At 38.6% G+C, this 115,343-nt stretch carries 92 protein-coding genes and 3 tRNA genes (1 of these 95 running past the window's edge); 31 read left to right on the top strand and 64 right to left on the bottom strand.

What is annotated here, in order from left to right:
- Positions 1-164: 164 nt before the first annotated feature.
- From G6N06_RS19930 to G6N06_RS15500, 4 genes are all read right to left on the bottom strand, one after another.
- Positions 165-356, bottom strand: coding sequence for a hypothetical protein (locus G6N06_RS19930; protein ID WP_240338084.1), 192 nt, complete (start codon positions 354-356; stop codon positions 165-167).
- 261 nt (positions 357-617) lie between these two features.
- A complete protein-coding gene (locus tag G6N06_RS15490; RefSeq protein ID WP_163517697.1) occupies positions 618-1,895 on the bottom strand; it encodes a metal-dependent hydrolase family protein in 1,278 nt (425 codons plus the stop codon).
- 10 nt (positions 1,896-1,905) lie between these two features.
- Positions 1,906-2,928, bottom strand: coding sequence for a UDP-glucose 4-epimerase GalE (gene galE, locus G6N06_RS15495; RefSeq protein ID WP_163517698.1), 1,023 nt, complete (start codon positions 2,926-2,928; stop codon positions 1,906-1,908).
- On the bottom strand, positions 2,929-4,068 hold the full coding sequence (locus G6N06_RS15500) for a DegT/DnrJ/EryC1/StrS family aminotransferase (RefSeq protein WP_163517699.1): 1,140 nt from the start codon (positions 4,066-4,068) through the stop codon (positions 2,929-2,931).
- Positions 4,069-4,281: 213 nt separating this feature from the next.
- Between G6N06_RS15500 and G6N06_RS15505 the strand changes: the two genes are divergently transcribed.
- Both G6N06_RS15505 and G6N06_RS15510 read left to right on the top strand, forming a co-directional pair.
- A complete protein-coding gene (locus tag G6N06_RS15505) occupies positions 4,282-5,517 on the top strand; it encodes a 3-deoxy-D-manno-octulosonic acid transferase (RefSeq protein ID WP_163517700.1) in 1,236 nt (411 codons plus the stop codon).
- 103 nt (positions 5,518-5,620) lie between these two features.
- On the top strand, positions 5,621-5,860 hold the full coding sequence (locus G6N06_RS15510) for a hypothetical protein (protein ID WP_163517701.1): 240 nt from the start codon (positions 5,621-5,623) through the stop codon (positions 5,858-5,860).
- A gap of 110 nt (positions 5,861-5,970) precedes the next feature.
- Here the strand turns inward: G6N06_RS15510 and G6N06_RS15515 are convergent.
- From G6N06_RS15515 to mutS, 3 genes are all read right to left on the bottom strand, one after another.
- A tRNA-Leu gene (locus G6N06_RS15515) sits at positions 5,971-6,054 on the bottom strand.
- 70 nt (positions 6,055-6,124) lie between these two features.
- A tRNA-Gly gene (locus tag G6N06_RS15520) sits at positions 6,125-6,200 on the bottom strand.
- 111 nt (positions 6,201-6,311) lie between these two features.
- Entirely contained in the window at positions 6,312-8,924 is a 2,613-nt protein-coding gene (gene mutS / locus G6N06_RS15525; RefSeq protein WP_163517702.1) for a DNA mismatch repair protein MutS, read from the bottom strand.
- A gap of 335 nt (positions 8,925-9,259) precedes the next feature.
- Between mutS and G6N06_RS15530 the strand changes: the two genes are divergently transcribed.
- Positions 9,260-9,799 (top strand): RNA methyltransferase, encoded by a 540-nt coding sequence (locus tag G6N06_RS15530; RefSeq protein ID WP_163517703.1) that lies wholly within the window; start codon positions 9,260-9,262, stop codon positions 9,797-9,799.
- A 120-nt stretch (positions 9,800-9,919) separates the two neighbouring features.
- Here G6N06_RS15530 and folK read toward each other — a convergent pair whose 3' ends face one another.
- On the bottom strand, positions 9,920-11,071 hold the full coding sequence (folK, locus tag G6N06_RS15535; protein ID WP_163517704.1) for a 2-amino-4-hydroxy-6-hydroxymethyldihydropteridine diphosphokinase: 1,152 nt from the start codon (positions 11,069-11,071) through the stop codon (positions 9,920-9,922).
- Positions 11,072-11,360: 289 nt separating this feature from the next.
- Between folK and G6N06_RS15540 the strand changes: the two genes are divergently transcribed.
- The 3 genes from G6N06_RS15540 (at position 11,361) to rpsU (ending at position 15,305) form a co-directional block, all read left to right on the top strand.
- On the top strand, positions 11,361-14,036 hold the full coding sequence (locus tag G6N06_RS15540; protein WP_163517705.1) for an AsmA-like C-terminal region-containing protein: 2,676 nt from the start codon (positions 11,361-11,363) through the stop codon (positions 14,034-14,036).
- Between the two features lie 179 nt (positions 14,037-14,215).
- The gene (locus tag G6N06_RS15545; RefSeq protein WP_163517706.1) at positions 14,216-15,079 is read left to right on the top strand and encodes a sigma-70 family RNA polymerase sigma factor; all 864 of its coding nucleotides are present in this window, start codon (positions 14,216-14,218) and stop codon (positions 15,077-15,079) included.
- 31 nt (positions 15,080-15,110) lie between these two features.
- Complete coding sequence (rpsU, locus tag G6N06_RS15550; RefSeq protein ID WP_163517707.1) at positions 15,111-15,305, top strand: 30S ribosomal protein S21; 195 nt, start codon at positions 15,111-15,113, stop codon at positions 15,303-15,305.
- A gap of 39 nt (positions 15,306-15,344) precedes the next feature.
- Here the strand turns inward: rpsU and G6N06_RS15555 are convergent, their stop codons facing one another.
- On the bottom strand, positions 15,345-15,578 hold the full coding sequence (locus tag G6N06_RS15555) for a DUF2101 family protein (RefSeq protein WP_163517708.1): 234 nt from the start codon (positions 15,576-15,578) through the stop codon (positions 15,345-15,347).
- A 136-nt stretch (positions 15,579-15,714) separates the two neighbouring features.
- Positions 15,715-16,509: a DUF2797 domain-containing protein gene (locus G6N06_RS15560; RefSeq protein WP_163517709.1), complete on the bottom strand. Its 795-nt coding sequence runs from the start codon at positions 16,507-16,509 to the stop codon at positions 15,715-15,717.
- A gap of 73 nt (positions 16,510-16,582) precedes the next feature.
- Here G6N06_RS15560 and G6N06_RS15565 point away from each other — a divergent pair, with 73 nt between their 5' ends.
- Entirely contained in the window at positions 16,583-18,103 is a 1,521-nt protein-coding gene (locus tag G6N06_RS15565) for a GH3 auxin-responsive promoter family protein (RefSeq protein ID WP_163517710.1), read from the top strand.
- A gap of 291 nt (positions 18,104-18,394) precedes the next feature.
- On the opposite strand, the gene clpX is transcribed toward G6N06_RS15565, so the two are convergent.
- The 8 genes from clpX to G6N06_RS15605 form a co-directional block, all read right to left on the bottom strand.
- Positions 18,395-19,627 carry an ATP-dependent Clp protease ATP-binding subunit ClpX gene (gene clpX, locus G6N06_RS15570; protein WP_163517711.1) on the bottom strand — a complete coding sequence of 411 codons (1,233 nt, stop codon included), beginning with the start codon at positions 19,625-19,627 and terminating at the stop codon, positions 18,395-18,397.
- A 60-nt stretch (positions 19,628-19,687) separates the two neighbouring features.
- Positions 19,688-20,371 carry an ATP-dependent Clp endopeptidase proteolytic subunit ClpP gene (gene clpP, locus G6N06_RS15575; RefSeq protein ID WP_163517712.1) on the bottom strand — a complete coding sequence of 228 codons (684 nt, stop codon included), beginning with the start codon at positions 20,369-20,371 and terminating at the stop codon, positions 19,688-19,690.
- Positions 20,372-20,502: 131 nt separating this feature from the next.
- Positions 20,503-21,825, bottom strand: a complete 1,323-nt coding sequence (tig, locus tag G6N06_RS15580; protein ID WP_163517713.1) for a trigger factor — start codon at positions 21,823-21,825, stop codon at positions 20,503-20,505.
- 207 nt (positions 21,826-22,032) lie between these two features.
- Positions 22,033-22,380 carry a phage holin family protein gene (locus G6N06_RS15585; RefSeq protein WP_163517714.1) on the bottom strand — a complete coding sequence of 116 codons (348 nt, stop codon included), beginning with the start codon at positions 22,378-22,380 and terminating at the stop codon, positions 22,033-22,035.
- 24 nt (positions 22,381-22,404) lie between these two features.
- Positions 22,405-23,265: a hypothetical protein gene (locus G6N06_RS15590; protein WP_163517715.1), complete on the bottom strand. Its 861-nt coding sequence runs from the start codon at positions 23,263-23,265 to the stop codon at positions 22,405-22,407.
- Positions 23,262-23,507 carry a toxin-antitoxin system YwqK family antitoxin gene (locus tag G6N06_RS15595; RefSeq protein WP_163517716.1) on the bottom strand — a complete coding sequence of 82 codons (246 nt, stop codon included), beginning with the start codon at positions 23,505-23,507 and terminating at the stop codon, positions 23,262-23,264. The genes G6N06_RS15590 and G6N06_RS15595 overlap by 4 nt, the downstream gene beginning before the upstream one ends.
- A gap of 27 nt (positions 23,508-23,534) precedes the next feature.
- Positions 23,535-24,299, bottom strand: coding sequence for an alpha/beta fold hydrolase (locus G6N06_RS15600; protein ID WP_163517717.1), 765 nt, complete (start codon positions 24,297-24,299; stop codon positions 23,535-23,537).
- Positions 24,300-24,360: 61 nt separating this feature from the next.
- Complete coding sequence (locus tag G6N06_RS15605) at positions 24,361-25,074, bottom strand: pyridoxine 5'-phosphate synthase (RefSeq protein WP_163517718.1); 714 nt, start codon at positions 25,072-25,074, stop codon at positions 24,361-24,363.
- A gap of 87 nt (positions 25,075-25,161) precedes the next feature.
- Here G6N06_RS15605 and G6N06_RS15610 point away from each other — a divergent pair, with 87 nt between their 5' ends.
- From G6N06_RS15610 to murI, 8 genes are all read left to right on the top strand, one after another.
- Complete coding sequence (locus G6N06_RS15610) at positions 25,162-25,818, top strand: CBS domain-containing protein (RefSeq protein ID WP_163517719.1); 657 nt, start codon at positions 25,162-25,164, stop codon at positions 25,816-25,818.
- Positions 25,819-25,822: 4 nt separating this feature from the next.
- Positions 25,823-26,704: an NAD kinase gene (locus G6N06_RS15615; RefSeq protein WP_163517720.1), complete on the top strand. Its 882-nt coding sequence runs from the start codon at positions 25,823-25,825 to the stop codon at positions 26,702-26,704.
- Positions 26,705-26,803: 99 nt separating this feature from the next.
- A complete protein-coding gene (gene porG / locus G6N06_RS15620) occupies positions 26,804-27,493 on the top strand; it encodes a type IX secretion system protein PorG (RefSeq protein WP_163517721.1) in 690 nt (229 codons plus the stop codon).
- The gene (uppS, locus tag G6N06_RS15625) at positions 27,494-28,234 is read left to right on the top strand and encodes an undecaprenyl pyrophosphate synthase (RefSeq protein ID WP_163517722.1); all 741 of its coding nucleotides are present in this window, start codon (positions 27,494-27,496) and stop codon (positions 28,232-28,234) included. It abuts the gene before it with no gap.
- 4 nt (positions 28,235-28,238) lie between these two features.
- Positions 28,239-30,788 (top strand): BamA/OMP85 family outer membrane protein, encoded by a 2,550-nt coding sequence (locus G6N06_RS15630; RefSeq protein ID WP_163517723.1) that lies wholly within the window; start codon positions 28,239-28,241, stop codon positions 30,786-30,788.
- Positions 30,789-30,959: 171 nt separating this feature from the next.
- Positions 30,960-31,982 (top strand): OmpH/Skp family outer membrane protein, encoded by a 1,023-nt coding sequence (locus G6N06_RS15635; protein ID WP_163517724.1) that lies wholly within the window; start codon positions 30,960-30,962, stop codon positions 31,980-31,982.
- A gap of 39 nt (positions 31,983-32,021) precedes the next feature.
- Positions 32,022-32,531, top strand: a complete 510-nt coding sequence (locus tag G6N06_RS15640) for an OmpH/Skp family outer membrane protein (protein ID WP_163517725.1) — start codon at positions 32,022-32,024, stop codon at positions 32,529-32,531.
- Positions 32,532-32,604: 73 nt separating this feature from the next.
- A complete protein-coding gene (gene murI / locus G6N06_RS15645; RefSeq protein ID WP_163517726.1) occupies positions 32,605-33,384 on the top strand; it encodes a glutamate racemase in 780 nt (259 codons plus the stop codon).
- Between the two features lie 161 nt (positions 33,385-33,545).
- Here murI and G6N06_RS15650 read toward each other — a convergent pair whose 3' ends face one another.
- From G6N06_RS15650 to G6N06_RS15660, 3 genes are all read right to left on the bottom strand, one after another.
- On the bottom strand, positions 33,546-34,064 hold the full coding sequence (locus G6N06_RS15650; RefSeq protein WP_163517727.1) for a gamma carbonic anhydrase family protein: 519 nt from the start codon (positions 34,062-34,064) through the stop codon (positions 33,546-33,548).
- 268 nt (positions 34,065-34,332) lie between these two features.
- Positions 34,333-35,067, bottom strand: coding sequence for a LytR/AlgR family response regulator transcription factor (locus G6N06_RS15655; RefSeq protein WP_163517728.1), 735 nt, complete (start codon positions 35,065-35,067; stop codon positions 34,333-34,335).
- A gap of 130 nt (positions 35,068-35,197) precedes the next feature.
- Entirely contained in the window at positions 35,198-37,357 is a 2,160-nt protein-coding gene (locus G6N06_RS15660) for a histidine kinase (protein WP_163517729.1), read from the bottom strand.
- A gap of 203 nt (positions 37,358-37,560) precedes the next feature.
- On the opposite strand from G6N06_RS15660, the gene G6N06_RS15665 reads away from it, so the two are divergent.
- Positions 37,561-38,721, top strand: coding sequence for a vWA domain-containing protein (locus tag G6N06_RS15665; protein WP_163517730.1), 1,161 nt, complete (start codon positions 37,561-37,563; stop codon positions 38,719-38,721).
- 173 nt (positions 38,722-38,894) lie between these two features.
- Here G6N06_RS15665 and G6N06_RS15670 read toward each other — a convergent pair whose 3' ends face one another.
- Positions 38,895-39,905, bottom strand: coding sequence for a PorP/SprF family type IX secretion system membrane protein (locus G6N06_RS15670; protein WP_163517731.1), 1,011 nt, complete (start codon positions 39,903-39,905; stop codon positions 38,895-38,897).
- A 384-nt stretch (positions 39,906-40,289) separates the two neighbouring features.
- Between G6N06_RS15670 and G6N06_RS15675 the strand changes: the two genes are divergently transcribed.
- From G6N06_RS15675 to G6N06_RS15690, 4 genes are all read left to right on the top strand, one after another.
- On the top strand, positions 40,290-41,192 hold the full coding sequence (locus tag G6N06_RS15675; RefSeq protein ID WP_163517732.1) for a NifU family protein: 903 nt from the start codon (positions 40,290-40,292) through the stop codon (positions 41,190-41,192).
- 62 nt (positions 41,193-41,254) lie between these two features.
- The gene (locus G6N06_RS15680) at positions 41,255-41,455 is read left to right on the top strand and encodes a dodecin family protein (protein WP_163517733.1); all 201 of its coding nucleotides are present in this window, start codon (positions 41,255-41,257) and stop codon (positions 41,453-41,455) included.
- Between the two features lie 41 nt (positions 41,456-41,496).
- Positions 41,497-41,853 (top strand): DUF1304 domain-containing protein, encoded by a 357-nt coding sequence (locus tag G6N06_RS15685; protein ID WP_163517734.1) that lies wholly within the window; start codon positions 41,497-41,499, stop codon positions 41,851-41,853.
- Between the two features lie 77 nt (positions 41,854-41,930).
- Positions 41,931-42,743: a mechanosensitive ion channel family protein gene (locus tag G6N06_RS15690; protein ID WP_163517735.1), complete on the top strand. Its 813-nt coding sequence runs from the start codon at positions 41,931-41,933 to the stop codon at positions 42,741-42,743.
- Here the strand turns inward: G6N06_RS15690 and tsaB are convergent.
- From tsaB to G6N06_RS15805, 23 genes are all read right to left on the bottom strand, one after another.
- Positions 42,740-43,411, bottom strand: a complete 672-nt coding sequence (gene tsaB / locus G6N06_RS15695; protein WP_163517736.1) for a tRNA (adenosine(37)-N6)-threonylcarbamoyltransferase complex dimerization subunit type 1 TsaB — start codon at positions 43,409-43,411, stop codon at positions 42,740-42,742. The two genes, G6N06_RS15690 and tsaB, sit on opposite strands and share 4 nt — an antisense overlap.
- 18 nt (positions 43,412-43,429) lie before the next feature.
- Positions 43,430-44,731: an efflux RND transporter periplasmic adaptor subunit gene (locus G6N06_RS15700; protein ID WP_163517737.1), complete on the bottom strand. Its 1,302-nt coding sequence runs from the start codon at positions 44,729-44,731 to the stop codon at positions 43,430-43,432.
- Positions 44,732-44,780: 49 nt separating this feature from the next.
- On the bottom strand, positions 44,781-46,223 hold the full coding sequence (locus tag G6N06_RS15705) for a TolC family protein (RefSeq protein ID WP_163517738.1): 1,443 nt from the start codon (positions 46,221-46,223) through the stop codon (positions 44,781-44,783).
- A gap of 50 nt (positions 46,224-46,273) precedes the next feature.
- Positions 46,274-47,437 carry an efflux RND transporter periplasmic adaptor subunit gene (locus G6N06_RS15710; protein WP_163517739.1) on the bottom strand — a complete coding sequence of 388 codons (1,164 nt, stop codon included), beginning with the start codon at positions 47,435-47,437 and terminating at the stop codon, positions 46,274-46,276.
- A 194-nt stretch (positions 47,438-47,631) separates the two neighbouring features.
- The gene (locus G6N06_RS15715) at positions 47,632-48,891 is read right to left on the bottom strand and encodes an ABC transporter permease (protein WP_163517740.1); all 1,260 of its coding nucleotides are present in this window, start codon (positions 48,889-48,891) and stop codon (positions 47,632-47,634) included.
- Position 48,892: 1 nt separating this feature from the next.
- On the bottom strand, positions 48,893-50,137 hold the full coding sequence (locus G6N06_RS15720) for an ABC transporter permease (RefSeq protein WP_163517741.1): 1,245 nt from the start codon (positions 50,135-50,137) through the stop codon (positions 48,893-48,895).
- Positions 50,130-50,831, bottom strand: coding sequence for an ABC transporter ATP-binding protein (locus tag G6N06_RS15725; RefSeq protein WP_163517742.1), 702 nt, complete (start codon positions 50,829-50,831; stop codon positions 50,130-50,132). Before G6N06_RS15725 ends, G6N06_RS15720 begins: the two co-directional genes overlap by 8 nt.
- Positions 50,832-50,962: 131 nt before the next feature.
- Positions 50,963-51,184 (bottom strand): CAMCR motif-containing small membrane protein, encoded by a 222-nt coding sequence (locus G6N06_RS15730; RefSeq protein WP_163517743.1) that lies wholly within the window; start codon positions 51,182-51,184, stop codon positions 50,963-50,965.
- Position 51,185: 1 nt separating this feature from the next.
- The gene (locus G6N06_RS15735; protein WP_163517782.1) at positions 51,186-51,731 is read right to left on the bottom strand and encodes a DUF420 domain-containing protein; all 546 of its coding nucleotides are present in this window, start codon (positions 51,729-51,731) and stop codon (positions 51,186-51,188) included.
- Positions 51,731-52,489, bottom strand: a complete 759-nt coding sequence (locus G6N06_RS15740; protein ID WP_163517744.1) for an SCO family protein — start codon at positions 52,487-52,489, stop codon at positions 51,731-51,733. Before G6N06_RS15740 ends, G6N06_RS15735 begins: the two co-directional genes overlap by 1 nt.
- Positions 52,473-53,186 carry a hypothetical protein gene (locus tag G6N06_RS15745; protein ID WP_163517745.1) on the bottom strand — a complete coding sequence of 238 codons (714 nt, stop codon included), beginning with the start codon at positions 53,184-53,186 and terminating at the stop codon, positions 52,473-52,475. The genes G6N06_RS15740 and G6N06_RS15745 overlap by 17 nt, the downstream gene beginning before the upstream one ends.
- A 161-nt stretch (positions 53,187-53,347) precedes the next feature.
- The gene (locus G6N06_RS15750; RefSeq protein ID WP_163517746.1) at positions 53,348-53,737 is read right to left on the bottom strand and encodes a cytochrome C oxidase subunit IV family protein; all 390 of its coding nucleotides are present in this window, start codon (positions 53,735-53,737) and stop codon (positions 53,348-53,350) included.
- A gap of 22 nt (positions 53,738-53,759) precedes the next feature.
- Positions 53,760-54,737: a cytochrome c oxidase subunit 3 gene (locus G6N06_RS15755; RefSeq protein ID WP_163517747.1), complete on the bottom strand. Its 978-nt coding sequence runs from the start codon at positions 54,735-54,737 to the stop codon at positions 53,760-53,762.
- A 146-nt stretch (positions 54,738-54,883) separates the two neighbouring features.
- Positions 54,884-55,465 (bottom strand): cytochrome c oxidase subunit 3, encoded by a 582-nt coding sequence (locus G6N06_RS15760; RefSeq protein WP_163517748.1) that lies wholly within the window; start codon positions 55,463-55,465, stop codon positions 54,884-54,886.
- 1 nt (position 55,466) lies between these two features.
- A complete protein-coding gene (cyoE, locus tag G6N06_RS15765) occupies positions 55,467-56,360 on the bottom strand; it encodes a heme o synthase (RefSeq protein WP_163517749.1) in 894 nt (297 codons plus the stop codon).
- Positions 56,361-56,737: 377 nt separating this feature from the next.
- On the bottom strand, positions 56,738-58,849 hold the full coding sequence (gene remB / locus G6N06_RS15770; RefSeq protein ID WP_163517750.1) for a gliding motility outer membrane protein RemB: 2,112 nt from the start codon (positions 58,847-58,849) through the stop codon (positions 56,738-56,740).
- Between the two features lie 111 nt (positions 58,850-58,960).
- On the bottom strand, positions 58,961-59,758 hold the full coding sequence (locus G6N06_RS15775) for an energy transducer TonB (protein ID WP_163517751.1): 798 nt from the start codon (positions 59,756-59,758) through the stop codon (positions 58,961-58,963).
- Positions 59,759-59,963: 205 nt separating this feature from the next.
- Positions 59,964-60,692 carry an energy transducer TonB gene (locus tag G6N06_RS15780; RefSeq protein WP_163517752.1) on the bottom strand — a complete coding sequence of 243 codons (729 nt, stop codon included), beginning with the start codon at positions 60,690-60,692 and terminating at the stop codon, positions 59,964-59,966.
- A 64-nt stretch (positions 60,693-60,756) separates the two neighbouring features.
- Complete coding sequence (locus tag G6N06_RS15785; protein WP_163517753.1) at positions 60,757-61,119, bottom strand: VanZ family protein; 363 nt, start codon at positions 61,117-61,119, stop codon at positions 60,757-60,759.
- Positions 61,112-61,492, bottom strand: a complete 381-nt coding sequence (gene gcvH, locus G6N06_RS15790) for a glycine cleavage system protein GcvH (protein ID WP_163517754.1) — start codon at positions 61,490-61,492, stop codon at positions 61,112-61,114. Before gcvH ends, G6N06_RS15785 begins: the two co-directional genes overlap by 8 nt.
- Before the next feature lie 56 nt (positions 61,493-61,548).
- Positions 61,549-68,745: a T9SS outer membrane translocon Sov/SprA gene (gene sov / locus G6N06_RS15795; protein WP_240338085.1), complete on the bottom strand. Its 7,197-nt coding sequence runs from the start codon at positions 68,743-68,745 to the stop codon at positions 61,549-61,551.
- A gap of 6 nt (positions 68,746-68,751) precedes the next feature.
- Positions 68,752-69,333, bottom strand: a complete 582-nt coding sequence (gene ruvA, locus G6N06_RS15800) for a Holliday junction branch migration protein RuvA (RefSeq protein ID WP_163517755.1) — start codon at positions 69,331-69,333, stop codon at positions 68,752-68,754.
- A 45-nt stretch (positions 69,334-69,378) separates the two neighbouring features.
- Positions 69,379-71,694 (bottom strand): NADP-dependent malic enzyme, encoded by a 2,316-nt coding sequence (locus G6N06_RS15805; RefSeq protein WP_163517756.1) that lies wholly within the window; start codon positions 71,692-71,694, stop codon positions 69,379-69,381.
- 359 nt (positions 71,695-72,053) lie between these two features.
- Here G6N06_RS15805 and G6N06_RS15810 point away from each other — a divergent pair, with 359 nt between their 5' ends.
- Positions 72,054-73,922, top strand: a complete 1,869-nt coding sequence (locus G6N06_RS15810) for a hypothetical protein (RefSeq protein WP_240338086.1) — start codon at positions 72,054-72,056, stop codon at positions 73,920-73,922.
- Positions 73,923-74,152: 230 nt separating this feature from the next.
- Here the strand turns inward: G6N06_RS15810 and queG are convergent, their stop codons facing one another.
- The 12 genes from queG to G6N06_RS15870 form a co-directional block, all read right to left on the bottom strand.
- Positions 74,153-75,085, bottom strand: a complete 933-nt coding sequence (gene queG / locus G6N06_RS15815; RefSeq protein WP_163517757.1) for a tRNA epoxyqueuosine(34) reductase QueG — start codon at positions 75,083-75,085, stop codon at positions 74,153-74,155.
- Positions 75,086-75,182: 97 nt separating this feature from the next.
- Positions 75,183-75,509, bottom strand: a complete 327-nt coding sequence (locus tag G6N06_RS15820; RefSeq protein ID WP_163517758.1) for a GIY-YIG nuclease family protein — start codon at positions 75,507-75,509, stop codon at positions 75,183-75,185.
- A 29-nt stretch (positions 75,510-75,538) separates the two neighbouring features.
- Complete coding sequence (locus tag G6N06_RS15825; RefSeq protein ID WP_163517759.1) at positions 75,539-76,879, bottom strand: cytochrome P450; 1,341 nt, start codon at positions 76,877-76,879, stop codon at positions 75,539-75,541.
- A gap of 97 nt (positions 76,880-76,976) precedes the next feature.
- The gene (ruvB, locus tag G6N06_RS15830; RefSeq protein ID WP_163517785.1) at positions 76,977-78,002 is read right to left on the bottom strand and encodes a Holliday junction branch migration DNA helicase RuvB; all 1,026 of its coding nucleotides are present in this window, start codon (positions 78,000-78,002) and stop codon (positions 76,977-76,979) included.
- A 425-nt stretch (positions 78,003-78,427) separates the two neighbouring features.
- Positions 78,428-80,224, bottom strand: coding sequence for a cytochrome c oxidase subunit I (locus tag G6N06_RS15835; protein WP_163517760.1), 1,797 nt, complete (start codon positions 80,222-80,224; stop codon positions 78,428-78,430).
- A 34-nt stretch (positions 80,225-80,258) separates the two neighbouring features.
- A complete protein-coding gene (locus tag G6N06_RS15840) occupies positions 80,259-81,329 on the bottom strand; it encodes a cytochrome c oxidase subunit II (protein ID WP_163517761.1) in 1,071 nt (356 codons plus the stop codon).
- A gap of 25 nt (positions 81,330-81,354) precedes the next feature.
- Complete coding sequence (locus G6N06_RS15845; protein WP_163517762.1) at positions 81,355-82,689, bottom strand: quinol:cytochrome C oxidoreductase; 1,335 nt, start codon at positions 82,687-82,689, stop codon at positions 81,355-81,357.
- 2 nt (positions 82,690-82,691) lie between these two features.
- The gene (locus G6N06_RS15850) at positions 82,692-83,273 is read right to left on the bottom strand and encodes a c-type cytochrome (RefSeq protein ID WP_163517763.1); all 582 of its coding nucleotides are present in this window, start codon (positions 83,271-83,273) and stop codon (positions 82,692-82,694) included.
- 5 nt (positions 83,274-83,278) lie between these two features.
- Positions 83,279-83,812, bottom strand: a complete 534-nt coding sequence (locus tag G6N06_RS15855; RefSeq protein ID WP_163517764.1) for a DUF3341 domain-containing protein — start codon at positions 83,810-83,812, stop codon at positions 83,279-83,281.
- Between the two features lies 1 nt (position 83,813).
- Positions 83,814-85,565 carry a helix-hairpin-helix domain-containing protein gene (locus G6N06_RS15860; protein ID WP_163517765.1) on the bottom strand — a complete coding sequence of 584 codons (1,752 nt, stop codon included), beginning with the start codon at positions 85,563-85,565 and terminating at the stop codon, positions 83,814-83,816.
- 31 nt (positions 85,566-85,596) lie between these two features.
- Positions 85,597-88,722: a TAT-variant-translocated molybdopterin oxidoreductase gene (locus G6N06_RS15865; RefSeq protein ID WP_163517766.1), complete on the bottom strand. Its 3,126-nt coding sequence runs from the start codon at positions 88,720-88,722 to the stop codon at positions 85,597-85,599.
- Between the two features lie 68 nt (positions 88,723-88,790).
- Entirely contained in the window at positions 88,791-90,086 is a 1,296-nt protein-coding gene (locus G6N06_RS15870) for a c-type cytochrome (protein ID WP_163517767.1), read from the bottom strand.
- Positions 90,087-90,381: 295 nt separating this feature from the next.
- Here G6N06_RS15870 and G6N06_RS15875 point away from each other — a divergent pair, with 295 nt between their 5' ends.
- Positions 90,382-90,765, top strand: coding sequence for an SPOR domain-containing protein (locus tag G6N06_RS15875; protein ID WP_163517768.1), 384 nt, complete (start codon positions 90,382-90,384; stop codon positions 90,763-90,765).
- A 353-nt stretch (positions 90,766-91,118) separates the two neighbouring features.
- On the opposite strand, the gene infB is transcribed toward G6N06_RS15875, so the two are convergent.
- Genes infB through rimP form a run of 3 tightly spaced genes read right to left on the bottom strand, consistent with a single transcriptional unit; the run spans position 91,119 to position 95,695 of the window.
- The gene (gene infB, locus G6N06_RS15880; protein WP_163517769.1) at positions 91,119-93,923 is read right to left on the bottom strand and encodes a translation initiation factor IF-2; all 2,805 of its coding nucleotides are present in this window, start codon (positions 93,921-93,923) and stop codon (positions 91,119-91,121) included.
- Positions 93,924-93,952: 29 nt separating this feature from the next.
- On the bottom strand, positions 93,953-95,185 hold the full coding sequence (nusA, locus tag G6N06_RS15885) for a transcription termination factor NusA (protein ID WP_163517770.1): 1,233 nt from the start codon (positions 95,183-95,185) through the stop codon (positions 93,953-93,955).
- A gap of 12 nt (positions 95,186-95,197) precedes the next feature.
- A complete protein-coding gene (gene rimP, locus G6N06_RS15890; protein ID WP_240338087.1) occupies positions 95,198-95,695 on the bottom strand; it encodes a ribosome assembly cofactor RimP in 498 nt (165 codons plus the stop codon).
- A gap of 124 nt (positions 95,696-95,819) precedes the next feature.
- Between rimP and G6N06_RS15895 the strand changes: the two genes are divergently transcribed.
- Positions 95,820-96,644: a universal stress protein gene (locus tag G6N06_RS15895; protein ID WP_163517771.1), complete on the top strand. Its 825-nt coding sequence runs from the start codon at positions 95,820-95,822 to the stop codon at positions 96,642-96,644.
- Between the two features lie 140 nt (positions 96,645-96,784).
- On the opposite strand, the gene G6N06_RS15900 is transcribed toward G6N06_RS15895, so the two are convergent.
- Positions 96,785-96,857, bottom strand: a tRNA-Gln gene (locus tag G6N06_RS15900).
- Positions 96,858-97,329: 472 nt separating this feature from the next.
- Here G6N06_RS15900 and G6N06_RS15905 point away from each other — a divergent pair.
- From G6N06_RS15905 to G6N06_RS15915, 3 genes are all read left to right on the top strand, one after another.
- Positions 97,330-100,644 (top strand): glycosyltransferase family 117 protein, encoded by a 3,315-nt coding sequence (locus tag G6N06_RS15905; protein ID WP_163517772.1) that lies wholly within the window; start codon positions 97,330-97,332, stop codon positions 100,642-100,644.
- 6 nt (positions 100,645-100,650) lie between these two features.
- Positions 100,651-101,331, top strand: a complete 681-nt coding sequence (locus G6N06_RS15910) for a polysaccharide deacetylase family protein (RefSeq protein ID WP_163517773.1) — start codon at positions 100,651-100,653, stop codon at positions 101,329-101,331.
- A gap of 160 nt (positions 101,332-101,491) precedes the next feature.
- Complete coding sequence (locus tag G6N06_RS15915; RefSeq protein WP_163517774.1) at positions 101,492-102,553, top strand: T9SS type A sorting domain-containing protein; 1,062 nt, start codon at positions 101,492-101,494, stop codon at positions 102,551-102,553.
- 319 nt (positions 102,554-102,872) lie between these two features.
- On the opposite strand, the gene G6N06_RS15920 is transcribed toward G6N06_RS15915, so the two are convergent.
- Complete coding sequence (locus tag G6N06_RS15920) at positions 102,873-103,169, bottom strand: thioredoxin family protein (protein WP_163517775.1); 297 nt, start codon at positions 103,167-103,169, stop codon at positions 102,873-102,875.
- A gap of 135 nt (positions 103,170-103,304) precedes the next feature.
- Entirely contained in the window at positions 103,305-104,540 is a 1,236-nt protein-coding gene (locus G6N06_RS15925; RefSeq protein WP_163517776.1) for a metallophosphoesterase, read from the bottom strand.
- A 112-nt stretch (positions 104,541-104,652) separates the two neighbouring features.
- On the opposite strand from G6N06_RS15925, the gene G6N06_RS15930 reads away from it, so the two are divergent.
- Positions 104,653-107,601, top strand: coding sequence for a GH92 family glycosyl hydrolase (locus G6N06_RS15930; RefSeq protein WP_308469763.1), 2,949 nt, complete (start codon positions 104,653-104,655; stop codon positions 107,599-107,601).
- A gap of 146 nt (positions 107,602-107,747) precedes the next feature.
- A complete protein-coding gene (locus G6N06_RS15935; RefSeq protein WP_163517777.1) occupies positions 107,748-109,058 on the top strand; it encodes a sugar MFS transporter in 1,311 nt (436 codons plus the stop codon).
- A gap of 158 nt (positions 109,059-109,216) precedes the next feature.
- Here the strand turns inward: G6N06_RS15935 and G6N06_RS15940 are convergent, their stop codons facing one another.
- A complete protein-coding gene (locus tag G6N06_RS15940; RefSeq protein WP_262890119.1) occupies positions 109,217-110,629 on the bottom strand; it encodes an aldehyde dehydrogenase family protein in 1,413 nt (470 codons plus the stop codon).
- A 172-nt stretch (positions 110,630-110,801) separates the two neighbouring features.
- On the opposite strand from G6N06_RS15940, the gene G6N06_RS15945 reads away from it, so the two are divergent.
- The 3 genes from G6N06_RS15945 to G6N06_RS15955 all read left to right on the top strand — a co-directional run.
- Complete coding sequence (locus G6N06_RS15945) at positions 110,802-111,071, top strand: hypothetical protein (protein ID WP_163517779.1); 270 nt, start codon at positions 110,802-110,804, stop codon at positions 111,069-111,071.
- Positions 111,072-111,493: 422 nt separating this feature from the next.
- On the top strand, positions 111,494-114,376 hold the full coding sequence (polA, locus tag G6N06_RS15950) for a DNA polymerase I (RefSeq protein ID WP_163517780.1): 2,883 nt from the start codon (positions 111,494-111,496) through the stop codon (positions 114,374-114,376).
- 309 nt (positions 114,377-114,685) lie between these two features.
- Positions 114,686-115,343, top strand: the 5' portion of a protein-coding gene (locus G6N06_RS15955) for an NAD(P)-dependent oxidoreductase (protein WP_163517781.1). It continues 260 nt past the right edge of the window; the window shows 658 of its 918 coding nt (coding positions 1-658); the start codon lies at positions 114,686-114,688; the stop codon falls past the right edge of the window.

Here is a 115,343-nt window from a genome sequence, read left to right on the forward strand (position 1 = left end):
ATAACATATCCAAGTGTTTGTTAATCAGTAAAAAAGATACGAAAAAAGGAGTGAAAACACTACGGTTTACACTCCTTTTTATCTCTTTTTACCCCAATATTTTTAAGGGGACTTTTTCAGTGGCCTCAAATTATTGAGGCCTTTTTTATAATATGATTAATTTTTTACCTTGCTAAATTACAATCTTCACAATCCTTGACTTCTCCATAATAGGTTTCTCTATATTTATGAAGGGTTTTGTAAGGGATACTTAAAAATTGCTTTTTAATGTAAGTAACCTTTGTTACTAGTGCTCCCATCTTTGGTGTAAATCGTCCTTCAGCTTTTGTTTCTCTTTTAATACTAAACAGTTTCATTTGTTATTTTCTTTTGTTTTTAATGTCAAATCCATTCGCCATTCCAATTCTATTTAATAGAATTTCTTAGGCTCATTTCATCATTTATTCAGTGAACATTAACTACAAAGTAACGAATTGATAGGGCAATATCCAAACCAATCCTGTTAAAACAGTGTTTATCAAGCTGTTAATTATGACACCAATAATTATCAAGCACTATTATTGCCATATTAATAATCGTAACCATGGATGGTTAGCAGATGTTTAATGCCAAAATGGCTATTTTTTGTATATTTTACCTTCTTTCATCACAAACACAACACTGGTCATGGTATCAATATGCTCGGTTGGATCTTCATTTGTGGCGATAATATCTGCTATAAAACCTCCTTTTAATTGTCCAATTTCGTTTTCCATTTTCAACAACATGGCATTGGTAACTGTAGCACTCTGTAGTGCCTTTATAGGAGGCATTCCGGCTTCTACCATATATCCAAACTCTTTAGCATTTTCACCATGGGCAAAAACACCAGCGTCTGTTCCAAACCCAATTCCGACGCCTTTTTTATAAGCTCTTGCAAACATGGACTGCATTCTTGGGCCAATATCCAAAGCCTTTCCAACAATCACTTCAGGATAATAATTAGGGATCTTGGCTTTTTCAGTAACTGATTTTCCAGCAATAATTGTTGGCACTAAATACACATCATGTTTTTTCATGAGTTCCATTGTTTCATCACTCATAAATGTACCGTGTTCAATGGTTTTGACCCCGCCAAGTATAGCGCGTTGCATGCCTTCATCGCCATGCGCATGGGCAGCGACGTTCATATCGTAGTCTTTTGCGGCATCACAAATAGCTTTTATTTCTTCTACGGTAAACTGTGGATTCTGTCCACTTTTGGCAACACTCAAGACACCACCTGTGGCTGTAATTTTTATCCAATCTGCGCCATTTTTATAACGCTGACGTACTGCCTTTTTGGCGTCTTCAACACTATTGACCACGCCTTCTTTTGGTCCAGGATCACCCATTAATTCCCTTTTGGAACCGTTTGTAGGATCAGCATGACCTCCTGTTGTCGCCAAGGATTTTTCGGCAGTAAAAATTCTTGGACCGTCAACTTTACCTGCGTTGATAGCATTTCTTAAAGCCACATTAACACCTGAACCACCCAAATCCCTTACGGTAGTAAAGCCGGACATCAAGGTCACATTAGCCAGCTTTTGGGCATTAAAAGCAATATCGGCTTCATTGAGCGTATATTTCTGCAGATATGATGCAGGGTTGCTTTCACCTTCAATATGAACGTGCATATCAATCAGTCCTGGCATAACCGTTTTTGACCTTAAATCAATCACTACATCATCAGCAGATTTAGGTGTCGAAAATCCGTCTTCAATAGCCATAATCTTCTTTCCTGAAACAACAATCGTTTTATTGGTCAAAACTTTGCCATTCTTGGTATCAATCAATTTTCCGCAATATAAATACGTGTTTTGGCCAAGTAATAGTGTACTCACTAAAAGGCTGCAAAAAAGAAGTGCTTTTTTCATATTTATGGTTTTATATTTTTCTGAGATGTTTTTCCCATTTCCAGGCAGATAACAAGGCATCGTCCAAATTGCTTTCGGCTTTCCAGCCCAATTCGGCATTGGCTTTGGTCGTATCGGCATAGGCCTGAATGACATCACCTTCACGTCTTGGGGCAATCTTGAAATTTAATTTTTGACCTGAGGCTTTTTCAAAAGACTGTATGACTTCCAAAACAGAGCTCCCTTTACCTGTTCCCAAATTAAAAATCTCATAATTTGAAGTGTTATTCTTTCCAATCAATCTTTCCAAAGCCACCACATGGGCCTTTGCCAAATCGACCACGTGAATATAATCTCTGATACACGTGCCATCTGGTGTTGGATAATCATCTCCAAAAACGGAAAGTTCCTTGCGCAATCCTGCCGCAGTTTGGGTGATAAATGGTACTAAGTTCTGCGGAACGCCAATCGGCAATTCGCCAATTTTGATACTGCTATGGGCACCTATCGGATTAAAATAGCGTAATGCAATGGCATTTAAAGTACTGTTGACCTTGCAGGTGTCCTTGATAATTTCTTCACCAATTTGCTTGGTATTGCCATAAGGCGATTCTGCAGCTTTTATTGGCGCAGATTCGGTAATTGGCATTTGGTCTGCCTGTCCATAAACGGTACAGGACGAACTAAAAATAAAGTTTTGGGTTGGCAAATGCAGTAAAGATTTAAGGACATACACTAAGGTGTTGATGTTGTTTTCATAATATAACAACGGCTTTTCAACACTTTCCCCTACAGCCTTACTCGCCGCAAAATGGATGACACCAACAATATCCTGATGTTTCCCAAAAAACGCTTCCACCTTAGATTTTTCTTTCAAATCCAATTTCTCAAACGCTGGGGCTTTACCCGTAATCGCAGTTATTCCGGCCAAAACATCAATTGAAGAGTTGGAAAGATCATCAATAATGACCACCTCAAAACCCCTTTCCTGTAATTCCACCACGGTATGCGACCCGATAAAACCTAAACCTCCTGTAACTAAAACCTTTTTCATTTATGAATTTGAATTTACAAAATTAATAACGGTAGATGTTATGAATTCAATTTGTTCGGCATCCAATTCGGTGTGCATTGGCAAAGAGATGACTTCTTTTACCAATTGATTGGTGACTACAAAATCTTCTTCCTTATATCTTGAATCTTTATACGCTTTTTGGAGGTGTAATGGAATTGGATAATACACGCCACAAGGAATGCCCTTGTCATTTAAGTGTTTTACCAAAGCATCCCGATTGGTATCTTTTACCTTTAAGGTGTATTGATGGAAAACGTGGTTGTCTTCAGTGCCTTCCCTAAAAGGTGTGACAATATTCCTATGGCCTTCAAATGCTTTATCGTAAGCATTGGCGGCCTTTAATCGTGCAGCATTATAGGTGTCCAAATGTTCCAATTTTGAATTTAAAACAGCAGCTTGGATGGAATCCAAACGCGAATTAACACCAACCACATCGTGATGGTAACGCTCATACATCCCGTGGTTCACAATCCCCCTTAGCTTATGTGCCAAGTCATCATCGTTGGTGAAAATAGCACCACCATCACCATAACAGCCTAAGTTTTTAGAAGGGAAGAATGACGTAGATGCCACGTGGCCGATAGTGCCAACTTTAGCTTTTCTTCCATCACTATAGGTATACGTTGCTCCGATGGCTTGTGCGTTATCTTCTATAACATATAAGTTGTGTTCTTTGGCAATTTCCATAATAGCTTCCATATTGGCACACTGTCCAAATAAATGCACCGGAACGATTGCTTTTGTATTTGGTGTGATCGCTTTTTTAATGGCTTCAATATCGATATTAAAAGTCTTTGGATCAACATCCACCAAAACTGGGGTTAATTGCAACAGGGCAATGACCTCAACAGTTGCGGCAAAAGTGAAATCGGCGGTAATCACCTCATCTCCCGGTTTTAAATCCAGCCCCATCATGGCAATCTGTAGGGCATCTGTACCGTTGGCACATGGGATGACGTGCTTCACATCAAGATAGTCTTCCAAATTCTTCTGAAATTGATGTACTTGCGGTCCATTGATATAAGCCGTAGTGTCAAGAACTTCAGCAATAGACGCATCAACAACGTCTTTAATTTTCTGATATTGACCTTTAAGATCAACCATTTGTATTTTTTTCATCGCGTTATATGTAGAATGAATAGTTTAAAACTTTTAGGTTTAATTAGGTAGCGAAATTACGAAATTGTGCTGCTTATACCAATCATTCCTAAAGGTTTAATTTGATTTTTGATGCACAAATTGGGTTGTTGTATGCAAAGCACTTCGAAATTTCCGTTATGATTTTAAAGCAACCTAATAGAAAGAAATGTATTTTAGCGCAAATCATTCTTCTTGAAACCACTTTACAACATAACACTTTACATCGCCGGAATTATTCTCAAAATTTTCGCTTTCTTTAATAACAAAATCAAATTAGGCGTCGACGGTCGTTCTAAAACCTTCAAAATCTTAGAAGGACATCTATCCAAACATGACCAAACCTTTTGGTTCCATTGTGCATCTTTAGGCGAATATGAGCAAGGCCTGCCCATTTTCAAGCAATTAAGGGCAGAAAACCCACATCACAAAATCGTGTTGACCTTCTTCTCCCCTTCAGGATATGAGATAAGAAAAAACACTGAAATTGCAAATGTGGTGGTTTATCTTCCTATGGATACAAAGAGCAATGCAAAACGTTTTGTAAAACTTGTCCATCCGGAGCTGACCATCTTTGTGAAATATGAGATTTGGCCAAATTACCTCAACGAATTAAAAAAACAAGGCTTGAGGGCCATCTTGATTTCTGCCGTTTTCCGAAAAGAACAATCTTATTTCAAATTTTATGGCGGTATGATGCGAGACGCCTTAAGAACATTTGAACATATTTTTGTCCAAGATGAAAGCTCAAAACGTTTATTAAGTTCGAACCATTTCGACAATGTGACCGTAGCCGGAGATACGCGCTATGACCGCGTTTCGGATCAATTGCTACAGGACAATGCACTCCTGTTTATAGAAGATTTCGTTGATGGCAAGCTATGTATTGTTGTAGGAAGCTCATGGCCTGAAGATGAAGCAATGTTTATAGCCTATATAAATTCCTTTCCATCAGATAGCGTCAAATTTATCATCGCGCCCCATAATATCAAAAGCAATCAGATGGCCCATTTTGCCAATCAGCTTAATAAAAAAAGCGTTTTGTTTTCAGAAAAAGACGATAAAATCCTTTCGGAGTTTGAAGTATTCATTGTCGATACCATAGGTCTTTTAAGCAAGATCTACAGTTATGCCGATATTGCCTACGTTGGTGGGGCCATGGGAAATACTGGGCTTCATAATATATTGGAACCAGCGGTATTTGGCGTTCCTATAATCATTGGAAAAAATTATAAAAAATTCCCAGAAGCCTTTCAAATGATAGCAAATGGCGGGGTCTTAAGCATAAAAAACAAGGAGGAACTTCAGGCTTCGCTCAATCGATTGCTTAAAAATTCTGAAGAAAGAATAGCACTCGGTGATTTGAACAGCAACTTCATTGCCAGTAATAAAGGGGCAGTGTTCCAAATCATGAGCTATATCCGTAAATAAACTATCGATATCGGTCAATATCTAAAAAATAATTCACAATTTTATGGAGATCACCCTTAAGTTACCTAAATTCGAGTCTTAAATTAACACTAAAACATTTATAATGAAAAAATTACTATTAAGTTCTGCCTTGGTACTTGCCTTAGGTTTCTCATTGACATCATGTAGAGATACAGACAAAAAATCAGATGATTCAGTAATCATTATAGAAAAGGAAACTGACCAAGCCGAAGGTGCCTTAGAAAAGGCTGGAAAAGCCATTGACAATGCTGCCAAGGAAGTTAAAGAAGCAGGCAAAGCTGTGGATAGCGCTGCAAAAGAAGTTGTTGGTGACGATAACTAAATTAATGCCTTGTTGGAATAAATTAATAGAGACTCATCAATTTGGTGGGTCTTTTTTATTTCGTAGCAGAAATAAAAAACCCTGACAATCTTTTGATTATCAGGGCTTAGTACTCAAGGCGGGACTTGAACCCGCACGTCCTAATGGACACAGGATTTTAAGTCCGGCGTGTCTACCGATTCCACCACTTGAGCAAATTCACAAAGTATTCATTGCTTTAAAACAACCTTCCGCGGCTGCGGAATTCATACTCTTGCTTTTTTATGGAGCGAAAAACGGGATTCGAACCCGCGACCTCCACCTTGGCAAGGTGGCGCTCTACCAACTGAGCTATTTTCGCGTTATTTCAATTAAATATAAGAACATCATCCGACGTCTATCGGATTGCGAGGGCAAATTTAATACATTTCTTAGAATTGCAAAGCCTTTTCAACAAAAAATGACGTTTTTTTTATGCGCGTTTCTTTTTCAACAACATACGCTTAATTTCATTCAATTTCATGAGCGCCTCAATTGGGGTCAAAACGTCAATATCAATATTGACAATTTCTTCTTTAATCTGTTCCAACAAAGGATCATCCAAATTAAAAAAGCTCAATTGCATGTCGTTTTCAAGGGTTCTTACCTTATCGGTCAACTCTTCGCTACTGTGCGACTTTTCCAATTGCTTCAAAATCTTATTTGCACGGTGGATGACTTGCTGCGGCATTCCAGCCATTTTAGCCACATGGATTCCAAAACTATGCTGACTGCCGCCTTCAACCAATTTTCTCAAGAAAAGCACGTTGTTTTTTAATTCTTTAACGGATACGTTGAAGTTTTTGATGCGCGCAAAGGTTTCAGTCATTTCATTCAACTCGTGATAATGGGTGGCAAATAGAGTTTTGGCCTTACTTGGATGCTCGTGCAAATACTCACTAATGGCCCATGCGATGGATATACCATCATACGTACTTGTACCACGTCCTATTTCATCCAATAGAACCAAACTTCGCTCAGAGATATTGTTCAGAATGGAAGCCGTTTCATTCATCTCTACCATAAAAGTGGATTCGCCCATCGAGATGTTATCACTCGCCCCTACGCGTGTAAAGATTTTATCGGTCAACCCAATCTTGGCATGCTCAGCAGGTACAAAGCTACCCATTTGTGCCAATAAGACAATTAATGCCGTTTGACGCAATATGGCCGATTTACCAGACATATTCGGCCCGGTAATCATGATGATTTGTTGTCTATCTCGATCTAAATAAACATCGTTGGCAATATAAGGCTCGCCGTGTGGCAATTGCTTTTCAATAACAGGATGCCGTCCATTTTTAATATCCAAAGCAAAAGAGTCGTTGATTTCTGGACGGGTGTATTTATTTTCAAAAGCCAATTGTGCAAATCCGCATAAACAATCCAATTGCGCAATCAAGGCCGAATTTTTCTGTACAGGCTTTATAAACTGCCCGATCCACAACACCAATTCGGAAAAGAGTTGCTGCTCAATAGCCAGAATCCGCTCTTCCGCTCCAAGGATTTTTGTCTCGTATTCTTTTAGTTCTTCTGTGATATATCGTTCTGCATTCACCAAGGTCTGCTTCCTGATCCAATGCTCAGGCACTTTATCGCGATGACTGTGTCGCACTTCTATATAATAACCATATACATTATTGGAGGCTATTTTGAGTGATGTAATCCCCGTGATTTCACTTTCACGTTGCAACATCGCATCTAAATAATCTTTGCCGGAGGTGGATAAGGATCTGAGTTCTTTCAATTCTGAAGAGAAATCAGACGAAATGGTATTGCCTTTTAAAATATTAACCGGTGCCTCTTCATTTAAGGTTGCTTTGATACGTTGGCGCAGCTCTTCACACAGCTCCAAACTATCACCTATATGTTGCAAGGCTTTATTATCCGTTTTTTGCGTGAGTGCTTTTATAGGCACAATAGCCTCTAATGCATTTTTTAACTGAACGACTTCTCTTGGAGAAATTTTAACCGTCGCCACTTTTGAAATCAACCGCTCAATATCATTGATGAATTTGATTTGATTCTGTATTTTTTTAAGATTCACAGCATCATCCAAAAGATATTGAACCACTTCATGACGCTGATTGATTTTTTCCATATCAATAAGTGGCAACGCCAACCAACGCTTTAGGAGACGACCTCCCATAGGTGAAATTGTACGATCAATCACATCAATCAAGGTCACTGCATTTTGATTGTAAGATTGATAGAGTTCGAGGTTTCTTATGGTAAATCGATCCATCCAAACATGGTCATTTTTGGTAATACGCTGAATGGCGGTGATATGTTGCAATCTATGATGTTGGGTTTCGCTCAAATAGTGCAGAACAGCTCCTGAAGCAATGATACCTTCATATAATTCCTCAATCCCAAAACCCTTTAAGTATTTTGTTTGAAAGTGCTTGAGCAAGGTTTCCGTGGCATAATCATCCTGAAACACCCAATCTTCCATATAAAACGTATGAAAGTCCGGACCAAAAGTATCCTTGAACACATTGCGCTTTGGTTTGGAAACCAAAACTTCACTCGGGTTGAAATTTTGAAGCAATTTGTCTACATACTCAGTATTTCCTTGCGATATCAGAAACTCACCTGTGGACACATCCAAAAATGAAACTCCAATCAAGTTTTTACCAAAGCAGACCGCAGCCAAGAAGTTATTGGATTTGGAATGTAAGATATCATCATTCAAGGCTACTCCCGGAGTTACCAATTCGGTTACGCCGCGCTTTACAATTGTTTTTGTTTGCTTAGGATCTTCCAATTGATCGCATATGGCAACACGGCAACCTGCTTTAACCAATTTTGGCAAATAAGTATTGATTGAATGGTGTGGAAAGCCAGCAAGCTCTGTTTCACTGTCACTTCCTGCACCTCGCTTGGTCAAAATAATATCCAATATTTTGGAAGCTTTCACTGCATCGGGTCCAAAGGTTTCGTAAAAATCGCCCACCCTAAAAAGCAATAAGGCATCAGGATACTTTGCTTTTATAGCATTGTATTGTTTCATTAACGGAGTTTCCTTTTTTACTTTTTTTGCCAATGGATTTGTGTTTTTTAGTGGTATTTTTGACCTGAATATCAGGACTGCTAAGGTACTTATTATTTGAAGGTTTGGAAAACGGAGAGCGCAGAAGTTATTTACAATTAATGAACGAAGAATTCTCGAATAGTTATTTCGCAGAGTTACGCGGAGTTTTCACAACGTTACGCGGAGCGTTATGATCAATTTGTATGACTTTCGTGGGTTTGTGGCGAAATTTAAGAGATTTGCATCTTCAGTTGAATTGGCGCGTTATTGAAACCTCTCAGGTTTATAAAACTATAAGATCCCCTCCCGATAACTTTCGGGATCGCGGGAATGAAAACATATTTTCAATGAGAAAACTAAAAAACAGCGAGCTCGACCGATTGAGCGTTGACGAATTTAAGAGGACAGAAAAAACACCGATAATTATTGTTTTGGACAATATCAGAAGCTTAAACAATATAGGCTCTGTATTTAGAACCTCGGATGCCTTTTTGGTGGAAAAAATCTACCTGTGTGGTATTACTGCAACTCCGCCCCATAAGGACATCCATAAAACAGCTTTGGGAAGCACAGAAACTGTGGACTGGGAATATATTGAGAATACGCTCGATGTTATCCAGAAACTCAAATCGGAAAATGTTATTGTTGCTTCTGTTGAACAAGCAGAGCACTCGGTCATGTTAAACGACTTTGCTCCTCAACCACAAACCACCTACGCACTGGTATTTGGCAATGAGGTGAAAGGCGTGGCACAAAATGTAGTCAGTGCAAGTGATTTGATTTTGGAAATTCCACAATTTGGGACGAAACATTCGCTGAATATCTCAGTGAGTTGTGGCCTGGTGGTATGGGATGTGTTTAGTAAGATGGGAAGTAGAAAGGTTTAATGGCTCGCAGAGGCGCAAAGACGCCAAGGGTAGGCCTATAAACTCATGAGAGCTGAATTGAACGATTTTATGCTTGATTTGTACTTTATCCTCATAGCTTCGTGCCTCGTGCTTCCCACTTCAAACTTCCGTCTTTCTACAAATCTCATCTAAAACCCATAAATAATCTGCTCTATTTTCAACAAAATCGCGATCTGAAATATCAATAATTTTGACATTGAGTTCAGTCTGATTTTTCAAAAACTCCAAATAGCCAGTATTGATCTTTTCGAGATAATCGTTTTGAATGTTCTGTTCATACTCACGACCTCGCTTTTTGATGTTCTCCTGCAAACGTGTCGTATTTTGGTACAAATAGACATATAAATCAGGTTTGGCAATATCTCTATACATTAAATAAAAGAGCTTTCTATAAAGCCTAAATTCATCTTCCGGCAAGGTTATTTTCGAAAAAATCAATGATTTATAAATGTCATAATCGCTCACCATAAAATCCTTGAACAGATCCAACTGTGATAAATCATCACTAATTTGCTGATACCTATCGGCCAGAAATGACATTTCCAAAGTAAAAGCATAGCGTTGGGGCTCTTCATAAAACTTTGGTAAGAAAGGATTATCCGCAAAACGCTCCAATATCAACTTCCCATTAAAATCATTCGCAATCTCATATGCCAAACTTGTTTTTCCAGCACCAATATTCCCTTCAATAGCAATATAATTAAAGTCGCCAAAACCATACTTCTTCATCGGATTTTTCAGCCAAATATTAATAGGTTCAATCGTGCTGTTATCGTCACATTTTTCCAAAAGTTCGCCCACCGAAGTTCCGTATTTGGGGTGCATCATTTTTGGAGCAATATCATATAAAGGTTGTAACACAAATTTACGTTTGTGCATATGGGGGTGTGGGGTCGTAATGAGCTCCGAAGTGACGATGTCGTCATCATAAAAAATCACGTCCAAATCAATGGTTCTGGATTCGTAAATATCTGTTAAGCCACGTGTCCGTCCAAGTTCAGTCTCAATAGTCAAAAGTTTGACCATAACTTCTTCAGCAGAAAAATGAGTATCCACAAAAACGCAGGCATTATAAAAATTTTCAGCGAGCACATCCTTTTCAAATCCCAAAGCCGGCGTATTATACACTCTTGAAATAATATTGATCTTCCCAATCTGCTTAAAAATAAGGTCAATAGCGTCTTGCAGATATTTTAATCTGTCGCCTTTATTGCTGCCAAGTGCGATGTAAACTTTATGCGGTTGATTCATATCGGATGCCAAAATAAAGAAAACAAAATCATTTTATGTGATATTTTTGTTGAAAAAAACAATTTAAAAGAGAGCAATGCTATTCTTCTTAAGCTATCTTTATCTGTAGGTTTTCCCTTATTTTTAAAAAACGTTCAACCCTAATCGAAATAATGAATTGACACGCTCTAAAAATTGCTAAAGTTTTATTAAACTTTAACATTTACTCGGCTTTTGCAACAAACTTTGCGTATATATAGATACTAAACTATTGTTTTTCACTTTGTGAAATTATAAACTAAATTTTTCAATGAAGAAATTTCTAAAAATCACCGGCATTACCTTATTAGTCCTCATCATCCTATTGATTGCCTTACCTTTTGTTTTTCAGTCGCAGATTAAAGGGATGGTCAAAAACTTTATTAATCAAAACCTCAACGCTAATGTAGAGTTTAGTGATGTCAATTTGAGCTTATTCAGAAGTTTTCCACAGGCCCATGTGGAGGTAAGTGATTTGGTCATCACCAACTTCGAACCTTTTAAGGATGAGACCTTCGTGACCGCAAAAAATATAAATTTCACGATGTCAATAAAAGAACTTTTCAAATCGGCCGATGAACCTATCGTTGTGAACTCCATCAATGTCAACGAAGCATTATTGACCTTGAAAACGGATGCTTTTGGCAACGTTAATTATGATATTGCAAAGGAAAGTGAGACGCCGCAGGACACTACCTCCTCTAGCTTCTCGTTTGACATCAAAGAGTACAGCATTAAAAACAGTGCACTAACTTATATTGATATTCCGGCCGACATGCAATTTTATGTGACCGAACTGAACCATACAGGTAAAGGCACGTTCTCTGGTGACATCTCTGAATTAGACACAAAATCTGAGGCAAAAGTGAGCTTAACCATGGATAGCATCAATTACTTGAGTAATAACCTTGTCAAATTGGATGCATTAATAGACATGGACTTGAACGCACAAAAATATACTTTTAAAGAAAACAAAGCACTCATCAACCAATTGCCAATTGAGTTTAACGGATTTGTTCAACTTATAGAAGAAGGTCAAAACATCGACCTATCCTTCACAAATACAGGCTCTTCGTTTAAAGATTTCTTAGCGGTGATTCCTGAAGCCTATTCTAAGAATTTAGATAATGTTGAGACTACAGGGAATTTCAAGATCAATGGCATCATCAAAGGGAAAGTAACAGAAACCACCATCCCTACCTTGGATATTAGCATCAAATCGGACAATGCGTCATTCAAATATCCAAACTTACCAAAGCGCGTTGAAAACATTATAATCGACACCGAAATCAAAAATGACACTGGAAATGCAGATGACACTTATGTTGCCATCAACACCCTGAACTTTAAAATTGATAGTGATGTGTTCAGATCCTCAGCATTGATTAAAAACCTTACTGGAAATATGCAGGTATCCGCAGATGTAGACGGCACCTTAAATTTAGCAAACCTTTCCAAGGCCTACCCAATAGAACTTGAAAATGAGTTGAGCGGGATTCTTAAAGCCAAATTGAACACTGCTTTTGACATGAACGCCATCGAAACCAGCGCCTATGACAGAATTAAGGCTTCTGGAAATGCGTCTATCAGCGACTTGGTGTTTACTTCAGAAGCCATGAACCAACCGCTACATATTTCAAAAGCTGAAATGACATTTAATCCTTCCACAGTAACCCTAAACAGTTTCAATGCGAAAACAGGGAAAAGTGATTTTTCTGCAACGGGAACAATTAACAATTTAATTGGATTTATGCTGAGCAAGAAGGTCAACTTAAAAGGAAATTTCAACCTCAGTTCAAATACTTTGGCATTGAACGATTTTATGAGTGAGGAAACCGAAACCACTACAGCGGCAACGTCTAACAAATCGGCATCTACATCGGAAGGATTGAAAATTCCCAAATTTTTGGAATGCACTGTTACAGCAAATGCCAACACCGTTATTTATGACAACCTCAATTTAAAAAATGTAAAAGGCGTTTTGACCATAAAAGATCAGCAAGCCACCATCAACAATCTGAGCTCAAGTATTTTTGATGGAATCCTTTCACTTTCAGGAGATGTCAGCACCAAAGCTGATACACCATCATTTAATTTAAATTTGGACGCTAGTAATTTTGACATAGCCAAGTCGTTCAGCGATTTAGAATTATTACAAAACTTGGCCCCAATAGCCAAAGTTCTTCAAGGCAAACTCAATAGTAGCATTAAAATATCGGGTACTCTTGATAAAGAGTTTTCACCAAATTTAAATACCATCTCCGGAAGTGCTTTTTCAGAGCTACTAACTACAGACATTGATGAAAATGCGAGTCCGTTATTATCAAAATTGGAAGGCGCGCTAAATTTTATAGATTTCAGCAAACTGGATCTGCGCGATTTAAAGATCAACTTAGATTTTTCGAACGGCAAAGTAAATATCAAGCCTTTCGATTTAGCATATCACGATATTGGTATTACTGTTTCAGGGGCTCACGGTTTTGATAAAACGATGACTTATGATGCCGTTTTTAATGTGCCCGCAAAATATTTAGGAAGTGACGTGAACCGTCTTATTGGAAAAATCAACGATAACGAAGTAAATAAAATCACCATCCCAGTTACTGCGAACATTTCTGGGACCTTTACTAATCCAAAAGTATCTACGGATCTAACTAGTGGGGTGGCCAATTTAACCAAACAACTGATCGAGATTGAAAAACAAAAGTTAATTGGAAAAGGGACAGATAAAATAAAAGATTTACTAGGAGGCGTTTTAGGAGGCAGCACGAATCAGAATCCAGAAAATACTACAACCAAAGATTCTACGGTTAGTCAAACCCCTCCAACCAATACCCAAACCCCTCCAACAAAAAAAGATAGCACCAAAAATAGTAGTGAAACAATAAAAAACACACTTAAGGATCTTTTCAAATCCCAAAACAAGAAGAAAGACACGGTCAATTAAAATAGAGGGAAACTCAGCTAAAAATTTTGAAAATGAGGTATTTACCTGATTTAAGGCTAAAATAACCTCTAATTTAAAAAAAATCACCGAATTATGTTAAAGTAATGTGAGAGTGCTTGCTTTTGTCGTTTAATTAGTTATACTGTAGGGTTAACGTTCATTAAAACAAAAGAGATTACATGAGGCAATTAAAAATTACAAAGCAGGTTACGAACAGAGAATCCAAATCCCTTGATAAATATCTACAAGATATTAGTAAACTGCCCTTGATTACAGCAGATGAAGAAGTGGAATTGGCGCAACGTATTAGAGAGGGAGATCAGGAAGCTTTGGACAAGCTTACAACGGCCAACCTTCGTTTTGTTGTATCTGTCGCTAAACAATATCAAAATCAAGGCTTGACCTTACCTGATTTAATCAATGAAGGTAACGCCGGATTGGTCAAAGCTGCAAAACGTTTTGACGAAACCAGGGGTTTCAAATTTATTTCTTATGCTGTTTGGTGGATTAGACAAGCAATTCTTCAAGCTTTAGCAGAACAATCTCGAATAGTTAGATTACCTTTGAACAAAATTGGTTCGATCAATAAGATCAATAAAGCCTATTCGTTTTTGGAGCAAGCACATGAGCGACCACCAAGTGCTGAAGAAATCGCCACGGAACTAGATCTGACTATCAAGGATGTGAAACAGTCCATGAAAATTTCAGGACGTCATGTTTCAATGGATGCACCTTTAAGAGAAGGAGAAACATCAAGTTTATACGATGTTGTTTCTTCCGACGATTCTCCACGACCGGACCGACTTTTAATGACGGAGTCTTTAAGTTTGGAAATTGATAGGGCGCTAAATACACTTTCGCAAAGAGAAAGTGACGTCATCCGATTGAATTTTGGTTTGAGCAATCAGCCACCAATGACCTTGGACGAAATTGGCAAGACCTTTGATTTAACCAGAGAGCGTGTACGTCAGATACGTGAAAAAGGAATCAAACGATTAAAGCACACGTCAAAAAGCAGAATTTTAAAAACTTATTTAGGATAGACCTAAATACTCAATACTATAAAAACTATATATGTTAAGAATCGAAATTAAAGAAGGTGAAAATATTGAACGCGCTATTAAGCGTTATAAGCGTAAGCACAGAAATGTCAAGGTTATGCAGACTTTGAGAGAAAATCAGTACTTCACCAAACCATCTGTCAGAAAGAGAAGACAAATGCAAAAGGCAGCTTATATCCAACATTTAAGAGATCAGGAAAACATGTAGGTTTTTGTTAGAATGAAATTAAAAAATCACGTTATACTTTCATGACGTGATTTTTTGTTTTCCAATGGGATGATCTTCGTAAAAATCTTCAAAAGTCTTATCCGTTACATACTTATCTTTCAACACTTTATAGGTCATCACAACAACAAGAACCTGCCCCAAGCAAGTGAGATAAAACACCCAATTAAACGGCATGTCCATAGCCACCATGATGGTCAAAGTTACCAACAATAGGGTGGTGATTGCCACATAAAACATAACTGGAATTTTCATGATTCTATATTTAAGATTCACATATAGGAAGCCGCTATAAAAAGAAATTCCTAGCAACAACCTTCATACTCTTAAATTACGATATTTTGCAGTGGCGAAAAAATATCAAGTTGTAAATTAATGTTAAGAACACTGTTTAAGTGATTGATAGAGCAACAATATACCCTTCGCTACTACGAATATTAAAAACCGTTTGGTCTTCAAATATGAGGTACTGCCCTTTGATACCTTTTAGAACACCCTGATAATTTGGTGTTTTATCCAAATTCAGACTTTTCGGCTTCTCAGGATATTGCAATACCGGAAACTCAATATTGGTTTCCTTATTGTTGGCTATATAGTATTCTTGAGCTTCGGCAGGAATGTATTGCCTTAATCGATCACGCCACTCTACCAAGTCTTCATCTACGATATCATTTTTCAACATGGTTCGCCAATTGGTCTTATCACCCACATAATCTTTAAGGGCCACCTCTGTAATCCCCGCCAAATATCTATTGGGCACTTCAACTATTTCAATCGCTTCGTGTGCGCCTTGATCAATCCAGCGTGTGGGTACTTGAGACTTTCTGGTCACGCCTACCTTGACATTACTGGAATTTGCCAAATACACAATATGAGGCCTCAATTGCACCTGCTTCTCATATTCTAAATCACGATCCTCTATGTCTAAATGCGCTGTACTCAATTCAGGTTTCATGATCCAATCCGCAGCTTGAGGGATATAAAAAAAACAGCTTTTACAAAACCCTTGTCTGTAAATTGGCTTGTTGAGCGAGCAGTTGAGACATTGGTAGCCTACAAATTGAATCGCAATCGTCTTATCCAGTAACTGATTCACATTGATAAAGTCATTATCAAAAACAAGATAGTATTGAATAGGATGGGAAAACTCCGTTTCCATTTTGGTCAAAACCCCTTGATATGTCATTTATTTAAAATTTTTATTTAGAAGAATTAATTTAAAAAAAGTGTTATTTTTAGTCTTTAAAGATACTATAAATATGCCAATCCCATTAGTTAATTCAATTGCTTCATGGTTTTTAAAAAAGCGATTCCATCAAATTGAATTGTTCTTGAAATACCCTAACGAAGTACAGAATGAATTACTTCAGGACTTGCTCATTACAGCAAAGGATACTGAAATTGGCAAGCGCTTTGATTTTGCGAGCATAACAAATTATCAGACCTTTGCGGAAAGAGTTCCAGTTACGACTTATGAAGAGTATCAAGCCAATATTGAAAGAGCCCGAATGGGCGAAAACAATATTTTCTGGCCATCACCCATAAAATGGTTTGCCAAATCGAGCGGAACCACTAATGCCAAAAGTAAATTTATACCCGTAAGCAATGAATCCCTGGAAGAGTGCCACTACGCAGCCAGCAAGGACCTGTTGTGCATGTACCTCAACAATAATGAGAATTCACAATTATTTACGGGGAAGAGCCTAAGATTAGGAGGCAGTAAAGAACTTTATAAAGAGAACGGGACCGTTTTTGGCGATTTGTCTGCCATTTTAATAGACAATATGCCATTTTGGGCGGAATTTAGCAGTACACCAAGCAGCAAAGTATCCTTGATGAATGACTGGGAATATAAAATGCAAGCTATCGTCAATGAGACCATTAACGAAAATGTGACCAGTCTTGCAGGTGTCCCATCTTGGATGCTAGTCCTCCTAAACAATGTTTTAGAAACCACAAACAAACAGAGCATTTTTGATATTTGGCCTAATTTGGAGGTGTATTTCCACGGAGGAGTAAGCTTTCTCCCCTATGTTGACCAATATAAAGCGATTTTACCAAGAAAAGATTTTCGGTATTACGAAATCTATAATGCATCTGAAGGATTTTTTGCCATACAAGATCAGAACAACTCAAGCGAACTCTTACTCATGTTGGATTATGGGATTTTTTATGAATTTATCCCCATGGATGCCTATGGTACACCAGAACAGCGAATCATTCCATTGGCTGAAGTTGAAATCAACAAAAACTATGCAGTGGTCATCACTACCAATGCGGGACTTTGGCGCTATATGATTGGAGATACTATACGTTTTACCTGTTTACGACCTTATCGTATTAAAGTTAGCGGCCGAACCAAACATCATATCAATGTTTTTGGCGAAGAACTGATCATTGAAAATGCCGAGGATGCCTTAAAAAAAGTATGCAGAGAAACCAAATCGCAAATTGTTGATTATACTGCAGCTCCAATTTTTATGAGTGGCAAGGAGAAGGGGGCCCATGAATGGCTCATCGAGTTCAAAACCCCTCCACAAGACATCAATTACTTTAACGAACTTCTGGACAACACCTTAAAATCATTAAACTCCGATTATGAAGCAAAGCGATACAACAACATCACGCTTAATAGTCCTAAAATTAATATTGCAAGACAGCAATTATTCTATGATTGGTTAAAACAACAGGATAAATTAGGTGGCCAACATAAAGTACCCAGACTTTCCAATACACGTCATTATATGGATGCGCTGCTAAAATTGAATCTACAGCTGTAGTTCATCCTAGATAATAGCATTTAGTGTTTTTATAACGAGAATAAAGAAGGCTTTATCTAAAAACTAATATTGTAATTTTTATCTTACAATTATGCCATTATATTTACACCGCAGTAATCATTAGAGAGGATAACATTGAGATTGAAACCGACTCAAAAGAGGTACAATCAATAGATTCTTATTGAAAATAAATCCAAAAGCATTGCTCCTGCAATATTAATTTTTAAATCCAAAAAATAAAAAAACCACCCTGAAAAGAGTGGTTTTGTTATTTTGATCTAATCTCCGATTTTAAGAAACTGCTTTCAATCGCTTTAAAGTCGATTTATCCAACTTATCCTCTGCGTAGTCTTTGGTAACATGAAGTTTTTTCTCTTTGCTACTTGGCAATTCATACATGGCATCCGTTAAAATCTCTTCACATAGCGATCTTAATCCTCTCGCTCCCAACTTGTATTCAATAGCCTTTGAAACGATGAAATCCAAAGCTCCGTCTGTAATACTGAATTTTATGTCATCCATTTCAAACAGCTTTTTATATTGTTTGATAATGGCATTTTTTGGTTGCGTCAAGATTGCTCTCAAGGTTTCGGCATCTAAAGGGTCCATATAACTTAAGACCGGTAAACGACCAATAATTTCTGGAATAAGGCCAAAATCCTTCAAATCCTTTGGGACAATATATTGCAATAGATTGTCACTATCTATGACATCATCTTGAGAGGCGGCTTTATAACCAATAGCTGCCATATTGAGACGTTTTGAAATAATACGCTCAATACCATCAAAAGCACCACCAGCAATAAACAAAATATGTTCTGTGTTGACTTCTATGAATTTTTGATCAGGATGCTTTCGCCCACCTTTTGGCGGAACGTTTACAGTAGTGCCTTCCAACAACTTCAGTAAAGCTTGCTGTACGCCTTCTCCAGAAACGTCTCGGGTAATTGATGGGTTATCACTTTTGCGGGCAATCTTATCAATTTCGTCAATAAACACGATACCTTTTTCTGCTTTTTCAAGGTTGTAATCTGCAACCTGCAACAGACGCGTCAAAATACTTTCAACATCTTCACCAACATAACCGGCTTCGGTCAATACCGTAGCATCCACAATTGCCAGGGGCACATTGAGCATTTTCGCAATGGTCTTTGCCATTAAAGTCTTTCCGGTTCCAGTTTGTCCAACCATGATGATATTGCTTTTCTGAATTTCAATTTCATCCTTGTTTGCCGGCTGCAACAACCTCTTATAATGGTTATAAACCGCCACTGACATCACTTTTTTGGTGTATTCTTGACCAATAATATATTCATCAAGAAACTCTTTAATTTGCTTAGGTTTTTTAAGCATCAATTCTGACGACAACTCCGCATTCCCACTTTGTTTTGACTCTTCCAAAACGATTCCGTGGGCCTGTTCAATACACCTGTCACAGATATGGGCATCCAAACCTGCAATCAACAAATTGGTTTCTGGCTTTTTCCTACCACAAAACGAACATTCTAAATCTTCCTTTGCCATAACTCTTTTAATTCTTCATTTATTCAAAATACACTTTTATCGCTATTGATAAGTGTGTAATTATATTTTCTTCGAACTAGATAAAACCTCATCAATCATGCCATACTCCTTGGCTTTTTCTGCTTTCATCCAGTAATCTCTATCACTATCCTCATATACCTTTTCATAATCCTGACCGGTATGTTTACTAATGATTTTATAGAGCTCCTCCTTTAAGGTTACAATCTCTCTCGCCGTGATTTCAATATCACTGGCCTGACCTTGAGCCCCTCCTAACGGTTGGTGGATCATAACACGAGAATGCGTCAATCCACTGCGTTTACCTTTTTCTCCTGCACATAACAAAACGGCTCCCATTGAAGCGGCCATTCCTGTGCATATGGTTGCCACATCGGGTTTGATGAGCTGCATGGTATCGTAAATACCAAGTCCGGCATATACACTTCCGCCGGGAGAATTGATATATATTTGTATGTCCTTGGCTGCATCGGTACTTTCCAAAAACAATAATTGTGCTTGAATGATATTCGCGACCTGGTCATTAATGGCCGTCCCCATAAAAATAATACGATCCATCATCAATCTTGAAAACACATCCATCGCAACCGCATTCATCTGACGTTCTTCAATAATGTTCGGCGTCAAACCAACAGGATACATACTGTTCATAATTTGATTGTAATAGGTACTGCTGATACCTTGATCTTTTATTGCGAATTTCTCAAATTCTTTTCCGTAATCCATAAATAGTATTTAGTTCTTAAATTCGTATAGCCCCAACTTCAGTGGGAAAATTGTATGACCATTACAGTGTCAAAAAAAAGCGTAAAACCTATCAGTTTTACGCTCTAAAGATAACGATTTAATTATAATTATTAGCTGTAAAACTCTTTTACAAAATCATCATAAGTAATTTCCTTAACCTTAAGGTTAGCTTCTTTTTTGTAAAGTTCCAGCAGTTTTTGACTCATTAATTGTTCTGACAAACGTCTTACCTCCTCTTTATTGGATAAAATACGAGCCGCAATATCCTCTAACTCTTTATCTTGAGGATCCATTTGGCCAAATTGTGCCATTTGCACCTTGATCATTTTCTTGGCAAAATCCTTCAAGTCATCAAACGTAACCTGCAAGTTATATTTTTCAATTAATTTACCTTCAATTAATTGGTAGCGCATGCTTTTTTCAGAATTTTCATATTCTTCTTTAGCCTGATCAGCGTCCATTGGATCTTCACCAGCGGTCTGCATCCATTTTTGCAAGAACGCTGCCGGAAGGTCAAATTTTGTGTTTTCCACCAAATATTCAGTGACATCATTCATGAATTTTTGATCGCCTTGTTGTCCGAATTGTTTTTCCGAATCTTCCTTGATCTTAGCTTTCAATTCAGTAACTGATGTGACCACATCTTTACCGAACAACTTATCAAATAACTCTTGATCCAGATCAGCCAATTCTCTGGTGTTGATTTCTTGAACGGTGAAGGTGACTTCAATGTCCAAATCATGGGCATCATCATGAGATACCTTTAAAAAGCTCATCAAATCATGACCGTCATTAAATAAGCCTTTGGTCTTTAAAGTGACAACATCACCAACTTTAGCACCAACCAATGCTTTTTCGGCAGCTTTGCTTTTTATCTTATCTAAAGTAAGCGTCGCTTTATTGTTGATTTCCTTTTCTTCATTCACAAAAACACCTACAATCTCTGAGTCGTTTGTAACCGTCTCCTGAGAAACCAACTTGCCATATTGTTTACGGATATGCTCCACTTGGCTGTCAATCATTTTATCATCAGCAACAATACTGTAATGCGTGATTGGCTTTTTGCTCTTGAGCTCTACTTCAAATTCTGGTGCGAGACCCAACTCAAACTCAAATGTGAAAGAATCAGCATCCCAGTCCAAATCATCTTGTGCTTTTGGCAATGGATTACCTAAAACATCCAATTTCTCCTCAGTCAAATACTTGTTGAGAGCATCCTGCAAAAGCTTATTGACCTCATCAACCAAAACGGCTTTCCCATACTGCTTTTTCACCAGTGTCATTGGCACACGGCCTTTTCTAAACCCTGGGATGTTGGCCGACTTACGATAATCCGCAAGAATTTTCTCTACCTTTGCGCTATAGTCTTCCTTAGCGATATCTACTTTTAAAACAGCATTTAATGCGTCAATGTTTTCTCTTGTAATATTCATATTATAATTAATAAAGCCAGATGGCATATTATTTTTAGTGATTTTAATTCTGCCAAAAACCTTCTAAAAAGTAAAGTCAGTTCAATTTAAGCTTAGTTTTTTCTTAAAAAAAGACCGCAAAATGCTTGTTGAACTAGCAGAAAATCGGGACGCAAAAGTACAAATTATTTAAATCTGAACAAAGTTTTTAAACACTTGATTTATAAGCTATTTTTTGTCTTTGTCTAACAGTGAATAAAGTACGGATTGCAGAAACGATAAAAGCACACTAAATAGGAGTGCAATCCAAAATCCATCGACTTCAAAACCACCCATAAATTCATCTGCCAATAGGATGATGCAAGCATTAATGACCAACAGAAACAACCCTAAGGTCAAAATAGTAATTGGCAAGGTTAAGATTACCAAGATCGGCTTTAAAATAGCATTGAGAATTCCTAGTAAGATAGCCAATATTATAGCTGAAGTAAATCCGGCAACTTCCACTCCTGGAAGAAACTTTGCCAATACCACCACAGCAATAGCCGTAAGCAATACTCTTATAATTAAGTTCATATTAATTGGATTAAGTTAAAACTGTCATTTTTTAGGTTTATTTTCCCGCACATTGAACAGGATAGGTAATGAATATGGCACCACTACAGGTTTGCCTCGCTGAATACCGGATTGCATTTTAGGCAAAAGTTCAATCACCCAAATGGCTTCTTTCTCCAGAACAGGATGGGTTCCTCTGGCTTGAATATCCACTGCTTTTCCTTCCTTGTTTATTTTGAACATTACCAGGATACGCTGACTTTGGTTCAAACCCAATCCAAGGGCTACATTTGGGTTAAACTTCGCACCTACAAATTGTGAAATCTTATCACTCATGCATCTTCTCCGTTCTTTATTTGAATACTTGTCTTCACACCCAGGATAAACCGGAACCTTTTCTATCGCACCCTCTGGAACTATCGTTGGTGTCAATAACGTATCAGAATCAGAAGTCAAGGCCCTTCCATTGTCAAACTTCAGTCTGGCCATCACTTTCCCAGAAGCATCATATTGCACCCAGTTTTTGTGAAGCTTACCTTCTTTATAATTCCCAGACCACACCAATTGTCCGTTTTCCAGATATCTTTTTTCTGTACCGTCCTTTTTATCTTTCCGCAAGCTGCCTTCCAATTTCAATTGTCCATTGGTGTATAAATTCTGATAAACACCATCTCTATAACCATTTTTGTATTGAACGGACCACTGCAATTCTCCATTGTCATAATATTGCTTCCAAACCCCAAAAAGCTCTCCATTGACAAAATTTGATTCTATTTTTAATTCACCGCTTTCGAGATACTCCTTATAGAATCCGTCGTTTAAAGCACTTTCATAAAATAGAGATCCACTTTCATAATACCCTTTTGTAATGTATTCATTGTTGATCTTCTTGGTTTCCCAACTCACTTTGCCATCGATAAAAAAGCTGTATATTCTCTATCCCGCTTGCCATCAGTATAAGTAAAGACTTCTGCCAATTGCCCATTAGGATGATATGTTCTCCATTCACCATCCTTTTTTTTATTTTTATATTGCCCTTCCGTCTTTAACTTCCCATCTTCAAAAAACTCTACAAAATCACCATCTTCTTGCGCATAAGAAAATTGAAAGCATATTATAAGTAAGAAAACAGAAGTGACTTTTACCATTGGATATTGTTTTTATGTATGAAGCGTTTAATTTAAAAATTCAATTACGGCATTATAAAAATCGGTCGGATTTTCAGCATGCAACCAATGACCGGCATTGGAAATCGTCACAATTTCAGCTTTCGGAAAGTGTGAATGAATCAAACTTTCATCTTGAAATGAAATATACTCAGAGCGATCACCACGTAAAAACAAGGTTTCCTTTTCAAACTTGGCATGCATCGGTAAAGGCTCTCCTACCTCATTCACCTGCTCTTTTAAAACTTCTAAATTGATACGTAATGCAAGTTTCCCTTTTTCTTTCCAATATAAATTCTTGAGTAAAAACTGTCTCGTCCCCGAATCAGAAACATAACGTTTTAATTCTTTATCTGCAGCACCTCTACTTTTAAGTTTTTCAAAGTCTAAAGCAGATAAACCATTCAAAATGTCATCATGATGGGTGGGATAATAGCGTGGTGAAATATCGGCGATGATCAATTTAGAAACCAATTCAGGGTATTCAACCGCAAATAGCATAGCAGTTTTCCCTCCCATAGAATGCCCTAAAAGAACGATGTCATGTATATTATGTTCATCACAATAACGCTTCAAATCTTCTACCATGACCTCGTAGTTAAATTCATCACTGTGAAAACTGCGACCGTGATTACGTTGATCAATAAGATGCACCTCATATCCTTCCTCACTGAATTGCGTACCTAATGTTTTCCAATTGTCGCTCATACCCAAAAATCCATGGAGAAAAACAAACGTTTGGCCTTGGCCTAAAATAGTGGAATGAAGATTCATGATGATTTATGATTGTTGATTTATGATTGTTGATTTATGAACGATGACTGAAGACTGCCTACTATTTCAACTGTCTCAAATACATATTGATTACATTTTCAATGCCCAAATACAAACTTTCAGAAATTAAGGCATGCCCAATTGAAACTTCCAACAAGTCAGGAATATTCTGCTTGAAATATTTGATATTATCTAAAGACAGGTCATGTCCTGCATTGAGGCCCAAACCCAGTGCACTGGCTAAAATGGCGCAATCTCTGTAAGGTTTGATTCCCATTTTATCTCCGAGACTGTAGGCGTCTGCATAGGCTTCAGTGTACAATTCAATCCTATCTGTTCCCGTAGCTTTTGCACCTTCGATTTGCTTCATTACAGGATCCACAAAAATAGAAGTGCGAATCCCGTTCTGTTTAAATTCTTTGATGACATCAACCAAATAGTCTTTATGTTTAATGGTGTCCCATCCCGCGTTAGATGTAATTGCATCCTCCGCATCAGGCACTAAAGTAACTTGAGTAGGCTTCACCTCCAGGACCATATCCATAAATTGCCGGATCGGATTGCCTTCAATATTAAATTCAGTATATACTTCTGACTTTAAATCATACACATCCTGATAGCGAATATGTCTTTCATCAGGTCTTGGATGGATGGTGACGCCTTGGGCACCAAACTTTTGAACATCTCTCGCAAATTGAACCACATTCGGAACATCCCCACCTCTTGAATTTCTAAGGGTTGCAATCTTATTGATATTTACGCTCAACTTTGTCATAGCTTTTATTTTAAAGGACAAAAATACAAAGTAGATCATGCTTTTTGTTGTTATTTTTAATTATTTTGCAAGAACAAAACCAAGAACATGCCATTACGAGAATATATTATTAACGATATTAAGCCACTAAACATAAATGATAAGGTAAGCGACCTTAAATTGATGTTCAATGAGCTGACGTATTCTCATATTCCAATTGAAAACAATCAAGCATATCTTGGATGCATCTCTGAGACCGATGTCCATTGTTTTGACGGCAAAGACACTATTTTAGAATGCAGCCATTCCTTAGAAGGATTTTTTGTGAGATTAGATACCCCTTGGTTGGATGTTTTGGAATCCTTTGCCCATAATTCATGCAATATTATGCCAGTATTAGATACTCAAAACAACTATTTAGGCTATTACGAGCTCAATGACATTATTGGAAGATTTAATGAAACGCCATTCTTTTCAGAACATGGCGGCACTCTAATCATTGAAAAAGGCATTCAAGATTATTCGTTTAGTGAAATCTGCCAGATCGTAGAATCCAATGACGCCAAGATTTTAGGCGCGTTCATCTCCAAAATGGAAGATGATCTGGTTCAAGTCACACTTAAAATTGGTAGTTTAGGGCTTAATGACGTCATACAAACCTTTAGAAGATACAGCTATAATATTATATCCGGCCACGAAGAGGACACCTATATTGAAAACTTAAAGGAGCGTTCAGAATATTTGAACAAATACCTTAATATGTAAGTCTATGAAAATTGCTATTTATAGTCAGAATTTCAAGAATAAAGAGACATGCATAGGGACACTTTTGAATTATTTGTCGCAGAAAAAAGCTAATGTTTTTATTGAAAATCAGTTTTATAGGCTTATCGACAAGCATTTTGACCTTAAAAACAATTATAAGGAATTTGAAGTTTTTCAAACCCTCGACAATTCCTTTGACCTGCTCATTAGCATTGGCGGCGATGGCACTATTTTAAGGGCAATAACCTATGTAAGTGATCTTTCCATACCCATTATTGGAATTAATACTGGCCGCCTAGGCTTTTTGGCAACGATACAAAACAATCAAATTGAGAGTGCTCTTGACAGCATTTACGAAGGCGACTACAGAATTTCAGAACGCAGCCTGTTAAGTATCGAAACCAATCCTGAAAACAAAGACTTAGTACAGCTCAATTTCGCACTCAACGAAATAGCCATAAGTCGAAAAAATACCACCTCCATGATTACGGTAAACACGCATTTAAATGGAGAGTATTTAACATCCTATTGGGCAGATGGCTTAATTGTTTCCAGCCCCACAGGTTCCACAGGATACTCACTTAGCTGTGGTGGCCCCGTAATTTCTCCGGACGCAAAGAGCTTTGTCATAACGCCTATCGCACCGCACAATTTAAGTGCAAGACCCTTGGTTATTCCTGACGACACCCAAATCCAATTAAAGGTTGATGGGCGCGAAGACTTTTATTTGATTTCATTGGACTCACGAATCGCAACTTTGCACAACAGTACCATTGTTACTGTCAAGAAGGCAAGCTTCAAAATAAAGATGATTGAACTCCATAGTGAGAGCTTTATTGATACCCTTCGCAAAAAACTGCTTTGGGGAGAGGATAAACGCAACTAAACAATAAAAGCTTTTAAATACTGTTTATCTGTAATACAATTTGATTCAAATTGTTATAGGCTAATCTTATTTATTATATTTGCAAACTTTTAAAATTATATGAGATATATCATTTTAATAATATTTAGTGTTTGTTTTATCTCGAACATACAAGCCCAAATTTACGAAGGTGGTTTATTCCTTGGTGGAAGCAACTTTATTGGTGATGTCGGCTCAACAACATACATTGCACCCAACAAGCCAGCAATGGGTCTACTGATAAAATGGAATAGAAGTCCGAGACATTCGTTCAGGGCTTCTCTAATGTTTACTGAATTGGAGGGCATTGATGGCCGTTCGAATGATCCGAGAAGAATTGCAAGAAATTATAATTTTAAAAATTCAATTTTAGAATTTTCGGCAGGTATGGAATTTACGTTTTTAGATTTTGATCTTCATAGTACTGATCCTCAAATGACCCCCTACCTTTATACAGGAATTTCAACCGCAAGACATAACAACTACTTCTTTCAAGGGGGTGTCCAAACCTCTGAGAATTCACAAAGTTGGGCTTATGGTATTCCTATGATTTTGGGATTTAAAACAACAACCATGTTAGATGGTGTCATACTAGGCGCTGAAATTGGAATAAGATATACCTTCTCAGATGAAATAGACGGTAGTGTTCCAGACGCACCTTCCAGAGCACCTTTTAGTTTTGGTAATTTAAACAGCAATGACTGGTATGTGTTTTCTGGGATTACCCTAACTTACACCTTTGGTCAAAAACCTTGTTATTGTAATTTTTAAGTGGATTTAAAAGAACAGATACATACCGACAAACTTCCCAACCATCTGGCCATCATTATGGACGGTAACGGCCGTTGGGCAAAACAACAAGGACTCCTTCGGGTCATTGGTCATGAAAACGGCACTAAATCCGTAAGGGAAGTCGTTGAAGCCAGTGCCGAAATCGGCATCAAACATCTTACGCTTTATGCATTTTCTACGGAAAACTGGAACCGTCCGAAAGTGGAAGTAAAAACACTCATGAAGCTGTTGGTCAAATCCTTGAAAAAAGAGATTAAAACTTTACAGGACAATGACATTAGGCTCAATGCCATAGGCTGTTTGAATGATTTGCCGAAAAAAGCAAAAGAAGAACTAGAAGAAGTCATAGAAAAAACCAAAAACAATAAGAGAATGATTCTGACCCTTGCACTGAGTTATGGCTCGAGAGAGGAACTCATAAATATGGTTAAAAAAATATCTGATAAAGTTAAAAATAATATAATTTCAAGCGATTCTATTGACGAATCCATTATTAATAAGCATCTTTACACGCAAAATTTGCCAGATGTAGACTTGCTCATCAGGACCAGTGGAGAACAAAGAATCAGTAATTTCTTGTTATGGCAAATTGCTTATGCTGAATTATATTTCACCAGTATTTTATGGCCCGATTTTAAAAAGCATGATTTATATACCGCTTTGATAGACTATCAAAATAGAGAACGACGATTTGGAAAAACAAGTGAACAACTCAGCTAATAACATGCTTTTGAAAACAATTTTTAATACCTTTCTCAGTGCCTTCTTTCTTTTAGTTTCCTTGGCATCTTTTGCACAGGAAAGCCCTTTTAGTTCTGGACAAAAATACACCATAGCCGAAATCATCGTTACTGGCGACACTAATTTTAGTGAAGCAACTATCGTTACTTATTCAGGCCTAAGAAAAGGCGAAGTCATCGCCATCCCTGGAGAGCGCATCAGCGAAGCTCTTAAAAAACTATGGGGTTCAAATCTTTTCAGCAGTATAGATATCTATCTCACCAAGACTGAAGGTGATCAGGCCTATTTGGAGATTAATCTTCAAGATTTACCTGAACTCAATGATGTGGAGATTAGAGGTGTCAAAAAAGGTAAAAAAGAAGCCTTAATAAAAGACAACAAATTGAACCGAGGTGTCAAAGTCACCGAAAACTTGATTACTACAACCAAAAACTACCTTACCAATAAATACAAAAAGGAAGGCTTTTACAATACCAAGGTCACAGTAACTACAACACCTGTAATGGACTCTATTGAGAAAAGCCGGGTCAATATGTTGGTGAACATAGAAAAGAACGATAAGGTTAAAATCAAAGAGATTGATTTTGTTGGGAATGAAAAACTGAGTGACAAAAAGCTCAGAAAAGCCATGAAACACACCAAGCAAAGAAACTTTTTACGTTTTCTGAAGCGTTCAAAATACGTGAAAGACAATTATAAAGAAGACTTGGTAAGCGTGATTGACAAGTATAAGGAAAATGGTTATAGAGATGCCCGTGTGATTTCCGATTCTATTTACACCAATGAAGACGGTACGTTATCAATAGCAATCAAGATAGAAGAAGGTGAAAAATATACTTTTGGCAAAATTGCTTTTGTTGGAAATACCATCTTTACTGACCAACAATTAGGTGCATTGTTGGGTATTAAGGAAGGAGACACCTATAATGGTGTGGAACTCAAAAAGAGAATTGCCGACAACTCAAGACCTGACGCGCAAGACATCACCAACCTCTATCAAGACAATGGTTATTTGTTCTCAACAATCAATCCAGTTGAAGTTAGTGCGGATGGAAATGTTATTGATATGGAGATCCGTATCTCAGAAGGAAAGCCGGCCTATTTTAACAATGTTACTGTTGTTGGAAACGACAAAACCAATGACCGTGTAATCTATAGAGAGTTAAGAACCCGCCCAGGGCAGCTTTATAGTAAGAGTGCCGTTGTAAGAACAGTGAGAGAGCTTGGTCAATTAGGTTTCTTTGATGCGCAGCAATTGAGCCCGAATTTCAAAAATGCCAATCCCAATGAAGGGACTTTGGATATGGAATATTCCGTTGTGGAAAAAGGATCCAGTCAAATCGAACTTCAAGGAGGTTATGGTGGCGGTGGCTTTATTGGAACACTCGGTCTGTCCTTCAATAACTTTGCCATAAAAGACATTTTTAAAGGCGAAGCCTACAAGCCAGTACCCACTGGTGACGGCCAAAGTTTAGCTTTGCGATTACAGGCGAGTCGTTTTTATCAGACCTATAGCTTCTCTTTTACTGAGCCATGGATGGGAGGAAAACGTCCAATCCAATTTTCAACCTCTTTATCGCATACCATGCAGTTCTTGTACAACCCTAGAACAAGAGATGCAGACAAAAGCAAGAGCTTTACTATCACCGGAGTTACTGTTGGCCTTGCCAAGCGTTTGACGCAGCCAGATGACTATTTCACTTTATCTCAAGCGGTAAGTTTCCAACATTACGATTTACAGAACTATAACACAGGTCTTTTCACCTTCGGTAATGGTTACTCCAATAACCTAGCTTATACTGTTGGCCTTAGCAGAAACAATACCCATACTGATCCAATTTACCCAACTGGAGGGTCAAGTTTTTCTGTTACCGCCAAAGTGTCTCCGCCGTTTTCACTTCTGAACAATGTTGATTATACTGCACTAAAAGACGAAAGAGCCGCATTAGACCCATCTGATCCTGACGACTACGCCCGTATGGGAGAAATTGATCAAGAGCGTTACAAATGGTTGGAGTTTTATAAAATTAAATTTAAAGGCGATTGGTACACTCAGATTATTGACAAATTGGTCATTAAGTCTGGTCTTGAGTTCGGTTTTCTTGGAGCATACAATAATGACAGAGGGGTGATTCCTTTTGAACGTTTCTTTGTTGGAGGCGATGGTTTAGGAAACTATTCATTGGATGGTAGAGAGTCCATAGCCATGAGAGGTTATCCAAACCAATCATTGTCATCACAAGACGGTGGAACTATTTACAACAAATTTTCATTGGAACTTCGTTACCCAATTACATTAGGTGCACAAGCAAAAATTTACGCTCTAGGGTTTATGGAGGGTGGAAACTCATTTGATAATTTCAAAGATTATAATCCGTTCAACCTTAAGCGTTCTGCGGGTGTTGGCCTAAGAATTTTCATGCCTGCGTTTGGATTGTTGGGCATTGACTTTGGTCATGGATTCGATGCACTTCCAGGTCAATTAGAAAAAAACGGGTGGGAAACCCACTTTATTATTGGACAGCAATTTTAAGTTTGGCATGGTATTTTCTATTGATACTTTGACGATTTAGTTGAAGTGTTAAAATTTTTTAGAATATATTTCGTTAATTTGAAAAATATTACGCTGATCAGACAGAGTCGTTAAGTTAATCTGTCGTTTTAGAATTTATAGCGTGACCAATAAATGATAAAATATAAACAGATGAAACACAAAGTTCTTTTTTTAGTGACCGTCATAAGTCTTTTGAGCTTTACTTCAAATGCACAGCGTGGTGTAAGAATTGGGTATATAGACACTGAGTATATTTTACAAAATGTTCCAGAATACCAAGAGGCCACAGCGCAGTTGGACGCTAAAGTCCTTCAATGGAAATCTGATGTAGAACAGCGATTGGCCGCCTTGGATCAAAAAAAATCACAGCTTAACAATGAGCGCGTGCTTTTAACCAAGGAATTATATGAAGAACGTTTTGAAGATATCAGCTTTGAGGAAAAGGAAATTTTGGATTACCAACAAAAACGATTTGGTCCAAATGGCGATTTGATGATTCAAAAGACTCAATTGATCCAGCCCATCCAAGATCAAATTTTTGCAGCAGTTCAGGAAATTGCGGGAAGCAGGGAATATGATTTTATTTTCGACAAATCGGCTGACGTTGTCATGTTATATGCCGCAGAACGTTATGATCTCAGTGAGTTAGTTCTGAGAAGTATCACCAGATCATCAAAACGAACGCAGGCACAAACCAAATCAGAACGAAGAGCCGCAGCAGAAGAAGATGTTGTTCCGGTAATCAATAAAGAATTGGATGCGCGTGAACAAGCATTAGAGGACAAGAGAAATGAACGTATAAAAGAGGCTGAAGCCCGAAGAGCAGAGCAACAGGCCATTAGAGACTCTATTAAGGCTGATGTTGATGCAAGACGCCAAAAAATATTGGAAGAAAGAGCAAAGGCCAAAGCTGAAAGAGAAAATAAAAATAATCCTCAAGACAGCACCTCGGTAAAGACTGAAACCAAAAGTAAAGCGGCTGAGGGAAGCACAAAGAAAACGGCAGCACAAATTGCCGAGGAAAAAAGACAACAACAAGCCGCTGACCGTGAAGCACGACAAAAAGAACTTGAAGAACGCAGAAATAAAATACTAGAAGAACGTAGAAAAGCAAAAGAAGAACGAGAAGCCCAAAAAAAATCTAAGGATTCCGTTCCAAACAACAATAACTAAAAACAATTAATAATTATAACACGTAATACTATTTTAAAAATGAAACATTTTAAGACCCTTTTATTTGCAGGACTACTTTTTATTGGAGCAACAAGCTTCACTAATGCCCAAAGTAAAATTGCTCATATCAACACGCAAGAGCTCATTAAATCAATGCCAGCAATGAAAAGTGCTCAAGCAGAACTAGAAAAATTGCAAAAAACATATGAGACTGAAATTCAAACCATGGCTACTGAGCTTCAAAACAAAATGAAGCAGTATCAAGCTGAGGTTGACAGCAAGACTGATGAAGAAAATGCCAAGAGATCTCAAGAAGTACAAGGTATGCAACAGAGTATTCGTGAATACCAAAACACTGCACAACAAGATCTTCAAAAAAAGGAATTTGACTTGTTAAAGCCAATTACGGATAGAGCTGAGGCATCTATCAAAAAAGTTGCAAAAGCACAAGGTTTCCAATATGTGTTGGATTCCTCTCCAGGTTCAGGTGTAATCTTAGCTGAAGGAAAAGACCTTATTGCAGACGTTAAAAAAGATTTAGGTTTCTAAATCTATCTTATATCGAAACAAAAAAATCACATGGAAAGCCACTTTTAACAAGTGGCTTTCCTATTTTTGTCCTATGAGCACGCAACCAATTGGCATCTTCGACTCGGGTATTGGCGGGACCTCTATATTTAAAGAGATAAAGGCTCTCCTTCCAAATGAGCATACCATTTATTTGGCAGATAGTTTTAATGCCCCCTATGGCAATAAAACTAAACGAGAAATCATTGATTTAAGTATTAAGAATACAGAGTTGCTGATCAAAAAAAAGTGTAAGCTCATTGTAGTAGCTTGCAATACCGCAACCACCAACGCCATCACAACATTAAGAGAGTCTTACGACATTCCTTTTATAGGCATTGAACCAGCCATTAAACCGGCTGCTTTGAGTACACAAACAAAAGCCATTGGTATTTTGGCCACCAAGGGCACCCTCAGCAGTGAGTTGTTTCATAAAACCACAGATCTTTACAGTGACGGCATCAAAGTGATTGAACAAGTAGGCGAAGGTATTGTGGCACTTATTGAAGAAGGGAAAACAAACAGTGAAGAAATGAAATCTTTACTGAAAACCTATCTTAAACCCATGATCGAAGCGGATATTGATTATTTGGTTTTAGGCTGTACACACTATCCTTATCTCATCCCATTATTGTTGGACATGTTGCCAAAACACGTCAAAATCATCGATTCAGGCCAGGCCGTGGCAAGGCAAACAAAAGCCGTATTGGAACAACGTCAACTTTTAAATACAACATCAACTCAAGGTGACAATCAGTTTTTTTCCAATGGTACCATTGACGTATTGAACGATATTTTAGACGGTAAATATAAGGTGCAATATTTGAAGTTTTGATTGGTCATCATCCCGAACATACCCTTTTCTCTGCCTGAATTCGTTGAGGCGGGCGGTGCACAAGGGTTAATGTTTGATCACCGAAATTAACTTTACCCTGACGTCCTGATTCTTGTTCTCTGTTCTTTGTTCTTTGTTCTTTGTTCTCTGTTTTCTGTTCCTTATTCTTCCTTAAACCAACCGGAATAGGTCACGTAATTTTCCGCAATCCGATGGATTTCACCCGAAATCAATTCAGCACTGATATCCTTTACTTTCTTTGCCGGTACACCGGCATAAATACTGCCTGATTCCACACGGGTGTTTTTGGTGACCACAGCACCTGCAGCAATAATGCTATTGCTTTCCACAACACAATCGTCCATCACAATACTTCCCATCCCTATCAAGACATTATCGTGAACAGTACAACCATGGACAATGGCATTATGACCAATAGATACATTGCTGCCAATAGTGGTGGGCGATTTCTGGTAGGTGCCATGTATAACTGCGCCATCTTGGATATTGACCTTGTCACCTATTTTAATATAATGGACATCGCCCCGTATGACGGCATTGAACCACACACTACATTGTGTTCCGATGGTGACCTCACCTACGATAGTGGCATTTTCGGCGATATAGCAATCGTCTGCTATTTGAGGATACTTTCCCTTTACTGATTTTATGATTGGCATATAAATTCCTTTTAAAAAAGAAGTCTCAGGAATGAAACTGAGATTTCCTTTGGGTTAATGGTCTATGTTGATAATTGTATTTTCTGTAAAAAACTAAAATCCTTCTAAAATAGAACTTCTACAATGAGATTCCTGCCTGCGCAGGAATGAAACTGAGATTTCCTTGTGGTTAATGGTATCTCTTGATGATCGTGCTTTTCTGTAAAAAATTAAAATCATTGAGTAATAGAACTTTTAAAATAGAGATTCCTGTCTGCACAGGAATTTGTCACTTAAAATAAGACAATAATTCTGATTTCCTGGAAGCGGACACCATAATCTGCTTGCCACTGCTCAGTTCAACACTACCGCCCTTCCCTTTTATGTACTTTACAATCTCGTTGACGTTTACCAGATAGGATTTATGCACTCTTGCAAAACCAGATTCGGATAAAGCATCTTCAAAATACTTCAAGGTTTTACTCACAAGTTTCTTTTTTTCGGTAGTTAAGTAAATTTCAGTGTAATTGTCATCGGCTTTACAATAAAGAATATCCACAGTACTCAATACCTCAAAACCATCTTGGGTTGGAATGGTGATTTTTCCATCGACACTCTTGGCCTTCGTAACCAGAATCTGATCTTGCAAGGCATCTTCTTTAGTTCTAATCTCCATCACATAATCTACGGCCTTTATCAATTCATCAATGGAAATGGGTTTCATCAAATAATACGATGCATGGGCATTTAGGGCATCCATCGCGTAGTGATTATAGGCGGTTACAAAAACGGTCTCAAAATTAATGTGGCCTACCCTATCCAACAGGTCAAAAGCATTCCCATAAGGCATTTCAACATCTAAAAACACCAAGTCCAAATCATGATGTCTTATGAGGACCAAGGCCTCTTCAACATTGGCTGCTTCCCCTAAGACCTCAACGCTAGGACAATATTTATCGAGGTAATTCTTTAGAATTTCTCTACTGGTTTGTTCGTCTTCTACAATAATTGATTTTAGTTTCATAAGAATGGGTTGGAAATTGGATGCACGAAGTTAGAAGGAAAACAGATCTAACCTTGTATTTCTATACTTTATTATACAATTCATATTCACAATAAACTTCGAGCCACACGCCTCGAGCTTCAAGCCTATTTTAATCCTTCTTTAAGGTTACCACTACCTTTGTCCCTACATCTTCAGCATCATGGAGGTTTTCCACAAAAACATCGACCTTATCTTTATACATTTCATTCAAAATGGCAACCCGTTTTTTGATATTTCCCATGCCTTTTGAATTTTGTTTCTTCTGATTTTCGGTTTTTAAGGCTTTTGAACGTTCTCTACCAATCCCATTATCGGCAATGGTAATGGTGATTTCGGTATCGTTTTTTTTGTGGATGTCAATATCCAGCCGTCCTTTTTCCAATTTGTAGCGCAGCCCATGCCAAACAGCATTTTCTATATAGGGTTGTAAGAGCATTGGCGGAATCTGATATTCATCAATATCAATGGATTCATCAACAGTAATGGTATAGTCAAACTTATCCTTGAATCGAAAATGCTCCAATTTGGTGTAAAGTTCTAATAGCTCAATCTCCTTTTCCAAAGGAATGAAATCTTCATCGCTATTCTCCAAAACGGCTCGCATCAGTTGTGAAAAATCAGAGAGGTATTTATTGGCGGTTCGTTCATCATTGGATGCGATAAAACTATTGACCGAATTCAAGGCATTAAAAATAAAATGCGGATTCATCTGACTTCTTAACGACTTCAATGCCAGTAGGTTATTTGCAAAACGCTGCTGTTTGATGTATTTGTACATAAAATACGCGGTGACCAATAAGAGCAAAACGCCACCAACAAGTGAATATATAATCAATTCCTGTCGTTTGTTACGTTCTGTGGTAAGCTGGAATAGACTTTCGGACAGTTTATTATCACTCTCCAAAGTGGTGATGCGATTTTGCTTTTCTGCAATATTTCGGTTAAAACGTGCGGCTTGAGACAGTTCCTGTTCCTTCCTGATATAAAGCTCATCAACAACTTCAGTATATGCCTTATATGTGGCCAGGGCCATCTTATAGTCACCGGCATCATAATACACGTCCGACAGTTTTCGTGTGGCATCCTTTTGCACGATTAGATCCTCCTTTTTATTGGCTTCCTTGATGCTTTTTTCCAGATAAGGAATGGCATTATCATAGTCTTTTTTAGCAAAATAGGCACTTCCAATCTTATAATTCTGTTTTTGGGAGGTCAGCGGACTTTCATTATCAATAACTGATTCCGTCTCTATAGCTTCAATATCCTTTAGGGCTTCCTTGCGCAGTTCAATTTCATCATTGTACAACTGATTGGTATTTTGAAAATCGGCAACCGTCACCTTTTCTTTGACGGAGCGCGCTTTGTTTTCCTTGGAGGCCAAACTGAGCGCATTCTTAAAATAATCCTGTGCTTGATTGGTGTTTCCTGCAATGTTATAGGTTTGCGCAATTTTTGAGTTGAGGTCCGTGATCTTTGGTTTGATCAAATGCCTTTGTGCAACAATAAGTCCTTTTTTGTAGTTTTCAATAGCCTTATCGTATTCCTTTATGGCCACATAGGTATCACCAAGTCCTTCATAGAGGACTGTCAATTGCCAATTGGATAAACTGGTAGTGATCAAGCTATTGTAAAGGCCAATACTTTCTTGATAACTCTTATTGTTTCTGTATGCTGCTGCCAATTTCAAATTGACTTCATTCGAGTCGGAATTTTGAATACTTATTCGATAATTGGATACGGCCAAGTCGTACTGTTTCCAATGTATATAGACATCTCCCAAAACTTCATAGGCATCGGCATTTTCTTTAGAAGACCTGCTTTGCAATAAAGCGTCGGTAATAAATTGAATGCTCTTTTCGGCATCTTTCTTTTGATAGGCAACAGCAGAGTCAATAAGTGCATTAAAGTTCTGCACATTTCGTTTATACTTAAAATCTGATGTTGATTCTCGAAGTGCCGGTTTCACCTCAACAGAAATGCGCTCATTGCTTGTTATAGTATGGTAAACCGTTTCAAAGTCCTTGTGCCTGATGACCAGCTCATCACCTTTTTTAACTTGAATTCGGAATTCGCCATCGCTACCCGTCACAGTATATGCTCCGCCATTGACTTCAATATTGACTTTTGAAATAGGCTTATAGGTATCACTTTCTCTGACCGAGCCTCTTACTATAAATCTAGTTTGTTTACTTTCGTTTTCTTGTGCAGGCATGTGCTGCGTCGTAAAACACAGGATAAGGATCAAGAAATATTTAAGAGTCTTTTGCATACATTTTTAACGGTTTAAAAATACTCGTTTTATTTGACTATTTAAAACGGGTGTTTTCAATTCACTCACTTTCTGATCCAATAAACGGCAGTTCGCTAATTCGTTATACCTCTTCACTAATTGATAGAGCACGCTCACTCATTCCAACTTTTTATTTCAGAAAGTTGCAGATAGATTTACGTATCATATAAAAAACAAAAACGATGAAAACGATTTTAAAAACAACAGTCTTGAGCTTGTGCCTTTTCGGATTTTTATCCTGTAATGGGAACTCAACAAAAACACCTAATTCTGATATAGCACTTGCAGAAATCCCAATCCATATTCCAAACAAACAATTTATAAAAGTAGCGTTACTGTTAGACACAAGTAACAGTATGGACGGTTTGATTGATCAGGCCAAAGCGCAACTATGGGAAATTGTAAATGAACTCTCTTATGCCAAATGTGATGATGCCAAACCAAATCTACAAATAGCACTTTATGAATATGGCAATGACAACCTTAATGGCGATGAAGGTTTTATCCGTCAGGTATTACCATTTAGCAGCGATTTGGATGAGATTTCCAAGCAATTGTTTTCATTAACCACCAACGGCGGCAATGAATATTGCGGACAGGTTATTCAAACTTCCTTAAAGCAATTAAACTGGGGAAACAACCAAGTCGATCTCAAACTCATTTTTATTGCAGGAAACGAGCCATTCACACAAGGTAAAGTTAGCTATAAAGATGCAGCTAAAATGGCCCTTGGTAAAGATGTGACGGTCAACACTATTTTTTGTGGCGATTATAACCAAGGAATCTCCAGCTATTGGAAGGATGGCGCCGATTTGGCAAATGGCGATTATATGGCCATCAACCACAACCATAACACGACTTATGTTGCCTCGCCTTATGATGATAAAATTTTGCAATTGAACCAAAAGTTAAATCAAACCTATGTGGCCTATGGCAGTGCAGGTCGTCAAAGAATGACCTTACAGTCAGAACAGGATGCCAATGCCGAAACCTACAGTAGTGCCAATGCAGTTAGCAGAACGGTGAGTAAAAGTTCGCACTTGTATAAAAATGACACTTGGGATTTGGTAGATGCAGAAAAGAGTAAATCGTTTAAGTATGCAGATTTAAAAGACGACGATTTGCCAGCCGAACTCAAAGGAAAGTCAACAGCGCAAATAAAAGCCTATGTGGCCAAAAAAAGTGAAGAGCGAGAAAAGATTCAACAAGAAGTTCAAAACCTGAATGACAAACGCAGGGTCTACATCCTTCAACAACAGAAAGAGGATGACAACGGATTGGAGAATGCCATGATAAAAGCTATCAAGACACAGGCAAAAAAGAAAAATTATTCCTGGGAGTAACTGAACTTACAAACTGATGATACTTGATGGTATCAGGGATTACGGTTGACGATTAACGAAAACATAAAAGTTATTCCACAAAGTTTGCACAAAGGACCGCGAAGTTTCACAAAGATTGACATAATAATAAAACTAGACTGCTGATCACTGACCGAAGACTGAAGACTGCCAGCTTAATTAACCGCTGGACAAGCACAATCATACTTCTTCTTTCTACAATTAAAATTGTATCCAAGTGTCAATTGATGAAAGCCACCATTATTAAATACGACAGAATTTGCTTGATAAGAATAGGTATATGCAAAGACAAAATTCTTATAGTCCAGGCCTAGGAAAGGTGTGAAATATTGGAGGTTTTGGCTACTGACTCCCGTTCCATTGGCAAACTCAGCACCATCCAAACTTCGTCTATATGAAATACCACCCCATAATTTCCCAAAGTCCATCTCTTTATAAACCTTTGCATTAAGATCAATAGAAGATTCCTTGGTACCGTCCCTATATAAAAACATAATAGATGGCTCATAACTCCACTCACTGCCAAGTTTAGAAAAAACATTTCCTGCGCTGAACAAGAAGGTTCTTAGATTATCATATTTAAAGATGCCATTGGCGTTAGAATTGACTCCGTCGTTATTCAAAACATTCTTAACCGTAGCATGGGCGTAAAAATTTATAAAATGATAAGAGAATCCAAAATCGATATTAAAATTGGTTGCGCTTTGTTCGATTCCGGTGATCAAAGGGTCAAAACCCTCATCCAAAAATGTGGTTTCATCTAATTTGTATTGAATGGCTCCAGCACTCAAACCAAAAGATAACATATTCAAGTCGATCTCATTTCGAGAGAACATCAAATGGTGGGCATAGGTGAGATAAGCTCCCGTTTGGGAATGATAGCCGTTTTTATCATTGTAGACAATAGCACCAACGGCCGATTGCGATTCTCCAATACGACTATTGATACTCATGGTTTGCAAAGCAGGTGCATTATCTTGACCAAACCATTGCTTGCGCGCTGTTAGTCTAATCTTGGCGCAATTGGCAACACCGGCCATGGATGGGTGGATCAAATAGTAATTATCGGTTAAATAATCTGAATATATAGGCAAACCCTCTTGTGCCTTACTAAACTGAATTGCTAAAATTACAAAGGCGAGTAAACAAAACTTTTTAAACTTCATATTCATTGTTCTTTTCAGGGCGAAATCGGCTTTAATTTGCGTTTGTCTTTGTATTAGGTCAACAAAAAGCCAATACTACTGTTGGCAACAACACAAATTAAAGTGTCAGTTTACTTGAGCAGTTTTCTATAAATGCCAAATATATAAATTTTTGAACTTGATATCCCATCTACTCCCAAATAAGTAAGATTACATTTCCTATTTTACACAATAAATTTCAACACATATAAATAGGCGCCCATCTTATGTTCCCAAGCGACTTAAATCTTTTAAAACCAATTTCCATAACCATTGTTTTACTTCTATACTGAACGGCAAATATGATTATCAAAAACATCGGGTTTCCTCTTTAGATTCCTTATTTTTGCATAAAGAGATGATCCTATGCAAACGACAACTATTTCAATACAAAAAACCAATAATCCTACAATATTAAAATTTGAAGCTGATAGGTTTTTGACCAATCACGAAAGCTTTGAATTTAGCAATATTGACGAAGCCAAGAATTCTCCTTTAGCACAACAGTTATTTTATCTTCCTTTTATAAAAAAAGTGTATATATCTGGTAATTTCATTGCCCTAGAACGGTATGATATTGTTGAGTGGGAAGATGTCCAAAATGAAGTTGCACAGCAGATTGAACAGTATATCAATGATGGAAATGCGGTAGTAACTGGGGAGACTATGGAAAAGAAGAAACCAGTATCAATTTATGCTGAGAGTACGCCAAATCCTGCGGTTTTAAAATTTGTAGCCAATAGACAACTTGTGGCTACGTCATATGAATTTGTTTCTATTGAGGATGCCAAGTATTCTCCCTTAGCGACAGAGTTATTCCATTTGCCTTTTGTGAAAAGTGTATATTTTGATGAAAATTTCATCTCTGTAACTAAATATGAGGTTGCAGATTGGAGCGAAATTACTACAGATTTAAGAGAATTTATCAGAAATTATATTGAAAGCGGCAAGGACATTATTTTAGCAGATGCTCCAAAAGCTCTCAACAAAACCGGAAGTCAAGTTGAAGCCAACTTTGCCGACTATGACGATATCTCAAAAGAAATCATCACGATTCTTGATGAATATGTAAGACCAGCTGTGGCCAGCGATGGTGGGAATATTGAGTTTCAGTCTTACGATCCTGCAACAAAAAGAGTGAGTGTTATTTTACAAGGCGCATGTAGTGGTTGCCCTTCATCAACCTATACTTTAAAAAACGGTATCGAAAATATGCTTAAACAAATGCTCAAAGATAAGGACTTGACAGTAGAGGCTCTAAATGGTTAATTTTAATTTATTATTCTTATCTTTAAGAATACAAGTAAATTATTAATTTAAAACCTATAAAAATGGCAGTATTAAAAGTTATTGAAATATTAGCAAGCTCGGATAAAAGCTGGGAAGACGCTACAAAAAACGGGGTGGATCATGCCTCCAAAACAATTAAAAACATTAAATCTGTATATGTAAAGGACCAGAGCGTCACCGTTAAAAATAATGAGTTGGCACAGTATCGTGTCAATTTAAAAATAACATTTGAAGTTAACTAATTCATTCAATAGCGCTTTTTTAAAGCGCTATTTTTTTATCTATGAGCGTCCTGACCATAGTTCTCATTAGCTTTGTTGCGCTTGAACATTTCTATTTCCTTGTTTTAGAGATGTTTTTCTGGACAAAACCCAAAGGCATCAAAAGTTTTGGATTAAAATCCAAGGCATTTGCCGAAGACACAAAAGTATTGGCGGCCAACCAAGGTCTGTATAATGGTTTTTTAGCGGCGGGTTTAGTGTTGTCTCTCTTATTGAACGCCTCATATTTTGCATTTTTCTTTTTGGCATGTGTCATTTTTGCTGGTATTTACGGTGCCTATTCCACTAAAAACATCAAACTATTTTATATTCAATCTCTTCCCGGGCTCTTAGCATTGGCAGCCCTAGCCTTTTTATAATAAACGGGCCCATCCCCTTGTGTTTTCCTTTTCAGAATTCCTAACTTTGCATCCTAACGATAAAATATAAGTATCATATGGAAATGCAACAATGGATTGACAAAGGCTATGAACTGATAATTAACTTTGGCCCTAGAGTTTTGGGGGCTATTGTAATTTGGTTCATTGGATCATGGGTCATTAAACTACTTTTGAAAGGCGTTGAAAAAGGGATGAAAAAAGGCAATTATGAAATAAGCCTTCAAAAATTTCTACTCAATCTTTTAAATTGGGCTTTTAAAATAGTTCTTATTATTGTCATCTTAGGCACCGTTGGTATCGAAACCACATCTTTTGCTGCGATATTGGCTTCGGCCGGTTTAGCTGTCGGATTGGCTCTACAGGGCTCACTTGCCAATTTTGCAGGAGGTATACTGCTCATGATTTTTAAACCTTTCAAAGTGGGAGATTATATTGAAGCTCAAGGTACAGCAGGTTCTGTAAGAGAGATCCAGATATTCACCACTAAATTGACTTCTCCTGACAATAAGGAAATTATTATTCCTAACGGCAAATTATCAAATGACAATATTGTGAATTATTCCGCTATGGATTTACGTCGAATAGACTTCGTATTTGGGGTAGGCTATGACTCTGATATCAAACAGACCAGAGACATCTTAATGGAACAGTTGACTTCTCATCCTCTCGTATTGGAAGATCCTGCTCCTTTGGTTAGATTAAGTGCAATGGCGGATAGCTCATTGAATTTTAACGTTAGGCCTTGGGTTAAAAACTCCGATTATTGGAGCACTTATTATGATATTATGGAAAGTACTAAACAGGCATTAGATGCCGCAGGTATTGACATCCCTTATCCACATCAAGTACATATACGTAAAGAGGATTAAACTTTAGCTTTCGTTCCGATGAAATCCTTTAAGTAAAAAGGCTCAAAATAGGCGACATTTTCAATGTCGCCATTTTTGTATTTAGCGTAAGCCAATTTCCCCATTTCATTTGCAGAAGGAAGCTTGTTTTCAATAAAGACTGCGTTGGGATGACGAATAATTTCTTTAGTTTTCTCAACCCCATTCCCAATGAAATAGACCTTGCCCTGTTCTAAAAACTCCTTAAAGCTATCTTCATCCAAAATCTGAGACTGTATCTCTCTTATCTGTTTGTACTGCGAATCATAGACCGCTGCATAAACCTCCATTCTACGGGCATCCAGCATAGGTACAATACATCCGAAATCTATTTGCATTTGATGGGCCAAAGCCTCTAAGGTATCAACAGAAATTAAGGGTTTATCCAATGAAAAACATAGGCCCTTTGCCGCCGACACTCCAATTCGTAACCCGGTATAAGAACCAGGGCCTTTGCTTACGGCAATGGCGTCAATATCTTGAGGTTCCAAATTGGCCTCTTTAAAAACATCATCAATAAATAAATGCAAAGATTCTGCATGCGAAAAATTGGAATTATAATCTTCCTTTAATACCAAAATCTCTGCTTCCTTAGAAAGAGAGACAGAGCAATTGGTTGTTGCCGTTTCAATATTTAGTATATATGACACTTCAGTAGTTTTTAAAAGCTATTTCTTTGCAGCTTCCCTTTCTCCTTTTACTTCTATCTTATCCCCGGGATTCAGGGTTTTGGAGACCACATTATAAGGTCCTGTAATGATCACATCGCCTGCCTTTAAACCAGATAAAATTTCAATATTGGATTCATCCTGAATACCTGTAGTCACAACTCTTAATTTTGCTTCATACTTATTTTTCACGAATACACACTCAAATTTTTCTTCACTTCCAGCCCTTGAAAGCGTCACTTCACTATCATCCCCTTTTTTATCGTATGTCTTTTTAACTGAAGAGGTGTCTGTTTTAATGACAATAGCACTGATTGGGACAGCTACTACATCCTTTCGTTTCTTAGTGATAATATCAACCGTTGCTGTCATCCCAGGTCGGAATGGGGAGAAATTCTCACCCTTACCTTCAGTTAAGTCTTGATAGGACTCTTCAAGGATTCTAACCTTTACCTTAAAATTTGTGACTTGGTCTGCTGTAAGTGTACCAGCTGCCGAATTGGCTATGGCTGTAACAACACCTTTGAATTCCTTTTTTAGATAGGCATCCACTTCAACAATCGTAGAATCCCCTATTTGAACCTTAACAATATCATTTTCATTCACATCAATTTCAACTTCCATATTGTTCAAATTGGCTACCCTTAAAATTTCTGTACCTGCCATTTGCTGAGTTCCGACAACACGTTCTCCCAATTCGACATCCAATTTAGAAATGGTGCCGCTCATAGGAGCATATATGGTAGTTCTGTTTAAATTGTCTAGTGCTTCACTTACCGATGCGCTCGCGCTCTGAACATTATAGTAAGCCGATTGTCGGGTTGCCTGGGCTATTTCATAAGCAGACACCGCTTTGTCCCACTCTGATTTTGAAATAATCCCTTTCTCAAAAAGCTGTTTGTTACGATCATAACTTAACTTAGCTTCTCTTAAGGAGGCTTCTGCCTGCTCTAAACCTGCTTTTATATTTTGATAGGTTGCTTGACTTCTGTTAACAGCAGATTGGATAAGATCAGGATTGATCCGTACCAACAGGTCGCCCTTATTGACCTGCTCACCTTCCTTGAATGGAAGTTCAATGATTTCTCCCGATACTTCACTGGATATTTTTACTTCAATTTCTGGTTGAATTTTTCCAGTTGCTGACACTTTTTCCACAATATTCATAAGGGTCACTTCCTGGGTTTCGACCTCTTTAAAGTTGCCCGTGCTACCAAACCAGCCCGCTTTTTTTCCTACAATCAACACCAAGATCAGGAGTACCACTGCGGATATTAAGATTATTACTGTTTTTTTGCTCATAACGGTTAGTTTATTGGTTGTGTTCTAAGTTGTAATAGATCAACTATCATTAAAATTTTAATTCCATCGCAGGAATTCCAAAATATAGTTCAAGTACCTTTAATTTGAAAATATAGTCATATTTAGCCCGATTGAGCTCAATTTGTGCATTATCAAATTTCACTTTTGATTGGCTAAACTCAAAAGCATTGGTAAACCCTACATCATAGCGTTCTTTGGCGTAATTATAAGCCAATTCTTGTGATTCCAAAGCAGACTCAGCAGCTTCATAAGACTTAAGGGCCCCTCTAGCATCTACATAAGCTTGATAGACTGTCGATTCCAAATCTAATTGGGCCTGCTCCAACTGGTTTTTACTTCTCTCCAAATTAATCTGATTTCTTTTGACATTGCTTTTAACTGAAAATCCATTAAGAATTGGAATATTTAAAGAAAGACCATAAGAAATACCATCATTTTGCGACAATTGATCTATAAATGGATCTGCACCTACCTTTCGGGTAATGGTGTTTGGAAATTCTCCAATAACAGATTGCCCTGTATCTTCAACAACCCCTATCTCTTTTATAATTATAGGATTATTTGGATCAACATCCTGAATGAAAGAAGCAGAGTTTGAAAATCTCGTGTCATATCCAAAGAAAGCAGAAAGTGTCGGGTAGTAAGCACTTTTGGCTATCTGGACATCTTTCTCGGCCAATGCCACATTTTGTTCGGCAATTTTGATCTCGGCTCTATTTTCTTTTGCTTTTTCAATGACTTCATAAACGTTTTTCTTTGCGATTCCTTCATCGACAATATCATAACCCTCATCTTCGATATCAAAATTTTGGTAATCCTTAATCAATAACAATTGAGCCAAACTGATCAATGACACCTGAACCGCGTTTTCAGCATTGACAATGGCTTGTCTTTCACTGGCGTCATTGGCCCTAATTTCAAGAATGTCTCCTTCTGGCAATACACCTGCATCAACGAGCTCTTGTGTTCTTTTCAACTGATCTTGGGTTATTGTGTTTTGCGACGTGAGTACCTTGAGATTTGCCTTATTAAGAATAACTTGAAGGTAATTGTTGGCCACAAACAAAGAAATATCATCCTCCATTTTGGTCAATCGAAACTGAGCTGCCATTTTTGAAATTTTAGCGCGCTGTAGTTCTTTAAAATTCCTAAGTCCGTCAAATAATGTATAGCCAACGCTCACCCTACCGGAAGCAGATAAAAACGTTGTGGTTTGGGCATTATTGGTCAATGGGTTAAAACCTAAACCCGTGTTTTCCGAAACATTTGCGCCCATGCTGACTTGAGGCATAAAATTGCCAACAGCCTGTAAATTTTCGATATCCGTCAGCTCCAGGTCCAACAAACTCTGCTTTACCGAGATATTGTTTTCCAAAGCATGGGCCACACATTCTTTGAGTGTCCATTTTTTTACTTGTGCCTGTGAAGTTACTGTTATTAGGACAAGGACTATAAGAATTGATTTTTTCATAATTAAAATATAAGTCTATCGATTATTTAAAGTGTTACACCTAAAATGGATTATTTGCTTTTAGCATAAGCAGGAATACCTTGAATTTGATTCCAGACCTTTATTTTGTCTGATTTACCAATGCCATTTTTGACTTGTACAAAGATGCCATCGCTAATTCCCAATTCAAGATCTCTGCGCTCAAACTTCTGTTCTCCAACCATTACTTCAACAAAGGGCTTTTGCGTTTGTGGATCAAATTGAACCAAAGCTTCGTTGATTGCCAACACATTCTCTGCTCTTTCCAGAATGATGGAGGCATTAGCGCTTAAACCTGCCCTGATAAAAGTAGAATCAATAGACTTTAGTGTGCCTTTGATCTCAAATTGAATAGCTCCATTTTCAACAACTCCTTTTGGCGCGATATAGTCCAATATGGCATCAAATTTCTTGTCTTCAATGGCTCCAACAGTGATTTCAAGTGGCAGGCCCTCTTTAATTTTGCCGACTTCACTTTCATCGACTTTACCTTCAAAAATCATTTTTTTAACATCAGCCAATGAAGCAATTGAGGTTCCTTCATTAAAATTATTGGCTTCAATAACCTGATTCCCTTCCTTAACCGGCACGTCCAACACCATTCCTGATACGGTCGCCCTAACTTGGGTCTGCGCTATATTGCCCAATCCACTGGTCGTTCCTGTTTTGACAATATCATAATTCTGACGTGCAGAATTTAAATTGATTTCTGCCTGTTCCACACTTTGCTTTGTCTGTAAATAGGTGTTTTTGATCCCTTCAAAATCGTTGGCCGAAATGACACCTTTTTCAAACAATGCTTTTTGCCGGTCATAATTAGTTTGTTGGGTCTGCAAATTGATTTTAGCAGTTTGTAAGGCAGTTTGACTTGAAGAAATATTATTCCTAGCGCTTGATAAGGAGGACACATTGGGAATCACACGAATTTGTGCAATCAAATCGCCAGCTTTTACATACTCGCCAGCTTCTATAAACACTTCTTCGATCACTCCAGAAATATTCGATTTAATCAGCACTTCATCCTTAGGGACAATGTTTCCCGTAGCCACAGTTTTTACAACAATAGTCTGTTCAACCGGAGTTTCCGTAGTATAGGTTATAGGATCTTCCTGGTTTTTTCTCCACAAATAAATCAAGGCTATTGCAAACACTGCAACGATAAGTCCTAAAATAATGACGGTTTTTGTTCTTTTCATTTGATATTAGTTATTGTTTTTTTATGGGTCAAATGGTGCACCTCAAGACGTTTAGGAGTAAATACTCTCCTATTTCGGAGGTGGTTCATTTGATATTAGTTATTGTTTTTTAGTGGTCAAATGGTGCACCTCAAGACGTTTTGGAATAAATACTCTCATATTTCGGAGGTGGTCCACTTGATAATTTTTTTGTTTTATTCCATTCTTAATGCGTCCACGGGTTTCATTTTAGTGGCACTATTGGCAGGTATCAGTCCTGCCAGCAACCCCGACACTACGAGTATGAACAGCGCGATAAAAACAACTGACATACTCACGCTTGGGTTAGCAAAGTTCTCAACAGGCCCATTCATATCCAATGCGTAGTTAAGCCCCCATATGACAGCGGCCGCAAAAGAAATACCTACCATTCCAGATAAAATTGTAAGTATTAAACTTTCTTGCAAAACTTGCGACTTTATGATCCACGGAGTAGCACCTAAAGCTCTTCGGACTCCAATTTCTTTAGTTCGTTCCTTTACCACTATGAGCATAATATTGCTAATACCAATAATTCCTGACATTAAGACAAGTGCGCCCACAAAATAACCCACAAAGCTAAGAATGGAGAATAGGCCATTGACCCGCCCAAACGCTTCAGAAAGATCAAAATTGCCAATCGCCCGATCATCTTCAGGATGTACTTTATGCCTGTTCTTTAGACTCTCAAGCAACTGTGGTTTAAGCGTTGTAATATTTGTACCATCATTGGCCGTAAGTGCCAACCAACCGACATTATCCGCAAAATTGAAAGCCTGTCCAAATGAGGTAAAAGGGACAAAAATAGTATTGGCTTCTTCTTCCTTATCGCCTTGGCTATTGCTCACCTTAAAGGTTCCGATCACCATAAAATTAACACCATTGATCTTTATATAAGTCCCTAAAGTTTCTTCATTCTTATCGTATAAACTCTTCACCACACCTGTTCCAATAACACAAACCTTTCGTTTGGCATTAATATCAGAATAGCTCACAAAACGACCTTGAATAATATCCATTGGTTGCTGTTTGATAAATTCCGGATAATCGCCATTGACCTGAAAAGCTCCGGTCTTTGTACCTCTAACAACATTATTGGCACCGCTATAGCCCCCTAACTGATTTCGTGGTGATACATACTTGAGTTGTGGGAAATCATTTTTTAAACTGGCCACATCGTCCAACTTAAAATTGAAACGGCGTCCTTTAGGCAAGCCTTTATAGGGCTTGGAGGTTTGTTGGGTCCAGATAAACATGGAATTCGTAGCAAAATTACCGAAGCCGGCAGTTACGCCGTTTTTAAGACCATTGGTCAAAGCCAATAACAGCACCAAAATGGTGATGCCCCAAAACACACCAAATGCTGTCAGTAAAGTTCTGAACTTATTTGCATTTAAAGCTTCCAATATTTCGTCCCATCGGTCTTTGCTGAACATATTATTCGTCTCTTAGTGCTATTATAGGTTTAATTTTGGCGGCACGGTAAGCTGGAATAAATCCCGCAATAGCACCTGCAGACACCAACACAAAAACTGTGATCAATGCCGTATTGAAGTCCACTTGCGGATATTTAATAAAGTCGCTTTCTATAAGTGGGCCGATGACTTCCAGAAGGCCCAGTCCGGCGATAAGCCCAAAAAGTCCTGAGAACATAGTCACAAAAATAGATTCCTGTAAAATCATCCCAACTATAGACATAGGGACCGCCCCCAGAGCCTTACGAATACCAATTTCCTTGGTACGCTCCTTAACTATGATAAGCATAATATTCCCTACCCCAACAATACCCGCAATTATAGTCCCAATTCCAACAAACCAAAATACTGCTTTTATGGTATCCACAAGGGAGTAGATTTTTCTTGCTTCTTCCAAGGTGTTATTTACATTAATCGCGCTGATATCGTCCGGGGCAATTATATGTGTTTGTTTTAAATCGTTTTCAATGCCTAGTGAAATTTGTTCGGATAGTTTTACGGCCTCGTCAAAATTATCGGACATCTTCACGGTATAGGTCATATTTCTGATATTATTTCCGCCGTTAAATGCTTTTTGGGCTGTAGTAATGGGCATCATTACTTTACTTTCATCCCGTTCTCCACCCGGATCGTAAAAGACGCCTATAACTTTAAAATTTATTCCATAAAGGGAAATGTCCTTATTGATGGGATCTTGACCTTTAAATAGATCCTGACTCACTTTATTTCCGATAACGGCCACCTTCTTTGCTCCCACCACATCAGAATGATTTAAAAAACGGCCCTGACTGATATCTGCATTTTCAATGAATTGGTTATCGGGTAAAACGCCTTGGATTCTATAATTTCCAGATTCATTTTTATAGTTGACCAACCCGCCCCAAATGGTATAAAACGGCGATTTAAATTCTAAGTGGTCGTCGTATTTATCCACAATATCATTGAAGTCTTGATTTTTGAGCTGAATTCGTCGTCCAGGATTTAATCCTTTATATTCTTTGGTGGTAACGCCTGTCCAAACCGAAATGCTATTGGCAGCATCCCTTTCAAATTGTGAGGTGACTCCATTTTGAATCCCAGAGCTGAACCCTAATAGAATGACCAATATAAAGATACCAGATGCAACGGATAGACCAGTTAAAAAGGTCCGGAGTTTATTTTTACTTAAGCTCTCAAAAATTTCCTGCCAACGTTCAATATTAAACATACTGATTAGCTCTAACTTGTTCAACGAAATTATCATCAATAATGACCCCATCCTTCAAGTTGACAATACGTTTGGTCATTCGAGCAATATCAGGCTCATGAGTAACCAATAAAATGGTCTTTCCTTCATCATTGATACCTTGGATAAGTTCCATGACCTCATTTGATGTCTTGGTATCCAAAGCTCCGGTAGGCTCGTCAGCCAGCAATACTTTAGGATCACTTGCCAAGGCTCTTGCAATGGCCACACGTTGTTTTTGTCCACCGGATAACTCGTTAGGCAGATGGTGGGACCATGGTGCCAACCCCACTTTATCCAGATAATGCATTGCTTTTTCAATACGGTCTTTACGGTTGACGCCTTGGTAATACAATGGTAGTGCTACATTATCTAAAGCCGACTTATAATTGATAAGATTAAAGGATTGAAAAATAAAACCTAAGAATTTGTTTCTGTAGTTAGCGGCAATTTTTTCATTGAGATTTTTAATTGGGACATTATCCAAGGTATATGATCCTTCATCGGCTTCATCCAACATGCCCAAAATATTTAAGAGCGTTGATTTGCCCGATCCGGAAGATCCCATAATTGATACTAATTCGCCTTCCTTGACGTTAAAATTAATTCCTTTTAACACATGAAGCGAATTCGTACCCATGTGGTAGGATTTATGTAAATCTTTAATTTGTATCATAGTAAGACGGTTGCTTCTGCAATGTTACATAAAACAAGACACCTATTATATTAACAAATTGTTAAGACTCATCTTGAATTAATAATAATAAGACTGAAAAAGAATGGATTTGTTACAAGAAAACGTGTTTTTTATACTTTTTTCTTTTTGTAGAATTTCAAGTACATGACTAATCCCATACCGGCAACCAACAAATAAGGGATAACCATTAAATACACTATACCGTCATTGACACCCTTTGCAGTAGACTGCCCTTCTTCACTTTCCAACACTGCACGACACATGGCACACTGGGCATTGGTCGAGAAAAATGTAAACAGTGAAAACAGAATAAAAAAAACGCGAACTTTCATTTTAGACATAATAAGGTGAAATCATAATATAAACAATCACTCCTGAAAGCGCAACGTATAACCAAATTGGAAAGGTAATTCGCGCTATTTTTTTATGGCGCTCAATATTATTGGTGATGGCGCGTACATAAGTAATCAATACAAAAGGAATGATTATAATGGATAATAATATATGGGAAATAAGTATAGTAAAATAAACATATCTCATGATACCGTCACCACCATAAGGCGTTGAGTCGCTCGTCATATGATACGCAATATACATCAATAAAAACACGATCGAACAACCTATTGCGGCGGTCATCAAAGTTTTGTGGAGTGCTATATTTTTGTTCCTAATGGCCCAGAAGGCGATGATCAAGAGTAATGCAGTCAGCCCATTTATAGTCGCATAAATAGGAGGCAAGAACGTCAGTGGTTCAACATCATAACCTAAATCCCGCAAATTGATGCCAAAAAGTGCCCCTACGATCAATGGGATAGTAACTGAAAGTATAACAATCCAAATATTGTATTTTTTCTCCGCGGCCCTATTGCTATTTTCCATCATTCTTTTAACAACTTTGCAATATCTTCTTTCAACCAAGTAATCTGTTGCTCCATTCCTGTCTCATCAACTTTTTCTTCTTCTGAAATGATGCCATTATAGTAAATTATCGGGCTACCTTGACTATCAGATCTTGATCTGATAAAACCGTTTTTGTCGATAAGAGCAAAATTACCCGAATGTTCGAACCCTCCTTCGGCGTTTTCATCTTTGGCCGTATACAGATAGAAGCCTTCATTGGCCAATTTATAAATTTCGTCAACATCTCCAGTCATTAAATGCCAATTAGGACTCGTTATCCCATTATTGTCTGCGTAGGCCTTCAATACCTCCGGAGTGTCAATATGGGGTGTTATGGAAAATGAAGCAATTCCAAAACTCCTTTCATCTGGAAATGCATTTTGAATCTGCACCATATTGGCATTCATTTTTGGGCAGATGCTCGGGCAGGTTGTGAAAAAGAATTCTATCACATACACTTTCCCATCATAATCTTTATTGGAAATGGTGTTTCCATTTTGATCAGTAAAACTGAAATCGGGCACTTTTCTTCTCACCCCGTTGATTTCGATAAATTGTAAATCGGAAAGGTTCCCTGGTCTTTTTTTCGGATTCAGATTAATGTCCTTACTTCTGCTTTCATCTCTCACAATATCGTCATTACTTATGCGATCAATGATTTTTGGCACAAAGTAAATTCCAAACAGAAGTATAATAAACGACACTCCTATGTAAGAGTAATTAGTTTTCTTGCTCATTGGTAATACCTTTTAATTCGTTAGCACGTCGTGTTGAAGAGTCATAATTTCCCTTGCGCTTTTCTCTATACTCTGTAAACAACACACGTATATCTTCACTCATTTTATTTTTTATTATGGCAACTTCCACACAGTCGTATGAGGTTAAATCATAAACATCGGCATTTCTTTCTCTTTCCATTTCGGTCCTATCATCCAAACGTCCACGTTGGTTGAGGTCTCCATCAACAATAAACACCCTGGAAGTAGAGAGGCTCTCATCCAAAGGTCGATCTGATTTCAAACTCTCAAAAAGATCTAAAATGTCATCTTCCTCTAAAAAAACAAAATGCCAATATTTTAGGTCTTCATGAGATTCAATTTCCTTCTTAAGCAACGGAAGTTCTGATTCTGCTTCAGGAGCCATAACGGCAATAATCTGAAACTTTTTAAAACCCTTGAACTTGTCATAGATCAATTGCTTTAAATTGGATGCTGCTGTGGCACTCTGCACTGGTGTTTTTCCAAAAAAAGCTAGTACCGTAATATGGTCTTTAAGTTCAAATTCGCTGATTCCAGAAATATCCTCTACATTCTCCTTGATCACATCGAGTGCAATAAAATTATGCTTTGCTGGATAGAGCATCAAAAGAAACGCCACGGGGAGAAAAAACAGTATGATGAGAACTGAATAGCGTTTGACAAGTTTTTTATTCATTTAAAACAATTTGCACGATTAACACTCTTCCAACGTGCCTATTAAATCAATAAATGCACGCAGAATTACACAAGTGCAAAAATAAAAAAGACGGTTCATATAACCGTCTTTTTATCTATGTTTAACACTTAAATCCTACTGTTCTATCAAAAAGAGATCTATTAAAAATCGGTCTTAACAAATCCATTGGTAAAGACATACTCAACGTAGCCTCCTTCTTGTAATAATATAAAGATTATATAGGAAATCAAAAACACAGCTGTCCAGACCACCATTCGTCTTAAACTCGCGGTTTCGTCTCTCATGTGCATGAAATCCCAGGTAATATAGTAGGCTTTTACGATGGTCAATATTATAAAAATCCAGTTAAGGGCCTTCATTCCCAAAACCTGGCCCATAAACATTTCTGGTTTGTAAATTCCCAAAAGAACTTCAATGGCCGTAACAATAGACAAAAGGATCAATACGCCCCATATTTTCTGTTTGTTGGATTTGAACTTTAATAACCCTCTAAATATTGCCAGTTTATGTGTTTCTGCTGATGCTTCCATGTTTAAATTAAATTATCTAAAATTATACTAAGTAGAAGAATGTAAATACGAATACCCAGACCAAGTCAACAAAATGCCAATACAAACCCACTTTCTCGACCATTTCATAACTACGTCTTCGCTCGTAAGTACCTATAAGGACGTTAAAGAATATAATAATATTTAACATGACACCTATAGACACGTGGAATCCGTGGAAACCAGTGATGAAGAAAAAATAGTTTGCAAATAATGGTGGACCGTATTCGTTTTGGATCAAATTAGCACCTTCTACTACATTTTTTCCCTTGGTTCTTAATTCTCTAAGGGATTCGCTACGGGATAAAATTGTCTTATGGCCATCCTCAGCAGTATAGGTCGTTCTCACAAATACACCCGGATTAGCTTCAAATCCAGCTAGAACTTCTTCAAAAGTAAAACTTGGAAGGGCCTTTTCACCAGAAAACCATAGCCCATCCTTTCGTGCATGTTGGGTACGATCAGAAGATTCGGCTATCGCAAAATCCTTTAATGCGACACGCTCGCCACTTGCATCCACAAATTGTATGATATTCCCACCATGGGTTCCAACCGCTCCGTAACCACCTTTGATAAATGTGGTCCACTCATAGGCTTGGGAACTCAGGAAGATAAAACCTCCCAAAATCGTCAAAAACATATATAAACTCACCTTCGCCTTTTTCATTTGATGTCCTGCATCTACTGCCAATACCATGGTAACAGAAGACATGATCAAAATGAATGTCATGAAAGCCACGAAAATCATCGGATAATTACCGTGAATGAAAGGAACGTGGGTAAACACGTCATCGGCTATAGGCCAAGAATCAGCAAATTTAAATCTTGAGAAGCCATAAGCTGCTAAAAACCCAGTAAAGGTCAATGAGTCTGAAGTGAGGAAAAACCACATCATCATTTTACCGTAACTCGCTTTTAACGGCTCTATACCTCCGCCCCAACGCTTGTTTTCGGCACTAGTGTTCACGACAGTTGAATCCATATGTAGTGATTAGTTTTTTAGTTTAAAAAGTTGCACAAAAATAATCATTTTATTCATCTAAAGAAACATCCTTATTGAATTTTGAAACCCTATAACTAATGTTTTCTGCAGTTGGCAATTAATTTGAATTGAAAAAACACCAACAATTATCCCACAAAATATAAAAATAAAAAGAGATAGACCCACAGAATATCAATAAAATGCCAAAATGTTGCCGCAAGATCCACACCGAGCATATCTGTGGCGCTATACTTCTGTTTAAAATGATTATAAATTACGACTAAAATGCAAACCAATCCCGCTAGGACATGCACAATATGTACCATAGCGATTAAATAAATATAAGACATGGTCACATTACTGGTAGGTCCTGTAAAATTATAGCCCATATCAATGATCTGTTGAAAGCCAACAAACTGATTGGTAATGAACGCAATTCCCAACACCAAGGTTGCTAAAAGCCAGGTTGTTGTCATTTGCCTGTTGTTGCTTTTAAGAGCTTTTTGCGCCAAGACAAAGGTGACACTACTCAGCACCACCATGACCGTACTAATGATGAAGGCATTTGGCAATTGAAAATCCCTTAGCCAATCTTCTCTTGTACTGCTCACGACAAATGCACTTGTCCATCCTGCAAATGACATGATAAGCGACACAATTCCAAACCAAAGCATCATTTTTTTCGCTCTGTTATTTTTCTCTTCAAAGGTTCCTTCTGTAAAATCCATATTATCTTATAAATTTATCGGCAACGTAAACAATCTGTAGTAAGGTGATATATATAACACTAGCAAAAATAAGATGTTTTGCCGCTAGTTCAGTTCTTTTAACATACAATTGCAATGCGTAATAGATCATTCCCAAACCTATGGCAAACACTATAATGGCGGCAACAATGGACAATTTTAAATCTCCCGTGACTCCAAAAACAGGAATGATGGATATTAAGACCGTCCAGATGGTGTACATTACGGTTTGTGTGGCTGTACCTTTATCGCGTTTTCCTGTTGGAAGCATGAAAAATCCACCTTTTTTATAATCGTCAAACAAAAACCATCCAATGGCCCAAAAGTGAGGAAACTGCCAAAAGAACTGAATAGCGAACAGGGTGCCCGGTTCAATTCCGAAAGCATTTCGTGCAGCTACCCAACCCAACATAAATGGAATGGCTCCTGGTATTGCTCCAGCAAATACGGATAGTGGGGTCTTTGTTTTTAACGGAGTATAGACACTTGTGTATAAAAATATGGATATAGCACCATACATGGCGGTGCGTGGATTGATTATATATAGGGAAGCAATTCCAAGAATGGTAAAGATGATGGCCATGGTAAGGGCCGCATTGACCGAGATGCGTCCCGCAGGAATAGGTCTGTTTTTGGTACGGTCCATCAGCGCATCGAGATCCCGCTCAATAATTTGATTATAGATATTGGAAGCACCAACCATAAAATAACCACCAAATGCCAACAATACCAACGTGCCGATTTCAATAGTTGTTGCACCCAACATGTACCCAGCCATTGCTGAAAACACGACACTCAATGATAGTCTCATCTTGGTTATTTCCTTAAAATCAGAAATAGCCGAGACCCTTGGTAAAGAAGATTTTTTTGTTGCCAATCAGTCTTGTATTTGACGCTTGTAAATGCGAGTGCAAAGATACTTTGAAAATTGGTTTTGAGCAATTCAATTAAAGAATAAATAAGTTTCATTGAACTGATTGGATTTTTTGAAACCTAACGGCAGATGTTGAGTTGGTATTTTTAAAATTTGACAGGCTGAAATGCCCTGTCATTGTTGGTGTTTTGCATCGACAAAATATGGATGAAGTGGTGCAATTTGGACTAAACAACTAACTCTCATTGATCAATGTTGAAGATTAATTAAAAAAATCGACTTTGTACAGGAGGTTTCTGTCTCAAAATAGTTTCAAGGGACAGGTTCTAAATTAGAGGATGGTACGTCTGTATTGGAGATTCCTGCCTTGGCAGGAATTATTAATAGTCAAAATACCAATTGAACAAATCAGTCTTGATCCCAAGATTAAACCAAGCGGTACTGTTTTTAAAGGTAGTTTCCGTATTGGCTTCCGGATTGAAATTTCTAAAACTGATGTTGGTAAATACTTTTAAATGACTCACCGGATTTATAATATAGCCTGCCTGCAGTTCGGCATTGAAGGTTTTGGTCTTGTTACCCTGGCCAATCTTCACATGCTTGTCAAATGGACGTTCATTGTAATTTCGATAAATGTCGCCGCCATAACTAAAATTGTCAGCACCATCATTAAAATCCAATCCACGTGTTCCAAAAATAAATTTGGCATCGGCAAACCATCGCTGGTAATTGTAATGTCCAATAATGATGAATTCCCTAAAGTTGGCTCCCCATAAATGGGCCATGGGTTGATTGCTATGTCCATAATTATTGACAATGGTATTATGCGAATACGTATAAGGCCTTACTTGGTTATATTCCAACTGTAACATTAGATTATCAACCTTGAATGCATCGTAATATTTGGCTCCCAATTGGTATCCGAATTTATTTTTCCAACTTTTGTCTCCTGCTTTAACATCGCTTAACGAAAATTCATCCAAGATAAATTGCCCGTATAAATTGACTTTATTATTCCATTTATATTTTGCCGACGCTCCCAAAACGGCATTCCCCGATCCTTGCCCAGCTTCAAATTCAATAGCTCTAAAAAAGATGATGGGGTTGAGATAATTAATATCAAACCCTCTTCCATTGGTGTCGGTCCACATTACGGATTCAAAAAGACCAATATTGAGTCGCTTGGATACATTCCAACTCAAATAATGATTGGCCATATATTTGGTCAGGAAGGCCTTGTCTTCAACTACAGCATCGCGGACGTCACGGAGCCACATCCATGTATTGGTGTATTTTATTTTCCAAAATTTGGTGTTCAATTTCAAAAAAGTCTGCGGGGCGGCCACATCACTTTGAAAGAGCGAACGATAGCCATCTCCTATAAAATTCTTTCCATGTCCAAATTGAAAATTTATGAATTTTGCAGGTGCATACGACAAATAGGCTTCAGCAACTGGATAATCATAGGCATCGTCCTTAAATCGTTTCCCTATCCCTCGTCCTGGAACAATGGCAGGATCAGGACCAAATGCCTTTAAACTTTCGGCATACTGGTTGTAATATTGGGCAAATCTTCCTTGACTTTCAAAGACCGACGTAGAAAAACTGAACTTTTTGCCCAAGCCTCCTTGAATGTAAACGCCTCTGGTATTGTTGAAAGTGGTGTTGAAATCGGCATCGGTATCCTTACCCACCTGTAAATCAAAAACAGGATCAATGGAAAACCAATAATCTTCTCCCTGAATTTGGACTAAATGCTCATCCCATATTTTTCTGCTCCACCAGCCGTCCGATCCTTTTTTCAGGGTTTCCTTTTCCGCTTTAAAATCATAATATTGAGCAACATCTTCATATACAAATGGTTTCGCTGCGGTATGACTGTTTGTTCCCAAACCATTCATGTTGGCATCAAACCGAGAATAGTATTGATGGGTGAAGGGAATGTTCAATTGACTGCTGTATTCAAGTCCTTTATAAGTGACAATATTCTTGGTAATGCTATCAAATTCGTTGGAAACGATCTTGTTGAGATCCTCAAACTCCTTAATGTGCTCTTGTTCTTCCGAAACTTTATTTTTCATGAATTCAGGATCAACCAAAGGAATTTTGATGGTCAATGAATACTGATAGAATGTAGGCTTTCCATTATAAGTTCCGGGCTGAACTTTGGGTAAAGATTGGAACACCCTTTTGGTTTCATCCCTAAGGGCATCATAGATGGCATCCACGTGCACAACGCTTATACTCCCCTCTTTATCCACCTCAAAAAGCACTTTCACATCGCCTTTAAAACCGTCTTGGATTGCCTCTTGTGACACTTTGAAGTTTTGAAATATATAATGGTTGAGTTTAGTGTTGAAGCAGATTTTTAAATTGTCGATTGCCTCGTTTTCGCAGCCTACAAACACAGGGGGTTTTTCGTAAATTTCAATATTTTGGGAAAAACTATTGAGATAAAAACTGACAAATACAATTAAGAAGAAGTTCTTCATAGATGGCTACTAGCTTTTTAACTGGCGAAAGATACTGTTTTTTTCAAAATTAGCCACTAAAAAACCGCTATCAGGAAGGATAGCGGTTTTATTAAAATAAACGTTATTTTACTAGTTTACTTTAAAAATTATAGGCAATACGTATTGGACCGTCACAGGTCGTTCTCTTTGTTTACCCGGAATCATGATTGGGATTTGTTCCACAATCCTCTGGGCTTCCCTCTCCAATTCCGGACGTGGTGCTCGTGTTTGTATTTCCGTAACACTTCCATGCTTATCAATTTTAAAAACGACAGCTATTTTTTGAACTCCTGACAGTCCTAGTTCTGCGGCCATATCTTTATCAAATTTCTTTTGTACAAGATTTGATAGTTTATCGGACATACATTTTAAGCGGCCATCATTATTCTTTTCAGACTCACAGCCTGGGTAAATAGGTGCTATTTCAACACCTATAGTACTAAAGATCTTTAAATCAAGGTCATCACTATCATCCCTCTTATAAACCACGATATCCTGAATATTCAATGGATCCGCTGATAAGGCCGGGCTCTCGGTCAATAGCTGTGTTGGCAAGGTTTCAACAAAATCATGATCTTCAATAATCGGGTCCTTGGTGAGAATATCAGTATTTAATTCGGTTTTTTTTTCAAATACTTCTTTTTCCAATTTGAAGTTGATCGGCATCACTTCAACAACCTTATCTCTGGGCTCGACTTGAGCCAAATCATAGGTTTTTGCTACGAACTTCATTTCAAAGAGCCCATAGGTAAACAGCAAACAAAGAATGAGGCCTATCTGGAAATAAAGCGTTGAATTCTTTTGTAAATTTGCGTCATGTTTGTGTGATTTCACACTGCGAACCTTGCTCTGACCAGCAATATCGCCTGATTTTGTTAAATGTTTCATAATACATGTATTGAAAATGTTAATAATATCATAAAATCACAACAAACGTACCAAAAACGAAAATCCCGTCTAAATTGTTTAGACGGGATTTTTAAATGCTGTCCCAATACTTTCTTATAGGAAATTTCGACTGCCTAAAAGAAGTGTAAAAACAAGAAACCCCGAAGCTTTCGCTTCAGGGTTTTATTTTGTTAAGATTCAAATATTAATCTTGCACTTGGAAAAGAATAGGCAAAGAATACGGTACGGTTACCGCTTTACCACGTTGTTTTCCAGGCAACATTTTAGGAAGTAATCCAATAACACGTTGTGCTTCTTTCTCTAAACCTGGATGTGGCGCTCTTGCTTGAACGTTTGTGATATTTCCAGACTTATCTATTTTAAAGATCACATTAATTCGCTGTCTTCCGGAAAGACCAAGCTCTGAAGCCAAATCAACATTAAACTTTTTATTCACAAATTCGGCTATCTTGTCAGACATACATTGCTTCTTCGCATTATTGCCGACTTCCTTTTCACAACCTGGGAACACAGGAACATTTTCAATTACTGCAAATGGTACCTCAATATCCTCTTCAGGAGCTTCTTCAACGAAAACGTCTTCAACTTTAGCGATTTCTTGTTCTTGATTTGTTTCTGAAGATTCGATTACAGTTTCTTCAACTTCTTCCTCATCTTCTACAATCTCAATCTCCTCCGGTGCTACTGGTGGCGGTGGCGGTGGCGGTGGCGGTGTCTGTAACTGTTCAGTAATTGGAATTTCTTCTTCCAATTCATCGTCCATATTAATCATGCCAATATCAATATCCGATTTATCGTAAGTTTTGTAATTGATGGCCAGATTGGTCAGCAATAACATTAAAGCGAGACCAACGGCAAAATAGATAGAACTATTTCTACCAACGTCTGCTTTCACATTTTTTTTCGGTTCCATATGCTTTGAGTGTTTAAGGAATGCTAAAATAACCAATAATTTGTTAAAAAAGCAAGGGATTAATTTATTTTAACTTTAACTTTCTATAGAAAATTACAAAGAGTACTGCAATAATTGCACCAAAAGCATTCGCAATCATATCATAAACATCAAACATTCTTGCATTGGTTAAATATTTTTGTAGAACTTCCATTATAATCCCATAGACTGAGGCAATAATCAAGGCATAAAAAAGGCCCTTTTTTAGGTTTAAAGTATTGATATAATTAAAAATCAATATGGTCAAAAGAAAATAGGCTCCAAAGTGATTGATCTTATCATCAAAAGATGACCCTAAGGTTTCAAAGCCACCAATACTAACCAAGCTCAATATTAATAGTACTATGGCGTAAACCACTAATATGGCCAATGCCCAAAATTTACGCACCTATCACCTTTTTGTAAGCATCAGCTGATAGTAAATTATCCACCTCGGAAGGATCTGAAATCTTGATTTTAATCATCCAACCTTCACCATAAGGATCTGAATTCACTTTTTCCGGCTCGTCTTCAAGAATAGTATTGAACTCTATTATTTCACCTGAAAGCGGTAAGAACAAATCGGAAACTGTTTTCACAGCCTCAACGGTGCCAAAAATCTCATCTCGTTCCAAAGTCTCATCCAAAGTTTCCACTTCTACATAGACAATATCACCTAATTCGCCCTGAGCAAAATCTGTAATTCCTACAGTTGCAACATCTCCATCAATACTAATCCATTCATGGTCTTTTGTGTACTTTAATTGTGCTGGTATATTCATTTGTAATAAATTTTAGAGTGAAGCAAATGTACTTTTTTAAAATCCTTTAATCAAAATTAATTCCCGAAATTATATCGCAAGGTAATCCCTGATCTGATCGTTGTTTGTGGGAATGCAGTTGAGATGGCATAATCAGAAAACGTATAATCAAAATAGAAGATACCGGTCAGGTTTTTACTAAAGGCATAGTCTGCCTTATATTTCAGGCTCCATATCGTTTGTCCTGAGGTTACTTGATTGTCTTCCAAATCAAGATATCTAATGATGGTTTTGTTATCTCGCACGGAAATATCGGCCATCATGTTTAAGTCAGCCGTAATAATTTGGGTAGGACCAGCCATTTTTGATCGGATTCTCACATTCTTGATTCGATATCCCAATCCCAATATATATTCGTTCCCTTTTATTTCTGTTAACAAATTATTGTCAAAACTTAAAGACAGAATTCTATCTTTTTTAATTTCTGCCATAATTTTTACGGAGTTCTGCATCTCAAAGTCCAATTTCATCAACGGGCTGAACTGCTCTTCTAAATTAATATTGCTAAATAAAGTTTTATTTTTAAAGTTTCCTCCCTGATCGAGTTCTGCCGGGTTGCTTTCGTCATAATCCAGATTGGTGCGGAACTGGTTGATGGTATAGCCGGAGCGGTAGCCATGCGTTACAGAAAAACGCTTGAATTTGTCTTTGAACCACTTTAAGCGCATCAAACCAGTATATTTTAAAGTCCAATTTGGAATTGGGATATCCCTAAATGCACTCAAGCTTACACTACCAGCATCAGATCCTTGATAAGCAGATAAAAAAGCTGGCAATAAAACCGCCTGATTGTTTTTACCAAACCCAACAGGATAACCTTCAGTATCTACTGGATAAGTATCGTTGCCATAGAAATTACGGGCCAAGCGTCTGGCCACCACTAATCGATTGGCTCTAAAGTCGTCAAACGCCGTCGACTGTGTCTCGTCACTTGGGCTAAATGCCGTTTTGATAAGTGATGTTGAAATATTGAAGTTACCAAAGGAATTGGTGATCAGTGAATTGTACACATCACTCAATCCATCACCATTGGAATCTGTTGCATTAAAGTTTTCATTGGTGTTTTCAGAATACATTCTACTACCAATCAGGTCGATTTTCAAATCTTTGATGACTTCAATATTGGCCGACACATCCAAGCTACGGTTGGTTACTTCCGTATATTGTTGGTTGAAATCAGGATAGACGGTCAGCCATCCGTTTCTTGCCACCATGTCTCTAATATCACTCTGGCTTCCAAAAGTGTAGCCAAAGGTTGGTTTAAGCGTACCGATAAATCCTGGTGTTCTTAAATAACCTGGTAAAAATGTCCCGTTATTTTCGCTGTAATTGATCTGCAAACGTTTTACCATAGTAGCAATATCTACAAAAGTATTGAAGGCTTTTGTGCCAACGCTCGTTTCATCTACAGGCTTAGCTCCATTTTCTCTGTTGGCTGACTCACCCCTTCTCTGAATTCCCGGAGGCCCCGCAGTTCGTCCTTGAGCACTTGTTTTTCTGGCGTCCTTTCTTACCAATCCAACATATTTGTAAAGTGTTTCCATATTGAAGGTGGAATTGATATTATGCGTATTGGCGTTCTGTATTGAGTTTCCGAGATTATAAGTACGTGTAGTCCCTGTAGTTTCATCAAGTAATGGCAGATTATTGTTCAGATCAGAGCCCTTTTGCCATTGGAAATCGCCCGTATAGGAGTAGGTCGCTTTTAAGAAACTAAAGGTAGGAATCTTATAAAGAGGAATTTCATAATTGAGTTGTAATTGTTGATTTTGGATATTTGGATCGCCCAGATCAAAAAAACCATCCCAGATATCCAATGTAGGATCTTGTTTTCCGTTAATAATATCATCAACGAAATAGTTTCTGACGATATTGGTATTATTGGCCGAAAAATTCAAACTCAACGATTTTGAAAGTTTATAATTTATGGCGTATTGAAAATCAAATCTGTAGTTTCTTCGGAACAACTCTTCAAGTCCGATATTACTGCCTCCAAGTTCGACCTCTCTAAATTTCTGCTTGTTGAACTGACGTAAAATATCTGTATTGACCGTAAAACTGTTAGGCAAAAGATTGAAATTAAAATCTTTCAGGATTTTTGCGTATCTGCTTTTAAAAATAGAGTCATTTTTTGCGAATGGCTCAATCGTGATTGGATTGAAATTATAGGCATAGTTAACGCCGGTTCTAAGGTTTTGATCTAAGGCGCGTTCAATCTCAAAATCCCGGTGGTCAACTTTGTTATACGAATAATTGAATGTCAAGTTCTCCACATCATAAAAACGAGGTTTCTGGTCTCCAGTGCGTTGTTTTCTGACCCCAATAAAGTTGATGCTCTTCCGTTTGGTGTAATCTTCCGACTGTTCTAATATTTGCTCTTTTTCAGCTGAAGAACTAGCTGCATCAAGCCTAGAATCCAAGGTTAAATCATTGTAGAATTGATCGTATTTTGGGGTGATCATCTCTTCACTTTGAGCATAATTGAACGGCAATTGAATTCCCCATTTTTTAGGTAATAACTGGCCGAGGTTCACATTGGTAACCACATCATATTGCATAACATCCTCACGACTGCGCTCATTTGGTCGTTGCTCCAAACTTCCAAAACCTACTGTACTTTGTCTTCCGGTGGCACTAATGTCAGCAAAGTCGGCAATATTGGAGTCCATACTCAAAATGGCCGCCCAACCACCTTCATTATCCAAATCAGAAAGACGGAGCTCATTAAACCAAACTTTTCCACATAAATAGGTAGCTGTGGTATTGTTTTTTACCCCAACCATAAGTACCCTGACATCTCCAAAATTAGGATTTCCCTTTATACTCACACGCGTTTGGCCAACCTCAAAATTATCTCCTGGCGCGGCCAATTCAGGACCTGATGGCGTGACGTTGTAAACGGTTGGATCTGGATTGGACAAAGAACCATCACTTATACCTAAGGCCTTGATTTTTTGTAAAATCTCCAAACTAATGTCAATTTCATTTTCAGATGGCCAAACTTGATCACGGGCTGTCCCGGCAACAACGTTTAATGACACTTGAATCTCATAGAAGTTTTGGGTGAAATCATTCCCCATCCTGATAAAACCGATCATTTCACCAGGGTTCAAGGTCCTTCCTTCCAATCCTTCAGCATGCATGAACATTTTCAATTTTTTATACTGCCGCATGTCAATGCTAATATTTTTATAAACCCCTCGAGAATCATCTCCTTCCAGTTCACATACCTCAACCACCAAAGACTGTTCGTTTTGTCGGATGATATTATTGTTGTTGTTGAGTTGCTCCAACTCTACTCCTGGAGGCAGCACATAATTCCCTTCGTTTTCTTGCAAACCTACTACCCCAACACTGAATGAAGCATCCGAACTATTATTGTTAGGATTATTGTCCAGATCAAGCGTATATCGCCTCCAATCACTTCTTACCAAATCTAAAGTTGCAAACCGCATAACCGTCGTTTGGGAAAACCCTTTCAGATACATTCTTGCAAACCGCACAGAGCGAATATCAGAAATCCCTCCAATGGCTCGTGTAGCAGCATCAATCGGAATTCTAAATTGGTACCATCTCACATCACGGTTATCACCATTTGGCAAAGTGATATTTCTGGTTTTAACGTCGTTGATCAAACTATTGTTTGGATTGTCCAAACTTGCCCGTGTAATGTCAATTTCATATTCATAATAACTATCAATGGTGTTCATTGTGTTATCTCTGTTGATATCCTCTACATCAGGCTGTGTTGTGGAACCTCGGTTGGTATCGGAAAAGATGTCTGGCGAATTTCCTTCCGAGCCGTTATACCTCTTATAACGATCGAAAATATTACCGTCGGCCTGAAGGAAATACGTATAGTTGTCATTTGATGGGTCAGCACCAAATTGCGATCCGAATCTGGCTATTTCTTCAGCATCATCAAAACCGTCGTATCCTACGTCCTGATTGGTTCGATTTTGTCCCGTACTTGAAAATGCATAAATCAAAGATTGGTTGCGTGGTACTACGGTTCCAAAATCGGTGACCTGTAACCCGCTGATATCTCCATTTTCAGGCAATCCGTTTTCATATTGCTTTTTACCATCCTTAATAATGTCTTCGGAAATATTACCCAAATTTATAAGCAACTTCCCACCAAGATTGGATGTGTTGTCCAGAAAAGGATCCTGTACCCAAAACTCAATATACTCAACATTGGCCTGTTCAAAATCGGTACTGGTTATGGCCCGTGTGATTCCTGCCCAACTATCCTGAGGTCGGGTTAAGGTATTGGGATAATCAATGTTTTGTTCCTGAAAATTATAAGGACCTCTTTCGGTTGGATAATAAGCCAAATCCAAGGTTGGAATATAGGTGTTCTGTCCCTGCACCAAATCGCGTTCTGGGAAAATTTCATCAATAAACACCCGTCTGGTGTAAAGGTTCGATACGTCATTATCTGTTATACCCCCTGGGCGTTGATTACTATAAAAAATAGGGTCTATAGTGTACCAATTCAGATGTGCCCTGTTAAATCCGTTTTGTATTCCTATATCATCCTCATTAGGCGATAAGCCCAAATTTTTAGGCCTACTCGATAAAAACCAGGATTGGGGCGATAACAAATCGATACTTCCTTGTGAACCTTCAAAATCATCAACATAAGCGGTGGCTTCACCCTGAAAATCTGCCCCTTTAGGTGCACCTGGAAGCAAATAGGCAAATTCCCCTCTTACCGATAGATTGGAAGGAACATCCGTATCAATATTTGGCAATTTGTTTGCCAATCGGGTCAAGAATGGAACTTCCGTCGAATAATTGCCGTTAAACCCAAAAATGGTATTGTTGATTGATTCGGAATTATAATTGGATTTTTGGGTGATTGGACGCTCATTAAGGTTTAAGAAAGTGGCCCCCAATACAAAGTTTTCATTGAATTGATGTTCTACGTTCAACCCAGTAAAACGCTTGGTCTGTTGTCCGAAAACGGCATTGTTCTCAACAGAAACATTGATTGGCGTATTGGATGCTTTCAAGGCCTGATCTAAAATTTCCACCCGTCCCAATTGATAGTTAACGGTATAATCCACACCTTCCACCAGGACACGTCCACCAGCAGTGACTTTGACAGATCCCCGTGGCACATTGAAGGCGCCAATGGCAATCCCTTCACCACCTGAAGATTTGTAGCGCCCTTTCAACTGGAATTTATTTTTCTCTGATTCTTCTAAAGCAGCCGTTTTTGTGCCTTTGTAGAGGATGTCATAGACATATTTTTCCTGGTTTGGGTTGGTATAGGTTGGATCATTATAATCGGTAGGATAAGCAGGATCGGCCAACACATCAAATAAATATTTTCCGAAGGGCTCCACTTTTGTAAAAATGATCTTTCCATTTTGGGGCAATACTGTAATCCCCGGAACAAAATCAAAAAACCCATCCCCATTTTGTTGCGGATCATTGTTATAGTTCAATCGGTCCAAATGAAAAAGTCGGATCAATGGGGTTTCTGTTATTTCTGTATCATCAGAAGGATCTGAGGTATTATTATCATACGGCGGAAACGTTGTTCCATTAACTGGTTTGATATAATTTAATGCCGAAGATTCGGTGTAAAAGATGTTTAATTTGAAATCTTCCTGACTCAGTTGATAGGCCCCAGAATCGTAAATGTTTTTCATCATCAAATCCCAAATAGGCTGATTTACATTTGTGATGGCACTTTTCAACATCTTTAACACAAGATTGTTATTGTTGACTACCGTATTTCCCGATACCGGATCTGTTGACGATCCTGTGGCCTCTACCCCGTCATTGGCAAACTCTCCCACCTGGTAGACATTACTGCCGACAGTATATTGGAAGGCCACGGCCAAAACCTCATCATTTTGTAAACGTTGGTTCAAGGAGATATATCCTAATTGGGTTTGAAGTGTATAATCATATCCTTCTGTCAATTTTTTGGCGTTTTCCAATTTCCCGAAGTCAAAACCTTCATTGGCTGGAATGTTGATGCCTTGCTCCACTCTGGTAATATCTCTTACCGCACTGGTCAAATTTGAACCTGCACCACCAATATTGGTCGGGTCAAAACCATTGTTTTTATTGTCTGGAAGTGGTCCGGGTCTTAAAATATTGACCGTAGAACCCACACGTTGCGATTCTCCAAGATCTTGGAAAGCAACAATATTCCTGACGTTATCGGTCTGATTGCTTCTGTTGGTCACCCAAACCTCAATTCGAGTAATTTGGACATTACTGTTGATATGCGGATACCTTTCTAAGGCGACATCATAGCGATCCCTGAAATAGTGCGCGAGGAAAAAGTGTCGGTTTTCATCATAATCCCGTGCATAAAATGAAAACTCCTCAAGCGTCCCACCACCTTGTGCCACGACGGAGCGCGACTGCGATTTTTGCTCAGAGAACACGGCGGTTACTTTGGTCTTTCCAAACTGCAATTCGGTTTTGACACCAAACAAACTTTGAGCTCCCGTAATTAAAGAACTATTGAGTGGCATACTCACATTTCCCACTTCAATTTTTCGAACAATATCGTCTTCGGTGGGTGTGTATTCCAACTTGATCAAGTTTTGAAAATCAAAAGTAGACTGTGTATCGTAATTAGCCGTCACTTGAAGTCTTGTGCCCACTTTTCCCAATAAACTCAAGCTGATACGTTGATCAAAATCGAAGGTGAAATTACTCCGGTTACGAGGTGAAAAGGATGGATTGTCCTGTTTGGTAAACAAAACCCCCAAATCCATTTCTACCGAACCTTGCGGAATGACCTCAATAGTGTTGCCTCCAAAAAGGGTTTCAAAGAATCCAGAGTTGACGTAAAATTCAGGAAGAAGATTTTTTTGTTGATCTTCGGTACCTTCTTTTTTACCTTCGGCGGCATCAACTTTTTGCTTGTAGTAATTCTTTAGGTTTTCTTCAAGCACCAACTGTTGATATTCCTTTGGAGTCAGAATTAAGGGATGGTTGATATTGAAACGACCAACCGTTTGCGTAAAGATATACCGGTCAGTATTGGGATCGTAAGTATACTTGGATACGATGCTATTGGGATCGGGCATTTTGATACGGCCCAATGTGTATCCCGTTTTAGTAGAATCCTGAGTTGAGGGAATTTCCTGTGAAAACCCAATTTGACCAATAAACAAAGCCAAGCCTATGAGCCATAAACGTATTAATGATAATGATAAGCTAGGATTGGTTGTACTCAAAATCGGTTATAAATTTTTTAATGCCTCTTTTATAATGACCTCTACATTAGCATCGGGTTGATGGTTAACTATTTTCTCGACAACACGTTCTGCTTGTTTTCGTGCAAATCCGAGAACCTCTAAAGCAGATAACGCTTCATCTTTGTTCGTATTGTTTTTGATTGTAGAAACATCATCAATATCGTATATTTTTAGCACTTTATCTTTCAAGTCCAAAATCACTCGAGCTGCGGTCTTTGCTCCAATACCCTTAACGGATTGCATTAAGGCCACATCACCATGTGCAATTCCCTCCCTCACCTGTTTTGGGGTCAGAGAAGACAACATGGTACGGGCGGTACTTGAACCCACGCCACTCACAGAAATCAACAATTTAAAAATATCACGTTCAGCCTTTGAAGAAAAACCAAACAAAGAATGCGAATCATCCTTGACCTGCAAATAAGTATACAGCTTAAGAAAGTCGCCGTCAGGAATTTGAGAATAAGTGTGCAGTGAAATATTGATCAGATAGCCCACACCATTGCAGTCAATTACAACATCAGTTAAATTCTTTTCAACAAGTTTCCCTTGAATATGTGTAATCATGTGTTGGCTTTGGTTAAAGACTCAAATGTAATAAAATTATTTTCATTACAAAGCTGATTCTTTTTCTAAAGCGGCTTTAACTTCTTGCTCCCTTCTCTCTTTTTGTTGGGCATCAATAACGGCAATGGCGGTCATGTTGACTATTTCATCCACACTGGCATCCAACTGTAGGATGTGCACCGGTTTACGCATGCCCATCATGATCGGCCCGATAGACTCTGCACCATTAAGTTCTTTTAAAAGTTTATAGGTAATGTTTGCCGAATCCAAATTTGGAAAAACAAGCGTGTTGACCTTTTTACCGGCCAATTTCGAAAACGGGAAATTCTCTTGAAGCATATCTTGATTGAGTGCAAAGTCCGTTTGCAACTCACCATCCACCAACAAATCAGGATTGGACTCGTGCAAAATTTTGACGGCGTCTCTGACTTTGGTTGCCTTCGGACTCGGGGAGGATCCGAAGTTGGCAAATGAAATCATAGCCATAATAGGTTCCATCCCAAACATTCTAACGGTTCTCGCCGTCATTTGTGCAATGGTCGCCAAATCTTCCGCTGGTGGATCTATATTGATTGAGGTATCACTCAAGAACATCGGACCACGACGGGTCATCATCAGGTTAGTAGTAGCAATACGAGACGCACCTTTTGCCAAACCAATGAGTTCCAACATAGGTTTTACAACTGATGGATAACTTCTTGAAAAACCAGAAATCAAGGCATCAGCATCACCCTCATTGACCATCATTGCGGCAAAATAATTGCGTTCTCTCATCAACTTCTGTGCAGAGTACAGGGTAACACCTTTGCGTTTGCGTTGCGACCAATATACTTCTGCATATCTATTGCGACGTTTTTCTTCGTCATCAGTTTTAGGATCGATGATTTCAACATCAGAATCAAATTCAATCTCAGCCATCAGACTCAAAATGGTTTCCCTTCTTCCCAACAAAATCGGAATGGCGATGCCTTCATCATAAGCAATTTGTGCTGCCTTCAACACGTCTAAATGGTCTGCTTCTGCATAAACCACACGCTTAGGGTCCATTTTAGCCCTATTGGTCAGCAATCTGACAATTTTATTGTCAGATCCCAAACGCTCTCTCAAATGATCGCGGTACTTATCCCAATCGTTTATCGGCTCCTTGGCTACGCCACTGTCCATTGCTGCCTGAGCCACCGCTGGAGGAACCTCTATAATTAAACGAGGGTCAAAAGGTTTAGGAATGATATAATCCCTTCCAAACGTCAAACGGGTCTCACCATAGGCGATATTGACCTGTTCTGGCACGTTTTGTTTGGCCAACTTAGCGAGGGCCTCAACCGCAGCCATTTTCATGGCCTCATTGATTTTAGTGGCTCTTACATCTAAAGCACCTCTGAAAATATATGGAAATCCAAGAACATTATTCACCTGGTTAGGGTGGTCAGAACGCCCTGTGGCCATAATAACATCTTCGCGTGTATCGAGGGCCAATTGGTATTCAATTTCTGGATCTGGATTGGCCATGGCAAAGACAATTGGATTATCTGCCATAGACAACAGCATTTTAGGGGAAACGACATTTGAAGTGGACAAACCGATAAACACATCCGAATTTATCATAGCATCCTCAAGAGTTTCTATCTCACGATGTGTAGCAAATTCAGCTTTTTCTGAAGTTAAATTCGTTCTGTTTTGTCTGATAACACCCTTGCTGTCACACATGACGATATTTTCACGTTTGGCACCAAAAGCTTGGTACAAACGCGTACATGAAATAGCAGCAGCTCCAGCGCCACTGATAACAATTTGAGCATCTTCTATTTTTTTATCAGCAAGTTCCAAGGCATTCAATAAGGCCGCAGCAGAAATTATTGCCGTACCATGTTGATCATCATGCATGACTGGAATATCCAGCTCGGCCTTTAAACGACGTTCAATTTCAAAAGCTTCAGGCGCTTTGATATCCTCCAGATTGATTCCACCAAAGGTTGGGGCTATCATTTTGACCGTTTGGATGAATTCTTCTACGTTTTCAGTATCTATCTCAATATCAAAAACATCAATATCAGCAAAAATTTTAAAGAGCAAACCCTTTCCTTCCATTACAGGTTTTGATGCTTCAGGGCCAATATTCCCAAGCCCTAAAACTGCGGTGCCGTTCGTTATCACCGCTACCAAATTGCCTTTGGCCGTATATTTATAGACATTATTGACATTTCTGGCAATTTCCAAACAGGGTTCTGCAACACCTGGAGAATAGGCTAATGACAAATCGCGTTGTGTTGCGTATTTTTTGGTAGGAACCACCTCAATTTTTCCTGGAGTTGGTTTGGCATGATATACTAATGCTTCTCTACGTTTGCTCTGCTTACTCATAAAAATTAAAATTTTTAGCTAAAGAACAAAGGTAACTGTTTTATGAGAAAAGAAAAGAGACATTAATTGGTTTTGATAGAAATTTCTTTGCAGCACACGATTTGCGAACTTGAACTAAATTATAAATCAGCGCCATTTAGAACATCTTCACTTCAACTATTTAAAAAACAACAGGTTCCGTTCAGCACTAAACGACAGTCACCCTCCGGGCCAATAAGATTTGTTCAGCAATTATATTTAAAGGTATGGCGGCCTCCATGGTGTCGGAATTCAAAAGATAATTTCCTGAGTAAATTATATTTTTAACCTTTTGAATTGGATTATATTTGTGGGAAGTTTTTTGAATCCCCTTTTTACTCATGCCATTAAAAACCTTCTTTTTTGTCATCCTCTTCTACTGTTGTCACGCAAGGGTTGAAGCGCAAGTAAACACAACCAAAAAGGATTCTATATACCAAAAAATAGAAGACTATTCAGAGAAACGGAAATTCACCAAAACGCTACATAAGCTCATTTTTAGGTCAACGACAAAGAGACCGGTAAAATCACCAAAAAATCGACCGAAACAAGATTTAGCACCATTTGAAGGAAAGATCATCCGGAATATCACTATTCAAAGCCACGATCCCTTCGGGTTTTCTTTTACAGACAGTACCCAAACTGCAAATAGTTGGATCGAAAAAACGGGGAATTTTATTCATATCAAAACCAAAGCTTTTGCCATAAGAAACACCTTGCTCGTTAAGGAAAACACAGCTTTGGATACGCTTCTACTAAATGAATCCGAGCGTTTGATCAGGGCACAAAATTATATAAGACGCGTTGAAGTCACTGCTAAGGAAGTGGGGGTTTCCAAAGACTCTATCGATCTTCATATAGAGGTTTTGGACTCTTGGAGCCTAATTCCATCTGCAACCATTTCAACTTCAAAAACCAAGTTAAGGTTGAAGAATCGAAATTTCCTTGGATTTGGGCACGAATTCAACAACAGTGTCACTAAAAGCCTGGACGATAGCAACTATGGTTACGAAATGAACTATACTGTACCAAACATTAATAATACATTTATCGAAACCACATTGGCTTACAGAATAGACTTGGATGGCGATTATAGTAAAGTCTTGGATATTGAACGTCCTTTTTATTCCCCATTGGCACGCTGGGCTGGAGGGATTTACCTCGATGAACAATATCAAAAAGAATATCTTGACAATGCTCAGGGTGAACCTGACTTACAAAACTTTAGATACCACACCCAAGATTTTTGGGGAGGGCACGCTTTTAAAATATTTGATGGCATTTCGGAAAAGGAACGTACGACTAACCTCATTAGCAGTTTAAGGTTTTTGCATGTAGGATATCGTGAACGACCTTCTGCCGCTTATGATAGTATTGGGTACTTTGCCAACGAATCATTTTATTTGGGGAGCTTGGGCATTGCCTCACGACAATTTATAAAGGACGATTATATTTTTAGAGACGGCACTATTGAAGACGTCCCTATCGGTACGGTATATGCCATCACCAGTGGTTATCAACGAAAAAATCAACACAACCGCATGTATATTGGGGCCAAAGCATCTCATGGCAACTATTTCAATTGGGGCTACTTGAGCACCAGTTTCGAATTTGGGAGCTTTGTAGATCACAGTCATCTGGAACAAACAACCATTTCCTTACAAGCCAAGTATTTTACAAATCTGATTTCTTTGGGCAACAATTGGAAAATGCGTCAATTTGTAAAGCCTCAAATACTTATTGGTACGAACAGATTGCCATCTGAAGGTGACCGCATTACTATTGACCAAAAAAACAAATTCAGAGGCGTTTACGATAATAATTATGACCTAAAGCAAGGGGCAGGTATTCCCGGTTTTAAAAGTGACCTTATGGGAACGAAGAAATATGTCCTTTCCTTACAGACCCAATTTTATTCCCCATGGGAAGTGTGGGGTTTTCGCTTAAATCCGTATGTCAATTTTACTGCAGCAGCGTTGGGCGATGAAGGCGAATCTATTTTAAACAGCAAATTATACTCTTCTTTCAGCGCCGGTTTTATTATTAGAAATGATTATTTAGTGTTCAATTCCTTTCAACTATCATTTTCATTTTATCCACAAGTTCCCGGGCAAGGCAACAATATTTTTAAAATGAATGCTTACGAAACAGAAGATTTCGGTTTCCAAGATTTTGATCTGGGGAAGCCAACACCGGTTTGGTATAATTGAGGGATTAGTGATTAGTGATTAGGAATTAGGAACCGCCCGAACGTGCCTTTTTGGAACGGGCGGGTTATGGATTAGGAAGAGATTGAAGAGTGTTGATTTATGATTTTTGAATAACGAATAACGAATAACGGTCATCACTATTCAGGGAAGTTCAATTATAGAAAAATTATATTTTTTTATTTAATGAATTGGATGTTTTTAGTTCCAAATCCAAATTTTGCCATAAAGGATTAAGATTCCTGATTGCTCAGGAATTCAATATTCCGTTTCAACCCTTCAAACTTGGTCCGCTTTACAGCCGATTTTTTAAAAAGGTCCTTAAACACCTCTTCAGTAATCTCTTCCCAGTCTTTTTTGGTCATGGACAATAATTCTGGATGCGGATTGAACAAAGGCTCACTATGTGCTTTTGAAAAACGGTTCCACGGACACACGTCTTGGCATATATCGCAACCAAATATCCAATCGTCAAATTTGCCCTTGAATTCAGTGGGAATCTTATCTTTTAGCTCAATGGTAAAATAGGAGATGCATTTGCTGCCATCTACCACATAAGGTTCGGTAATGGCTTGTGTGGGACAGGCATCGATGCATTTTGTACAGGTGCCACAATGATCGGTTGTGGATGAATCATATTCCAACTCCAAATCAATAATTAATTCCCCCACAAAATAAAATGAGCCTACTTGTTGGGTCAATAACAAAGTGTGCTTTCCAACCCATCCCAACCCTGATTTGGCTGCCCACGCTTTATCCAAAACCGGTGCAGAGTCCGTAAAAGCACGACCACTGACTTCGCCAATTTCTTCAGTGATAAAATTTAAAAGCTCTTTTAGCTTATCCTTGATTACAAAGTGATAATCTGTGCCGTACGCGTATTTCGACAGCTTAAAGGTGTTTTGAGTTTGGGTTTCTTGTGGGTAATAGTTAAGAAGAAGAGATATGACACTTTTAGATCCTTCCACTAACTTAGTCGGATCAAGGCGCTTATCGAAATGATTTTCCATGTACTGCATTTCGCCATTCATGTTATTCTTCAACCATTTTTCGAGTCGTGGTGCTTCTTCCTCCAAAAACTGGGCTTTGCTGATGCCACAAGAAAGAAACCCGAGACGTTTGGCTTCAGTTTTTATGAGTTGGCTGTATTTGGCTTTGTTGTTCAAGTTGAAAATTTATTTCTCATGGTCGAGCTGAGCATTAACGATTTTAAAATATATTTTGAAAGAAGTTAGCTTACGCAGTAAGTCGAAGATTTTAATATCACACACTTTTATTACCCGGATTATATTTATAATGTGTTGCATTACGACATTCAGAAAGGATCTGCAACATATCAAAATCTCCTTCAATCAAAGCTTTCTTTTTAGCTCTCGTCCATCTCTTTATTTTCTTTTCGAAATCTATGGCTTGCAAAATATCATTAAACACCTGATAGAATTCCATGGTTATAGGACGTCTTTTAAAGGTATAATATTCCTTATTGATTCCGAATTCATGTTCTTGAAATCTGCGTGCAATATTATTTGTGATTCCAGTATAATAAGAATTGTCGGAACATTTTAGAATATAAACATAATATTGGAACATATTGTTAATTTTAGCGGCTTCGACTGCGCTCAGCCTGACATTCTACTTTCAAATTTCAAAAAAGCATTCTTAGGTTTTAAGGTAATTAAAGGTGTGATCTCTATGGCGTCAAATTCGGCAGTCATTTTATAGTTTTTAACCAATTCAGTGACGGCAATGATCATTTCAAACATAGCAAAATTATTACCAATACATTTTCTTGGGCCTGCACCGAATGGAAAATATTGGGATGAGAATTTTCGTCCGCCGTCTTCAAAACGTGATGGTAAAAATTCGTTTGACCTTTCCCACAATTGCGGATGACGGTGTATCTCATAAATAGAAAGCAACAGATTTGACCCTTTTTTAAAGATCATATTATTAAACTCATCGTCTTCAATGTTTACCCGATCAATAAAATAGACTGGCGGATATAACCGCATCGCTTCTTCAATCACTTGTTGGCACACTTTAGATGAGGTGACCACATGCATCAAATCCTCTGAGCCATTGGTGATTTGGATATTTTCCTGATGAATTTTCTCTTGCCATTCTGGATGTTTCGCCAAAAGCTGAAAGATAAAAGTTAAGGCGTTGGAAGTCGTTTCATGTCCTGCAATAAACAGTATCAAGATTTCATCTATCAGCTGTTCTTCTTCCATGAAACTGCCATCGTCATATTGCGCTTCCAAAAGCATGTCCAACAAATCGCCCTGCTTTTCATCAGAATCCCGCCGCGTCTTGACAATGTTTTTAAGGATTTGACGTGCTTCTCGAGTCAGTTTCAAATGTTTTTCGATGGTGCCACTTGCTTTGAACCACCAGCCTAAATAAGGTTGCCTAAGTTCTCTGACCAACATTTTTTGTGCAGCTTCTGTTATAAATTGTAATCGGTTGATGGCATCATCGTCTGCCGCACTACTGAATAAGGATTTAACGACAGTTTGAAAGGCGAGATCATTAAAGATGGGAAAGACATCAAGTTTCTTATCAACTTCAATATGCTTATATTCCAACAGAATGGCCTCACGTATTTTGTCTAATAGGGTCGCCAATTGTTTTTTATGAAATGCCGGTTGGATGAGTTGACGTTGCTTTTTCCATAATTCTCCTTCAGAAGTCAGCAATCCTTTCCCCACATATTTGACCAAGTCTTCCGTTTGGATTTTGGACTTGGTATAGTTTCTTTGATTCTTTTGAAGGACATATTCGGCAAAGGCGGCATCACGCGAAAAAACGATTTCATTAGAAAAGCCGATTTTCAGCTTAAAAGTATCGCCTTTAGCAGTGAAATTGGCATGGTGAAAATTCAATGGGTTTTTCAGAATCTCCAAAGAATGCTTTATAAAACTTATTAAAGGAACAGATGGAATTTCTTTATTTATAGCCATTGCACTGCGCATATTTTAGACCACGTCCCAAGTGGTGTAGTCATCAATTTTCAAAATAAAACATAGAAGTCTGAGTTATAAATACCTCTTTTAAGGATTATGAAAATAATCCTCCCTGAATATTGCCCTTGATCTTTCCAAGATGTTTATAGGCCAATTCAGTGACCTCCCTCCCTCTTGGGGTACGCATAATAAATCCTTGCTGAATCAAGAAAGGCTCGTAGACTTCTTCAATAGTTTCAGCACTCTCACTAACGGCAGTAGCCAGGGTGGTAATGCCTACCGGGCCACCTTTGAACTTGTCAATAATGGTCATCAAAATTTTGTTGTCCATTTCATCAAGACCGTGGGTATCCACATTCAAAGCTTTAAGTGCAAATTTGGCAATGGCTATATCAATGCTGCCATTTCCTTTTATTTGTGCAAAATCGCGGACGCGACGCAACAAAGCGTTCGATATTCTGGGCGTTCCCCTACTTCTGCCAGCTATTTCAACAGCCGCTTCCATAGAAATTGGAACGTTTAAAATGGAGGCACTTCGCTGGGTAATGGTGGTCAGCAATTCAGTATTATAATACTGTAATCTGCTTTGGATTCCGAAACGGGCCCGCATTGGTGAGGTCAATAATCCAGATCGGGTTGTGGCGCCAATCAATGTAAACGGATTCAGATTGATTTGAACCGTTCTGGCATTTGGCCCCGATTCAATCATGATATCGATTTTGTAATCTTCCATAGCGGAATACAAATATTCCTCAACAATTGGACTTAGACGATGAATTTCGTCAATAAACAAGACATCACGCTCATCAAGATTGGTCAGAAGCCCGGCAAGGTCGCCTGGTTTGTCCAAAACAGGTCCTGAAGTAACTTTGATGCCCACACCCAACTCGCTCGCTAAAATGTGCGCCAAAGTTGTTTTACCAAGACCTGGAGGTCCATGAAACAAAGTATGGTCCAAAGCTTCGTCTCTTTGATTGGCAGCCTCAACAAAAATCTTTAAATTTTCCAACACCTGTTCCTGACCTGTAAAATCATCAAAGGATAAGGGTCTTAATTTCTTCTCGACATCAAGTTCTTCTGGAGAAAAGTTTTCGTTGGATGGGTTTAGGTTATCGTTCATGGTACTTCCCACGAAAGTGGGAATCTCTTTAAGAATTAAAACAAATTTTTGTAAAGCCAAGCCACAGGTTTAATTAGAGCTCGCCGCAAAAACAAAGATAAACAAAATGCTTTTCATATTCAGAAAGGCTTTTGATATAATCTATTCCCGCAAAAGCGGGAATCTCATGTACAAACCGGAATCTCATCTACAGAAAGACCAGATTAATAAATAGCAGATATAACCAAAAAGACCTTCAGAATGATAGTAACAATCCACCATATTCCCGCGAAGGTGGGAATCTTCTCTTCAAAATCCATAATATAAATCGACAAAAACCAAAAAGACCTTCAGAAGGATAGTATCGATCCGAAGGTCTGTAAATGTTTATTATAAGATTAGCTACGCTGAACCTAAAGGTTTCCTGCCTGCGCAGGAATTGGTGATTAATGCTGCAATTCTTCCTCGCCTTCCTTTAAAGGAACGTTCTGCGGTACGAAATCTACATCATGTCCCGGCTTGCTATAGTCATATGCCCAACGGTAAACATGAGGTATTTCTCCAGGCCAGTTGCCATGAATATGTTTTACAGGCGTTGTCCACTCCAATGTAGTCGCTCTCCACGGATTTTGAGTTGCTTTTTTACCATAGAATATACTTACGAAGAAATTATATAAATAAACAAGCTGTATCGCACCTCCAATCAATGCAAATACGGTGATTACAATATTAACATCGGTTAAATCATCAAACAATGGGAATGCTGAGTTGGTATAATAACGTCTTGGCAATCCGGCCATTCCTATAAAATGCATCGGGAAGAAAACACCGTAAGCCGAAATGGCGGTAATCCAGAAGTGGATATACCCTAAATTCTTATTCATCATTCGACCAAACATTTTTGGATACCAATGATAGATACCAGCAAACATACCATAGATAGCTGAAATCCCCATAACCAAGTGGAAGTGGGCAATAACGAAATACGTATCGTGCACGTTAATGTCCAAAGCACTATCACCAACAATAATTCCGGTTAAACCTCCGGTGATGAATGTGGATACGAATCCAATGGCAAACAACATGGCGGGGTTCATCTGCAGGTTTCCTTTCCAAATGGTTGTAATCCAGTTAAAAGCCTTGACGGCCGACGGGATAGCAATCAATAAGGTTGTAAACGTGAACACCGATCCAAGGAATGGATTCATTCCTGATACGAACATATGGTGACCCCAAACAATGGTTGATAAGAATGCGATGGCCAGAATAGACGCCACCATGGCACGATAACCAAAAATCGGTTTTCGTGAGTTGGTCGCCATAATCTCCGATACGATTCCCATGGCAGGTAGAATCACGATATAAACTTCGGGATGACCCAAGAACCAAAATAAATGTTCAAAAAGTACGGGAGATCCTCCTTGATAATGCAAGACTTCACCTTGAATAAAAATATCGGATAAGAAGAAGGATGTTCCAAAACTTCTATCCATAATCAATAATAAGGCCGCTGACAATAATACCGGGAAAGATACCACACCGATGATTGCTGTTACAAAAAACGCCCAAACAGTCAATGGCAATCTTGTCATTGACATACCTTTAGTACGCATGTTAATAACCGTCACTATATAGTTCAATGATCCCAACAAAGACTGTGCTATGAAAATCGCCATGGATATGAGCCAAAGCGTCATTCCCATGCCAGAACCGCCTTGTGCCATCGGTAAAGCGCTTAGAGGCGGATAAATGGTCCATCCCGCTGCTGCAGGTCCCGCTTCTAAAAACAATGAAATAAGCATAAGAACACAGGACACGAAAAATATCCAATAAGACAGCATATTTATAAAACCAGATGCCATATCCCGCGCTCCAATCTGGTACGGAATAAGCAGGTTACTGAAGGTACCACTCAATCCCGCAGTCAATACAAAGAACACCATGATCGTCCCATGAATGGTTACCAATGCCAAATAGATGTCAGCATCCATGACACCACCCGGTGCCCATTTGCCTAATAAAGCCTCAAAAAGAATATTGGGCTCCTCAGGCCATGCAATCTGAATTCGAAACATCAAAGACATCATGACGCCAATGATTCCCATGAGAGTTCCAGTAATCAAATATTGCTTTGCGATCATTTTATGATCTTGACTAAAGATATATTTGGTTACAAAGGTTTCTTTGTGATGATGTCCGTGACCGTCGTCATGTGCGTGAATATCTACTGCGTGTGTTGACATAATCTATATATACTTGTTTAAAACGATTTTATTATTATTTCAATGATTCTTTGAAAGTCTTTTGCTCAGCTATCCAAGCATCAAACTCCTCCTGGGTCTCAACGATAATATTCATCTGCATATTATAGTGCGACTTTCCACAAATCTTATTACAAAGTAAAAGGAAATGGAATTCGTACGGATCCAATTCTTCTTCACCTTTCGCCATTAATTCTTTGCTCTTTTCTGCCCGGATATTATTGATATTTTCCACTTTGGCAATCATTTCTGGAGTTTCGCGCATTTCCTTAGTGGTCAAAGTCGGTGTAAATGCAAATTTTGTGATCATTCCAGGAACACAGTTCATTTGCGCTCTGAAGTGAGGCATGTATGCAGAGTGCAATACATCTTGCGAACGAATTTCAAAAAGGACCGGCTTGCCAACTGGCAAATGCAATTCTTTTACAATAATATCATCTTCAGCATTCGGATCGGCTTCATCAATACCCAAAACATTTGCTTTGTCGATATCGATTAATCTTACGTTGGCCATACCCAAAACATTGTCTTGACCAGCATAGCGCGCTGTCCAAGCAAATTGTTGAGCGTATAATTCCACAACCATCGGATCAGCATCTTCATCAATATTCATAATGGAATTCCAGGTGAAAAGGCCGTAAATGATCAATCCAGCCAATACGATAACAGGGATTATGGTCCAAACTGCTTCTAAAGTGTTATGATCGGCAAAATATAATGCCTTCTTACCCTTCTCTCCTCTATATTTAAAAGCAAAATAGTGAAGTAAAAACTGAGTGATAATCTGTACGGTAAAAATCACTATCATGGAAATCAACATCAAATTATCGACCTCTGCCCCGTGTTCTGAAGCTGCATTTGACATTAGGGGCAAATCACCCCAATACACAAAAGAGATAATTGTAATGATATAAATAAAGGCTAAAAAAGCCAACATCAAATATCCATTGATCTTATTATCGTAATCAGTTGCTATTCCATTATTTATGGTTTCTGTACGCACTTGGGCGAGATCAAATATTTTGACCATTTGCCAAATAGCTACCGCCGCAAAAAGTACTATGATAATTATGAATAAAGCAGTCATTGTCGTTTCTCTTCTTTATAGGTTATTAATAATGGAAATTTTCACTTTCTTTAATAAATGGATTGCCTTTTGGTGTCAAAGGAGCTTTTGTCATTGATGTAAATACCACCAGTAAGAACAAGCCTCCAAGTAATAAAATAGATCCAATTTCAGGAATTCCAATGTACCATCTATCGCCAACAGTGGCCGGCATAATCATTACGAACAAATCGACATAATGGCCAATTAAAATAACAACGCCACACATCATCACAAACCAAGGTACTCGTTTGTAATCGCTATGCATCAAAATCAAGAATGGGAACACAAAGTTTAGCACCAACATTCCAAAGAAAGGCAATTTATAATCCTCTATTCGCGATACAAAGTAAACTACTTCTTCCGGAATGTTTGCATACCAGATAAGCATGAACTGAGAGAACCATAGGTAAGCCCAGAAAATACTAAATCCGAACATATACTTTGCCAAGTCATGAATATGGCTATCATTTACCAATGGAAGAAGTCCTTTGCCTTTCAAATAGATGGCGACCATGGCAATCACGGTTATCCCTGCGACAATCATACCTGAAAAAACATACCATCCAAATAGCGTACTGAACCAATGCGGATCTACGCTCATGATCCAATCCCATGACATAATGGATTCCGTGTACAAGTAAAACACTAGGAATCCAGCAGCAATTCTAAACGATTTTTTAAAGTTTCTGATATCCCCTGGCTCAGCATTATCTTGAGCAATTGAAAATTTACGGGCAAAATACCAGTATGTACACCAACCACCAATGAAAATAATGGCTCTGATCAGAAATGCCGTAATGTTTAAATATCCCGATTTGTTTTGTATCAATTTATCATCGGCTACCACATCTGGGTTCATCCAAACAAATATCTCGTTGTGATGTCCAATATAATGCGAACCAACTGCAAGAAGGATGACAATAATGGCACCTGGCAACAAGTAAGCAGAAATAGCTTCCATCACCCTGAACAATACCGGCGACCAACCTGCTTGTGAAGCAATTTGAATAGCGTAAAACGCTAGGACTCCAAGGGCAATCGTCATAAAGAACAAGGCGGATACGTACATTGCAGACCAAGGTCTTTTCGCAATCTGTTCCTGGACGTGTTTTGCATGTTTATCATCCTGAGATACGTCTGCATGTTCTGAACCGGCACTTTCGGTGTGTTCTTGTACAGAAGTTTCATGTCCACCATCATGTGCATGTTCTTCAACGAGCATTGTCTTAACCTCTTCTAAAGATTTATGAGATGTCATAAAACCGTAAGCCACTCCTAATACACCCAAGACAATGAGGATGATGGAAAATGTCTTTAATCTATTTGAAATTGTGTACATATCTATATTGAATCTTTAACAGTCTGACTTCCTCCTAATTCTGATTTTAATTGCATCACGTAATCCACAACTTGCCAACGCTCTTCTTCATTTAACTGATTAGCATAAGAACCCATAACGTTCTTACCATAGTGAATGGTGTGGTAAACACTTCCTTGAGTCAATGCTCTTCCTTGATCATCAAAAGAAGGTACGCCTAAAATCTTTTCGCGTTTCACCAAGATGCCTTGGCCATCTCCTTTTTTACCATGGCATACCCCACAGTAAATATCATATAACTGACCCCCTCTTGGCCCATCTATCTGAGTGGAATCCAAAGGCGATACTAAACTTGCCTTCGCTAAGTTATAGCCTTCGATACTACCGTCAATATCAAAAGGTTTATGGCCTCTTGCTACAGATCCTTCAACTGGCAATTTCGCTTCCATGCCATCAGGTAAAAACTCAACTTCGCCGTATGCTTCATAACCAATCGGCTCATACATATCCGGAAAGAATTGATAATTAGGCTTCGATTTATTTTGACATGATGCAAAAGAAACCAAAACGACCATCAAAATTATTAATTTAAATAAGCTTTTCATGTGTATTAGTGTGCTTTATCAATTAAGGTAACTTCTACAGCTCCTGTATTTCTCAATATATCAAACTGTTCATCAACATTATCCCCGGCACTGATTTCCATTAAGAAATGATCGTCCGTTGTTCTTGTATCAGGATTTTCAGCTTTTTTAAAAGGCCACATCCTACTGCGTAGATAAAATGTGATGACCATTAAATGCGCTGCGAAAAACACAGTTAACTCAAACATAATGGGAATAAATGCTGGCATGTTTTCTAGATAACTAAAACTTGGCTTTCCTCCAATATTCTGAGGCCAATCTTCAATCATCATGTAGTTAATCATTACGATAGAAACTACTAAACCTGCCAAACCGTATAGAAAGGACGTGATTGCCAATCTTGTTGGTGCCAATCCCATTGCTTTATCCAATCCGTGAACCGGAAATGGTGTATATATTTCTTCAATATGATATCTCTCTGCCCTTACTTTCTTAACGGCGGCCATCAAGACATCATCATCCGTATACATAGCGTGAATAACTTTTGAAGATCCTTCCATACTATTTTTTGTTGTTGATTAATATTTTAGCTTGTCCGGCCCAATCATCGCGTTCTGCTCTTCCCGGGAAAGAAGCAGTAATTTCGTCTAACAAGTCATATTCTCTTTTGGTCATTTTACTTACTTGTAAGAAAGAATAGATTCCGATCCCATTAAGGACTTCCTCCATTTTCGGACCAACTCCATTAATTTGCTGTAAGTCATCTTTAGCCTGAGTCGTCGGATCAAAAACACCAACACTATCCATCAATTCATTAATCGCTTTTGGATCATGGGGTTTTACCGTCGATTTCTCATCAACTATAGGCGTTCCTGCATGAATATTTACGTTGTGAGTGCGAGGATCGGTACCCGTACCAACCAGACTTCCACCAGATTCTCTGATACGTTTGTAACGCTGGCCTGAGGATTTCATGATGGTTTTGATTTCTGCCTGTGCCACCACTGGGAAAGTACGTGCATAAAGCAAGAACAATACAAAGAAGAATCCAATGGTGCCTATGAAAATTCCAATATCCACAAATGTTGGTTGGAACATCGTCCATGCTGAAGGCATATAATCTCTATGCAAAGATGTCACGATAATTACAAATCGCTCAAACCACATCCCCACGTTTACGACGATGGAAATAAAGAACGAGAACATGATACTGGTACGCAGTTTTTTGAACCACATAAACTGTGGCGAAAACACGTTACAGGTCATCATCAGAAGGTATGCCCACCAGTAAGGTCCGGTAGCTCTGTTCAAGAATGCATACTGCTCATATTCGACTCCAGAATACCAAGCGATAAATAATTCCGAGATATAAGCAACCCCAACAATTGAACCCGTGATCATGATTACAATATTCATCAACTCAATATGCTGAACGGTAATATAATCTTCAAGGCTCACTACTTTTCTCATGATAATCAATAGGGTGTTCACCATGGCGAAACCAGAGAAAACTGCTCCTGCAACGAAATAAGGCGGGAAAATAGTGGTATGCCAACCTGGAACTATAGACGTAGCAAAGTCAAAGGATACAATGGTATGTACAGATAGTACCAACGGTGTAGCCAAACCGGCAAGAACCAAAGACACCTCTTCAAATCGTTGCCAATCTTTTGCTCTACCTGACCATCCAAAAGCCAATAACGAATAGATTTTCTTTTGGAAAGGCTTTACAGCTCTATCGCGAATCATAGCGAAGTCAGGCAATAAACCAGTCCACCAAAAGACTAAAGATACCGATAGATAGGTTGAAATCGCAAACACGTCCCAAAGTAACGGCGAGTTAAAGTTAACCCATAAGGATCCAAATTGGTTTGGAATTGGTAAAACCCAATAGCCCAACCATGGACGACCCATGTGGATAAGAGGGAACAGCCCTGCCTGAATAACTGCAAAAATGGTCATCGCTTCCGCAGAACGGTTAATTGCCATACGCCATTTTTGACGGAACAATAGCAATACTGCCGAAATTAATGTCCCTGCGTGACCAATACCAACCCACCAAACGAAGTTGGTAATGTCCCAAGCCCAACCGATGGTTTTATTTAGGCCCCAAACTCCAATTCCTGTTGCTATGGTATAAACTATACAACCAATTCCCCAAAGAAAGGCTGCAAGTGAGATAGAAAAGACTATCCACCATGATTTATTGGCTTTACCCTCTACAGGTTTAGCGATATCCACAGAAACATCGTGGTATGATTTTTCACCTAAAACTAAAGGTCTTCTAATAGGTGCTTCGTAATGAGACGCCATAATGCTTTTAGAATTATTTCTTAATTAATAATTATGATTCCGTTGTATTTCTCACAATTGTGTGATACTGAACGTTGGGTTGTGTTCCAATATATTCAAGTACGTGATACATACGTTTATCCTCTTTCAGTTTCGCAACTTTACTCTCTTTATCGTTAATGTCTCCAAATACCATAGCTCCAGTACCACAGGCTGCTGAACATGCCGTTTGGAATTCGCCATCTTTAATTTCACGTCCTTCACGCTTGGCATCGAGAATTGTTTTTTGTGTTTTTTGAATACACAATGAACATTTTTCCATAACCCCACGAGAACGCACAACAACATCAGGATTCAATACCATACGACCTAAATCGTCGTTCATATTGTAATCAAACTCATCATTTTTATTGTAACGGAACCAGTTGAAACGACGTACTTTGTAAGGACAGTTGTTTGCACAGTAACGAGTACCTACGCAACGGTTATAGGCCATATGATTTTGACCTTGGCGTCCATGGGACGTTGCTGCAACAGGGCAAACAGTTTCACAAGGAGCATGATTACAGTGCTGACACATCATTGGTAAGAAAGCTACCTGAGGATTATCAGCCGCAATTTCCATCTCATGCAACGTGCTTTTGATACCTGTATCGCCCAATAGGCCATCTGCTGCCTCTTTTCTTTCTATATCCCCTGTGAAGGTGTCTTCAGAAGAATAGTATCTATCAATACGCAACCAATGCATATCTCTACTCTTTCTAATTTCAGATTTACCTACTACCGGAACGTTATTTTCGGCATGACAAGCAATGACACAGGCACCACATCCAGTACATGCATTCAAATCAATAGACAAGTTGAAATGATGTCCAATAGATCTATCAAATTCATCCCACAAATCGACCTCCGTTGAAGGTGTTTCAATATGATTTAACGACACTTTTGGAAGTGGATTCCAAAATTCTTTATCCTTAGTATTAAAGATTTCAAGCGTGGTTTCCTTAATGATATCTCCACGGCCCATTAGCGTGTTATGCAACTGCACACAAGCAAACTCATGAACTCCCGATACCAGTTTGATCGATACGTCGGTTTGGGCACTGTTAAAATCTTTATAAAACTGGTAAGCATTCTTACCCGTTTGCATTTCTTCCTTAAGTCCTTTTGTGCGTCCGTAACCAAATGACAAACCTACAGAGCCTACGGCCTGACCTGGTTGTATAATAGCAGGAATGGTTATGGTCTGTCCGTTCACTGACAACTCCACCAAACTACCATTAAGACCACCATCGGCAACATGCCAATTTTTGATCTCCAATTTTTTAGCATCAGCACTGGATACGGTTACATAATTGTCCCATGACGTTCTTGTAATAGGGTCAGGGAACTCTTGCAACCATGGGTTATTGGCTTGTTTACCATCTCCCATTCCCGTTTTTGTATAGAGTTGTAATTCCATACCCTCAGCAGATCCTGCAGATGCCAATGCCCTTGCAGCGCCTCCTCCTGAGGACTCTGGCAGAGCCTGGGCAGCAGCGTCACCCTCCACATCGGAAGATGGTCCAGCACCCAAAACACTTGTCAAAGCGGTAGAAACATAAACTCCATCATGTAATGCTTGATTAAATGAAGCTCCACCAAGTATGCCTGTACTCCAATTTTCCTTGATAAAATCAAAGTAGGTCAAATCACTTCCTATCCATTTCAACAAAGCTTGTTGGAACTGACGGGTATCAAATAACGGACGGATGGTTGGTTGCATTAAACCAAAATGTCCTTTTTTAAGCTCCACATCACCCCAAGATTCCAAATAATGAGGTGTAGCAGCAATATATTGAGATTCAGAAGCAGTCTCATCGGCCTTCATTGAAAACGCAATAGACAATTCTGTTTGTTTTAATCCTTCGGCAAATTCATTTGCGTTGGGTAATGTATATAATGGATTGACACCATTCATTATGATCGCACCAACTTTACCAGCATTCATATCCGCTATCAAAGTCATCACGTCCTTATCACTACCTTGTCTTTTCTTAATGGGAGATTTGGTATCAAAGGCTTTACTTCCCAAAGCCGAGTTGATTTCCAATGCCACTGTTTGTGCATTGACATCATTGATTCCAGTAACCAAAACACCATTGCTTCCAGCTTTCTTTAATTCGGATGCCACTTTTTGAATGGCCTCGTCCAATTGGGCCGGTAAGTCTGTTGAAACAGATTGTCCAGTAACATAACTGTACAGTTTAGCTAAGGCTTGTTTTTGCTGTGAAGGTGTTGCTGGGATACGTTTATCGGCATTAGCACCCGTTAGGGACATATTTGCTTCAATTTGAATGTGCCTTGACATTTTTCCATCTGTAGGCACACGACCTTTGGCATAACCCGATTCAAATCCACCGCCTTGCCAATCTCCAAGGAAATCAGCACCAACAGAAACTATTGTCGACGCTTTGGAGAAATCGTAATTTGCCAATGCACGTTCTCCGTATTTTGCTTGAAAAGCATCCAACGCACAAGATTCGGAAACCGCATCATAAACGACGTGACGCACATTGCCATATTTTTCTTTAAATGCAGAAATCAACTTGCTGGTTGATGGACTAGCGAAAGTTTGTGTCAATAACACAATCTCCTTTCCTCCATTCATAACATCCGTCAGCTTCTGATTCGTTTCAGAATCAAAGGTCTCCCATGAAATATCAGATCCCTCTTTTTGAGGTCCTTTAATTCTCAAATTATCGTATAGACCTAAAATTGACGCATGCACTCTGGCATTGACACCGCCTTGAGAGGCCGCCAAATCGTTGTTATCAATTTTAATTGGTCGTCCTTCACGAGTTTTCACTAAGACACTTGCGAAATCAAAACCATCAGCAATTGTTGTCGCGTAAAAATTAGATACTCCTGGAATGATTTCTTCTGGCTGCACAACGTAAGGAATCGATTTAATAACCGGACCCTCACAAGCCGCTAAAGATGCCGCAGCCGTACTGAAACCAACATATTTTAAGAAATCACGACGTGTTGTTGAAGATGTTTCCAAATTGGACTTGTTGCCTAGAAATTCGTCTGTCGGAATTTCGTCAACAAATTCTCTTTGTTTAAGCGCCTCAACAATAGAGCTGTCTGTGTTCAGCTCCTCAACACTTTTCCAGTATTTCTTGTTTGATGACATATTCTTTAATAGTTATTAGTTGATAGTTAATGGTTTTTGGTGCAAACCAACACTGTATCTTTATTTTATTAATAATGACATTTACCACATTCTAAACCTCCCATCTGCGCAACGGTAAGTTTTTCGACTCCATATTTCTTGGACAATTGTTCATGGATCTTGGTGTAGTATTCATTATTCTCAATTTTCACATCCGTGGTTCTATGACATTCAATACACCAACCCATGGTCAATGGAGCGAACTGCGACATGATCTCCATAGACTCCACTGGACCATGACATGTTTGACATTCGATTCCTCCAACGGTAACGTGTTGTGCATGATTGAAATATGCAAAATCAGGAAGATTATGAATACGGATCCACTTTACAGGCTGTGGCTCTCCCGTATATTTTTGCTCGTCAGGATTCCAACCTGTGGCCGCATATAGCTTTTGAATTTCTTCATTATAATCAACACCATAGGTCTTGCCCTCGGCATAGGTATCTTCTGAAACTTCTGATATGGACTTATGACAGTTCATACACACATTCAATGAAGGAATACCTGAAGTTTTACTTACACGAGCAGACGAGTGACAGTACTTACAATCAATCCCGTTGTCTCCTGCATGGATTCTATGCGAATAATGGATGGGCTGAACAGGAGCGTACCCTTCGTCAACACCTATTTGCATGAAATAACCATAAACAAAATAGGCACTGGCCAACAATAATAAAATGACGGTCACCAATACCAAGAATTGATTCTGAACAAAGGCTTTCCAGATATTGTCTTTTTTGTCGCCTTCAACAATAACACCTTTAGCCTCTGCAAAACGATTTAAAGTACGTCTTACCAAAACCAAAGCCATGGCCAAAAGTCCAAACAACAAGGCTAATGCACCAAGAATCAATTGGTTTGAAGTCCCCGAGTCTCCTCCGTCTGCACCACTGGCAGTTTCCGTACCTGCCACCGGGGCAGGAGCCTTTTTCTCCTCAGCAGTATACGCCAAAATATCACTGATATCTTGGTCAGACAACTGCGGAAACGGCATCATTGGCAATTGATTATACTCGTTGTATATTTTAACAGCATAAGGATCGCCAGCATTGACCATACCCATACTATTATGGATCCAGGCAGTCAACCATTCTCTATCCAGACCTTGCTCATCGGCCAATCTCTGTTCAATATTTCGAAGTGGCGGCCCGGTCATGGGTCCGTCTAATTTGTGACAAGCAGCACAGTTAGAATTATATAATGTTTTTCCTTTGACAGGGTCACCATCCTGAGCCTGAAGGGACGCTGAAAACGTAAGTAAAATAAAAAACCCTAAATGAAGAAATTTAGTGGCCAATTTACAGTGTATCACCTGTTTCATATTGTTAGTTGAATTATCTTCCAAACTTTGGTACGATTTTTTCATTAAAAAGAAAAAAATACAGTTATAAAATCACTCGCAAAAGTAACACTTAAAGTCGATTTTAGAAATGTTACAGAAGTGTTAATTGATAATTTATAAACATTCTAAATAATAAATTTCAGGTTATTTAGTTTATTGATTTCAGATAAGGACATTACAAATTAAATTTGATATTTTTGCCAAATGTCTAAGCTTCTAAAAACCATCATTTAAAATAATAAATGAGATCATTCGCTTAAAGAATATACACACCATGAGGAAACCTGATTTAAGATTACCCTTTTTCGCATTTGCTTTTTTTTCGGCCACACTCGCAATTCATGCCCAAGATGGCATTGTGACCGTAGAACAAAATAAAGATATCGACAAACTTCTTGAGTTTAAAAAAGACGTACGGAGCACGATAGATGCTTTTGTGATTCAAGTTTACAACGGCCCACGTGGTGGTGCCCAATCTGCCAGAAGCCAAGTGGCAACGCTATTTCCCGATTGGAGCAATACGATCGAGTACGAATCTCCAAATTACAAAATTTGGTTGGGCAACTTCAGAACACGTTTGGAAGCGGATCGCGCATTAATGAAAGTCAAAAAAAGCTACCCTGATGCTTTGGTATTGCGCCCTAAGAAAAATAGATAGGCCGTCTTAAAAAGAGACTGAAAACAGACTTAAATGATTTAGTTATATGTCTTTTATCACACCTTCAAAAAGTTTATTTGAAAATGATAAAGAACTCTCTTCACACGCCTAATTCAGAATAATTGGAACAACTTTAAAGGTGGTTTATGGGCAGGTTTGGATTTGCTGGATTGATTCTTCAAAACATGCCATCATTGCCATGTTAAAGAAAGCAACAAGCCCCTTGAACTGAACAAATACGTTTTCAGATGGTCCGGATCACTTCCAATACGAATCATAAAAACAGATCATAAACAACAAAAAAAACGGCAACTCAATGAGAGTCGCCGTTTTTGACATATTCAGATTGAAATTTATTTCAATTTCTTTTTTACTTCAATTTCATGGAATGCTTCAATAACATCGTTTTCATGAATATCATTGTAATTCTTGATTTGCATACCACAGTCGTACCCTTTTGATACCTCCCTAACATCGTCCTTAAATCTCTTCAGCGACGATAGCTCACCTGTGTAAACCACTACACCTTCTCTAATCAAACGGATGCCTGAGTTTCTGAATATCTTTCCAGAAGTAACCATACACCCGGCAATGGTTCCGACTTTAGAAACTTTAAAGATTTCTCTAATTTCAGCAGTACCAGTGATTTCCTCTTTGAGCTCAGGAGACAACATGCCTTCCATCGCATCTTTAAGGTCATTGATGGCATCATAGATAATAGAGTACATTCTGATGTCGATTTCTTCCTGATCTGCAATTTGACGTGCGTTACCCATTGGGCGTACATTAAACCCGATAATAATGGCATCAGATGCCGTCGCTAACAATACGTCACTTTCTGTAATGGCTCCAACTCCTTTATGAATAATGTTTACTTGAATTTCTTCAGTAGACAATTTTTGGAATGAATCTGTCAATGCTTCCACTGAACCGTCCACATCACCTTTAAGAATGATATTCAACTCTTGGAAGTCCCCAAGTGCTATACGACGTCCAATTTCATCTAAAGTAATATGACGTTGGGTTCTAACGGATTGCTCACGTTGCAATTGGGTACGTTTTGCCGCAATCTGACGTGCTTCACGTTCTTCTGCAAACACAGCAAACTTATCTCCAGCTTGTGGTGCACCGTCCAATCCTAAAATAGAGACCGGTGTAGAAGGGCCAGCAGCTTCAACGTTTTTACCACGTTCATCATGCATTGCTCTTACTTTACCACTGTTTTTTCCAGCTAACACATAGTCGCCTACTCTTAAGGTTCCAGCTTGTACCAAAATGGTAGATACATAACCTCTTCCTTTATCAAGAAACGCTTCTACTACAGTTCCAACCGCAGGTTTATTTGGATTTGCCCTTAGCTCTAACAATTCAGCTTCTAAAAGCACTTTTTCCAATAGGTCCTTAACGCCTTGTCCTGTTTTGGCTGAGATATCATGCGATTGGATTTTTCCGCCCCAATCTTCAACCAATAAGTTCATCTGCGCCAAACCTTCTTTTACCTTTTCAGGATTAGCCGTTGGCTTGTCTATCTTATTAATGGCAAATATAATCGGTACTCCCGCAGCTTGCGCATGTGAAATAGCCTCTTTGGTCTGCGGCATAATGGCGTCATCAGCTGCAATCACAATAATGGCCAAATCCGTTACCTGCGCTCCACGGGCACGCATTGCCGTAAAGGCCTCGTGTCCTGGTGTATCAAGGAATGCCATTTTCTGACCGCCTTCCAATTGTACCGCATAGGCACCAATATGTTGTGTAATACCACCTGATTCTCCAGCAATCACATTTTCCTTACGAATGTAATCCAACAACGATGTTTTACCGTGATCTACGTGGCCCATGACCGTAACAATTGGCGCACGTGGTTTTAAATCTTCAGGTCGGTCTTCAACAACTTCAATACTATCTTCAAGATCTGAGGTTACAAATTCCACCTCATAACCAAACTCGTCTGCCACGACCGATAAGGTTTCGGCATCCAAACGCTGGTTCATGGTGACCATCAATCCTAAAGACATACATGCTGAGATGATTTGCGTCACAGGAACATCCATCATTGTAGCCACTTCGCTTGCCGTAACAAACTCGGTAACTTTCAACACTTTGCTTTCCGCTTCTTGCTGCTCAATATCCTTTTCAGTCTGTTGACGGTGTTGATCTCTCTTATCTCTTCTATATTTAGCTCCTTTTCCTCTATTGGTCTTGCCCTGTAGCTTTTCAAGAGTTTCTCGAACCTGTTTTTGCACATCTGCTTCGCTTGGCTCTTCCTTTACAGTGCTCGTACGGCCTGGTCTTCCCTTATGAGGAGTACCCGAACCTCTATTCGCTCCAAAACTCGGTTTTACCCCAGGAGCTGCAGGGCCCTTGCTGATACGGCGTCTCTTCTTTTTGTTGGCATCGCCTGCAGCAGGTTTCTTTTCTTCTTTTTTCCTTTTCGGCTTATTGAACTGGGAAAGATCGATCTTTTCTCCAGCAATTTTAGGACCAGACAGCTTTTGATACTGTGTTTTCATCAGCTCATCTTCAGCCTCAGGAACATCAGTTTTATCTGTCGTCTCAACGTCTTCTGCTTTTTCGGTCTTCTCTACTTTCGCAACAGGTTCAGCCTTCTCCGTCTTTTTGGTCTTTTCAGTCTCTATGAAGGTTTCCTTAGCTTTCTTAGGTTCTTCCTTGACTTCAGCTTTTGGAGTCTCTTTTTCAGCAGTGGAAACTGAGGCCTCAGGCTGCTTTGGTGTTTCAGTTGACTTCTCTACTTTAGGTTCTTCCGGTTTTGCATCTTCAACCTTTTCGGTACTTTCGGACTTTTTAGGGTCCAAGTCGATTTTCCCAACTTGTTTAGGCCCTTTAAAAGGTGCTTTAGCTCTTACAATTTGCTTGCTGGCTTCCTCCCTCTTCAATTTCTCCTCAATCTCACGCTCACGCTGCTCACGTAATTCCTCCTTTTCTTTCAACTTAGCCTCACTAACCTCCTGAGAGGCCATTTTCTTATTGGCATCGGTTTGAAATTCATTGGAAAGAACCATATGAACATCGTCTGATATTTTCGTATTGGGACTCTTTTCCACACTGATGCCCTTCGATTCCAAGAAATCAACTGCGCGATCAATAGAAATATTGAGCTCTCTTAATACTTTATTTAATCTAATTGTATCAGCCATAAATTGCTTCTAATATAACTTAATATGTGTTATTCTTCAAATTCTTCCTTAAGAATTCTGATAACATCTAAAATGGTTTCTTCTTCTAAATCGGTTCTCTTAACCAAATCCTGAACATCTTGTTCCAATATACTCTTTGCAGTATCTAAGCCTGCCTTGCTGAATTCTGCTATGATCCAGCCCTCTATCTCATCAGTAAACTCTGACAATTCAACATCTTCCTCAGCACCTTCTCTAAATACATCAATCTCATAACCGGTCAACTGTCCTGCCAAACGGATGTTGTGACCACCTCTACCAATAGCTTTACTTACTTCTTCTGGCTTAAGCAGCACCTCAGCACGTTTAGTCTCTTCATTGAGCTTTACTGAAGTTACTCTGGCCGGACTCAATGCTCTGGTGATGAACAGCTGTATATTACTGGTGTAATTGATCACATCAATATTTTCATTGCCCAATTCTCTAACAATTCCATGGATTCTTGAACCTTTCATTCCCACACAGGCACCAACAGGATCAATTCTATCATCATAGGAATCAACCGCTACTTTCGCCTTTTCTCCCGGCATTCTCACCACTTTTTTAATGGTAATCAATCCGTCAAAAACCTCTGGGATTTCCTGTTCGAAAAGTTTCTCCAAAAACACCGGAGTCGTTCTGGACATAATAATGGTTGGCTTGTTGCCTTTAAGCTCAACACTTTCTATAATACCCCTTACATTTTCACCTTTACGGAAAAAATCTGAAGGAATTTGCTTTTCTTTTGGAAGAATGATTTCGTTACCATCATCATCTAAAAGAATAATTGCCCTGTGTCGAATATGATGTACTTCGGCAGTATAAATCTCACCTACCAAATCCTTAAATTGCTTATAAAGATTGGTATTATCATGCTCATGTATCTTAGAAATCAAATTTTGACGAAGTGCCAAAATGGAGCGTCTTCCTAAATCAATCAGTTTAACAGCCTCAGCCACGTCTTCACCTACTTCAAAATCCGGCTCTATTTTACGTGCTGCAGACAATTCAATTTCTTGATTTGGATCTTCCACTTCACCATCAGAAACTACAACTCTATTTCGCCATATTTCCAAATCGCCTTTGTCAGGGTTTATAATGATATCAAAGTTATCGTCATCACCATACTTCTTCTTTAGTGCATTTCTCAATACATCTTCTAGAATCGCCATCAACGTTACACGATCGATTAATTTATCGTCCTTAAATTCTGAAAAAGAATCAATTAACGCAATATTCTCCATAACTACCTCGAATTAAAATTTTATTATCACTTTAGCCTCTAAAATATCTTCATACTTAATTTTAGCCTGCTTATTTACCACTATTTTTCCCTTTCCTACTGGCTTAGGCTCCTTTGTTTTCCATTCCAAAGTCACTTCCTCATCACCCGCCTCTGTTAACACACCTTCAAATTTGGCATCAGATTTAGCTTTAACGTTTAAAGTTCTGCCAATATTCTTTTTATACTGTCTTTTATTGATCAATGGCGATGTCGCACCCGCAGAGGCTACATCCAGAGAAAAATCGTCTTCCTCCCTATCCAAGTTATGCTCTATGGCACGACTCATGAACACACAATCTTCAACAGTAACCCCGTTATCGCCGTCTATAACCACACTGATTTTATTGTCTGCGCTTATTTTAAGATCGATTAAAAAAAGATCTGATCTTTCCTCCAATCCTTTTTCTATCAAGGCTTTAACAATGTTCTCGTTCAGCATTATATTAGTATAAAAAGAGGGGACTTTCATGTCCCCTCGTGTTCTCTTTTATCATTCAGCGGTGCAAATATACGACTTTTTTATTGACTTTTCCAAAGGATGTAAAGTCGTTTTTTATTATTAAATTTATGTTTCACAAATCAACTTCCGCTTCATGAAAAAAATCCTCGTACCCACTGACTTCTCAGAACAAGCAGAAAATGCTCTGAAAGTAGCAGTTCAATTGGCAAAAAAACACGGCTCGGAAATTTACCTATTGCACATGCTAGAAATACCATTGCAGGAAATTGATGCTATGAACACCCCAAGCGCTTTGCCCGAAGCTATGTTTTTCATGAAGCTAGCAGAACAGAAATTTGAGGCCCTTCTATCCAAAAGCTACCTTAAAGATGTTGCGATCCACGACATTGTAAAAACCTATCCGTCATTCAGTGGCATTGTTGACACCTGTCACGAACACAATATCAACCTCATTGTCATGGGGTCACACGGCGCCAGCGGATTCAAGGAAATGTTTATCGGATCCAATGCAGAAAAAGTGGTTCGAACTTCAGATATCCCTGTATTGGTTATTAAACGCAAGCATAGTGATTTTAAGGTTGACCGTTTCGTATTTGCTTCAGATTTCAAAAAGGACAACAAAGACACCTATAGACAAGCTACGGAATTTGCCAAGTCCTTTGGAGCCAAAATGCATTTGCTAATGGTCAACACCGCCAATGACTTTCTTTCAACTTCTGAAGCCAAAAATCGTATTGACAATTTCATCAAAGATTATGACTTTAAAGATTATACCATTCACATATATAACGATGAAAGTGTTGAAAGCGGGATTTTGAATTTTTCAAAAGAAATAAACGCCGATTTAATTGGCATCAGCACTCACGGAAGGCAAGGGATTTCGCATTTTTTTAGTGGCAGCATCGGAGAAGACGTAGTCAATCATGCTGACCGGCCTGTGATTACGTTTAAAATCTGAAGTAGATCATAAAAAGACCATTTCCCTTCACCTGTCATTAAAATTAAACCTCATCACATTAATGTTGGTGGCCATTCCAAAAAACTCTATAATAACAAAAATCCCGACCACATTAATGATCGGGATGTTTTGAAAAACTGTTGGCCTACTAGGGCTCGAACCTAGACTCTTCTGGACCAAAACCAGACGTGTTGCCAGTTACACCATAGGCCAATCTCCAATTGAGGACGCAAATTTACTACAATGTTTTATTTTTGCAAATATTTTACATAGAAAAAATGTTATTTTAAACATTCGTTATTCTAAAAAAACAGCCTAAACCAATAAGATGTTGACAATGAGATAATTATATATATGTTTTACGCTGTGAAGCTCAAGTTCAACAATGGTATACTAAGTTAATATTCTTATTGGGTCAAGAAAACAATTCAAAAATCAAGCTTGTTAAATCCGCACAGCGATAAAATCATTTCATTTTTGACTAAAACAGACATCAAAAGGCAAAACAGTAATAGACGTTCGCTCTTAGAAACCGCATTTTTTTAAGGTCACTTTCCCGAAAAAATTCAATGTGAGGTTTCTGATGAACGGATTGATGCACTTTAAATACTTAACGTTTACTTAAAAACTTTCCCCTCTTATATATTTATTCTTAAATTCGCCACTCTAATTCAACAAAAAATCTATGAATCATTTCAACTTTAAAAAATGGAATACCATTTTAGGTTGGTTTGTCTTTGCCATTGCATTTACTGTTTATGCACTTACCATTGAACCGACCGTTAGTTTCTGGGATGCAGGGGAATATATATTGACTTCCGCCAAGCTCCAGGTAGGCCACCCTCCAGGGGCACCCTTGTTCCAAATGTTTGGTGCCTTCTTTTCGATGTTCGCCCTAGAGCCCTCCCAAATTGGAGCCATGTTGAATATGATGAGTGGTGCGGCAAGTGCCTTCACCGTTTTATTCATGTTTTGGACCATCACCTTATTGCTTAAAAAACTGGTCAAAACAGATGAGGAATTTACAGTTACAAAAAAAATCGCCATTCTTGGTAGTGGACTTGTAGGAAGTATCGCCTTCACTTTTACAGATTCATTTTGGTTCAATGCGGTGGAGACTGAAGTTTATGCCATGGCCACTTTAATTATGGCCGTCATGTTTTGGTTGGCTTTGCGCTGGGAACAGGAGATGGACAAACCTCGTGGCAACCGTTGGCTCATATTAATTGCCTTTGTTATCGGATTGTCCTTTGGTGTGCATTTCATGGGTCTTCTGACTATTCCTGCCATAGGATTGATTTATTATTTTAAGAACTATAAAACCATAACGGTCACTAATTTTATTGTGGCCAATGTCGTTTCTGCGGCTATTTTGTTATTTATTTTCAAACTTTTGCTCCCTAATGCACTAAAAATTTTCAGTGCTTCAGAAATTTTCTTTGTCAATAGTCTTGGCATGCCATTTAACTCCGGAACCATTATCGCCTTTGTGATTGTTGTTGTGGCGTTCTATTTTGGGTTGAAATATACACGAGACCGTCAAAAGCATATTGCCAATACCTTGGTATTATGCTTAATGTTCATTTTTATCGGATTTTCATGTTGGTTAATGCTTCCAATACGAGCCAATGCCAATGTGGTTGTCAATGAGAACAATCCTTCAGATGCCCGTGAATTATTAGCCTATTACAATTTAGAACAGTATCCTGAGACCCATCTCTTTTATGGCCCCTTGTTCACTGAGCAATACACAGGGCTTGATGAAAACGAACCTTATATAGACGACAAACCCAATTATGAAAAGGACAAGGCCGCAGGAAAGTATGTGATTGTCAATGACTATAAAAACGCTAAACAGAATTACAATTCCACCCAAGCCTCTATTCTACCAAGAATGTGGAGCAGTGAAAATGCCGAGAATTATATGATGTTTACCGGTCTGTTAGACTTCAGCATCAAACCCGAATACATGATGGAGCCCCAAATCAGGGATATGGTCTCCAATTTTAGAAGAAATATACGGGAAGGGCAGGTTGACTATAGCGATTACCACAATTTCCTGAAACAATTCGGTCAATATTTAAACATCGATAAACCATCACTGGCCCAAAACTTTGGGTATATGATTGAATACCAATTTGGATATATGTATTGGCGTTATTTTATGTGGAATTTTGTAGGACGTCAAAATGATATTCAAGGAAAATACGACGATTTGAACGGCAACTGGATCAGTGGCATCAAACCTTTTGACGCGTGGCACCTTAACATGTCACAGGATAATTTGCCAAGTGATGTCAAAAACAACAAAGCGCGAAACACGTATTACTTTTTGCCCCTTATTTTAGGTTTGATCGGTTTCTTGTTTTTAATTGGAAGGGATAAAAAGCTATTCTGGACCCTATTGGTCTTTTTCCTGATGACCGGGCTCGCCATCCAATTTTACACCAACGTCAGACCATTTGAACCACGGGAACGCGACTATTCAGTTGTAGGGTCCTTTTATGTGTTCGCTATTTGGATAGGTTTTGGCGTGTATGCCATTTTTGATGCACTCCGAAAATACACGACTTCAAAATTCCTACCGCATGCGATTACCTTAGTGTGTTTAATCCTGGTTCCAGGGATATTAGCAGCCAATAATTGGGATGATCATGACCGATCCGGTAGAAAAACAGCCCATGCCATGGCCGTAAAATATTTGGAATCTTGCGCTCCTAACGCCATTTTATTCACCATTGGAGATAATGACACCTTCCCATTATGGTATGCCCAAGAAATTGAAGGCATCCGAAGAGATGTGAGGGTCATCAATACCAGCCTTTTTCAAACGGATTGGTACATTGACCAAATGAAACGGAAAGCCTATACCAGTGATCCCATCCCATCGCAATTGACGCACGAGCAATACCGATACGGAACTCGAGACTATATTGTTGAAAAAGAGATCACCAAAGACACCTTGGGCATTAAGGATTTTATGGATTTTGTCAGCAGCGACAATCCTCGAACGAAACTCAAATATGCCCTACAACAAGAAGGCAGGGACACCAGTAGCTATCCTCCAAATATGTTGAACACCAATTATTACCCTACTAAATCCGTCAGGGTACCTGTAGATAAAGCATCGGTTTTGGAACATGGTATTGTAAAGGAGAAAGACGCTGACAAAATTGTGGATGAAATCATCATCCAAATCAAAGGAGGCGCCCTATATAAAAACAGATTACTGATGCTGGACATCATTGCCAACAACAATTGGGAACGTCCTATCTATTTTACCGGTGGAAGTTTTGGTGATGATGACTATATCTGGATGAAAGACTACCTACAATTGGACGGTTTATGCTATAAATTAGTCCCAATTAAAACGCCAGTGGATAGAGCTAACCCGTTTGATATGGGGCGCTTGGACACGGACCTGATGTATGACATGGTTATGTCGTGGAATTGGGGAAACAGTGGTAGTCCAGACATTTACCACGACGTGGAAACTCGTAAAAACGGGATTACCTACAGAGGCAATCTTGCGCGTTTGATGGAGCAATTAATCAATGAGGACCAGCCTGAAAAAGCTGAAAAAATTGCTGATTTGGCGATGGAGAAGATGCCTGTTGATTACTTTGGATATTACACCTTATTGGAACCATTTATCAGTGGTTATTATGAGGTAGAGAAAACAGACAAAGCCAGAAAACTTTATATAGATGTCACCAAAAAATACCAGGAAAGTTTAACGTATTTCAGTGGGCTTTCGCTCGAAACCCAATCGCGATACTTAGAACAAATTGTTACTGATATAGAGCGTTATAGAAGTTTAGTGGACATTGCAGTAGTTTATGACGATAAGGACTTTGCATTGCAGGAAACTGAAAAATTCAATAACTATTTGCAGCTGTTCAAACATTTTATGCAAGGTGACGAACCACGACGCGAACCTCAAAGGGAAGAACGGGATATCATAACAGACACAGTTGATGACCTGATTAAATTAGACTAATTTCTTGTGAACCTCATTCCCATAAGAACACCAAAATTGATCAAAGGCATATTCCCGAACTATATTTGGAATATGCCTCAGGATCAAAAAACCATCTATTTGACTTTTGATGATGGACCTACCCCAGAAATTACGCATTGGACCTTAAACATTCTAAAAGAGTTTAATGCCAAGGCCACATTTTTCTGCATCGGCAATAATATTGAAAAACACCCGGAGATTTTCCATGACATTTTAAAAGATGGCCATACGCTTGGCAACCACACCTATTCGCACCCAAAAGGTTGGACCACCAGTAGTGAGGTTTATGTGGATCAAGTTTTGAAGACAGAGGAGATCATCGATTACCAAGTTTCAAATTCCAAATTCCAAACCTTGCATGCTGACCGATCTCAAGGTTCACCCAGGGCCAATCTATTCCGTCCGCCCTATGGACAGATCACTCCGCAACAAGGTAGGCGTCTATTGACCTTAGGTTACGAAATTATAATGTGGGATATTTTAGCCTTTGATTGGAAGGATTCCATATCAGAAGAACAGTGCGCCAAAAATGTAATTTCCAAAGCACGCCCAGGGAGCATTGTTGTTTTTCATGATAGTGTGAAAGCTTCCCGAAACATGATGTTCGCACTTCCAAAGGTATTGCACCATTTTAATGAGTCGGGTTTTAAGTTTGAACGTCTATAAATCCATCACAAATTCAAAGTGTCATCATCCAGTATTGTTATATTGACACCTCTAAAATTCTTCATTTATTTAGGAAAGGCGAATGAACTAAATTCACTTTTTATAAAAAATAATGCTGACATTTTTTTGAGAGCACGATGTTTAACTAAACATCCATATCATGAAAAAATACGCACTCATAATTTGCTTTTACTTTATTGGTAATACAGTCTTTTCTCAAATCAAAGAGTTAGTCACAGGAATGACAGATCCTGGCCGGATGGTACTTAGTAGCACACATTTGTATTACACTGATGATGATAATGTATATCGCTTGGCACTATCCATTCCAAATGCAGAACCAGAGCTTTTGGCTTCAGGGATGGGCAATCCTAACGGACTGGCCCTAAATGGTGATGCTCTCTATATAGCCGAATTTGATGCCAATCAAGTCTCAAGGATGGACCTCTCTTCCGCTAATTTTGAGGTGACAAGATATGCCACAGCCAACAAACCCAATTTTTTACACTGGCACGGATCTTCTCTTTACGTATCAAGTAATACCACCACTTCAAGATATGTGGGCCGATATGATGATCCAAATGCATCTACAAACAGTACCTTGTTGGCAGCTGTGGCTGCACCTTCAACAACTTTTATTCCTTTCGGACTTGCGGTCTATAATGATACGACATTATATATTGCCAATGCGGGAACCAATTCTATTGACGTGATTGACCCTTCAACAAACGATATCACGCCTGAACTATTTTTGTCCGGTTTTGATAAACCTATGGGCATAAGAATCTATAAAAACATCCTTTATATTGCTGAAAACGATGGCGGAACCATTTCAACTATTGATCTTACTTCTACCAAACCCGTGAGAACCGAAATATCAAGTAGTATTAACGACCCAATAGATATTGAAGTCAATGACATGGGTATCTTCATCATGCAAGAGAATCCCAATAGAATCATACTCATAAAAAATACACTGGGCTTAAATGAATTTGAAACTACTGCACTAACAGTATATCCAAATCCTTCTTCAGACTATTTGAATATGGGCCATATTCCAAATACAACGGAATTTATTATTTACGATAGCCTTGGTCAAATGGTGAACAAAGGATTAGTGGAGCCACATACCAATTCTAAAATCAGAATCAAGGACCTGACAGCGGGCATTTACTTTCTCCATTTAAAAAACAACACTCCTATTAAATTTATAAAAAAGTAATCAGCACATGCTATATTTAGTCGATCACATTTTATTGGAAAAAATAACCTTACTTAATCTATCGATTATGATTTTAAAGAAACCAATATTTCGCGCAAGATGATATACTCAAGAAATAGGCTTGTAGAACGTGATTGCGATGAGCTTCATATATCGATTTTCGCCTTTGACGATACAAGGAAAGAAGGGAAAAACAAGATGCTCAGTTTAATTGAAAGATGTTAGTCAAAAGCTATCCATTTAAAGATATTAAGTCAACTTTTTCAATAAAATCCTTGGTGGTCTTTCAAAAAGAAATTCCTGCATGCGTAGGAATTTGTCAAATATACTCTTGGAGGATATTAATAAGCGTATCGGCATCCTGCTCTCCGCTATGACGCCATTTCATCTCGCCTCTTTTATAGATAATTAGTGTAGGTAAACCTTTAACGCGAAGTGCTTCGGCCAATTCTTTGTTTTTATCAACATCTATCTTGATGACTTTTGCCTTGTCTCCAAGAGCAGCAGCTACATCTCTTAACACAGGATGCATTGCAATAGATTGTTCATTCCATTCTGTAAAAAAATCCAACAAGACAGGAATATCGACATCTATGAGTTCCCCAAATTTTGACATACATTTTAATGTTTAGATCAGATGTGCTATTACAAACCTACTTATTTTTTTTTTATTAACCTAAAACATACGTAAATAGCTTGTTGCCTGCCTCAACTTGCATTTTTCATACGAATGGTATGCACAATAATAACATTATGCGATCGCCTTTTTGGGTCCTTTTTTGAGTTCAATTACCGTAATCTCCGGCCATATCCCAACACGACCTGGAAAGCCCAAATAGCCAAAACCTCTATTGACATTAATGTATTGTCCCATTTCTTTATAAACACCGGCCCAATGTTTGTATTTGTATTTGATAGGGCTCCATTTGAACCATCCTGGAATTTCAATCCCAAACTGCATACCATGGGTATGTCCGCTTAAAGTCAGGTGGTAATGGTAATCGTCATTAATGACCACCTCGTCCCAATGGCTTGGGTCATGGGTCAACAATATTTTGAAATCGTCAGGTTTAACACCGTCTGCAGCTTTACTTAAATCGCCAGCTCTCTTAAAATACCCTTTCCCCCAATTTTCAACGCCCACAATTGCCAAACGCTGACCGTTTCTTTCAATAAATCGGTTTTCATTGAGCAGCAGGTCATAGCCCATATCTTTTTGGAGCTGTATTAATTCTTCAAAGTTCTGCTCTTTTTCTGCTGCCGAATCCCAGTCCATATAATCGCCATAGTCATGGTTTCCCAATATTGAAAACACGCCATCATCAGCTTTCAACTCGGAAAACAAGTCCTTCCAAGGCAGCAATTCTGAACTTCGATTATTGACCATATCTCCAGTAAACATTATAACATCCGACTTTAACTCCTTGATTATATTTATACCGTTGACAACTTCTGATCGGTTATCGAAACTTCCTGAATGGATGTCACTGATGTGAGTAATTTTATAGCCATCAAAAGCCTCGGGCAAATCGTCAAAATGCAAGGTGTGCCTAATAACTTTATAATTATACTTACCCTTATACATTCCGTAAAGCATTGAAGCCAAAGGAATAGCCGCCACACCCATCGCTATTGTGCTTATAAATTTTCGTCTGGATGGCATGTGGAATGATTCCCTTGTAGAAAAGTATTTAGAGTGTATTCCAACAAAAAATCGGAAAATATCTTCTCCAAATAAAAAAAAGATCAATACCGAATTAAAGAGCATATAGGTCAGGATAAATCCGAAGGCATAACTTTTTGAGGGGATAAGCACCCGACCGCCAGATCCAAAGGCAAATTGTATAATTAAATTTCCAGCAACTGCCACAGCAACGGCAATAAACGCGTAGTGTATCCAAACGTGTCTCGTTATTGTCCTAAAGGCCTGAAATCCATATATAGAAATGAGAATGTAAAATGTAATTATTATGAACCAACGTAGCATAAGAGCAGTTTTTCTCAAAGATAAATGAATTAACCCGGTATTAAAATGTTGTAATAAAATTTAACCGTCCCTTAAGATTTAGTATATTTCCGCAGCAATATCAATCCCTTAAATGATGAAGTCATTTTTTTTAGCTTTCGCAGCCCTGTTTCTACTCGTAGGCTGTTCTAATCAATCTAAAACAACCCCAGCTAAAAAAGACAAATCTTTAGTGTCATTGGTCAATCCCTTTATTGGCACTGGTGGACATGGACATACCTACCCCGGGGCAACCATGCCTTTTGGGATGATGCAATTAAGTCCTGACACCCGTCTTGACGGTTGGGATGGCGCTTCTGGCTATCATTATAGCGACGAATATATTTATGGTTTCTCACACACACATCTCAGTGGCACAGGTGTCAACGATTATTGCGATATCTTGCTCATGCCCACCAATGAAGTCGTTTTCAACAATGGCAGTGACGGCAAAAAAGGCTACCGCTCTAAATTCTCCCATGACAATGAAAAGGCTGAACCTGGTTATTACCAAGTGCATTTGGAAGATACGGATATCAACGTTGAGTTAACGGTTTCAGAGCGCAGTGGTGTCCATAAATACCAGTTTCCAACGGCAAAAAATCAAATCATCGTTTTAGACTTAGAGCATCGTGATCAGCTATTGGCCTCAAAAATAAAACAGACTTCTAGAACCGAAATCACGGGTTATCGCCATTCCAAATCATGGGCTTCCAATCAGAAATTGTTTTATTATATAAAATTTTCGCACCCCATGTCGGTCGATTTGATTGCAAGAAAGCAGAATTTGACCCATAAAAAAGCCGTATTCCAGTTTGATAATCCCAAAAATGAACCAGTTTATGTGAAAATAGGCATCAGCGCGGTTGACGAAGAAGGCGCCAAGAAAAATTTAGAAGCTGAAATCGGTGACAAGACCTTTGATGAGGTAAAGGAAATAGCTCAAAGCGTCTGGGAAGAACAATTGGAAAAAATCGTGATTGAGACTGAAAACCAAGACTATAAAATTAATTTCTATACGGCTCTGTACCATACCATGATTGTTCCAAATCTCTACCAAGATGTCGATGGACGCTACAGAGGCATGGACATGAAAATCCACACTGCCAAAGATTTCAATTACTATACGGTGTTTTCATTATGGGACACTTATCGGGCGGCACATCCTTTATACAGCATTATTGAACGTAAACGTACCAGCGATTTTGTCAACACGCTTCTTGCAAAGTATGACGAAGGCGGCATCTTGCCCATGTGGGACCTAAGTGCCAATTACACGGGCACTATGATTGGCTACCACGCAGTTCCGGTGATTGCCGATGCCTATTTAAATGGGATAAAAGGATTTGATGCCGAAAAGGCTTTTAAAGCCATGAAACATTCGGCCAATCAAAACCATCTGGGCCTAAAGTCGTATAAAGAATTGGGATTTATTCCTGTAGAGGAAGAAGGCGAATCCGTTTCTAAAACTTTGGAATACGCCTATGACGATTGGACCATTGCGAAAATGGCGCATGCCCTGGAAAAAGTGGACGACTTTGAAATTTTTATGAAACGGGCCCAAAGCTATAAGAATGTTTTTGATCCAGAAACGAAATTCATGAGAGGCCGCTACAAAAATACGTGGTTTACGCCCTTTGATCCCTATGAAGTCAATTTCAACTATACCGAAGCCAATGCTTGGCAATACAGCTTCTACGTGCCACAGGACGTTTCTGGGCATATAGAACTAATGGGAGGGAAAGAAGTGCTCGAAGCACAATTAGACAGTTTGTTCAGTGCCACTTCCACCACTTCAGGACGTGAGATGGTAGACATTACAGGTCTTATTGGTCAATATGCTCATGGCAATGAACCTAGCCACCACATGGCTTACCTTTATAATTTTGTCAATAAACCCTATAAAACCCAAGAGAAAGTCCATCAAATCCTGACTGAACTTTATAAAAATGAACCTGATGGGATTGCCGGCAATGAGGATTGTGGCCAGATGAGTGCTTGGTATATATTTTCATCGCTGGGCTTTTACCCGGTCACACCAGGATCAAGTCAATATATTATTGGAACACCATTATTCGACAAGGCTACTATTAATCTTGAGAATGGAAAAAACTTCACCATCAAGGCCTTTGATCTTTCTGATAAAAACAAATACATCGACTATGTGAGACTCAATGGCAGTAAATGGCATCAAAGTTATATTTCCTCAAAAGATATTCTGTCTGGCGGTATTCTTGAATTTTATATGACCGATGCGCCTTCTAATTGGGCAAGTGATGACGATGAGGTGCCAACAACCTCCATAGACTACTTTAAAATTGTTCCAGTCCCATTTATTGCAAAAGGCGATATAGCGTTTAAAGGTGAAACTGAAGTGATTTTGGAAAATGCCCAAAAGGATACGGATATTTATTACACCTTAGACGATTCCATTTACGTCAAATACGAGAAACCGTTTATCATTTCAGAACCGTCCACTTTAAAAGTATATTCTGAAAAGGATGATGAAAGAAGTGCCACTGTGGCCACCGATTTCCATAAAATTGATCCAGATCGGACCATAGAGTTAAAAACGACCTATGCCAACCAATACAGCGCAGGAGGAAGCAATGCCTTGATTGACGGCATGAAAGGATCAAAGGATTTTCGGGGTGGTGCCTGGCAAGGCTATGAAGATAAAGACGTTGTGGCCATTGTCGGTTTAGGGGAAGAAAAATCAATCCATTCCGTCAATGTCAATTTTTTACAAGACCAACGCTCATTTATTTTCTATCCTACCGAAGTTTTATGTTATATTTCGGCCGATAATCAAAATTTTCAATTAATTGGAAAACAAAGCATCAACGCAACCCATCGATCGGAAGAAGTCAAAATAAAGACAATTACTTTCGATTTAAAAGATAAAAACGCAAAATACATTAAAGTCGTTGCTAAAAAATTGAGCAGACTCCCTAAATGGCATGCCGGTTATGAAAATAAAGGCAAAAGCTGGATATTTGTCGATGAGATCGGGATTCGGTCTTCAGTTGACCGTATGCAGTAGGCAGTTGTCAGTCTTCAGTCGGCAGTCCTCTGTTGGCAGTTGACGGTTGGTAGCGATAAAAACCTAACAAGTATGTTTATATTAAAACATTTAAACCCATCATTCTGAACTCTGAACTCTGAACTTAACACCATTAACCATACATTATGAACCAACAAAAATCCTATCGTTCTTCCTTTATATTATTGACCGTCCTCTTCTTTCTCTGGGGCTTCATTACCGTTTTGGTAGATTCACTTATTCCTCGTCTTAGGGAATTATTTACGCTCACCTATTTTCAGGCGGGCATGGTTCAATTTGCGTTTTTTGGTGCTTATTTCTTGCTGTCTATTCCAGCGAGTTATATTTTAACTAAAATCGGTTATAAAAAAGGAATTATTTTAGGTTTATGCACTATGGCCATAGGTTGTTTGCTGTTTTATCCAGCCGCATCGTATAGGATTTTTGGCATTTTCATGCTTGCCTATTTTATTTTGGCGGGAGGGATTACCATTTTACAAGTGGCAGCCAATCCGTATGTCGCTGTTTTAGGAACTGAAGATGGCGCCTCAAGCCGATTGAACCTATCCCAAGCATTTAACTCTTTAGGAACAGCAATAGCACCTATCATTGGCGCGCTTTTCATCCTAAGTGATAAAATCAAAACTACTGACGAAATTGCGATCTTATCAGACGCTGAAAAAGGTATCTATTTGGCTTCAGAAGCATCGGCCGTACAAAAGCCCTTTTTAGGATTGGCGATTTTCATTTTCATTATTGCGGGAGGTTTTTTCTTCGCAAAACTTCCAAAACTGATCAATGAAACTGCGGTTGGATCTTACAGAGATGCATTAAAGCACAAAAACCTGGTCATGGGGATTATTGGCATCTTTTTTTACGTAGGTGCTGAAGTGGCCATTGGGAGCTATTTGGTCAATTACTTTTTAGAAATGAATATGGTGGAAGTCATTAAACAAAATGGCTTTATGAAGTCGATTGTTGAAGCGATCCTCAGTACGGGCATTACCGAAAGTGATAATAAAGCCATTGTTGGTGTTTTTGTTACTTTTTACTGGTCTGGCGCCATGATCGGCCGGTTTGCCGGTGCGTATCTGACAAGAATTATCAAACCTGGAAAAGTATTGGGTATTTTTGCCACCATTGCCATCACATTGATCTTAATTTCCATAAGCACCACCGGATTGGTGAGCATGTGGAGCATATTGGCGGTAGGATTGTTCAATTCCATCATGTTCCCAACCATCTTTACTTTGGCCATTGATGGCATTGGATCTTTAAAGCCAAAAGCTTCAGGGATGTTATGTACAGCTATTGTTGGAGGGGCCATCATCCCACCAACATTCGGTTTTCTGACAGATCAGATCGGATTTAAATTGGCATTGTTTTTCGTGATTTTATGTTACGCTTATATTCTTTACTACGGATTTAAAAACAGTAGAAAACAAGTGAGTATATAAAATCGATCGGAACTAAAACAGAAGGTTTCATTTTCCCGCAGATGACACAAATTTTCGCGGAACTGTATAAATAAATTTATTATGCCCAAACTGAAAACTGCGACTGCTGACTGCTGACTGCCGACTGAAGACTGCCGACTGCCGACTGCAAACTAATTTCAAAACCATTTCAAAGTCAAGTCCACTAGCTTCTGTTTAAAATTGGAATAAGGCGGCAACAAGAAATCCGTGGCTCCAAGTGTATGCTGTTTCATCATGGCCCGTCGGTTGGAAAAGGCTTCAAAACCATAAAACCCGTGTGCCTTTCCGATGCCACTGTTATTACTGCCACCAAAAGGCAGATTGTGATTTAAAAACTGAAGAAGGTTATGGTTCACGCAGCCACTTCCTGCACGTGTATTATTCATGATAAAATCAACATTCTTTTTAGACTTGCTAAAGATGTACAAGGCCAACGGTTTTTCTTTGGAATTGATATATTCTACGGTTTCTTCAATATGTTCATAAGTTTTCACCGGAAGAATCGGTCCAAAAATCTCTTCGGTCATCAACTTGGAATCTTTTGGCATATCAAAAACCAAGGTAGGTTCGATATAATTATCTTTTGCATTATAAGTACCTCCCGAAGCAATATCACTGTTATTTAGTTTTGCTTCCTGAATGTATGAGACCAATCGTTCAAAATGCTTGGAATTGACAATTCTGGAATATGATTCTGAATTTTCAGCATCTTCTGAATAAAATTCTGCTATTTTCGATTTAAAAAGAGAAACAAACTCTTCTTTCATATTCGCTTTTAAAAGCACATAATCTGGTGCGATACAGGTTTGTCCCGCGTTGGTAAATTTCCCATAAATGATTCTTTTGACGGCGGTTTCAAGATGGGCTGAATCATCAATAATGGTAGGCGACTTCCCTCCCAGTTCCAAAGTCACGGATGTCAAATGCTCTGATGCGGCCTTCATTACAATTTTGCCAACTTGTGGCGAGCCTGTGAAAAAAATATGGTTGAACGGAAGCTTCAATAGTTCTTGAGAAACCTCAACCTCGCCTTCAAGAAGGGCAACTTCGTTGTCATTGAACAACTCCTTAACAATTTCTGCCATCACCCCAGAAGCATTTGGCGTCATTTCAGAAGGTTTTATAATCACAGTGTTACCTGCAGCAATTGCAGAAACCAAGGGGCCGAAAGTAAGGTTGATAGGGAAATTCCAAGGTGAAATGATTAAGCATACACCCTTAGGTTCGTATTTGATATAAGATGATGCACCAAGTAATGCCAATGGTGTGTCCACTGTTTGATTTTTCATCCAAGACTTTAAATTCTTTTTGGCAAATTTTATTTCGCCCAATACCGGATAGATTTCCGTCAAATCCGTCTCCAAAAAAGGTTTCTTGAAATCCTTATAGAGTGCCTCGCGTATTTTTTGCTTATGGGTAAGCTCCAAGGCATTCTTAAGTTTTTCGAGCTTTTTGATACGGTCTCTATAAGTAGAGTTTCCTATTTTACACTGATTTTCCTTTTGTCGAGTGAAGAGCTCTTTGAATTTATTATCCATTTGGGTATATATTTTTAAGACGTATTTATTGAGTCATGGCTCAAATTCATGCATTTCATCGATTTTTTTTGAGCAAGATTTCATCTTAACCGTTTATCGATGTTTTATAACTAATATATTACATTTCAATCACTTTGTGTTGTTACTTTGTACTATTAATTAATCCGTACCCTCCTCTGACATCATGAAAAAACTAGTTTCCCTCATTGCATTAATTGCATTACCAGTATTGTCTTTTGGTCAAAATACTTCAAAAGAAACCGTAAAGCTAAATGATGCAATTATCATTAAAGCCGTTACCATTCAACAAATCACAGAAGATAAAGCAGCTTTTGCTATCCTTTCAAAAAATGAAGTAACGGATTTAAATTATAAGAAAAGTATCGAACTTATCAGCATCAAGGCTTTTAGAAAAAGCTTACAAATTAGAACCAAAGAGGTTAAAACCTGCTAGCGTCGGTCTTTTATCCGTCTTTATACATAGTCTACAATCGAGGCAATTCATAAATTGAAATGCCTCGATTTTTTTTATTCCCACGAAATTCTTCTCAAAAAAGTCATTGGCCAATCCCTTATTTAAAAGGTTTTTACAAGTATAGAATTGCTCAAAAAACGTAAGCAGATATACGGGCAACAGACAAGGCAGAAACTAAAAACCTTAAAAAGCATATCGATACAACGATATTAAATCCATCAAAACCATTTTTTTGGTGATGGTTGAAAACAGTCTGTTTGTCAACGATATTTGGATTTAGGATAAGGATTCTGGCAAAAACATCAAAATTGTTACTTCCCATTCCATTTCATATTAAATGCCTCCTCATGCCCAAATCAAATTATCTTTTGTAATTTTATGAACTTCAAAAAAACAAATTCATGTCAGAAAAAAAACGACTGTTTTTAGTCGATGCCTACGCCTTAATTTTTAGAGGCTATTACGCCTTTATCAAGAACCCTCAAATCAATTCGAAGGGCGAAGACACCTCGGCCATAATGGGGTTTATGAACTCTTTATTGGACGTTATCAAAAGAGAGCGACCAGACCATTTGGCCGTATGTTTTGACAAAGGCGGAAGTGTAGATCGGGTGGAAATATTTGAAGCCTATAAAGCCAACAGAGATGAAACGCCCGAAGGCATTAGAACCGCCATTCCACATATCTACAATATTCTTAAGGCCATGCATATTCCTATCATGGTCTTGGAAGGCTATGAAGCCGATGATGTGATTGGAACGCTTTCAAGACAAGCAGAAGCCCAGGGTTACACCACCTATATGGTCACACCCGACAAGGATTTTGCACAATTGGTCACGGAAAACGTGTTCATGTACCGTCCAAAATCATTTGGTGGTGGTTATGAAACCTGGGGCGTTGAAGAGGTGAAGAAAAAATTTGAAGTCGAGACACCACTACAGGTCATTGATTTCTTAGGAATGATGGGCGATTCTTCCGATAATATTCCTGGATTGCCAGGCGTTGGCGAAAAGACTGCAAAGAAATTCATTAAGCAATTCGGGAGTATGGAAAATCTTTTGGCCAATACTGATCAGCTGAAAGGTAAAATGAAAGAAAACATCGAAGCCAACAAGGAATTGGGCATGCTTTCCAAAACCCTTGCTACCATCATGTTGGATGTGCCTGTGGAATTTAATGAGGCCGACTTTGAAATGTCGGAACCGGATATTGAGGCGGTCACGAACATTTTTCAAGAATTGGAGTTCAGACGTCTCACCGATAATTTCCTAAAAACCTTTACTCCAGAAGCGATGGCCAACGGAGGCACGGAAGCCAACAAAATTGCTGGTGCTGGAAATTCACAGAATACGTCAGCCGGGAAGCCGTCTGACAATCCAAAAACATCCGCAGGATCAGGTCAATTTTCTTTATTTGGTGGTTCTCCATCCAATGACAACAATCCATCTGAACCGATTTCGGAGTACACACGTAAAACATTGGACACCGTCTCACACTTTTATCAAAGTATCACGGGTGGGATGGCCACACAACTCTTCATCCAAAATCTGATGAAGCAGACCAGCGTTTGTTTTGATACCGAAACCACTGGCTTAGATCCGATTACTGCCCAATTGGTTGGGATTGCATTTTCATGGGAAGTTGGCAAAGGTTTCTATATCCCATTCCCAGAAAATCAAGAAGAAGCACAGAATTTGATTGAAGAACTCCGTCCGTTTTTTGAGTCGGAGAGCATCGAAAAAGTGGGACAAAACTTAAAATATGATATAAAAGTCCTTCGCAAATATAATATCCAAGTCAAAGGGAAATTGTTTGATACCATGTTGGCCCATTATCTGATCAATCCGGATATGCGCCATAATATGGATATCTTGGCAGAGACCTATTTGAACTATACGCCAATGCCCATTGAAGCCTTGATTGGCAAAAAAGGTAAAAACCAATTGTCCATGCGAACGGTTCCTTTGGAAAAACAGACCGAATATGCCGTTGAAGACGCTGATATCACTTTACAGCTCAAAGAACATTTTGAAAAAGAACTGGGTGAAGCCAACACCCAAAAATTATTTGATGAGATTGAGATTCCGCTATTGCGGGTACTTGCCGATATGGAATTGGAAGGCATTAATTTGGATGAGAAATTCCTGAATTCCCTATCCGAAAAACTAGACAATGACATCAAAGCCTTAGAGGCCGATATTTTCAAGGAAGCGGGCGAAGAATTCAATATAGCATCGCCGAAGCAGTTGGGCGAAATTTTATTTGATAAACTTAAATTGGTTGAAAAACCTAAAAAAACCAAAACGGGGCAATACGCCACTGGCGAAGATATTTTATCTGTTTTGGCCAAGGATCATAAAATTATCCAACATATTTTAGACTATCGCGGACTGGCAAAACTGAAAAGCACCTATGTAGATGCTTTGCCAACTCAAGTTGAGCCAACTACCGGCCGTGTGCATACCGATTATATGCAAACCGTAGCCGCCACAGGACGATTGAGCAGCAACAACCCCAATCTTCAAAACATCCCCATTCGTACAGAGCGCGGACGTCAAGTGCGTAAAGCCTTTGTGCCAAGAGATGAGAACTATGTATTATTGGCGGCGGATTATTCCCAAATTGAACTGCGCATCATTGCTGCCCTGAGTCAAGAAGACAATATGATCAACGCCTTTAAGAAAGGTGAGGACATTCACGCCTCTACCGCCTCAAAAGTATTTGGTGTACCGTTGGAAGAAGTGACCCGTGAGCAACGTAGCAATGCCAAAACGGTCAATTTCGGAATCATCTATGGGGTTTCCGCCTTTGGGCTGAGCAATCAAACCGATCTATCGCGAAGTGAAGCCAAAGATTTGATTGACACCTACTACGCCACTTATCCAAAACTGCGTAATTATATTAGCGATCAAATAGAAATTGCACGAGAGAATGGCTATGTGCAAACGGTTTTAGGCCGTCGCCGTTATTTAAAGGATATCAATTCCAGAAACGCCGTAGTCAGAGGTGCAGCGGAACGTAATGCCGTAAACGCGCCAATCCAAGGAAGCGCTGCGGACATTATCAAAGTGGCCATGATCAACATCCACAAGAAATTGCAAGAAGGACAATTTAAATCCAAGATGCTCCTTCAAGTGCATGATGAGCTCGTCTTTGACGTGTATCAATCGGAATTGGAGGATATCAAAAAAATGGTCAAATCGGAAATGGAAAGTGCTTATGAATTAGCGGTGCCTTTGGTTGTGGATTTGGGCGTTGGTAAAGATTGGTTGGAGGCGCACTAACGTATTAAATAGACCGCTTCGCTGTTAGAGAATAGACCGCTACGCTGTTAGAGGGTAGACTGCGCCTCGACTGCACTCGGTAAAAGTCGCTTTTAAAATCAACCTGCAGGCAGGGAATCAAGATTTAGTGGTGTCCTATTATAACTTAAAAAGTCAGTCAAAATCGAATTCAGTTAATCCCTGTCCGATTGTATTCAGTCGGGAAATAATTAAGCAAAAACCTCGAGGGTTTTTAAACCTACTGGTGGGAATAAAAATCATTGGGCAGTCCACTTTTGACTGCCCTGAAAATCAAAAAACAATAAAAAAATGAAGTTCAAGAAACTTGTTGGAATAGAGCCGTTGGAATTGATTCCTTCGGCTAATAAAAAATTAGAATCTTTTGCGGAAACGCTTATTTTACATGAAGACCAGCCCTCAACTGCTGAAGAAATCGTTAAGCGGATTGGCGACGCCGATGGTGTATTGGTCAGTCATAGAAGTACCATAGGCAAGGATATTTTAGAACAATGTCCAAATATCAAATACATTGGGATGTGCTGCTCCCTCTATTCTCCTGAAAGTGCTAATGTGGATATCCTTTATGCCAATTCACGAGGCATCACAGTAAAAGGCGTTCGTGATTATGGCGATGAAGGTGTGGTGGAATATGTGATCAGTGAATTGGTGCGGTGCCTGCACGGCTTTGGCACAACTTCAGATGGCCAACCGAGACAGCCTTGGAGTACGATTCCGCGTGAGATCACTGGATTGAAAGCCGGTATCGTCGGCTTGGGCAAGTCCGGTGGCATGATAGCCGATGCGCTAAGCTTTTTTGGTGCTGACATCACCTATTTCGCACGAAGTGAAAAAGCAGATGCCAAGGCCAAAGGCTATCAGTTTTTACCATTAAAAGAAGTATTGGCCAGCAGTGAAGTGGTCATTACCTGTCTGAATAAAAACACCGTTTTACTGCACAAAGCCGAGT

Source organism: Gelidibacter japonicus (assembly GCF_010725055.1).
Classification (GTDB): domain Bacteria; phylum Bacteroidota; class Bacteroidia; order Flavobacteriales; family Flavobacteriaceae; genus Gelidibacter; species Gelidibacter japonicus.

Coding starts and splice junctions, on each gene's coding strand:
- G6N06_RS19930 (WP_240338084.1), bottom strand. CDS start 356: ATGAAACTGTTTAGTATTAAAAGAGAAACAAAAGCTGAAGGACGATTT.
- G6N06_RS15490 (WP_163517697.1), bottom strand. CDS start 1,895: ATGAAAAAAGCACTTCTTTTTTGCAGCCTTTTAGTGAGTACACTATTA.
- galE (WP_163517698.1), bottom strand. CDS start 2,928: ATGAAAAAGGTTTTAGTTACAGGAGGTTTAGGTTTTATCGGGTCGCAT.
- G6N06_RS15500 (WP_163517699.1), bottom strand. CDS start 4,068: ATGAAAAAAATACAAATGGTTGATCTTAAAGGTCAATATCAGAAAATT.
- G6N06_RS15510 (WP_163517701.1), top strand. CDS start 5,621: ATGAAAAAATTACTATTAAGTTCTGCCTTGGTACTTGCCTTAGGTTTC.
- G6N06_RS15530 (WP_163517703.1), top strand. CDS start 9,260: ATGAGAAAACTAAAAAACAGCGAGCTCGACCGATTGAGCGTTGACGAA.
- folK (WP_163517704.1), bottom strand. CDS start 11,071: ATGAATCAACCGCATAAAGTTTACATCGCACTTGGCAGCAATAAAGGC.
- G6N06_RS15540 (WP_163517705.1), top strand. CDS start 11,361: ATGAAGAAATTTCTAAAAATCACCGGCATTACCTTATTAGTCCTCATC.
- G6N06_RS15545 (WP_163517706.1), top strand. CDS start 14,216: ATGAGGCAATTAAAAATTACAAAGCAGGTTACGAACAGAGAATCCAAA.
- rpsU (WP_163517707.1), top strand. CDS start 15,111: ATGTTAAGAATCGAAATTAAAGAAGGTGAAAATATTGAACGCGCTATT.
- G6N06_RS15555 (WP_163517708.1), bottom strand. CDS start 15,578: ATGAAAATTCCAGTTATGTTTTATGTGGCAATCACCACCCTATTGTTG.
- G6N06_RS15560 (WP_163517709.1), bottom strand. CDS start 16,509: ATGACATATCAAGGGGTTTTGACCAAAATGGAAACGGAGTTTTCCCAT.
- G6N06_RS15565 (WP_163517710.1), top strand. CDS start 16,583: ATGCCAATCCCATTAGTTAATTCAATTGCTTCATGGTTTTTAAAAAAG.
- clpX (WP_163517711.1), bottom strand. CDS start 19,627: ATGGCAAAGGAAGATTTAGAATGTTCGTTTTGTGGTAGGAAAAAGCCA.
- clpP (WP_163517712.1), bottom strand. CDS start 20,371: ATGGATTACGGAAAAGAATTTGAGAAATTCGCAATAAAAGATCAAGGT.
- tig (WP_163517713.1), bottom strand. CDS start 21,825: ATGAATATTACAAGAGAAAACATTGACGCATTAAATGCTGTTTTAAAA.
- G6N06_RS15585 (WP_163517714.1), bottom strand. CDS start 22,380: ATGAACTTAATTATAAGAGTATTGCTTACGGCTATTGCTGTGGTGGTA.
- G6N06_RS15595 (WP_163517716.1), bottom strand. CDS start 23,507: ATGGTAAAAGTCACTTCTGTTTTCTTACTTATAATATGCTTTCAATTT.
- G6N06_RS15600 (WP_163517717.1), bottom strand. CDS start 24,299: ATGAATCTTCATTCCACTATTTTAGGCCAAGGCCAAACGTTTGTTTTT.
- G6N06_RS15605 (WP_163517718.1), bottom strand. CDS start 25,074: ATGACAAAGTTGAGCGTAAATATCAATAAGATTGCAACCCTTAGAAAT.
- G6N06_RS15610 (WP_163517719.1), top strand. CDS start 25,162: ATGCCATTACGAGAATATATTATTAACGATATTAAGCCACTAAACATA.
- G6N06_RS15615 (WP_163517720.1), top strand. CDS start 25,823: ATGAAAATTGCTATTTATAGTCAGAATTTCAAGAATAAAGAGACATGC.
- porG (WP_163517721.1), top strand. CDS start 26,804: ATGAGATATATCATTTTAATAATATTTAGTGTTTGTTTTATCTCGAAC.
- G6N06_RS15630 (WP_163517723.1), top strand. CDS start 28,239: ATGCTTTTGAAAACAATTTTTAATACCTTTCTCAGTGCCTTCTTTCTT.
- G6N06_RS15635 (WP_163517724.1), top strand. CDS start 30,960: ATGAAACACAAAGTTCTTTTTTTAGTGACCGTCATAAGTCTTTTGAGC.
- G6N06_RS15640 (WP_163517725.1), top strand. CDS start 32,022: ATGAAACATTTTAAGACCCTTTTATTTGCAGGACTACTTTTTATTGGA.
- murI (WP_163517726.1), top strand. CDS start 32,605: ATGAGCACGCAACCAATTGGCATCTTCGACTCGGGTATTGGCGGGACC.
- G6N06_RS15650 (WP_163517727.1), bottom strand. CDS start 34,064: ATGCCAATCATAAAATCAGTAAAGGGAAAGTATCCTCAAATAGCAGAC.
- G6N06_RS15655 (WP_163517728.1), bottom strand. CDS start 35,067: ATGAAACTAAAATCAATTATTGTAGAAGACGAACAAACCAGTAGAGAA.
- G6N06_RS15660 (WP_163517729.1), bottom strand. CDS start 37,357: ATGCAAAAGACTCTTAAATATTTCTTGATCCTTATCCTGTGTTTTACG.
- G6N06_RS15665 (WP_163517730.1), top strand. CDS start 37,561: ATGAAAACGATTTTAAAAACAACAGTCTTGAGCTTGTGCCTTTTCGGA.
- G6N06_RS15670 (WP_163517731.1), bottom strand. CDS start 39,905: ATGAAGTTTAAAAAGTTTTGTTTACTCGCCTTTGTAATTTTAGCAATT.
- G6N06_RS15675 (WP_163517732.1), top strand. CDS start 40,290: ATGCAAACGACAACTATTTCAATACAAAAAACCAATAATCCTACAATA.
- G6N06_RS15680 (WP_163517733.1), top strand. CDS start 41,255: ATGGCAGTATTAAAAGTTATTGAAATATTAGCAAGCTCGGATAAAAGC.
- G6N06_RS15685 (WP_163517734.1), top strand. CDS start 41,497: ATGAGCGTCCTGACCATAGTTCTCATTAGCTTTGTTGCGCTTGAACAT.
- G6N06_RS15690 (WP_163517735.1), top strand. CDS start 41,931: ATGGAAATGCAACAATGGATTGACAAAGGCTATGAACTGATAATTAAC.
- G6N06_RS15700 (WP_163517737.1), bottom strand. CDS start 44,731: ATGAGCAAAAAAACAGTAATAATCTTAATATCCGCAGTGGTACTCCTG.
- G6N06_RS15705 (WP_163517738.1), bottom strand. CDS start 46,223: ATGAAAAAATCAATTCTTATAGTCCTTGTCCTAATAACAGTAACTTCA.
- G6N06_RS15710 (WP_163517739.1), bottom strand. CDS start 47,437: ATGAAAAGAACAAAAACCGTCATTATTTTAGGACTTATCGTTGCAGTG.
- G6N06_RS15715 (WP_163517740.1), bottom strand. CDS start 48,891: ATGTTCAGCAAAGACCGATGGGACGAAATATTGGAAGCTTTAAATGCA.
- G6N06_RS15720 (WP_163517741.1), bottom strand. CDS start 50,137: ATGTTTAATATTGAACGTTGGCAGGAAATTTTTGAGAGCTTAAGTAAA.
- G6N06_RS15725 (WP_163517742.1), bottom strand. CDS start 50,831: ATGATACAAATTAAAGATTTACATAAATCCTACCACATGGGTACGAAT.
- G6N06_RS15730 (WP_163517743.1), bottom strand. CDS start 51,184: ATGAAAGTTCGCGTTTTTTTTATTCTGTTTTCACTGTTTACATTTTTC.
- G6N06_RS15735 (WP_163517782.1), bottom strand. CDS start 51,731: ATGGAAAATAGCAATAGGGCCGCGGAGAAAAAATACAATATTTGGATT.
- G6N06_RS15740 (WP_163517744.1), bottom strand. CDS start 52,489: ATGAGCAAGAAAACTAATTACTCTTACATAGGAGTGTCGTTTATTATA.
- G6N06_RS15745 (WP_163517745.1), bottom strand. CDS start 53,186: ATGAATAAAAAACTTGTCAAACGCTATTCAGTTCTCATCATACTGTTT.
- G6N06_RS15750 (WP_163517746.1), bottom strand. CDS start 53,737: ATGGAAGCATCAGCAGAAACACATAAACTGGCAATATTTAGAGGGTTA.
- G6N06_RS15755 (WP_163517747.1), bottom strand. CDS start 54,737: ATGGATTCAACTGTCGTGAACACTAGTGCCGAAAACAAGCGTTGGGGC.
- G6N06_RS15760 (WP_163517748.1), bottom strand. CDS start 55,465: ATGGATTTTACAGAAGGAACCTTTGAAGAGAAAAATAACAGAGCGAAA.
- remB (WP_163517750.1), bottom strand. CDS start 58,849: ATGAAGAACTTCTTCTTAATTGTATTTGTCAGTTTTTATCTCAATAGT.
- G6N06_RS15775 (WP_163517751.1), bottom strand. CDS start 59,758: ATGAAACATTTAACAAAATCAGGCGATATTGCTGGTCAGAGCAAGGTT.
- G6N06_RS15780 (WP_163517752.1), bottom strand. CDS start 60,692: ATGGAACCGAAAAAAAATGTGAAAGCAGACGTTGGTAGAAATAGTTCT.
- gcvH (WP_163517754.1), bottom strand. CDS start 61,492: ATGAATATACCAGCACAATTAAAGTACACAAAAGACCATGAATGGATT.
- ruvA (WP_163517755.1), bottom strand. CDS start 69,333: ATGATTACACATATTCAAGGGAAACTTGTTGAAAAGAATTTAACTGAT.
- G6N06_RS15805 (WP_163517756.1), bottom strand. CDS start 71,694: ATGAGTAAGCAGAGCAAACGTAGAGAAGCATTAGTATATCATGCCAAA.
- G6N06_RS15810 (WP_240338086.1), top strand. CDS start 72,054: ATGCCATTAAAAACCTTCTTTTTTGTCATCCTCTTCTACTGTTGTCAC.
- G6N06_RS15820 (WP_163517758.1), bottom strand. CDS start 75,509: ATGTTCCAATATTATGTTTATATTCTAAAATGTTCCGACAATTCTTAT.
- G6N06_RS15825 (WP_163517759.1), bottom strand. CDS start 76,879: ATGGCTATAAATAAAGAAATTCCATCTGTTCCTTTAATAAGTTTTATA.
- ruvB (WP_163517785.1), bottom strand. CDS start 78,002: ATGAACGATAACCTAAACCCATCCAACGAAAACTTTTCTCCAGAAGAA.
- G6N06_RS15835 (WP_163517760.1), bottom strand. CDS start 80,224: ATGTCAACACACGCAGTAGATATTCACGCACATGACGACGGTCACGGA.
- G6N06_RS15840 (WP_163517761.1), bottom strand. CDS start 81,329: ATGACTGCTTTATTCATAATTATCATAGTACTTTTTGCGGCGGTAGCT.
- G6N06_RS15845 (WP_163517762.1), bottom strand. CDS start 82,689: ATGTACACAATTTCAAATAGATTAAAGACATTTTCCATCATCCTCATT.
- G6N06_RS15850 (WP_163517763.1), bottom strand. CDS start 83,273: ATGAAAAGCTTATTTAAATTAATAATTTTGATGGTCGTTTTGGTTTCT.
- G6N06_RS15855 (WP_163517764.1), bottom strand. CDS start 83,812: ATGGAAGGATCTTCAAAAGTTATTCACGCTATGTATACGGATGATGAT.
- G6N06_RS15860 (WP_163517765.1), bottom strand. CDS start 85,565: ATGGCGTCTCATTACGAAGCACCTATTAGAAGACCTTTAGTTTTAGGT.
- G6N06_RS15865 (WP_163517766.1), bottom strand. CDS start 88,722: ATGTCATCAAACAAGAAATACTGGAAAAGTGTTGAGGAGCTGAACACA.
- G6N06_RS15870 (WP_163517767.1), bottom strand. CDS start 90,086: ATGAAACAGGTGATACACTGTAAATTGGCCACTAAATTTCTTCATTTA.
- G6N06_RS15875 (WP_163517768.1), top strand. CDS start 90,382: ATGAGGAAACCTGATTTAAGATTACCCTTTTTCGCATTTGCTTTTTTT.
- infB (WP_163517769.1), bottom strand. CDS start 93,923: ATGGCTGATACAATTAGATTAAATAAAGTATTAAGAGAGCTCAATATT.
- nusA (WP_163517770.1), bottom strand. CDS start 95,185: ATGGAGAATATTGCGTTAATTGATTCTTTTTCAGAATTTAAGGACGAT.
- rimP (WP_240338087.1), bottom strand. CDS start 95,695: ATGAAAGTCCCCTCTTTTTATACTAATATAATGCTGAACGAGAACATT.
- G6N06_RS15895 (WP_163517771.1), top strand. CDS start 95,820: ATGAAAAAAATCCTCGTACCCACTGACTTCTCAGAACAAGCAGAAAAT.
- G6N06_RS15905 (WP_163517772.1), top strand. CDS start 97,330: ATGAATCATTTCAACTTTAAAAAATGGAATACCATTTTAGGTTGGTTT.
- G6N06_RS15915 (WP_163517774.1), top strand. CDS start 101,492: ATGAAAAAATACGCACTCATAATTTGCTTTTACTTTATTGGTAATACA.
- G6N06_RS15920 (WP_163517775.1), bottom strand. CDS start 103,169: ATGTCAAAATTTGGGGAACTCATAGATGTCGATATTCCTGTCTTGTTG.
- G6N06_RS15925 (WP_163517776.1), bottom strand. CDS start 104,540: ATGCTACGTTGGTTCATAATAATTACATTTTACATTCTCATTTCTATA.
- G6N06_RS15930 (WP_308469763.1), top strand. CDS start 104,653: ATGATGAAGTCATTTTTTTTAGCTTTCGCAGCCCTGTTTCTACTCGTA.
- G6N06_RS15935 (WP_163517777.1), top strand. CDS start 107,748: ATGAACCAACAAAAATCCTATCGTTCTTCCTTTATATTATTGACCGTC.
- G6N06_RS15945 (WP_163517779.1), top strand. CDS start 110,802: ATGAAAAAACTAGTTTCCCTCATTGCATTAATTGCATTACCAGTATTG.
- polA (WP_163517780.1), top strand. CDS start 111,494: ATGTCAGAAAAAAAACGACTGTTTTTAGTCGATGCCTACGCCTTAATT.